Annotated in this window: 115 protein-coding genes and 1 pseudogene (2 of these 116 only partly in view); 46 read left to right on the forward strand and 70 right to left on the reverse strand. The window is 56.8% G+C overall.

The genetic code is table 11. From position 1 onward, the window contains the following. Positions 1-124: the start of a PhzF family protein gene (locus tag BC777_RS13595; protein ID WP_100368701.1), read on the reverse strand. The gene continues 716 nt to the left of window position 1, outside the view; 124 of the gene's 840 nt are visible here — the first part of the coding sequence; it begins with the start codon at positions 122-124; the stop codon falls past the left edge of the window. A 104-nt stretch (positions 125-228) separates the two neighbouring features. Between BC777_RS13595 and BC777_RS13600 the strand changes: the two genes are divergently transcribed. Continuing rightward, positions 229-702 (forward strand): Lrp/AsnC family transcriptional regulator, encoded by a 474-nt coding sequence (locus BC777_RS13600; protein ID WP_245834358.1) that lies wholly within the window; start codon positions 229-231, stop codon positions 700-702. Between the two features lie 15 nt (positions 703-717). Here BC777_RS13600 and BC777_RS13605 read toward each other — a convergent pair whose 3' ends face one another. After that, positions 718-1,365: a carbonic anhydrase gene (locus tag BC777_RS13605; RefSeq protein ID WP_100368702.1), complete on the reverse strand. Its 648-nt coding sequence runs from the start codon at positions 1,363-1,365 to the stop codon at positions 718-720. 112 nt (positions 1,366-1,477) lie between these two features. On the opposite strand from BC777_RS13605, the gene BC777_RS13610 reads away from it, so the two are divergent. Then, positions 1,478-1,894, forward strand: coding sequence for a hypothetical protein (locus BC777_RS13610; protein ID WP_133122562.1), 417 nt, complete (start codon positions 1,478-1,480; stop codon positions 1,892-1,894). A 248-nt stretch (positions 1,895-2,142) separates the two neighbouring features. On the opposite strand, the gene BC777_RS13615 is transcribed toward BC777_RS13610, so the two are convergent. Further along, positions 2,143-2,688 (reverse strand): acyloxyacyl hydrolase, encoded by a 546-nt coding sequence (locus tag BC777_RS13615; protein ID WP_100368704.1) that lies wholly within the window; start codon positions 2,686-2,688, stop codon positions 2,143-2,145. 326 nt (positions 2,689-3,014) lie between these two features. Here BC777_RS13615 and BC777_RS13620 point away from each other — a divergent pair, with 326 nt between their 5' ends. Together BC777_RS13620 and BC777_RS13625 are read left to right on the forward strand one after the other, a co-directional pair. Beyond that, positions 3,015-4,394 carry a leucyl aminopeptidase family protein gene (locus BC777_RS13620; protein ID WP_100368705.1) on the forward strand — a complete coding sequence of 460 codons (1,380 nt, stop codon included), beginning with the start codon at positions 3,015-3,017 and terminating at the stop codon, positions 4,392-4,394. Next, positions 4,391-5,206: a C40 family peptidase gene (locus tag BC777_RS13625; protein WP_100368706.1), complete on the forward strand. Its 816-nt coding sequence runs from the start codon at positions 4,391-4,393 to the stop codon at positions 5,204-5,206. Before BC777_RS13620 ends, BC777_RS13625 begins: the two co-directional genes overlap by 4 nt. Here BC777_RS13625 and BC777_RS13630 read toward each other — a convergent pair. After that, positions 5,203-5,538: a DUF2794 domain-containing protein gene (locus tag BC777_RS13630; RefSeq protein WP_100368707.1), complete on the reverse strand. Its 336-nt coding sequence runs from the start codon at positions 5,536-5,538 to the stop codon at positions 5,203-5,205. The genes BC777_RS13625 and BC777_RS13630 overlap by 4 nt on opposite strands. A 215-nt stretch (positions 5,539-5,753) precedes the next feature. Next, positions 5,754-6,017, reverse strand: a complete 264-nt coding sequence (locus tag BC777_RS13635) for an I78 family peptidase inhibitor (protein WP_100368708.1) — start codon at positions 6,015-6,017, stop codon at positions 5,754-5,756. Between the two features lie 110 nt (positions 6,018-6,127). Here BC777_RS13635 and BC777_RS13640 point away from each other — a divergent pair, with 110 nt between their 5' ends. Then, positions 6,128-7,240: an S-(hydroxymethyl)glutathione dehydrogenase/class III alcohol dehydrogenase gene (locus BC777_RS13640; RefSeq protein ID WP_100368709.1), complete on the forward strand. Its 1,113-nt coding sequence runs from the start codon at positions 6,128-6,130 to the stop codon at positions 7,238-7,240. Between the two features lie 67 nt (positions 7,241-7,307). Here BC777_RS13640 and BC777_RS13645 read toward each other — a convergent pair whose 3' ends face one another. Together BC777_RS13645 and BC777_RS13650 are read right to left on the reverse strand one after the other, a co-directional pair. Further along, the gene (locus BC777_RS13645; RefSeq protein ID WP_100368710.1) at positions 7,308-7,925 is read right to left on the reverse strand and encodes a TetR/AcrR family transcriptional regulator; all 618 of its coding nucleotides are present in this window, start codon (positions 7,923-7,925) and stop codon (positions 7,308-7,310) included. Positions 7,926-8,035: 110 nt separating this feature from the next. After that, positions 8,036-8,224, reverse strand: coding sequence for a hypothetical protein (locus BC777_RS13650; protein ID WP_100368711.1), 189 nt, complete (start codon positions 8,222-8,224; stop codon positions 8,036-8,038). Between the two features lie 299 nt (positions 8,225-8,523). Here BC777_RS13650 and BC777_RS13655 point away from each other — a divergent pair, with 299 nt between their 5' ends. Beyond that, positions 8,524-10,185 (forward strand): sulfatase-like hydrolase/transferase, encoded by a 1,662-nt coding sequence (locus BC777_RS13655; protein ID WP_100368712.1) that lies wholly within the window; start codon positions 8,524-8,526, stop codon positions 10,183-10,185. Here BC777_RS13655 and BC777_RS13660 read toward each other — a convergent pair. The 5 genes from BC777_RS13660 to BC777_RS13680 form a co-directional block, all read right to left on the reverse strand. Further along, positions 10,182-10,760 carry a GNAT family N-acetyltransferase gene (locus tag BC777_RS13660; protein ID WP_100368713.1) on the reverse strand — a complete coding sequence of 193 codons (579 nt, stop codon included), beginning with the start codon at positions 10,758-10,760 and terminating at the stop codon, positions 10,182-10,184. The genes BC777_RS13655 and BC777_RS13660 overlap by 4 nt on opposite strands. A 4-nt stretch (positions 10,761-10,764) precedes the next feature. Further along, complete coding sequence (locus BC777_RS13665; protein WP_100368714.1) at positions 10,765-12,852, reverse strand: molybdenum cofactor synthesis domain-containing protein; 2,088 nt, start codon at positions 12,850-12,852, stop codon at positions 10,765-10,767. Further along, complete coding sequence (gene mobB / locus BC777_RS13670; protein WP_100368715.1) at positions 12,849-13,340, reverse strand: molybdopterin-guanine dinucleotide biosynthesis protein B; 492 nt, start codon at positions 13,338-13,340, stop codon at positions 12,849-12,851. Before mobB ends, BC777_RS13665 begins: the two co-directional genes overlap by 4 nt. After that, complete coding sequence (gene mobA / locus BC777_RS13675) at positions 13,337-13,924, reverse strand: molybdenum cofactor guanylyltransferase MobA (RefSeq protein WP_100368716.1); 588 nt, start codon at positions 13,922-13,924, stop codon at positions 13,337-13,339. Before mobA ends, mobB begins: the two co-directional genes overlap by 4 nt. A gap of 64 nt (positions 13,925-13,988) precedes the next feature. Further along, positions 13,989-14,861 (reverse strand): formate dehydrogenase accessory sulfurtransferase FdhD, encoded by an 873-nt coding sequence (locus BC777_RS13680; protein WP_100368717.1) that lies wholly within the window; start codon positions 14,859-14,861, stop codon positions 13,989-13,991. Positions 14,862-14,930: 69 nt separating this feature from the next. Between BC777_RS13680 and BC777_RS13685 the strand changes: the two genes are divergently transcribed. Next, positions 14,931-15,665: an AzlC family ABC transporter permease gene (locus BC777_RS13685; RefSeq protein ID WP_100368718.1), complete on the forward strand. Its 735-nt coding sequence runs from the start codon at positions 14,931-14,933 to the stop codon at positions 15,663-15,665. Beyond that, entirely contained in the window at positions 15,662-15,997 is a 336-nt protein-coding gene (locus tag BC777_RS13690) for a branched-chain amino acid transport AzlD family protein (RefSeq protein ID WP_100368719.1), read from the forward strand. Before BC777_RS13685 ends, BC777_RS13690 begins: the two co-directional genes overlap by 4 nt. On the opposite strand, the gene BC777_RS13695 is transcribed toward BC777_RS13690, so the two are convergent. Both BC777_RS13695 and BC777_RS13700 read right to left on the reverse strand, forming a co-directional pair. After that, entirely contained in the window at positions 15,981-16,595 is a 615-nt protein-coding gene (locus BC777_RS13695) for a hypothetical protein (RefSeq protein WP_100368720.1), read from the reverse strand. The genes BC777_RS13690 and BC777_RS13695 overlap by 17 nt on opposite strands. Positions 16,596-16,601: 6 nt before the next feature. Next, complete coding sequence (locus BC777_RS13700; RefSeq protein ID WP_100368721.1) at positions 16,602-16,736, reverse strand: aa3-type cytochrome c oxidase subunit IV; 135 nt, start codon at positions 16,734-16,736, stop codon at positions 16,602-16,604. A 318-nt stretch (positions 16,737-17,054) separates the two neighbouring features. Between BC777_RS13700 and BC777_RS13705 the strand changes: the two genes are divergently transcribed. After that, positions 17,055-17,498: a carboxymuconolactone decarboxylase family protein gene (locus BC777_RS13705; RefSeq protein ID WP_100368862.1), complete on the forward strand. Its 444-nt coding sequence runs from the start codon at positions 17,055-17,057 to the stop codon at positions 17,496-17,498. Between the two features lie 155 nt (positions 17,499-17,653). Here the strand turns inward: BC777_RS13705 and BC777_RS13710 are convergent, their stop codons facing one another. Then, positions 17,654-18,214 (reverse strand): TlpA disulfide reductase family protein, encoded by a 561-nt coding sequence (locus tag BC777_RS13710; RefSeq protein ID WP_168769167.1) that lies wholly within the window; start codon positions 18,212-18,214, stop codon positions 17,654-17,656. Positions 18,215-18,228: 14 nt separating this feature from the next. On the opposite strand from BC777_RS13710, the gene argH reads away from it, so the two are divergent. From argH to BC777_RS13730, 5 genes are all read left to right on the forward strand, one after another. Continuing rightward, positions 18,229-19,617, forward strand: coding sequence for an argininosuccinate lyase (gene argH, locus BC777_RS13715; RefSeq protein WP_100368722.1), 1,389 nt, complete (start codon positions 18,229-18,231; stop codon positions 19,615-19,617). Beyond that, on the forward strand, positions 19,614-19,787 hold the full coding sequence (locus BC777_RS19390; protein ID WP_168769168.1) for a hypothetical protein: 174 nt from the start codon (positions 19,614-19,616) through the stop codon (positions 19,785-19,787). The genes argH and BC777_RS19390 overlap by 4 nt, the downstream gene beginning before the upstream one ends. Next, positions 19,787-20,122: a DUF2834 domain-containing protein gene (locus BC777_RS13720; RefSeq protein WP_100368723.1), complete on the forward strand. Its 336-nt coding sequence runs from the start codon at positions 19,787-19,789 to the stop codon at positions 20,120-20,122. The genes BC777_RS19390 and BC777_RS13720 overlap by 1 nt, the downstream gene beginning before the upstream one ends. A gap of 77 nt (positions 20,123-20,199) precedes the next feature. Next, positions 20,200-21,465, forward strand: a complete 1,266-nt coding sequence (lysA, locus tag BC777_RS13725; protein WP_100368864.1) for a diaminopimelate decarboxylase — start codon at positions 20,200-20,202, stop codon at positions 21,463-21,465. A gap of 64 nt (positions 21,466-21,529) precedes the next feature. Further along, the gene (locus tag BC777_RS13730) at positions 21,530-24,136 is read left to right on the forward strand and encodes a TIGR02302 family protein (protein WP_100368724.1); all 2,607 of its coding nucleotides are present in this window, start codon (positions 21,530-21,532) and stop codon (positions 24,134-24,136) included. A gap of 10 nt (positions 24,137-24,146) precedes the next feature. Here the strand turns inward: BC777_RS13730 and BC777_RS13735 are convergent, their stop codons facing one another. Both BC777_RS13735 and BC777_RS13740 read right to left on the reverse strand, forming a co-directional pair. Continuing rightward, positions 24,147-24,692 (reverse strand): YbhB/YbcL family Raf kinase inhibitor-like protein, encoded by a 546-nt coding sequence (locus BC777_RS13735; RefSeq protein ID WP_100368725.1) that lies wholly within the window; start codon positions 24,690-24,692, stop codon positions 24,147-24,149. Positions 24,693-24,838: 146 nt separating this feature from the next. Next, positions 24,839-25,669: a zinc-ribbon domain-containing protein gene (locus BC777_RS13740; protein WP_245834360.1), complete on the reverse strand. Its 831-nt coding sequence runs from the start codon at positions 25,667-25,669 to the stop codon at positions 24,839-24,841. Between the two features lie 165 nt (positions 25,670-25,834). Between BC777_RS13740 and BC777_RS13745 the strand changes: the two genes are divergently transcribed. Genes BC777_RS13745 through BC777_RS13760 form a run of 4 tightly spaced genes read left to right on the forward strand, consistent with a single transcriptional unit; the run spans position 25,835 to position 28,725 of the window. Next, positions 25,835-26,509, forward strand: a complete 675-nt coding sequence (locus BC777_RS13745; protein WP_100368866.1) for a cell division ATP-binding protein FtsE — start codon at positions 25,835-25,837, stop codon at positions 26,507-26,509. Beyond that, entirely contained in the window at positions 26,506-27,399 is an 894-nt protein-coding gene (locus tag BC777_RS13750) for a cell division protein FtsX (protein ID WP_100368726.1), read from the forward strand. The genes BC777_RS13745 and BC777_RS13750 overlap by 4 nt, the downstream gene beginning before the upstream one ends. Continuing rightward, on the forward strand, positions 27,396-28,124 hold the full coding sequence (locus BC777_RS13755) for a lysophospholipid acyltransferase family protein (RefSeq protein WP_100368727.1): 729 nt from the start codon (positions 27,396-27,398) through the stop codon (positions 28,122-28,124). The genes BC777_RS13750 and BC777_RS13755 overlap by 4 nt, the downstream gene beginning before the upstream one ends. Beyond that, positions 28,117-28,725 (forward strand): pyridoxamine 5'-phosphate oxidase family protein, encoded by a 609-nt coding sequence (locus tag BC777_RS13760; protein WP_100368728.1) that lies wholly within the window; start codon positions 28,117-28,119, stop codon positions 28,723-28,725. The genes BC777_RS13755 and BC777_RS13760 overlap by 8 nt, the downstream gene beginning before the upstream one ends. Here BC777_RS13760 and BC777_RS13765 read toward each other — a convergent pair whose 3' ends face one another. Next, the gene (locus BC777_RS13765; RefSeq protein WP_100368729.1) at positions 28,726-29,397 is read right to left on the reverse strand and encodes a M50 family metallopeptidase; all 672 of its coding nucleotides are present in this window, start codon (positions 29,395-29,397) and stop codon (positions 28,726-28,728) included. Between the two features lie 2 nt (positions 29,398-29,399). Then, positions 29,400-30,362, reverse strand: a complete 963-nt coding sequence (locus BC777_RS13770) for an acetyl-CoA carboxylase carboxyltransferase subunit alpha (RefSeq protein WP_100368867.1) — start codon at positions 30,360-30,362, stop codon at positions 29,400-29,402. A 146-nt stretch (positions 30,363-30,508) separates the two neighbouring features. On the opposite strand from BC777_RS13770, the gene BC777_RS13775 reads away from it, so the two are divergent. Continuing rightward, positions 30,509-31,318, forward strand: coding sequence for a hypothetical protein (locus BC777_RS13775; RefSeq protein WP_100368730.1), 810 nt, complete (start codon positions 30,509-30,511; stop codon positions 31,316-31,318). A 2-nt stretch (positions 31,319-31,320) separates the two neighbouring features. Here the strand turns inward: BC777_RS13775 and BC777_RS13780 are convergent, their stop codons facing one another. The 8 genes from BC777_RS13780 to BC777_RS13815 form a co-directional block, all read right to left on the reverse strand. Next, a complete protein-coding gene (locus BC777_RS13780; protein ID WP_100368731.1) occupies positions 31,321-32,277 on the reverse strand; it encodes an L-malyl-CoA/beta-methylmalyl-CoA lyase in 957 nt (318 codons plus the stop codon). Positions 32,278-32,403: 126 nt separating this feature from the next. Then, a complete protein-coding gene (locus BC777_RS13785) occupies positions 32,404-33,588 on the reverse strand; it encodes an amino acid aminotransferase (RefSeq protein ID WP_100368732.1) in 1,185 nt (394 codons plus the stop codon). A gap of 3 nt (positions 33,589-33,591) precedes the next feature. Then, on the reverse strand, positions 33,592-34,455 hold the full coding sequence (sseA, locus tag BC777_RS13790) for a 3-mercaptopyruvate sulfurtransferase (protein WP_100368868.1): 864 nt from the start codon (positions 34,453-34,455) through the stop codon (positions 33,592-33,594). A gap of 326 nt (positions 34,456-34,781) precedes the next feature. Then, positions 34,782-35,246, reverse strand: coding sequence for a nuclear transport factor 2 family protein (locus tag BC777_RS13795; RefSeq protein ID WP_100368733.1), 465 nt, complete (start codon positions 35,244-35,246; stop codon positions 34,782-34,784). Positions 35,247-35,253: 7 nt separating this feature from the next. Continuing rightward, complete coding sequence (gene cynS / locus BC777_RS13800; protein WP_100368734.1) at positions 35,254-35,721, reverse strand: cyanase; 468 nt, start codon at positions 35,719-35,721, stop codon at positions 35,254-35,256. Between the two features lie 18 nt (positions 35,722-35,739). Further along, the gene (locus tag BC777_RS13805) at positions 35,740-36,645 is read right to left on the reverse strand and encodes an ABC transporter ATP-binding protein (RefSeq protein WP_100368735.1); all 906 of its coding nucleotides are present in this window, start codon (positions 36,643-36,645) and stop codon (positions 35,740-35,742) included. Between the two features lie 10 nt (positions 36,646-36,655). Further along, positions 36,656-37,489, reverse strand: a complete 834-nt coding sequence (ntrB, locus tag BC777_RS13810; RefSeq protein ID WP_100368736.1) for a nitrate ABC transporter permease — start codon at positions 37,487-37,489, stop codon at positions 36,656-36,658. Between the two features lie 3 nt (positions 37,490-37,492). Next, positions 37,493-38,875, reverse strand: coding sequence for a CmpA/NrtA family ABC transporter substrate-binding protein (locus BC777_RS13815; RefSeq protein WP_100368869.1), 1,383 nt, complete (start codon positions 38,873-38,875; stop codon positions 37,493-37,495). Between the two features lie 198 nt (positions 38,876-39,073). Here BC777_RS13815 and BC777_RS13820 point away from each other — a divergent pair, with 198 nt between their 5' ends. Next, positions 39,074-40,930 (forward strand): sigma 54-interacting transcriptional regulator, encoded by a 1,857-nt coding sequence (locus BC777_RS13820; RefSeq protein WP_100368737.1) that lies wholly within the window; start codon positions 39,074-39,076, stop codon positions 40,928-40,930. 75 nt (positions 40,931-41,005) lie between these two features. Here the strand turns inward: BC777_RS13820 and BC777_RS13825 are convergent, their stop codons facing one another. The 5 genes from BC777_RS13825 to BC777_RS13845 are packed head-to-tail and all read right to left on the reverse strand — an operon-like array spanning position 41,006 to position 45,755. Further along, positions 41,006-41,638 (reverse strand): aspartate/glutamate racemase family protein, encoded by a 633-nt coding sequence (locus BC777_RS13825; RefSeq protein ID WP_100368738.1) that lies wholly within the window; start codon positions 41,636-41,638, stop codon positions 41,006-41,008. Beyond that, complete coding sequence (locus BC777_RS13830; protein ID WP_100368739.1) at positions 41,635-42,474, reverse strand: ABC transporter permease; 840 nt, start codon at positions 42,472-42,474, stop codon at positions 41,635-41,637. The genes BC777_RS13825 and BC777_RS13830 overlap by 4 nt, the downstream gene beginning before the upstream one ends. Position 42,475: 1 nt before the next feature. After that, positions 42,476-43,339 carry an ABC transporter permease gene (locus tag BC777_RS13835; protein ID WP_100368740.1) on the reverse strand — a complete coding sequence of 288 codons (864 nt, stop codon included), beginning with the start codon at positions 43,337-43,339 and terminating at the stop codon, positions 42,476-42,478. Between the two features lie 58 nt (positions 43,340-43,397). Then, positions 43,398-44,684: an ABC transporter substrate-binding protein gene (locus BC777_RS13840; RefSeq protein ID WP_100368741.1), complete on the reverse strand. Its 1,287-nt coding sequence runs from the start codon at positions 44,682-44,684 to the stop codon at positions 43,398-43,400. 45 nt (positions 44,685-44,729) lie between these two features. Continuing rightward, positions 44,730-45,755 carry an ABC transporter ATP-binding protein gene (locus BC777_RS13845; RefSeq protein ID WP_100368742.1) on the reverse strand — a complete coding sequence of 342 codons (1,026 nt, stop codon included), beginning with the start codon at positions 45,753-45,755 and terminating at the stop codon, positions 44,730-44,732. 192 nt (positions 45,756-45,947) lie between these two features. On the opposite strand from BC777_RS13845, the gene BC777_RS13850 reads away from it, so the two are divergent. Further along, positions 45,948-46,655: a GntR family transcriptional regulator gene (locus tag BC777_RS13850; protein ID WP_100368743.1), complete on the forward strand. Its 708-nt coding sequence runs from the start codon at positions 45,948-45,950 to the stop codon at positions 46,653-46,655. A 558-nt stretch (positions 46,656-47,213) separates the two neighbouring features. Here BC777_RS13850 and BC777_RS13860 read toward each other — a convergent pair. From BC777_RS13860 to BC777_RS13880, 5 genes are all read right to left on the reverse strand, one after another. Next, on the reverse strand, positions 47,214-50,261 hold the full coding sequence (locus BC777_RS13860; protein WP_100368744.1) for an efflux RND transporter permease subunit: 3,048 nt from the start codon (positions 50,259-50,261) through the stop codon (positions 47,214-47,216). A 15-nt stretch (positions 50,262-50,276) separates the two neighbouring features. Continuing rightward, the gene (locus BC777_RS13865; RefSeq protein ID WP_100368745.1) at positions 50,277-51,323 is read right to left on the reverse strand and encodes an efflux RND transporter periplasmic adaptor subunit; all 1,047 of its coding nucleotides are present in this window, start codon (positions 51,321-51,323) and stop codon (positions 50,277-50,279) included. A gap of 633 nt (positions 51,324-51,956) precedes the next feature. After that, the gene (locus BC777_RS13870) at positions 51,957-53,024 is read right to left on the reverse strand and encodes a helix-turn-helix domain-containing protein (protein ID WP_168769169.1); all 1,068 of its coding nucleotides are present in this window, start codon (positions 53,022-53,024) and stop codon (positions 51,957-51,959) included. A 180-nt stretch (positions 53,025-53,204) separates the two neighbouring features. Continuing rightward, positions 53,205-54,032 (reverse strand): glutathione S-transferase family protein, encoded by an 828-nt coding sequence (locus BC777_RS13875; RefSeq protein WP_100368747.1) that lies wholly within the window; start codon positions 54,030-54,032, stop codon positions 53,205-53,207. An 11-nt stretch (positions 54,033-54,043) separates the two neighbouring features. Then, positions 54,044-54,817 carry a DAPG hydrolase family protein gene (locus BC777_RS13880; RefSeq protein WP_100368748.1) on the reverse strand — a complete coding sequence of 258 codons (774 nt, stop codon included), beginning with the start codon at positions 54,815-54,817 and terminating at the stop codon, positions 54,044-54,046. 83 nt (positions 54,818-54,900) lie between these two features. Between BC777_RS13880 and BC777_RS13885 the strand changes: the two genes are divergently transcribed. Together BC777_RS13885 and BC777_RS13890 are read left to right on the forward strand one after the other, a co-directional pair. Further along, a complete protein-coding gene (locus BC777_RS13885; RefSeq protein WP_100368749.1) occupies positions 54,901-55,944 on the forward strand; it encodes an MBL fold metallo-hydrolase in 1,044 nt (347 codons plus the stop codon). Positions 55,945-55,976: 32 nt separating this feature from the next. Then, positions 55,977-56,633, forward strand: a complete 657-nt coding sequence (locus BC777_RS13890; protein ID WP_100368750.1) for a TetR/AcrR family transcriptional regulator — start codon at positions 55,977-55,979, stop codon at positions 56,631-56,633. 454 nt (positions 56,634-57,087) lie between these two features. On the opposite strand, the gene BC777_RS13895 is transcribed toward BC777_RS13890, so the two are convergent. Continuing rightward, the gene (locus BC777_RS13895; protein ID WP_245834363.1) at positions 57,088-57,447 is read right to left on the reverse strand and encodes an ArsR/SmtB family transcription factor; all 360 of its coding nucleotides are present in this window, start codon (positions 57,445-57,447) and stop codon (positions 57,088-57,090) included. A gap of 66 nt (positions 57,448-57,513) precedes the next feature. On the opposite strand from BC777_RS13895, the gene BC777_RS13900 reads away from it, so the two are divergent. After that, positions 57,514-58,749: an MFS transporter gene (locus tag BC777_RS13900; RefSeq protein ID WP_100368751.1), complete on the forward strand. Its 1,236-nt coding sequence runs from the start codon at positions 57,514-57,516 to the stop codon at positions 58,747-58,749. A 385-nt stretch (positions 58,750-59,134) separates the two neighbouring features. On the opposite strand, the gene smpB is transcribed toward BC777_RS13900, so the two are convergent. After that, positions 59,135-59,608, reverse strand: a complete 474-nt coding sequence (gene smpB / locus BC777_RS13905; protein WP_100368752.1) for an SsrA-binding protein SmpB — start codon at positions 59,606-59,608, stop codon at positions 59,135-59,137. Positions 59,609-59,682: 74 nt separating this feature from the next. On the opposite strand from smpB, the gene BC777_RS13910 reads away from it, so the two are divergent. From BC777_RS13910 to BC777_RS13920, 3 genes are read left to right on the forward strand one after another with little or no spacing between them, the layout of a single operon-like run. Beyond that, positions 59,683-60,126, forward strand: coding sequence for an ion channel (locus tag BC777_RS13910; protein WP_100368753.1), 444 nt, complete (start codon positions 59,683-59,685; stop codon positions 60,124-60,126). After that, entirely contained in the window at positions 60,123-61,319 is a 1,197-nt protein-coding gene (locus BC777_RS13915) for a winged helix-turn-helix domain-containing protein (protein WP_100368754.1), read from the forward strand. The genes BC777_RS13910 and BC777_RS13915 overlap by 4 nt, the downstream gene beginning before the upstream one ends. Positions 61,320-61,377: 58 nt before the next feature. Then, the gene (locus BC777_RS13920; protein WP_100368755.1) at positions 61,378-62,577 is read left to right on the forward strand and encodes a hypothetical protein; all 1,200 of its coding nucleotides are present in this window, start codon (positions 61,378-61,380) and stop codon (positions 62,575-62,577) included. A gap of 40 nt (positions 62,578-62,617) precedes the next feature. Here BC777_RS13920 and dapA read toward each other — a convergent pair whose 3' ends face one another. After that, positions 62,618-63,490: a 4-hydroxy-tetrahydrodipicolinate synthase gene (gene dapA / locus BC777_RS13925; protein ID WP_100368756.1), complete on the reverse strand. Its 873-nt coding sequence runs from the start codon at positions 63,488-63,490 to the stop codon at positions 62,618-62,620. 187 nt (positions 63,491-63,677) lie between these two features. On the opposite strand from dapA, the gene BC777_RS13930 reads away from it, so the two are divergent. Next, positions 63,678-65,687: a lytic transglycosylase domain-containing protein gene (locus BC777_RS13930; protein ID WP_245834365.1), complete on the forward strand. Its 2,010-nt coding sequence runs from the start codon at positions 63,678-63,680 to the stop codon at positions 65,685-65,687. 2 nt (positions 65,688-65,689) lie between these two features. Here the strand turns inward: BC777_RS13930 and BC777_RS13935 are convergent, their stop codons facing one another. Further along, positions 65,690-66,553: a DMT family transporter gene (locus BC777_RS13935; RefSeq protein WP_100368757.1), complete on the reverse strand. Its 864-nt coding sequence runs from the start codon at positions 66,551-66,553 to the stop codon at positions 65,690-65,692. After that, complete coding sequence (mnmC2, locus tag BC777_RS13940; protein ID WP_100368758.1) at positions 66,543-67,223, reverse strand: tRNA (5-methylaminomethyl-2-thiouridine)(34)-methyltransferase MnmC2; 681 nt, start codon at positions 67,221-67,223, stop codon at positions 66,543-66,545. Before mnmC2 ends, BC777_RS13935 begins: the two co-directional genes overlap by 11 nt. 47 nt (positions 67,224-67,270) lie before the next feature. On the opposite strand from mnmC2, the gene BC777_RS13945 reads away from it, so the two are divergent. Further along, complete coding sequence (locus tag BC777_RS13945; RefSeq protein ID WP_100368759.1) at positions 67,271-68,275, forward strand: NAD(P)/FAD-dependent oxidoreductase; 1,005 nt, start codon at positions 67,271-67,273, stop codon at positions 68,273-68,275. Positions 68,276-68,316: 41 nt separating this feature from the next. On the opposite strand, the gene BC777_RS13950 is transcribed toward BC777_RS13945, so the two are convergent. Genes BC777_RS13950 through BC777_RS13965 form a run of 4 tightly spaced genes read right to left on the reverse strand, consistent with a single transcriptional unit; the run spans position 68,317 to position 71,511 of the window. Further along, on the reverse strand, positions 68,317-68,988 hold the full coding sequence (locus tag BC777_RS13950) for a cupin domain-containing protein (RefSeq protein ID WP_100368760.1): 672 nt from the start codon (positions 68,986-68,988) through the stop codon (positions 68,317-68,319). 9 nt (positions 68,989-68,997) lie between these two features. Beyond that, positions 68,998-69,756: a LamB/YcsF family protein gene (locus BC777_RS13955; protein ID WP_100368761.1), complete on the reverse strand. Its 759-nt coding sequence runs from the start codon at positions 69,754-69,756 to the stop codon at positions 68,998-69,000. A gap of 1 nt (position 69,757) precedes the next feature. Beyond that, a complete protein-coding gene (locus tag BC777_RS13960) occupies positions 69,758-70,777 on the reverse strand; it encodes a 5-oxoprolinase subunit C family protein (protein WP_100368762.1) in 1,020 nt (339 codons plus the stop codon). Beyond that, positions 70,777-71,511 carry a 5-oxoprolinase subunit B family protein gene (locus BC777_RS13965; RefSeq protein WP_100368763.1) on the reverse strand — a complete coding sequence of 245 codons (735 nt, stop codon included), beginning with the start codon at positions 71,509-71,511 and terminating at the stop codon, positions 70,777-70,779. Before BC777_RS13965 ends, BC777_RS13960 begins: the two co-directional genes overlap by 1 nt. A gap of 169 nt (positions 71,512-71,680) precedes the next feature. Between BC777_RS13965 and BC777_RS13970 the strand changes: the two genes are divergently transcribed. Next, positions 71,681-72,826, forward strand: coding sequence for an efflux RND transporter periplasmic adaptor subunit (locus tag BC777_RS13970; protein ID WP_100368764.1), 1,146 nt, complete (start codon positions 71,681-71,683; stop codon positions 72,824-72,826). Further along, positions 72,823-75,941 (forward strand): annotated as a pseudogene (locus tag BC777_RS13975) (efflux RND transporter permease subunit). Before BC777_RS13970 ends, BC777_RS13975 begins: the two are co-directional and overlap by 4 nt. 116 nt (positions 75,942-76,057) lie before the next feature. Here BC777_RS13975 and BC777_RS13980 read toward each other — a convergent pair. Next, positions 76,058-76,594 (reverse strand): putative glycolipid-binding domain-containing protein, encoded by a 537-nt coding sequence (locus BC777_RS13980; RefSeq protein WP_100368765.1) that lies wholly within the window; start codon positions 76,592-76,594, stop codon positions 76,058-76,060. A gap of 176 nt (positions 76,595-76,770) precedes the next feature. Beyond that, on the reverse strand, positions 76,771-78,984 hold the full coding sequence (katG, locus tag BC777_RS13985) for a catalase/peroxidase HPI (RefSeq protein ID WP_100368766.1): 2,214 nt from the start codon (positions 78,982-78,984) through the stop codon (positions 76,771-76,773). Between the two features lie 134 nt (positions 78,985-79,118). Between katG and BC777_RS13990 the strand changes: the two genes are divergently transcribed. Further along, positions 79,119-80,024 carry a hydrogen peroxide-inducible genes activator gene (locus BC777_RS13990; RefSeq protein WP_100368767.1) on the forward strand — a complete coding sequence of 302 codons (906 nt, stop codon included), beginning with the start codon at positions 79,119-79,121 and terminating at the stop codon, positions 80,022-80,024. Here the strand turns inward: BC777_RS13990 and BC777_RS13995 are convergent. After that, positions 80,021-80,896, reverse strand: coding sequence for a LysR family transcriptional regulator (locus BC777_RS13995; protein ID WP_100368768.1), 876 nt, complete (start codon positions 80,894-80,896; stop codon positions 80,021-80,023). The genes BC777_RS13990 and BC777_RS13995 overlap by 4 nt on opposite strands. Positions 80,897-80,999: 103 nt before the next feature. On the opposite strand from BC777_RS13995, the gene BC777_RS14000 reads away from it, so the two are divergent. Together BC777_RS14000 and BC777_RS14005 are read left to right on the forward strand one after the other, a co-directional pair. After that, the gene (locus tag BC777_RS14000) at positions 81,000-82,586 is read left to right on the forward strand and encodes an NADH-quinone oxidoreductase subunit L (protein WP_100368769.1); all 1,587 of its coding nucleotides are present in this window, start codon (positions 81,000-81,002) and stop codon (positions 82,584-82,586) included. Next, positions 82,583-84,982 (forward strand): YbcC family protein, encoded by a 2,400-nt coding sequence (locus tag BC777_RS14005; protein ID WP_100368770.1) that lies wholly within the window; start codon positions 82,583-82,585, stop codon positions 84,980-84,982. The genes BC777_RS14000 and BC777_RS14005 overlap by 4 nt, the downstream gene beginning before the upstream one ends. On the opposite strand, the gene BC777_RS14010 is transcribed toward BC777_RS14005, so the two are convergent. The 7 genes from BC777_RS14010 to hisD are packed head-to-tail and all read right to left on the reverse strand — an operon-like array spanning position 84,979 to position 90,669. Then, a complete protein-coding gene (locus BC777_RS14010) occupies positions 84,979-86,085 on the reverse strand; it encodes an alpha-hydroxy acid oxidase (protein ID WP_100368771.1) in 1,107 nt (368 codons plus the stop codon). The two genes, BC777_RS14005 and BC777_RS14010, sit on opposite strands and share 4 nt — an antisense overlap. Further along, a complete protein-coding gene (gene comE, locus BC777_RS14015; protein ID WP_100368772.1) occupies positions 86,086-86,640 on the reverse strand; it encodes a sulfopyruvate decarboxylase subunit beta in 555 nt (184 codons plus the stop codon). After that, positions 86,637-87,143, reverse strand: coding sequence for a sulfopyruvate decarboxylase subunit alpha (locus BC777_RS14020; protein ID WP_100368773.1), 507 nt, complete (start codon positions 87,141-87,143; stop codon positions 86,637-86,639). Before BC777_RS14020 ends, comE begins: the two co-directional genes overlap by 4 nt. 49 nt (positions 87,144-87,192) lie before the next feature. Beyond that, positions 87,193-87,600, reverse strand: coding sequence for a universal stress protein (locus tag BC777_RS14025; RefSeq protein WP_100368774.1), 408 nt, complete (start codon positions 87,598-87,600; stop codon positions 87,193-87,195). A 30-nt stretch (positions 87,601-87,630) separates the two neighbouring features. Continuing rightward, positions 87,631-88,611 carry an alcohol dehydrogenase catalytic domain-containing protein gene (locus BC777_RS14030; RefSeq protein ID WP_100368775.1) on the reverse strand — a complete coding sequence of 327 codons (981 nt, stop codon included), beginning with the start codon at positions 88,609-88,611 and terminating at the stop codon, positions 87,631-87,633. Further along, positions 88,608-89,369, reverse strand: coding sequence for an SDR family NAD(P)-dependent oxidoreductase (locus BC777_RS14035; protein WP_100368776.1), 762 nt, complete (start codon positions 89,367-89,369; stop codon positions 88,608-88,610). Before BC777_RS14035 ends, BC777_RS14030 begins: the two co-directional genes overlap by 4 nt. Further along, a complete protein-coding gene (gene hisD / locus BC777_RS14040) occupies positions 89,362-90,669 on the reverse strand; it encodes a histidinol dehydrogenase (RefSeq protein ID WP_100368777.1) in 1,308 nt (435 codons plus the stop codon). The genes BC777_RS14035 and hisD overlap by 8 nt, the downstream gene beginning before the upstream one ends. Positions 90,670-90,918: 249 nt before the next feature. Between hisD and BC777_RS14045 the strand changes: the two genes are divergently transcribed. Both BC777_RS14045 and BC777_RS14050 read left to right on the forward strand, forming a co-directional pair. Continuing rightward, positions 90,919-91,932, forward strand: a complete 1,014-nt coding sequence (locus tag BC777_RS14045) for a LacI family DNA-binding transcriptional regulator (RefSeq protein ID WP_100368778.1) — start codon at positions 90,919-90,921, stop codon at positions 91,930-91,932. Positions 91,933-92,083: 151 nt separating this feature from the next. Continuing rightward, the gene (locus BC777_RS14050) at positions 92,084-92,584 is read left to right on the forward strand and encodes a hypothetical protein (protein WP_100368779.1); all 501 of its coding nucleotides are present in this window, start codon (positions 92,084-92,086) and stop codon (positions 92,582-92,584) included. Positions 92,585-92,606: 22 nt separating this feature from the next. Here BC777_RS14050 and ureG read toward each other — a convergent pair whose 3' ends face one another. The 8 genes from ureG to BC777_RS14090 all read right to left on the reverse strand — a co-directional run bounded on the left by ureG (position 92,607) and on the right by BC777_RS14090 (position 99,304). Beyond that, positions 92,607-93,227, reverse strand: coding sequence for an urease accessory protein UreG (gene ureG, locus BC777_RS14055; protein ID WP_100368780.1), 621 nt, complete (start codon positions 93,225-93,227; stop codon positions 92,607-92,609). Next, positions 93,224-93,871: an urease accessory protein UreF gene (locus BC777_RS14060; RefSeq protein ID WP_100368781.1), complete on the reverse strand. Its 648-nt coding sequence runs from the start codon at positions 93,869-93,871 to the stop codon at positions 93,224-93,226. Before BC777_RS14060 ends, ureG begins: the two co-directional genes overlap by 4 nt. Then, complete coding sequence (locus tag BC777_RS14065) at positions 93,861-94,334, reverse strand: urease accessory protein UreE (protein ID WP_100368782.1); 474 nt, start codon at positions 94,332-94,334, stop codon at positions 93,861-93,863. Before BC777_RS14065 ends, BC777_RS14060 begins: the two co-directional genes overlap by 11 nt. Positions 94,335-94,342: 8 nt before the next feature. Further along, complete coding sequence (gene ureC, locus BC777_RS14070; protein ID WP_100368783.1) at positions 94,343-96,052, reverse strand: urease subunit alpha; 1,710 nt, start codon at positions 96,050-96,052, stop codon at positions 94,343-94,345. Continuing rightward, positions 96,052-96,357: an urease subunit beta gene (locus BC777_RS14075; protein WP_100368784.1), complete on the reverse strand. Its 306-nt coding sequence runs from the start codon at positions 96,355-96,357 to the stop codon at positions 96,052-96,054. Before BC777_RS14075 ends, ureC begins: the two co-directional genes overlap by 1 nt. Positions 96,358-96,368: 11 nt before the next feature. Continuing rightward, positions 96,369-96,671, reverse strand: a complete 303-nt coding sequence (locus BC777_RS14080) for an urease subunit gamma (protein ID WP_100368785.1) — start codon at positions 96,669-96,671, stop codon at positions 96,369-96,371. A 3-nt stretch (positions 96,672-96,674) separates the two neighbouring features. After that, the gene (locus BC777_RS14085) at positions 96,675-97,523 is read right to left on the reverse strand and encodes an urease accessory protein UreD (RefSeq protein ID WP_245834369.1); all 849 of its coding nucleotides are present in this window, start codon (positions 97,521-97,523) and stop codon (positions 96,675-96,677) included. Positions 97,524-97,705: 182 nt separating this feature from the next. Next, a complete protein-coding gene (locus tag BC777_RS14090; RefSeq protein ID WP_100368787.1) occupies positions 97,706-99,304 on the reverse strand; it encodes a phosphoenolpyruvate carboxykinase in 1,599 nt (532 codons plus the stop codon). A 302-nt stretch (positions 99,305-99,606) separates the two neighbouring features. Here BC777_RS14090 and BC777_RS14095 point away from each other — a divergent pair, with 302 nt between their 5' ends. From BC777_RS14095 to BC777_RS14130, 8 genes are all read left to right on the forward strand, one after another. Next, positions 99,607-100,308 carry a response regulator transcription factor gene (locus BC777_RS14095; protein WP_008232971.1) on the forward strand — a complete coding sequence of 234 codons (702 nt, stop codon included), beginning with the start codon at positions 99,607-99,609 and terminating at the stop codon, positions 100,306-100,308. 3 nt (positions 100,309-100,311) lie between these two features. Continuing rightward, a complete protein-coding gene (locus tag BC777_RS14100; RefSeq protein ID WP_100368788.1) occupies positions 100,312-102,048 on the forward strand; it encodes a sensor histidine kinase in 1,737 nt (578 codons plus the stop codon). 2 nt (positions 102,049-102,050) lie between these two features. Beyond that, positions 102,051-102,476 carry an HPr kinase/phosphorylase gene (locus BC777_RS14105; RefSeq protein ID WP_100368789.1) on the forward strand — a complete coding sequence of 142 codons (426 nt, stop codon included), beginning with the start codon at positions 102,051-102,053 and terminating at the stop codon, positions 102,474-102,476. Further along, a complete protein-coding gene (gene rapZ / locus BC777_RS14110; protein WP_100368790.1) occupies positions 102,473-103,387 on the forward strand; it encodes an RNase adapter RapZ in 915 nt (304 codons plus the stop codon). Before BC777_RS14105 ends, rapZ begins: the two co-directional genes overlap by 4 nt. After that, the gene (locus BC777_RS14115; RefSeq protein WP_100368791.1) at positions 103,384-103,779 is read left to right on the forward strand and encodes a PTS sugar transporter subunit IIA; all 396 of its coding nucleotides are present in this window, start codon (positions 103,384-103,386) and stop codon (positions 103,777-103,779) included. The genes rapZ and BC777_RS14115 overlap by 4 nt, the downstream gene beginning before the upstream one ends. Further along, positions 103,776-104,045, forward strand: a complete 270-nt coding sequence (locus BC777_RS14120) for an HPr family phosphocarrier protein (RefSeq protein ID WP_100368792.1) — start codon at positions 103,776-103,778, stop codon at positions 104,043-104,045. Before BC777_RS14115 ends, BC777_RS14120 begins: the two co-directional genes overlap by 4 nt. A 27-nt stretch (positions 104,046-104,072) precedes the next feature. Further along, positions 104,073-104,951 (forward strand): lysophospholipid acyltransferase family protein, encoded by an 879-nt coding sequence (locus BC777_RS14125; RefSeq protein WP_100368793.1) that lies wholly within the window; start codon positions 104,073-104,075, stop codon positions 104,949-104,951. 72 nt (positions 104,952-105,023) lie between these two features. Beyond that, positions 105,024-105,488 carry a hypothetical protein gene (locus BC777_RS14130; RefSeq protein ID WP_100368794.1) on the forward strand — a complete coding sequence of 155 codons (465 nt, stop codon included), beginning with the start codon at positions 105,024-105,026 and terminating at the stop codon, positions 105,486-105,488. Between the two features lie 52 nt (positions 105,489-105,540). Here BC777_RS14130 and BC777_RS14135 read toward each other — a convergent pair whose 3' ends face one another. Next, positions 105,541-106,416, reverse strand: a complete 876-nt coding sequence (locus BC777_RS14135; protein WP_100368795.1) for a 3-hydroxybutyryl-CoA dehydrogenase — start codon at positions 106,414-106,416, stop codon at positions 105,541-105,543. Between the two features lie 158 nt (positions 106,417-106,574). On the opposite strand from BC777_RS14135, the gene BC777_RS14140 reads away from it, so the two are divergent. Then, positions 106,575-107,420, forward strand: coding sequence for a DUF6473 family protein (locus BC777_RS14140; protein WP_100368796.1), 846 nt, complete (start codon positions 106,575-106,577; stop codon positions 107,418-107,420). Positions 107,421-107,471: 51 nt separating this feature from the next. Here BC777_RS14140 and BC777_RS14145 read toward each other — a convergent pair whose 3' ends face one another. The 5 genes from BC777_RS14145 to BC777_RS14165 all read right to left on the reverse strand — a co-directional run bounded on the left by BC777_RS14145 (position 107,472) and on the right by BC777_RS14165 (position 110,992). Further along, on the reverse strand, positions 107,472-108,398 hold the full coding sequence (locus BC777_RS14145; protein ID WP_100368797.1) for an electron transfer flavoprotein subunit alpha/FixB family protein: 927 nt from the start codon (positions 108,396-108,398) through the stop codon (positions 107,472-107,474). After that, complete coding sequence (locus BC777_RS14150) at positions 108,398-109,156, reverse strand: electron transfer flavoprotein subunit beta/FixA family protein (protein WP_100368798.1); 759 nt, start codon at positions 109,154-109,156, stop codon at positions 108,398-108,400. The genes BC777_RS14145 and BC777_RS14150 overlap by 1 nt, the downstream gene beginning before the upstream one ends. Before the next feature lie 164 nt (positions 109,157-109,320). Next, on the reverse strand, positions 109,321-109,893 hold the full coding sequence (locus BC777_RS14155) for a cob(I)yrinic acid a,c-diamide adenosyltransferase (protein ID WP_100368799.1): 573 nt from the start codon (positions 109,891-109,893) through the stop codon (positions 109,321-109,323). Positions 109,894-109,896: 3 nt separating this feature from the next. Then, a complete protein-coding gene (locus tag BC777_RS14160) occupies positions 109,897-110,103 on the reverse strand; it encodes a twin transmembrane helix small protein (RefSeq protein WP_100368800.1) in 207 nt (68 codons plus the stop codon). 61 nt (positions 110,104-110,164) lie between these two features. After that, entirely contained in the window at positions 110,165-110,992 is an 828-nt protein-coding gene (locus BC777_RS14165) for an SDR family oxidoreductase (RefSeq protein ID WP_100368872.1), read from the reverse strand. 115 nt (positions 110,993-111,107) lie between these two features. Between BC777_RS14165 and BC777_RS14170 the strand changes: the two genes are divergently transcribed. Beyond that, a protein-coding gene (locus tag BC777_RS14170; RefSeq protein WP_100368801.1) for a DNA topoisomerase IV subunit A crosses the window boundary here: on the forward strand, positions 111,108-112,785 show its 5' portion. Its footprint extends 665 nt past the window's final position; 1,678 of the gene's 2,343 nt are visible here — the first part of the coding sequence; it begins with the start codon at positions 111,108-111,110; its stop codon lies off the right edge, out of view.

Below are 112,785 nucleotides of genomic sequence, written 5' to 3' on the forward strand. Positions count from 1 at the left end.
ATCCGACCTCTGCGGCGACACGGGCCATATCAGCCGCAGGGACGGGTGCGTCCAGTAAAACAACGCCAGCAGGGTTCCCCCCTGCGTTTCCCTGGCTGAACGCGGCAATTCTTTGAACATTCATGATCGTCTCCTGATGTTTGCAGCCCATAGAATAGCAACCCGTTTCACCGGTGTCCCAGCGATATCATCAGCCCCAAGGTCAAAATACTTTCAGATCGGAGGCGTATGATCTATACTGCTTTCATGTCAAAATCGCTCGACCAGACTGACTGCGCCATCATAACGATTCTCGAACAAGATGGCCGTGCCAGCCTTGCAGAGATCGCTAAAGAGGTTGCATTGACGGGCCCCGCTGTGGGCGAACGGCTGCGCCGGATGCGCGAGATAGGACAGATCAGTGGTTTTTCGGTCCGCGTGGATTTGCGCGCGCTGGGCTATACCATTCAAGCGCTGGTGCGGATCAAGCCGCGCAGCGGGCAGTTGCAGGCAGTCGAGCGGATGATCGCGGATCAGCCACGCTTTATGTCCTGTGACCGGGTGACAGGCGATGATTGCTATGTCGCGCGTCTGGCCTTGGCGGATGTGGCAGAGCTGGATGATATCTTGTTGCCGTTTCACGATCGCGCCGAAACTCACACCGCGATTGTGAAATCGTCCATTTTTGAAGACAGGCTGCCGCCGCTAACCCCCTTGGCCTAGGTTTGTCATGAAAGCCTAGATTTCCTTGAATGCGCCGGAAATGGGGTCGTAGGCCTCAAGGCTGCCTTCGCCGATGTCGTTCCACAGCCCGTGGATCGACAGTGCTTCGGCTGCGACCGCCTCTTTCACGAAAGGAAAGGTCATTAGGTTTTCCAGTGAGATCACCACCGACGCCTTTTCCAGCGCCTGTTTGCGTGTCGCATCGTCCCCGTCGGGCAGGTCAGCATAGCCGGGGCGCAGAATGTCCATCCAGCGGCCGACAAAGCTGTTGGCTTCTTCCAGTTCCGGCGCGTTGCCGGAACACATGTTATAACAGCCCTCGACCCCGCCACAGCCCGAATGGCCCAGCACGATCAGATGCGCCACCTTGAGGCCACGGATCGCGTATTCGACCGCCGCCGAAGTCCCGTGGTGGTGTCCATCGGGGTTAAACGGCGGCACCAGATTGGCGATGTTGCGGTGGATAAAGAACTCGCCCTGATCCGCCCCAAAGATCGAGGTGACATGCACCCGGCTGTCGCAGCAAGAGATGACCATGGAGCGCGGATGCTGCCCGTCTTCGGCCAGTCTGCGATACCAGCCTCGGTTCTCGGTATAGATCGTGGCTTTCCAACCGTGATAGCGGTTGACCAGATAGGCGGGCAGGGGGCGGGCGTGGTCCATGACTGTGTCTTTCGTTGTTCCTGCACAGATACGTCGCATTTTCATGAATTTCGAGCGATTTTTCACGCTGCTCTCAACCTTCTGGGAACCTTGTTTTCCTAAAACCAGCTTTATGAAAAATGTTACACCCTTCCCAGCCCCCGCCAAAGATGCAGCCAACGATGTCGTTGTGCTGTCCTGTCCGCATCAGATGCACTTTGATCCGGCCCCACTGTCACGGCTGTTTGCAGAGCGTGATACCCATGAGGCCGAAGAGATTGTTTGCCGCATGTTGGAAGATATTGCGATGCGGTTGGATATGCTGCAGCGCGGGCTGGCCGAAAACACTTTTGACACGATGGAACGGCCCGCCCGCCGCATCGGTGCCATCGCAGACCAAATGGGCCTGACCGAGGTGGCAATTGCAGTTGGTCACGTCTTGACCTGCCTTGCACAGCAGGACGGCATCGGGTTGGACGCCACGATGGCCCGGTTGGAGCGGGGCTTTGATGTCGCGGTGTCCGAAGTATGGGGTTTTCGGGATATTTAAGGTTTAGGACCTGCTACATCGGATTAGGCAGCTTTACGGACTTTACGGACATGTCCGTCATTCGCGAGTTTTCCGACAATGGCAGAAGCCGGCCAAAAGAAGATATTGGATGAGTCTATCGACCACCATCTGCGTTGCGGGCCAGCGTCTGCATGAAAGGTAATGATTGCCGAGATGATTGGTAACAGCGACCTAGTGCGCCTCGCATGACTGTCGAAAGACCAGGCTGCCTTTCTCAGGTGTCGCTCTCACCAACCCAGTCTTGAACGAAGGCTTTCTCCCTCCCAGTTGGTCGTCCAACGGATGGCAATCGTTTCGCGGCTGGGGCTGTCATCGAAAAAATCTGCATTGGACATACTATCGTAGGTGATCGTCAGGTTACTGCCGTTGTCAAACGTATAGCCAATACCAAGTCCTGCTCGAAATTGCAGAACTCCGTCAAGATCAGCGCCATCACCTTGCCTGTAAAAACCAGGCATCAGCGAAGTTTCGATAAACAATGGGGTGTCGTAAACGTATTGGCTGCTCCATTTCCCGCCGATCCCGAACCATGCAGCCCCATCGCTTGTGAGCGAAAGACCATAAGTCGGGCGAAAGGGGCCGCGTCGACGGTGGCTGTCGTAGCCAACGTAGAACTCATTCGCGCTCTGAAATTCATCAGATTGCAGTTGTCCCAACTGATAAAATATCTGTGGGTCTTGCCTTTCGGTATCAAGGCAACCGTTGGGGCAATCATTCAACGTCATATCTGTGACACTCGTCAGCCACCAGATTAGTCCAAGTGTACCGTTCATAATGTCATCCTATTTTGTGTGGCCGGGTGGAGCCTTCCGAAAGATATATTGAGGCGAGATAAAACTAAGGCGCATATCTGTCTGCGAAAGCGCAGCGAAACAAAATGCCTTGAGCAAGCTCCCCAAGAAACGGCTTTTGAACGATCAGCTTAAATCTTGTGTGACCGCAACATAAAGGCAGGGTACAGGGCGTCAGTTGTCGCCACAACTAATTTGCGTAGTGCCCACAATAGCTGACACAACTAATCTTTGTATGCCTGATCCCGCCTTGCAGCTTGCGGACGGCTGGTTCAGGTTACGACGTGAACTGAACAGAAGGATACGCCATGCCGCTGGCTTTTGCCGAACCGACCGATGCTGTCATTCCCATACATGTGGTCGCCGCAGACGCCGTTGATGATGCGTTGGCTGGCCTGACGCCCGAAGGCCGTGCATGGGCACAGGCGCAGGGTTTTGCGGGATCGCTAGGACAGATTTTGACGCTGCCTAATGCACATGGTGGTCTGGAACAGGTGTTGGTTGGCTATGGCACAGCCGCCAAGCGCGCCCGTGATCGTTTTCATATGGGGGCAGCGGCGCGCAAGCTGCCGGAAGGGACGTATGAGATTGCCAGCGGTTTGCAAGGCGATGATCTGGATGAAGCTGCCCTCGCGTGGCTTTTGGCGGGCTATAGCTATGATCGTTATGTCAAACCGTCGTCACCGATTGCGGGGTTAGTAGCCCCTGATGATGTAGACGCTGCCCGGATTGCCGTGATCGCTAATGGCGAGGCGTTAACGCGTGAGCTGATCAACACCCCTGCATCCGACATGGGCCCTGATGAATTGGAAGAGGCCGCGCGTACCTTGGCGGTCGAGCATTATGCCGGGATCAACGTGATTACTGGTGATGATCTGATCACCAGCAACTTCCCGATGATCCATACGGTTGGCCGTGCCTCAAACCGGCAGCCACGTTTGATTGATATGCGCTGGGGCGATATGGGCCCGCAGCTGACGCTGGTGGGCAAGGGCGTGTGTTTTGACACGGGTGGGTTGAACATCAAACCCGGTAGCTCAATGGGTCTGATGAAAAAGGATATGGGTGGCGCGGCCACTGTGCTGGGCCTCGCCCATATGATTATGGCATTGGAACTGCCTTTGCGTCTGCGCGTGCTGATCCCGGCGGTCGAAAACAGCATTGATGGCAATGCTTTCCGTCCGCAGGATATTCTGACCTCGCGCAAGGGGCTGACGGTCGAGATTAACAATACCGATGCCGAGGGGCGCTTGGTCTTGGCCGATGCGCTGACCTTGTCGGATGAGGATGATCCGGCACTGGTGATCTCCATGGCGACCTTGACGGGGGCTGCGCGGGTGGCTGTTGGGCCCGATCTTGCGCCGTTTTATACCGACGATGACGGCCATGCTGATGCGGTGGCCAAGGCTGCGCGCAAGGTGGCTGATCCGGTGTGGCGGATGCCGTTTCATGATCCTTATGAGGCGATGATCGAACCGGGGATTGCTGATCTGGACAATGCGCCGAAGGGCGGGTTTGCGGGGTCGATAACCGCCGCATTATTTCTGCGCCGCTTTGTCGAAAGCCCATACATGCATTTTGACATTTACGGCTGGCAACCCAGTTCTGCCCCCGCCCGCCCGCGTGGCGGTGTTGGGATGGGCGCGCGCGCACTGCTGGAAGCCTTGCCAGAGATGTTGAACCTGTGAGCGACCGTCGCCTGACACCTGCCAATGGTCGCGTGGCGGCAATGCATTTGGCTGGGTCGGTTGAGGCGGAGCGGTATGTTGAGGGAGCGCCTACGATGGTGGCGGCTCCTGTGGTTGATCTTTGCGCCGGTCCTGATGGTGCGCGTGACCGCCAGCTGCTGCTGGGGGCTCAGGTCGCGGTGTTTGAAGACCATGACAGTTGGTCCTTTGTGCAGGCGGCGGATGGCTATGTTGGCTATGTGCGGTCTGACCGGCTGATGGATGTGACAGCGCCAACGCATGCTGTCGGGACCGTCGCGACACATGCCTATGCAGAAGAGGATTTCAAATCACCTGATTTGCATCATCTGCCGTTTGGCGCGCGTGTCACGGTGCTGGATGAACGTCGCAGGTTCTTTGAAACCAATGTGGGTTTCATCCCCAAGAAACATCTGCGTGGCGTGGACCGGCCTTTCACTGATCCGGCCACTGTCGCGCAGTTGCATTTTGGTGTGCCTTACCTTTGGGGTGGGAATTCCACGCGGGGGATTGATTGTTCGGGGTTGATCACCGCCGCGCTAACGGCATGCGACGTGACTTGCCCCGGCGACAGCGACATGCAGATGGCGCAATTGGGGGAAGAGGCGTCGGGCGACTACCAGCGTGGTGATCTTTTATTTTGGAAAGGTCACGTTGGGATGATGGTGGATGGGGACACGCTGTTGCATGCGAATGCGCATCATATGGCGACGGTATATGAGAGGATCGATATCGCAATTTTGCGCATTTCATCATTGGGCGATGGCCCTGTCATTGCGCATAAGCGGCTTTAGTCGACCGCACGGATCAGTTTTCGCTCCAGCACCCGCAGCACCTGTCGCAGGTCATTGCCGCGCTTCAATATCTGGCCATCCATACCGATCACTGCATATTGCCCCTGCCTCAAGCGCAGCTTGGGCCGCTTTTCGATCTTATAAAGCGGGTTCTCTGCCGTGCGCCGAAAGACCGAAAATACGGCAACATCGCGCAGATGCGACATGCCGTAGTCGCGCCATTCGCCCGCGGCGACCATGCGGCCATAGAGGCTAAGAATCATATTGAGTTCGGTCCGGTGGAAAGCGACCTGTTCGGGCGCGCGAAATGGTGAAGCAGGCTGAAATGTCATACCGCAGCGTCACCTCAAACCCCCACAAAATCAAGCGTTCTTCTATGGCTGCCTTGCTTATGCCTTGAAATGAACACTTGGAAGCCGCGGGTCCTGCGCACTGGGAACACAAGTGATTGCGACATTAACGGCATAGCGAAAAGCTACCCCGATGTTGCGGTCAATAGCCCCCACCCAGTTCGTGACATCGGGGACCTTCGTTTCCCCCAGATAGATCAACCACAGTCGATAGACTGGATTGTTTCGGTATCGTTGATTTTGAAATTCACGCGATCCGGCCGGAAATCCATTGTTACCACATCACCCGGACGGATCAGGCGAACCGGACCCAGCACAAGCGTGCGTTCAAGCGCTGTGGCGTCCTGTCCGATCAGATCTGCAAAGGCTGCGGCACCACAGGTATCTTCCAGTTGCGGTGGCAGTGGTGGTTCGGCGGCGGTGCAGCCTGCCAAGGCGATGAGTGCGAGGATGCGTTTCATACCCCCATTGTCGCGGCTTTCCCCGCAAACGCAAGCCGTGCTGTAGAGAGGTGTTGAAATTCTGTTGTGTTTGCCTGATCGTCTTTTTCAACAAGAGGGAGTTGATCGACATGCGGACACGTGCAGCAGTAGCACTTGAGGCGGGCAAGCCGCTAGAAGTGATGGAAGTGAACCTTGAAGGCCCCAAGGCCGGTGAGGTTTTGGTTGAGATCAAGGCGACGGGCATTTGCCATACCGATGAATTTACCCTGTCGGGGGCTGATCCAGAGGGGATGTTCCCCGCCATCCTTGGCCATGAAGGTGCGGGTGTCGTGGTTGAGGTTGGTGAAGGTGTCACCAGCCTGAAACCGGGTGATCACGTCATCCCGCTTTATACGCCGGAATGCCGTGAGTGTGATTACTGTCTGAACCCGAAAACGAACCTGTGCCAGAAGATCCGTTCGACCCAAGGGGCCGGTGTGATGCCTGACGGCACGTCGCGTTTTTCCATGCTCGATGGCACGCCGATTTTGCATTACATGGGCTGCTCTACTTTTGCCAATCATACGGTGCTGCCAGAGATTGCGCTTGCCAAGGTCCGTGAGGACGCGCCCTTTGACAAAATTTGCTACATTGGTTGCGGTGTGACCACCGGCATCGGCGCGGTCATCAACACGGCCAAGGTCGAGATTGGGTCAACTGCGATTGTGTTTGGTCTGGGCGGTATTGGACTGAATGTCATTCAGGGCCTGCGTATGGCGGGTGCTGACCAGATTGTGGGGGTCGATCTGAACCCCGGCAAGGTTGAGATGGCGACGAAGTTCGGGATGACCGACTTTGTGAACCCCAAGGATGTTGAGGGCGACATGGTGGCCCATCTGGTTGAACTGACGGGGGGCGGTGCCGATTATACCTTTGATGCGACCGGCAATGTTGGCGTGATGCGCACAGCACTAGAAGCGGCTCATAAGGGCTGGGGCGAGAGCATCATCATCGGCGTGGCCCCTGCGGGCGCCGAGATTTCGACGCGGCCTTTCCAACTGGTCACCGGGCGCAGCTGGCGCGGGACCGCCTTTGGTGGCGCGTCAGGCCGGACGGATGTGCCCAAGATTGTGGACTGGTACATGCAAGGCAAGATCGAGATTGATCCGATGATCACACACAAGCTCAGCATTGATGACATCAACAAGGGGTTTGATCTGATGCATGCGGGTGAATCAATTCGGGCCGTTGTCGAATTTTAAATGTCCTACCCAAGAAAACAAAAGGCCCGGTCACCGACCGGGCCTTTTGTTTTTGATGGAACGCTATTCAGGTGCCGTAGCGCGCCATGAACATTTCAACTGCGCCGTTGATGACCCGGCTTTTCTCGGCGGGCGTAAACTCATCGGTCATGTTGAACACCATGCGCGGGAACAGATCGGCTTTGCATAATTCGTGGAATTGCTCTGCCGCCAATTCAAAATCGGTGATGTTCAACTCGCCCTTGGCCACGGCCTTTTGAAAGTATTCGACCAAACGATTGCGGATCAGCATCGGCCCGCTTTCGTAAAACTCGCGTCCCAGTTCTGGGAAACGGTCGCTTTCGCCGACGCAGATGCGGAAAATGCGTTTGCCGAACTGGGATGTGATGAAATCAACCATCTCCATCGCAATGTCGCACAACACCTTTTGCACGGGCGCGTCCATGTTGATCGTCTCGATCGCGTGGTCGGCCTGACGCGCGCATTCGGTCTTGGCGACCTGCATGAAGAGGAAGCGTTTATCGGGGAAATAGCTGTAGAGCGTGGCCTTGGACACACCTGCGGCCTTGGCGATGTCATCGACTGACGCACCTTCGAAACCGTCGGATAGAAACACCTGTCTGGCGCCTTCCAGCACCTGATCAAATTTTCGTCCTTTTTTGGGTTCGATTGTGCCGTCGGGCATATTGGGCGCTCCTTACAGGCTGCCATTATAAACCGATCAGTTCATTTGCAGCAAGGAGATAGCAGCGATGGGGCAATTGGGGGATGAGGTGCCCCATCGCTGAAGTGGCGTTACTTGGCTGTCTTCGTGCAAGTATCGCCAGAGAGTGTCGTTAGATCGGCGCAACCTTGGCTGACCTCAGGTGAGGGGTGAGGTGGATATGTCAGCGTCGGGAACGTGACCTGAAACGACAGGGCAGTTGCAGGGGCAGCCAGGCCAATGAGGGCGGCGGCGGTGAGGGCAAAGAAGATACGAGACATGATGTGTGTTTCCTTCTTGAGAATCTCTGTTCGTGAGTCATAACTAAACAGTTCAGTTTAGATTGCAAGATGAAAATGAACTGATTGGTTCAGTTTTCTGGATGCGCGTTCTGGATAAGATCAAAGTGTTATATGCGGCCGCCTTCGGTCTGTCGGATAAGTCGGATTCCTGTCCGTTCACGCAACTGCAAAAAACTGCTCAGCCCAGCGAATAGTTGGGACAGCACAGGCGTAGTTCGATAGAGAGTTTCGGGTACGATACCTCGAAAGCTCACCCCTTTTTTGGAGCCTGAGACGCGATGAATATTCTTTTTATCATGTATGACCAGTTGAGATTTGATTATCTGAGTTGTGCTGGCCACCCGCATTTGCAGACCCCCAATTTTGATCGCGTGGCCGAGATGGGCGTGCGTTTTACCAATGCCTATGTTCAGTCACCGATCTGTGGGTCCAGCCGGATGTCCTATTATACTGGCCGCTACCCTTCCAGCCATGGCGCGCAGTGGAACAACTTCCCCTTGCGTGTGGGTGAGCTGACTTTGGGTGATCACCTGCGCAAGCTGGACATGGATTGCTGGCTGATCGGCAAGACCCATATGCATGCCGATGCCGAAGGCATGGAAAGGCTGGGGCTGGACCCTGATAGCGTGATTGGCGCGCGTCAGGCCGAATGCGGGTTTGATGTTTTCATCCGGGATGATGGTCTGTGGGCGCAAGGTATTGCCGGGTATTATGACGAAAGCCGTTCGCCCTATAACGAATATCTGAAAGAAAAGGGCTATACTGACAGCGATAACCCTTGGGCCGATCACGCGAATGCTGGCGTGAAAGAGCGCAACAAGATTGCGTCGGGTTGGATGTATGAGAATGCGGATCGACCGGCACATATCCACGAAGCAGATTCTGAAACGGCTTGGCTGACCAGCCGCACCATTGATTTCATGAAACAGGCCAAGGGCAAATGGTGCGCCCATGTCAGCTATATCAAACCACATTGGCCTTACATTGTGGCGGCCCCTTACCACAACATGTTTGGTCCCGATCATGTGCCTGCGCCACTGCGTGATGAGGTTGAGCAGGAAGACACCCATCCGGTGTTCAAAGGCTATATGGACAATCAGGTTGGTCAGGCCTTTCAGCGTGATGAAGTGCGCCAAAAGGTCATTCCGGCCTATATGGGTCTGATCAAGCAATGTGATGATCACTTGGGCCGTATTCTGGATTATCTGGAAGAAACCGGCGAGATCAAAGACACGATGATCGTGCTGACCTCTGATCATGGTGACTATCTGGGTGATCACTGGATGGGCGAGAAATCACTGTTCCACGATCAGTCCGCAAAGGTGCCGATGATCATCTATGATCCACGCCGCCCAGCCAATGCGACCCGTGGGACGACCTGTGATGCGCTGGTCGAAAGCCTTGATATCGCGGCCACCTTTGTGGAGGCGGCGGGTGGCGACGTGCCTGCACATATTCTGGAAGGCCGCTCGCTCTTGCCGTTGCTGAATGGCGAGCGCCCGAAATGGCGCGAGTTCCTGATCAGCGAGTTTGACTATTCGGCCAGCCCTGTTGGCGGCACATTGGCCGAAGAATATTGTCTGAAGCCCAAGGATTGTCGCCTGTTCATGGTCTTTGATGGGCGTTGGAAAATGATGCATGCCGAAGGTGGTTTCCGCCCGATGCTGTTTGATCTGCAAAATGATCCTGAGGAATTTCATGATCTGGGCAAGACCGATGCCCATGCCGATGTGATTGCGCGGCTTTATGACTATCTGGCACAATGGGGCCGTCGGATGTCACAGCGGGTGACGAAATCTGATGAGGACATTGAAAACATGCGCGGCAAGGCCGGGTTCAAGGGTGTTCTCCCGTTCATGTATGATGGGTCAGAGGTGCCCAGACCGCTGATCAAACACTATGTCGGCAAGGCACCGAAATTGCCCGACGCTAAGGACTAGACGTCGCGCACCATTGTCGTTGATGCGCTGAAGCCAAAGATATGCCGCATCAGTCCGATCTTGACTGTCTTGAGTTCCTTGAACCCCACGTGCCGGTAAAGCGCCTTGGCGCGGGGGTTCGTATCGACCACATCAAGCCGCACCTGGGTATAGCCGCGCTGTTTGGCCTCGTTCGCCACTGCATCCAGCAGCGCGGTGCCGACGCCGCGACCGCGTGCTTCGGGGGCCACGAATAATCCGTCCATCAAAAAGCGTTCGTTTTCAACGTCCCGTTCCAGAAGCCCGAGCAGAGAAATGCGAACGGCTGCGCTGGTCCAGCCGTAGATGCGGCGCAGATCTTTGAAGTCGCCGCCGACCAGCGATCCGTGGTTCGTCTTGAACCCCGCGATCCCCAACAGCTTGCCTTCGTCGTCATGCGCGCAGATGCCATGGTCCGGCCGCAGGACGGAGCGGACGAACATCATCGCTTGATATTTTGGGCCCAGCGTGAACCCCAGCTTTTCGCCGAAAGCGTTCCAATAGAGCGCTGCCGCTTCTTCGCGGTCTTTTTGGGGGATGCCGGTGGTGATCTTCATGGAATCAAAAATTGTTGAACGGGATGTAGGTGACCAGATCACCAAGTGCGACCTTTTGCGCCGGATCGCTGAGTTCTACAAGCCCTGTGGCCCAACTCAGCCCCGAAACACGGCCTGACCCTTCGGAAGGGAAGATGGCGACGTGGCCATCCTCCAGCCGCGCACGCATATATTCGCGGCGGCCCGCCTTCTTGGATTTGGCAAAGGCAGCGGGCAGTTGGTAGCTGGTCGGTTGGGTCCATGCGCCGCCTGCCATGACGGCGAGCGCGGGGGCGGCGAAGACAAGCGCGCAGACCATGGCCGCGACGGGATTACCAGGGAGACCAAAGACAGGGGTGTTCTGCCATAAGCCAAGCGCAAGGGGGCGACCGGGTTTCATAGCGATCCGCCAAAGCGCGAAAGAGCCGGTGTCTTTGAGCAGGGCGGACATGTGGTCTTCGTCGCCTGCTGAGGCCCCACCGGAGGAGAGGATGACATCGCAGTCTTGGGCAGCGCCATCAAGGATTTGGCGCAGTGTATCGCGGTCATCTGGCGCGCGACCGAGGTCGATGACCTCATACCCCCAGCTTGCAATAAGTGCCGACAGCATGGGGCGGTTGGCGTCAAAGATTTGACCTGTGGTTGCCATATCGCCGGAGTCGCGGAGTTCGTCTCCGGTCGAGAGGATGCCGACCTTGAGTGTCCGGCGGACCGTGACTGTGCCGACACCCGCTGCCGCGAGCATGCCGAGGTCGGCAGGGGTAATCTTGCGCCCTGTTTGAAGGATGGTTTGCCCGGCTTGCATATCCTCGCCTGCATCGCGCGCGTTGGCGCCGCGTTTGAGAGGGCCGTGGAAGCTGACCTCTGTTGCGCTGGTGCTTACGTCCTCTTGCAAAACCACGGTATCGACGCCGCTGGGTAGGTTCGCGCCTGTGAGGATGCGGATCGCGTGGCCTTGCGGCACTGTGCCGTCGTATGGCGCGCCTGCGGCAGAGCGCCCCTCGACCAGTTTGAGTTTGTTGATCCCTGCTGCGGCAGGGCCTGCAAAGCCGTAGCCATCGACCGCGGCGTTTCGGGCAGGTGGGTGTGATCTTACAGCGTGGACGTCTTGGGCGAGGACGCGATTGGCGGCCTTTGTCAGTGGCAGGGTTTCGGTGCCTGTGACGCAGGAGAGTTTTTCGCGCAGGTGGTGGTGTGCCTCAGCCACCGGCGTCCAATGCGCGCCTTGGGGCATGGCGAAACAGTCGTTTTTCAGCGGAGGTGGTGTGCTTGCCAGCGCGTCGCGCAGCACGTCCCCTTGTCCGGCCCCCAACACCCAGCCTTCAGGTGTTGCGTCAATGTCCATCAGCGTCGTCATGTCCGCCGGGGAAAGCGCAGAGAAAGCGCGCGCATAAAGCGAGACTTGCGCGGCATCCCGGATTTCCTGCGGTTCAGAGACGACAAGATCCGGCAGGATCGAGAAATAGGTTTCGGCCAGCACTATCTGCGTGTCAGGCGATTGAAACGGCCAGACAGAGAGTGTTTTGCCAAACTGACGGCGCAGCCTTGCCAGCACCGGCAGCCCCATGATGACCTGCCCGCCAACGGCCCCTGCGCCTGCCAGCTGCCATGGTGAGAAACTGCCGGGGATCGCCATGTCTGCTGCGCGTTTTTCGCCCAACCCGTGATCAGTGGTTCGGTCGCGTCCCTTGCGCGGAAGATGGGCGATATCGCGTGCCAAACCATTGAACCAGAATGGCCCGGTGCCGGGGAAAATCGCGTTGATTTCGCCTGCCAGATCGAAACGGTTGTTGGATTTTGGGCTGTCGTGCACGCGGGCTTCGAACCAGTCCCACAGCGCAAGGGTGTCTTCTGACCCGACAAGCTTGGTGGCGAAACCAGTGGGATAGGCAAAGCAGAGATCAAAGCCGACAAGCACACTGTGGCGTGCGGCTTGCAATGTCGTAAGCGTTTCAGTCAGCCACTCCTCGGCCAGTTGCCTGTTCCGCAGATAGACTGGCTCTTCCACGGTGCCCGCCATACCGATGCAGGCCCAGATAGCGTCTTTCACCGGGCGCGGGCCACGGTCGTTGCCGCCGGACCAGTCGAGCATGATGACCTTGTCGAAGCTCAAAGGCCCACCTCGGACAGGATGAAATCGGCGATGGCTTTGGTGTTGTTAAGGTCGAAGACGGGCTGGGTGACATCCACCGTGCAATCGCTGGCGATGGCGCGGACAGTCGTGTCGTCTTTGCCAAGGATGGGGTGGTTTGTCTCGGCCCGGTAGGCCTCTATTTTGGGGTGGGCGTCGCGTTTGTAGCCTTCGACAAGGATCAGATCGACGGGGTCGAGCTGCTTGAGAAGATCGGCGAGCGGCAGTTCGTTGTTCTCGCGTAACTCTGTCATCAGCGCCCAGCGGGCGCGCGATGAGAGCAGCACTTGGTGTGCGCCTGCGTGCCGGTGGCGATAGCTGTCTTTGCCGGGATGATCGACGTCGAATGTGTGGTGCGCGTGTTTCAGGGTGGAAACGGTGAAGCCGCGCGCGGTGATCTCGGTCACGAGCCGTTCCATCAGCCCTGTTTTGCCTGCGTTTTTGTAGCCCACGACACCGTAGATTTTCATAGCATGGTTTCCGCCTGTGTCAGGTCTTGGGGCGTGTTGACGTTGAAGAAGGCTGCGTCATCGGGAAAGTGCGCTGTGGCGGCTCCGTGTTTATCTGTCCAAAGCACGACTTTGCGCAGGCCGTTGTTGAGGGCTGTGCGCAGGTCATCGCGCAGCGCTGTGGGCCAGAGGCCGAAGGTGGGGTGCCGCCCGTCCAGAGTGCGTGCGAGGGCGATCGGGGTGTTTTCTTCTTCGGCGGCTTGCAGGAGTTGCGGGACCAGATCGCAGGGGAAGAACGGCGTATCCGCTGCGGCGGTGACGATGTGGACCGCACCCTGAGCCGCCGCCCAGTCGAGGCCAGCGAGCACGCCCGATAGAGGGCCAGCGAAACCATCGATGCTGTCGGGGATGACGGGCAGGTGCAGGTGATGGAAGCGGGCCGGATCGCCATTGGCATTCAAGGCGAGGCCGGCGACTTGCGGCTCCAGCCGGGCGATGACATGGGACAGGATGGTGCCTTGGCCCAAGGGCAGCAAACCTTTGTCGCCGCCGCCCATTCGGGTGGCCTGCCCACCAGCGAGGATGACGCCGAGCGGTTGTTTCATTGGAAAACCTGTGTGCTTGGCATAACTCGGAGCCTCCGGCGGGAGTTTTTGAACCAAGATGAAGTCATTGGCTTGCCTTGCGCCGCGCTTTTTGCGGTTCTTCGGCGGCTTGGCTGGGGTCTGCGTCGCGGATCAGTCGCTCCTCGCCAGCAAGGCAGACGAAGCGTTGCCCTTTCATGCGCCCGATCAGGGTGAGGCCGACCTGCGTTGCGATCTCCACCCCCCAGGCGGTGAAACCGGAGCGGGAGGCGAGCACGGGGATGCCCATCATTGCAGTCTTGATCACCATCTCGGAGGTCAGGCGCCCGGTGGTGTAGAGCGTTTTGTCGGCGGCAGGGATGTTTTCCGACAGCATCCAGCCTGCGATTTTATCGACGGCGTTGTGGCGCCCCACGTCTTCCATATAGACCAACGGGCGGTCGCCGTGGCACAGGACCGTGCCGTGGATCGCGCCTGCTTCGAGGTAGAGGGATGGTGTGCGGTTGATGGTGGCGGACAGTCTGTACAGATCCGACGTGCGGACCTGCGTGTCTGGCAGGGTGACGTCTGCGAGCCCTTCCATCATATCGCCGAAGACGGTGCCAACAGCACAGCCGCTGGTGCGCGTTTTTTTCTTGAGTTTGTCCTCAAAGGTGGTTTGCACTTCGGTGCGTACGACCACGGTTTCAAGCTCTGCGTCGTAGTCGACACCTTTGATCACATCGCCTGCATGCAGCATCCCTTGGTTGCGCAGGAAGCCGAGGGCGAGGTATTCGGGGTAGTCGCCAATCGTCATGGCTGTCACGATTTCCTGAGAATTGAGGTAGATCGTAAGGGGCCGTTCTTCGACGACATTGAGGTTGATCGCAGCCCCGTTTTGATCTGTGCCGACCACTGCACGCGTCAGCCGTGCCGCACCGGGATCGGGGGCGATCAGGTAGCCAGAGGTGTCGAGCATCCGCGCCAATTGTCATTTCCTAACGGCATGGTTAAGCCTGTTGCAACGCAGCTAGGCTAGGGCAAAGCTATGACGACTTCCACCGCGAAAACACCTCTGAAAACATCGGCGAAATCGGCCTATTGGGCTGGGGTCCGCGATGGTGCGCCGTTCATTTTGATGGCGGTGCCATTTTCGGTTTTGTTTGGTGTTATCGCGACGGATGCAGGCCTGACCTTGGCGCAGGCCATGGGATTTACCGTTCTGGTGATCGCGGGGGCGGCGCAGTTCGCTGCTATTCAGTTGATGGTGGAAAACGCGAGTATTGCTTTTGTGCTGCTGGCAGCACTGGCGGTGAATTTGCGGATGGCGATGTATTCTGCGTCTTTGGTGCCTTATCTGGGGGCTGCCCCACTTTGGAAACGCGCTTTCATTGCATACCTGAACTTTGATCAGACCTATATCACCTCGGTCGCCCGATATGAGGCCCGGCCAGAGATGACCGTGGCGGAGCGTGTGTCGTATTTCTTTGGGGTTGCGACACCGATTGCACCGGCGTGGATGGGGATGACCCTTGTGGGTGCGCTTGCAGGGCAGGCGATACCAGAGGCTTGGGCGTTGGATTTCATTATGCCGATTATGTTTCTGGCGATGGTCGCACCTATGCTGAAATCGTTGGCGCATGTGTCGGCAGGCGCGGTGTCTGTCGCGGTGGGGTTGGCTTTGGTGAATATGCCTGCGGGGACCGGCCTACTCATCGCGGCGGGGGCGGCAATGCTGACGGGCGCCCTGGTTGAGGTCTGGATGGAAAGGCGCGCGTTATGAGCTATTCGAGTTTTGAGATATGGATGATCATCCTCGTCATGGGCGTGGGGACGTTTCTGATCCGGTTTTCGTTTCTGGGACTGATCGGTGATCGGCCGATGCCAACATTTGTACTGCGTTTGCTGCGTTACACGCCTGTCGCCGTGTTGCCGGGGATGGTCGCCCCCTTGGTTCTGTGGCCCGCGGCAACGGACGGGCAGTTTGACCCGTTGCGTGTCACTGCCGCATGCGCAATCGTCCTGATCGGGATTTGGACGCGTAACGTGCTTTGGGCGATTTTGGGTGGGGCGGTGACGCTTTACGCCGGGATGGCGGTCATTGCGTTCCTCTGAGGATCGCGGTGATTTCTGCGAGGGCGAGTGTTTTGTCGTCGGCGTCGTCTTCGCGATATTCCAGGGTTGTAACACTGGGAAGCTGTGCAAAGTCATCGTGAATGCGGTTCGGGCTCCATGTGCGGCGGAACCCGTTGAAGCCGGGCAGTTGTTGCAGGATGCGTGACGTCACGCGCGCGCAATTGGCCTGTGGCACGGGGCCCGCGACCAAGGCGAGGTTCAGCGCCTGTTCAGCGACCTCTGATGAGACATCAACTGTCTGACCGACCACATAGTAGGTCGAACGCGCGTGGAAGCTGACGTAGAAATTCTCAAGCCTTGGGGTAACGCCGAAAAGGACGTCATTGCGCTCTGGCATGACGTCTTGTTCGAATGAACCTGCCGGATCAAACAACACACGTTGGCTGGCGTTGATCAGCAGCGCTGAATGTGCCCCGTTACCAGAGCCCACGTTTTTCATGGTGTAGAGCGTCAGATAGTGTCGTCCGGGTTCGCGATAAATGGCGCGTGCGACGACATCTTCGGGTGCCCAGACCTCTTGCGCTGAACACGCAGACAGTGCCAGTGGCAGGCCGATCAGAAAACTGCGGCGGTCCATCAGGTTTTAGATTGCAATCAATGCAAGGAAGATCAGGAAAACGATGATGGCTACCGTTGCCTTGGTTGTCATGCTCATGAAACCATCAAAGGTTTTTTCCTGAACCGAGGTATCCATTTCGCCGTGTTTGTGCTCAGCCATTCTAAAGGCTCCTGTCTGATCTGATTTGATACTCGCATAGACGATTCATCTGACGGTGTCACGCAGTCAGGTGGCCGCAGTTTCCACGTTGTTCAGGGGTGAACTTTGAAGGACGGATGTCCTTGGATGTGGTATCCATGCATCTGAGCCCGAGTCAGGAAAGCTGACACTGGCTTAGTACGCTGCGAATGAGCATAAATTGATTGATGCTGCGAAGTATACCAATGTCTGCAGTCGTTTCGATGTTCACCAAAAGACGATCGGCTGGCCAATAGTTATTGAGAGTGCCATCTTTATAGGTAGCAGATGGAGAAGACGATGATTGAGCGCCTCGACTACGTTTCGATCAATGGACCAGCAATTGCCAGTATGGCGAGGGCGAAGAACCATATGCCATCCATTGGCGGCAAATTAAGAGCGCTTGTCGAACTGCGTGTTTCGCAGATTAACGGTTGCGCATACTGCGTGGACCTCCATACAACTGAAGCAAGACAGGCTGGTGAAACACCTCAACGATTAGATTGCGTTACCGTCTGGCGCGAAGTGCCGTTTTTTGATGATGCTGAAAAAGCCGCGCTTGAATGGGCTGAAGCTATCACCACAGTTGCTAAGAACGGTGCGCCAGAGCATCTGTACAATGCTCTTTCGGATCATTTTTCAGAAGATGAGATTGTCGATCTTACGCTTATTGTCGCCCAGATGAATGCGTGGAACCGCCTTGCGATCAGTTTTGGTCATGGTCCCGATGCGCGAGCTGAATGAGCCTTTTCGCCATCTAGAGCCGATATTCAAATGATTGCTCACAATGGCAGTTTTATCCCACAAATCTGCCGGCTGATTTTGCCGATCTCGGCATCACCTGCTGGCCACAAACGCACATCCTTAACCGCGTTGCGACAAAACTCTTCGCTTGTTGCTTAGCTTTCGGACTCAATCAAGGTTTCCATAATCGCCATCGCGTTTTCACTCGACCAGTCGGCATCACCCTGCATACGCCCGATTTCATTGCCATCTGGGTCAATGATAATCGTCACAGGAAGCCCTAGAACCCCTAGGCTGCGCGCGAGGCTTTGCCGTGGGTCGGTATGCAGGGGCAGGTTGTCTACTTCGATCTCGTCCAGAAACCGTTGCATGGCGGGCAGGGGATTGCGTCCGGTAGCGATGGTGACAACTTCCATCTTGTCACCGCCCATCGCGTCTTGCAGGGCTGATAGATGTGGCATCTCGTGTCGGCAAGGCGCGCACCATGTGGCCCAGAAGTTCAGCACGATATGTTTGCCTTGGTAATCGGCCAGCGTCATATCCTGCCCGTCTTCGCCCGTGAAAGTTACGTCAGAACCGGCCATGGGTGCGCTGTGGAAGACCAGTTTGCGCATATCACCCGCACGCATCGCGTCGGCTGCAGCGACATCGGTATGGCCAATGTTTGCAAGACCCATAAGGGCCGTATAAAGCAAGGCAGAGATTAACTTTCGCACGGGCGACTTCCTTTATGACCAAATCCGCAAACACAATGTGGGGCGGGCGTTTTGCCGCCGGACCAGACGCGATCATGGAGGCGATCAATGCCTCAATCGGGTATGACCGCCGTCTTGCGCCGCAAGATATCGCAGGTTCACGCGCCCATGCCGCCATGTTGGCCGCCACAGGCATCATCACAGATACCGATGCAGAGGCGATCCGGGAAGGCCTGCTCACAGTCTTGTCAGAGATTGAAACCGGAGAATTCCCGTTCTCAACCGCGCTCGAAGATATTCACATGAATGTTGAAGCACGCTTGCGCGATTTGATTGGTGAACCAGCGGGCCGTTTGCACACAGCCCGGTCGCGGAATGATCAGGTCGCCGTCGATTTCCGGCTTTGGGTGCGGGATCAATGTGATCAGGCGGATGAGGCTTTGGCCGCGTTGCAAGCCGCGTTGCTGGGACAGGCCGAGGCGGGCGCCGACTGGGTGATGCCGGGCTTTACCCATTTGCAGACCGCCCAGCCTGTAACTTGGGGCCATCATATGCTGGCGTACGTTGAAATGTTCGCGCGTGATCGGTCGCGGTTTGCGGATGCGCGCAAGCGGATGAATACCTCGCCTTTGGGCGCTGCTGCGCTTGCGGGTACGTCCTTCCCGATTGATCGCCAGATGACGGCAGAGGCGCTGGGCTTTGATCGTCCGATGTCCAATTCACTGGATGCTGTCGCGGATCGCGATTTTGCGTTGGAGTTTCTGGCATCCGCCAGCATTTGTGCGATGCACCTCAGCCGTTTGGCCGAAGAGCTGGTGATCTGGTCCTCGGCCCAGTTCCGGTTTGTGAAGATGTCGGACAAGTGGTCGACCGGGTCATCCATCATGCCGCAAAAGCGTAACCCGGATGCGGCCGAACTGATCCGCGCCAAGATCGGGCGGATTTTCGGGGCGAATGTCGCGCTGATGACGGTGATGAAAGGGCTTCCGCTGACCTATTCCAAGGACATGCAGGAAGATAAAGAACAAACCTTTGATGCTGCCGATAATCTGATGCTGGCATTGGCCGCGATGACGGGGATGGTGTCGGATATGACTGCTCAACGTGAGAACCTAAAGGCCGCAGCATCAAGCGGGTTTTCGACCGCAACTGACCTTGCCGATTGGCTGGTGCGCGAACTTGGGCTACCTTTCCGGGAAGCGCATCATGTGACCGGGTCTTTGGTGGCGATGGCGGAAGGAAAAGGCTGTGATCTGCCCGACCTGACGCTTGCGGACATGCAAACCGTTCACGATTGCATCCGTGCGGATGTGTTTGATGTGCTGGGGGTTGAGAACTCGGTCGCGTCCCGCACCAGTTTTGGGGGGACGGCACCGTCACAGGTCCGCGCTCAGGTGGCGCATTGGAAAAAGGTTTTGACATGAAACACATCGCATTGATTTTGACTGTGGCCGCGTTGGCCGCCTGCGGCGCTGATGGCGCGCCGTTTACACCGAACGCGAATGTTGGGCTAAGTGTTGGCACCAACGGTGTAAGCACAGGTGCAAGTGTTGGCGCGTCTAACGGCACAGTCTCGGTCGGGGTCGGTCTGTGATGCGTATCGTGTTCCTGCTGCTAGCGATCTGGGGCACGATCCATCCGATGTATTACTTCATCCGCTGGTTTCAGGCCGAAGGCTGGGACATTATGGCGATGGTTGATGCCTGGCATGTGAATGCTGCGACCAGTGGGCTGGTCTGGGATTTAACCATCGCCGCTGTGACCCTGACAATCTGGATTTTGGTTGAAGCGATCAAAAACCGTAATTGGCTGAGTTTGATTGCGATTCCGGCAACCTATTGCATCGGGGTCAGCTGTGGATTGCCGCTTTATCTCTATCTGCGCAGCCGTGTGATGTATCTGCCGGAAGTTGGCGTGGTGCGCGTATAAGTCCTAAGTAAATCAGGGTTGGTCTTTGCAGATGATCTGCTATGTCCAAAACTTGGTTTTGGACAAGGATCGCAAGGTTGGATCATTTTCTTTATCGTGACGGCGCGCTTTATGCCGAGGACGTCCCCGTGGCCGAGATTGCGGCTGCGGTGGGAACACCGTTCTATGTCTACTCAACAGCGACCCTGAAACGCCATTTCACCCTGTTTGATGAAGCGTTGGACTGGGGCGATCACCTAGTGTGTTTCGCGATGAAATCATTGTCGAACCAAGCAGTGATCAAGGTGTTGGGCGATGCTGGCGCGGGCATGGATGTGGTTTCGGGCGGAGAGTATCTGCGCGCGAAGGCTGCTGGTGTGACCGGTGAGCGGATTGTGTTTTCCGGTGTGGGAAAAACCGCTGATGAAATGCGCCTCGCGATTGAAGGCGGTATCCGCCAGTTCAACGTCGAAAGCGAGCCAGAGATGATCGTGCTTGATCAGGTAGCGCAGTCATTGGGGGCGGTTGTCCCCATCACGATCCGCGTGAACCCCGATGTGGATGCCAAAACCCACGCCAAGATCGCAACAGGCAAGTCTGAGAACAAGTTCGGCATCCCGATCAGCCGCGCGCGTGAGGTTTATGCGATGGCGGGTGCGATGCCCGGCCTGAAGGTCATAGGGATCGATGTGCATATCGGATCACAACTGACCGAGCTTGCCCCTTTTGAAGCGGCCTATAACAAGGTTGCCGAACTGACTGAGCAATTGCGTGCGGACGGGCATGAGATCAAGCGCCTTGATCTGGGCGGCGGTTTGGGGATTCCCTATGCGCGGTCCAATGAAGCGCCGCCGTTACCCACGGACTATGGCGCGCTGATCCAGCGGACTGTGGGGCATTTAGGCTGTGAAATCGAGATTGAGCCGGGACGTTTGATTTCCGGCAATGCCGGGCTGATGGTATCCAAGGTCATCTATGTGAAATCCGGTGAAGACCGCGACTTCCTGATCCTTGATGGCGCGATGAACGACCTGATCCGGCCTGCGATGTATGAAGCATGGCATGATATTGTGCCGGTGGTGGAGCCTGCACCGGGGGTTGAACCTGCCAAATACGATATCGTTGGACCGGTGTGCGAAAGCGGCGATACCTTTGCAAAGGGGCGCGAGATGCCTGCAGTGCAAGCCGATGATCTGGTCGCCTTCCGCTCGGCCGGTGCTTATGGTGCGGTAATGTCGTCGGAATATAATTCGCGTCCGTTGATCCCCGAGGTTCTGGTGGATGGCAATCAATTTGCAGTTATCCGCGCACGCCCTACCTATGAAGAAATGATTGCACGCGATACGGTGCCAGCGTGGTTATAATACACTCACCCCGCTCGCGCCGTATAAGCATAGGAGAAGCCCGCTGAAACATCAGCAAGATCCGATGCGCCATTTGCGTTTTCCTGTCGTGGCCACCCGCGTTGGCATGGTGGCCGAACAGCTTGTGCGTGCCTTCTGGCCGTTGTGGACAGTTGTATTTCTGATCCTCGCCCCGCTGATCATGGGGTGGCAGGATATTGCGCCGCTTGAGGTGTTTTGGGGCGCATCTGTTGCGGCTGTTATTGCGGTTTTGGCGGCATTCGTCTGGGGCGCCCGCCGCTTTCGGGTACCCAGTGAGGCCGCAGCGCTGGAACGTGTCGATGCCGCAATGCCTGGTCGCCCGATTGCCGCAGTCGCGGATACGCAAGCAATTGGCAGCGGCGATCCAGCGTCAGAGGGCGTCTGGCAAGCGCATATGCAGCGCATGGCTGAACGCACCAAAGAGGCGCGCGCGGTTGAGCCTGATTTACGGGTGTCGGATCGCGACCCTTACGGTTTGCGGTTCATTGCGCTCTTGTTTTTTGTCGCAGCGTTGATGTTTGGATCGCTGTTCCGCGTGACCTCCGTGGGTGAGATGGTGGGGGGAAGCGAACAGACCCTTGCGACTGGCCCTGTTTGGGAAGGCTGGGTGGAGCCGCCTGCTTATACGGGTCGACCGTCGATTTACCTCAACGATGTGCCTGCAGGCGACTTGCGGGTGCCAGAGGGTAGTCAGGTGACCCTGCGCCTATATGGCGAAGTTGGTGCTTTGACTGTCGCCGAAACCGTTTCGGGGCGGGTGGATGAAATTGGGTCGGCCTCTGATGCGCAACAGCAGTTTGAGATCACTCAATCGGGTACGCTGACGATTGATGGCGACAATGGCATCAGTTGGGATGTGACCGCTTTGGAGGATACTGTTCCAGAGGTTGATCTGACCGGCCCCATCGAAGCAGATGCCATGGGCGAGTTGTCACAGCCGTTCACCGCCTTTGATGATTACGGGGTGGAGTTCGGTACTGCGACGATCACGCTGGATCTTGCGCAGGTTGAACGTCGCCATGGTTTGGCCATTGATCCTGACCCGATTGAACCGCTGGTGCTTGACCTGCCCATGCCATTCACCGGGGACCGGACCCAGTTTGATGAATTCCTGATTGATAACCTCAGCAAGCATCCTTTGGCAAACCTGCCGGTTACTTTGCAGTTTGAGGTGATCGACGCCGCCGAACAGACGGGGATGACAACTGCTGAGCCGATGATCCTGCCGGGACGACGCTTCTTTCAGCCCTTCGCGCGGGCCATTATCGAACAGCGCCGTGATCTGATGTGGTCCAAGGCGAATGCTGGCAGGGTTAATCAGATATTGCGTGCCGTGTCGCATCGCCCCGAAGGGTTGTTTTCGAATGAGACCACCTATCTGCGGCTGCGCACGATTATTCGTCGCCTCGATAACTTTGAAGAGGTCGGGCTGACTGACGACGTGCAGGATGAAATCGTCGAGGCCCTTTGGGAACTGGCTGTGCAGTTAGAGGATGGCCGCCTTGCTGATGCCCGCGAACGTCTGCGCCGTGCGCAAGAACGGCTGGCCGAAGCGATGCGCAATGGTGCCTCGGACGAGGAAATCGCCGAGTTGATGCAGGAATTGCGTGAGGCGACGGATGACTATCTGCGTATGTTGGCCGAAGAGGCCGAGCCTAATGATGGCACAGATCAGGCCGATAATGGTCAGCAAGGCCAGGAAATGGGCATGGATGAATTGCAGGCCCTGATGGACCGCATTGAGGAGTTGATGCAAGAGGGCCGCATGGCCGAGGCGCAAGAGCTGATGGAACAGCTTAACCAGATGATGGAGAACATGCGCGTCACCCAAGGCGAAGGTGGCGATGGCCCGCCCTCGCCCGGAGAGCAGTCGATGCAGGACCTTGCCGATACGTTGCGCGAACAAGAAGAGCTGTCAGATGACAGTTTCAGCGATTTGCAGGAACAATTCGGCCCCGGTGAACAAGGCCAGCAGCAGCCCGGACAGCAAGGTCAGCAAGGGCAAGAACCGGGCACACAGCCCGGCCAGCAGGGCAACCAAGGCAGTGAGCCCGGTCAGGGTGGCCAGCAAGGTCAAGGGCAGGGTGTGGGCGAGAACGGCGAAAATGGAGAACAGCGTGGCGATGGCGCAGGCGGTGAAGGCGATCCGCGCAGCCTTGCCGACCGTCAGCAAGCCTTGCGCAATGAATTGCAACGCCAGCGTGATGGTCTGCCCAACCTTGATGGCGAAGCAGGTGAGACTGCCCGCCGGTCGCTTGAGCGCGCCGATAATGCAATGGAAGGGGCCGAGGATGCGCTGCGTGAGGGCGACCTAGCCGAAGCGATCGACAGGCAGGCGGAAGCCATGGATGCCCTGCGCAATGGCATGCGCGAACTTGGGCAGGCCATGGCAGAAAACCAGAATGCAGAGCCCGGTCAGGGTTCTGAACAAGGCGAAGCCAATGGCCGACCCACCCCCGCCCAACGCGACCCACTGGGCCGTGAAATGGGCAATACCGGGCAGTTGGGCACGGACCAAGAGCTGCTTGGCACCGGTGATATCAATCGACGCGCAGAAGAGCTGCTTGATGAAATTCGCAGGCGTTCTGCAGAGCAGCAACGCCCCGAGATTGAGCGCGATTATCTGCGCCGTCTGCTGGATCAGTTCTAAGCCGAAGTGATTAGTTCCAGAACGCTATTGAAGAGGACGCGATAATCTCGTCCTCTATGGCCAGCGTCATCGCGCTCCAATCGACGCCGATACTGTCGCCTGTCGGCAGAAGGTCTGCTTCACCATCCAATGCATAGACCGTTATCGTATATTCGTGACGTGATCCCGGCGGCGAACAGGGCGGCGTATATCCGGTACGTCTGGTGTCTTTGTCTGCCCCTTCATCCCCGATGGATGCCGGGTTGCCGCGCGGCAGACTGGTTGTCTCTGGGGGAATGTTCCATAGCAGCCAATACTGGCTGGGTTCATCTACGCCTTCGATCCTGCCTTGGGGGTAGTGATGCATAATCAATGCAAAGCTTTTGGTCCCCTCGGGCGCGTTCATCCATTCGAGTGGTGGTGTGACGCCATCTCCGCCATCGCGCGTGCATTTCAGGTCGGCTGGCAGGTCACCGCCATCGGTGAGCGCGGGGCTTGTCAGAACGAAAGCGTCTTGTGCTGTTGCCTGTGCTGCAAGAATGCAAAACGCAAACGCCCGGCCAAGGTGTGAGATCATTGCCAAAACATGCCCTCCATGATGCTTATCGTGGGTGGTGGGAACGCTGGTCGCAATGGCACCCTAGCCCGGCCAGCGGCAGATTGCCGACTATCGGTTAATGTTCGCGTATTGGATCAACGGCTGCCGCTGCCCGGCAACACCCCTCAACCGGATGTCAGCCCACTGATCATTTCGTTTAGCGCCAGACGCAGTTTGTCGACCGTGATGACGTAAGAGGCCATAATGTCCGTCGTCTGCGGCAGGTTTTCGGTGATCTGATCGGCAAAGATATAGGGCAAGATCAGAATGGCCAGAACGATCAGGATGAAAAAGAAGCCACGCCGGAAGCCCTTGCGCTGGACGGCTTCTTCCTTTTCGGCCTCGGTCAGACCAGAGGTATCATTGGCTTGTGCGCGGGCCCGCAATGTGGCGTTGATTTCATTGATTGATGGCACGGTCCGCAAATGTGCAGCGTCCGCGCTGTCCTCTGCGGCGGTGTTTGGCGGCGCTTTACCACCTTTCGATGTGCCGCCTTCGTCAACGGTCATTTGTGCAATGCGCTGACGTGTTTCATCGGCGGTGACGGGTGCCGCTGGTTTAGCGGCCTCTGTTGAAGGTGGTTTGGCGATTGCGCTGGTTGTCGCCGCGGCTGTTCCAAGCGCGGCTTCCTCGCGCAGGATGTTTGCGACAGCATCATCCAAAGGTTTCCGCTGCGGCGCAGGGGCTGGTTTGGCCTCTTCGACGTCCACTTCAGCGGGTGTTTCGGCGGCAACCTCATCGTCCGCGGCAGCGTCAGGCGCCTCTGTTTCTTCAACAGGTTCTGAAGGCTCGCTCGCTGCAGCCACGGTGGCCTGCTCACGGCCCGGCACGGTTGGCTTTTCGGTCTGAAACCACGACTGCTGGCAGTTCGAACACTGCACATCACGTCCGCCCGGCGGGATCGCATCATCCGAGACTTCGTATTGCGCGTCGCAATTGGGGCAAATCAGCCTCATGATAAAATTCCTTCTGCCCTGCGTTTTCGCTAACGTCTTGTTATCACCGGGGTCAATTTATCAATGGTTGCGCTAAACGCAAAGGTTTTGCGCAAGCGACCGCCGCAGACATTGAAACCTGTTGCAGATTTGGGCAGAAGAGCGGGGGAATGCAGGGGAAGCGCCGTGATTGAACTGGATAACGTGTCTTATGGATATGCAGGTAACGCGCTTTTTTCCCAATTGTCACTGACACTTGCGCCCGGATCGTTTCATTTTCTGACAGGTCCTTCTGGTGCGGGTAAAACCACGCTCTTGCGATTGTGTTACGCTGATTTACGCGCAAAACGCGGCAAGGTCCGCATTTTTGGCGAAGATGCGGGCGCACTGAACCGTGATGCCGTGGCCATGTCTCGGCGCCGCATTGGGGTGGTGCATCAGGATTGTCAGTTCCTTGATCACCTTAGCATTGCGGAAAATATCGCCCTGCCGCTGACCGTGTCAGACCGTGCGCATGAGGCTGCAGGTAATCTTGAAGAACTGTTGAATTGGGTGGGTCTGGCACCGCAGGCAGGCCAGTTACCGCCTGAATTATCAGGTGGGGAACGTCAGCGCGCGGCCTTGGCCCGTGCTGTGATTATATCCCCCGATGTGATCATTGCCGATGAACCCACCGGTAATGTGGATTGGGAGATGTCGCAGCGTATCCTGAGCCTGCTGATTGAGCTGAATAAGATGGGCAAGACGATCCTGATCGCAACCCACGACTTGACCATGATCAGGGCTGCAAAATCGGATGTCAGCGCGCGTATCCTGCGCCTCAAGGATGGACAGCTGGCTCAGGCGGGGGCCGAGCTATGAAGCCGCTTCTTGATCTGATCGTTGGCAATCCTTTGGCCGACCGCGCCGTTCCGCAAACCGGTGTGACAGCGCGGTTGACCGTATTTGTTGCCGCTGTGATGGCCTTTCTCGCCGTCATCGCGTTGGCTGTGTCGCTGACCACCAATCGTGTGGCCAGCCTTTGGGCTGACGAACTTGCACAGTCTGCCACGCTGCGCTTGCCTGCAGATCCGGCGACGGCAGATGCGCTGTTGCTGTCCGCATTGGAGGTCTTGGAGACGACGCCGGGCATCAGCACTGTCCGCGCCTTATCGCAGGACGAACAGCAAGCCTTGCTGGAACCTTGGTTTGGCCCTGATCTGCCCCTTGATGCACTGCCGGTGCCGCAACTCATCGAAATCGTGGCCGATGGTGAAGGTTATGACGCGGACGGGCTGCGTGCCCGCCTTGAGGGGCAGGTCCCCGGAGCCGTTTTGGATGACCATACTGCATGGCGCGAACCGCTGCTAAAGGCAGCCAGCCGTGTGCGGTTGATCGGCTGGACGGTTATACTGCTGATTGGGGCCACCGTTGCGGCCATGATTACGCTGGCCGCACAAGCCGCTCTTGCTGGCAACGTGCAGGTGATCAGTGTCTTAAGATTGGTGGGGGCCACTGACACCTATATCGCGCGCGCCTTTGTGCGCCGCTTTACCTTGCGCGCCGGGGCTGGGGCGATTGCTGGATCAATCCTTGGGGTTGCTGTCTTGTCGCTGATGCCGAAGGGCGACGCCACTGGCAGCCTGTTGCTGGGTGTGGGCTTTGAAGGGGCAGAATGGCTCTGGCCCTTGTTCATCCCGACTTTGGCTGCGATTGTCGCGTTCTTTGCGACCCGTGCGGCGGCGTTTCGCAGGCTGAGGGAGCAAACATGAGCAACGCAATCCAATGGGTCCGCTCTTTGATTTTCAACGCGCAGATGTATGTCGCGATGCTTGTGATCGGGATCATCTATTTGCCCGCTGCAATCTGGTCTGCCGATGGCGCGGTGGCCGGGTGCCACGCCTATTGCCGCTATATCCGGTGGAGCGCGGGGTGGATCATCGGCCTCAAGTCCGAAATCCGGGGTGATCCACCGACCGATGAGGTCATGGTTGCGCCAAAGCATCAGTCTTTCCTTGATGTGCTAATGATCTATGGCGCGATGCCGCGGGGCAAATTCATCTTCAAGGAGATCCTCAAATACGCGCCTATCATTGGTCAGTTCGGTTTGCGCATCGGTTGTATCCCGGTTGATCGTGGTAAGCGGGGGCAGGCGATCAAACAGATGGTGGCGGATGTACGCGCCGGGCGTGCGCACCCCGGTCAGTTGATCATCTATCCGCAAGGCACGCGGATAGCCCCCGGTGTGAAGGCACCCTATAAGATCGGCACCGGCGCGCTGTACCGCGAGTTGGGACAGCCTGTTGTGCCGGTCGCTACGAATGTGGGTGTCTACTGGCCCAAACGCGGCGTGATGCGCAAACCGGGTACGGCCGTATTTGAGTTTCTGCCGCGGATTGAGCCTGGGCTTGAGGTTGATGAATTCATGACGCGGCTGGAACATGATATCGAGACGGCCTCGGACCGACTGAACAAAGAGGCGGGGTTTCATGGCTGACCATGTGGTCAAGGATGTGACAGAGCTTGAGGCGCTTTATGGGACGCCTGGCAAAGCCTCTTTGATCAAGGTCGCCGCGCAGTTGACCCCACTTTATCGCAAATGGATCATGGCATCGCGGTTGTGCATCGTCTCGACCGTGGGGCCGGAAGGCACCGATGGCAGCCCGCGTGGAGATGATGGACCCGTGGTACGGGAGTTGGATGCGCAGACCCTGCTTTTGCCCGATTGGCGTGGCAACAATCGGATGGATACGCTGCGCAATGTTGTCAGGGATGGGCGGATCAGCCTGATGTTTATGATCCCCGGATCAAATAATGTGATCCGGGTGAATGGGACAGCGGTGGTGTCGCTGGACCCGGACTTACTGGGCGGGTTTGACCATAAGGGTCGTCAGCCCCGCAGTGTTGTCGTGATTACCATTGCTGAGGTCTATAGCCAATGTGCGCGTGCCTTGATGCGTGCGCGGACGTGGAGTTCGGACGACGAAAGTGTGGGTCTGCCGACCATCGGAGACCTGCTGGCTGAACAGGAAGCGGCATTTGATGGTGCCGCATACGATGCGGAATGGGCTGGTCGTGCCGAAAAGACGATGTGGTAGCTAGCGCAGTGTCAGGTTGCTACTGCGCCCCAGGACATGCCGGATGCACCACCAGATGATCACGAGGCTGATGACCAGCCAAAGCCCGCCCCACATGACTGTCGTGCCGCCAAACTCTTCTGCCAACATACGCGCGTCGGACCGCAGGTTGGACCGTGCGATGGTATCGCTGAAGATATCAAAGGGGACATAGATCATGCTGGTCAGGCCGATCACCCGCAGGATCATATCGTTGATGTTGTGGTTCAGCATGACAGCGGCTGCGATCATCGCAAGGCCGGTACCAATGGTAAAACAAAGCGCGAAAACCTCACGCACGTAAAACCCCGCAATGATCAGGATTATAACACCTGTCAACGCCATGACCTGTCGATCCAGCTTGGTCTTTGTTGCAGCGATGAGAAGCGCAACGCCGATCAGAAGTGACCCCAGATAGCCCGCCGTGAGCGTCCAAAAGCGGCTGCCGCCGCGGCTCAAGACAAGGCCGCCTTGATCGGCAGAAACCGAGAGGCTGACGACTTCACCGCCCGTCAGTAAGGTTGCGATGGCGTGTGAGGCTTCATGGAAAAAGACGATGAGGATTTTGAGTGGGATCAGGGCCTGCGTCTGCCAGAAGGCAAAGACCGCCGCGGTCAGCAGCAAAAGCTGCCAGTGCCCTTTGAGAATGCGCAAGCCTAGGCCGCAAGCCCTTTTGAGCCCAACGCAAGATATTTGCTGCGCCTATCCGCGCGCAGTTTCTCACCAGACAGATCACGCAACTCGTTCACCATCGTCACCAATGCTGCGCCGACAGCCTTGATCGCGGCCTCTGGGTCACGGTGTGCCCCGCCTTCGGGTTCAGGGATGATCCGGTCGCAGACCCCGAGTTCATGAAGGTCCTTTGAGGTCAGACGCAGCGCTTCGGCGGATTCGCGCATTTTCTCGGCGTCTTTCCATAGGATCGACGCGCAGCCTTCGGGGCTGATCACAGAATAGATCGAATGCTCTAACATCGCGACGCGGTTGGCGGATGCGAATGCGACAGCACCGCCAGAGCCGCCTTCGCCGATCACAACGCTGATCAGGGGCACTTGCAACTCAAGACATTTCTCGGTCGAGCGCGCAATCGCCTCGGATTGCCCACGCTCTTCCGCGCCTTTGCCGGGATAGGCGCCGGGGGTGTCGACCAGGGTGATCACGGGTAGGCCAAACCGGTTTGCAAGCTCCATCAGACGGATGGCTTTGCGGTATCCTTCGGGGCGGGCCATGCCGAAATTACGCTCGATCCGGGATTTGGTGTCGTTGCCTTTCTCGTGACCGATCACCATGACGCTGATGCCATCAAGGCGCGCGAGGCCACCCATCACGGACAGGTCGTCGGCGAAGTTCCGATCGCCAGCCAGCGGCGTATATTCAGTGAAAAGCGCATTGATATAATCTTGACAATGGGGGCGTTCCGCATGACGGGCCACCTGGCATTTGCGCCAAGGCGTAAGGTCCGCATAAAGCGATTTCAGGAGGTCAGACGCCTTTTTGTCCAGCGCGGCGGCCTCTTTGTCCACGTCCATTTCCGGGTTCTCGCGTGCCATCGCGCGCAGCTCTTCGGCTTTGCCTTCGATCTCTGCCAGTGGTTTTTCAAAATCGAGGTATTGGATCATGAATGCGGACCTTTTGCATGCGTTCATGGATATATGGCGTAAGGGTGCGGCAAGTGCAACGGCGGTGGGTTGCCACAATTTTGCCATTTGCATTGCCCTATAACGCGCCACACAGTTTTAGAATGTTGCAGAAACAGGAATTCAATATGCGTATCCTCAGCATCACCGCCGCACTGGCGTTTGGTTTGTCCAGCCCGGCATTGGCACAAGAGATAAATTTCGGAAATGACAGTAGTGAATGGGCCAATGATGGTGAGTGTGATGATGGTCGCTTTACCGGCAAGGGCATGACTGCAACGCCGCTTTTGGAAGAAGATGTGCTTGCTGACGCCACTGATTGCCGCACCGCCTATGAGGCTGGGACCCTTACTTTGCTAGGTGTAGCAAGTGACGGAACCATTGATTTTGGCAATGATGAGGGTGATTGGTCCAACGATGATGAGTGTGATGACATGCGGTTCGCAGGGCCCGGTATGACGACGACGCCATTGCTGCAAGATGACATCATGCGCGATGCCACCGATTGTCGGACAGCCTATGAGGCTGGTCTGCTTACTCTCAGTGGTGACGGTCCGGATGATTTGATCATCGAGGGGGTCAATTTCGGCAATGATAATGGCGAATGGTCAAACGACGGCGAATGCGATGACCCCCGCTTTGTAGGCGCGGGCATGACAGCGACACCGCTACTGGCCGACGATGTATTACGCGATGCTACCGATTGCAGCACTGCGTTTACGGCTGGCAACCTTACGCTGTTGGGCGTTGATGCCAAGGGCGGTATCGACTTTGGCAATGACGAAGGTGAATGGTCGAACGACGGCGAATGTGATGACATGCGCTTTGCCGGGCCAGGCATGACAACGACGGTACTGTTGTATGATGACGTTATGCGCGATGCCACTGATTGCCGGGCCGCTTACGAGGCCGGGCAGCTAACCCTCGCGGGTCAGTAAACCTACCCGGCGATCATTTCGGACTGACGTACAATCACCTCAGCCTGTTTGATTGATGCAATATCGACGAGGCGGCCTTTGTAAACGGTCGCCCCCTCGCTGCGTGCCTTGGCGTCTTCCATCGCGGCAAGGATTTCGCGGGCTTCTTTCACAGCCGCTGCTGAGGGCGTGAACACGTCGTTGGCCAATGCGATCTGCTTGGGGTGGATCGCCCATTTCCCGACCATGCCCAGCGTGGCCGAGCGTTTGGCCTGCGCACGATACCCTTCATCATCGCTGAAATCGCCGAATGGCCCATCGACAGGCAGCACGCCATGCGTGCGGCAGGCCGCCACGATGGCGGTCTGTGCCCAGTGCCACGGGTCAGAATAGTGGCGCGCGTCGCCATGCAGCATGTAGTAGTTTTCCTGGGTGCCGCCGATGCCGGTCGTCTGCATACCCATCGAGGCGGCGAAGTCAGCTGCTCCAAGGCTCATTGCTGCCATGCGTGGGGAACTGGCGGCGATTTCTTCCACATGTGCGATGCCGGCGGCGGATTCGATGATGACCTCAAAGCTGATGGGTTTGGTCCGACATTTTGCCGTTTCAATCGCGGTCACCAGTGCGTCGACGGCATAGACATCCGCGGCGCAGCCCACCTTTGGGATCATAATCTGGTCTATTCTGTCACCTGCCTGTTCAAGCACATCAACCACGTCTTTGTACCAGTACGGCGTGTCCAACCCGTTGATCCGGACTGACAGATATTTGGTGTTCCAGTCCACATCATTGATTGCCTGAATGACATTTGCGCGTGCGGTGTCTTTGTCCGAAGGTGACACGCTGTCCTCAAGGTCCAGGTTGATGACATCTGCCGCACTCGCCGCCATCTTTTCAAACAGTTTGGTGTTTGAGCCCGGGCCAAACAGCTGGCAGCGGTTTGGACGGGCAGGGGGCGTGGGTTGCAGGCGGAATGACATTGGTGATCCTTGGCGTACTTTAATTGCGTAGTGATTGCGCGGATCGATATATTGTTACGTAGAGACGTACAAGGTAAATGCGCAGTCGCAGCAAGAAAATGCTGCGACGCAAAATGGTTGATGATGTCAGATTCCGGCTGCGACGATAGCCTTGGCCAACACAGGCACCGTCTGTGCGTTCAATCCGGCAATGTTCATCCGGCTGTCACCTACCATGTAAATTCCATGATCGGCGCGTAGTTTTTCCACCATCTCGGGGGTGGTCCCCAAACGGCTGAACATACCCCGGTGATGTGCAAGAAAATCAAACCGGTCGCTATTGGTCAGGCGTTTGAGCTCATCGGCCAGCTGCTGGCGCAGGTCCAGCATTCCGTTGCGGGTTTCTTCCAGCTCTGCTTCCCAATCGGCGCGCAATTCGGGGTCTTGCAGAATGGTTGTCACCACGCGGGCCCCGTGATCTGGCGGGAAGGAATAGTTCTGGCGATTAAGGAACGCGAGGTTCTGCTGGGTCAGCGCTTGTTGATCGGCGTCCTTGGTCACAGCCATCAGAATGCCCGTTCGCTCACGATAAATGCCAAAGTTCTTGGAACAACTCGCCGCAATCAGGCAGTTTTCAAAGCTGCTGGCGATCTGGCGGGTGGCCTTGGCATCGTCAGCCAGACCATCGCCAAAGCCCTGGTAGGCGATGTCGACGAAAGGGACGGCACTCTTGTTTTGCATCAGGCCGATGACCTGTTCCATCTGGCCGTAGGTCAGGTTCGCGCCGGTTGGGTTGTGGCAGCAGCCGTGCAGCAGGACCACATCACCGGGGGCCACATTTTGCAGATCGGCCATCATGCCGTCGAAATCGACGCCGCGTGTTTCGCTATCGAAATAGCGATATTCGGCCATCTTCATGCCAAGATATTTGATGATCGATGGGTGGTTTGGCCATGTTGGGTTGGACAGCCAGACGGTGGCTTTGGGGGCCGCGATGCGGATAAGTTCGAGCGCTTGCCGGATCGCGCCTGTTCCGCCGGGCGTGGCAATCGCCGCTACCCGCTCGGACAAGACGCTGTCGCCCAGAACAAGGTCTTTCATCACCGCACCGAAAGCAGGATCACCGGCCAGCCCAGTATAGGCCTTGGTCGATTGATCCGCCAAAATCCGGCGTTCCGCCTCTTTTACCGCACGCATGACCGGTGTGTTGCCCGTCGCGTCCTTGTAGACGCCAACGCCAAGATCAACTTTGTCGCTACGTGGGTCCGCTTTGAACTTGGCCACGAGGGCAAGGATTTTGTCAGCGGGTTGGGCGGTCAGGTTTTCAAGCATCGTTCAGGCTCCGGTCGCAATTGGAAGGTCGGCGTACATGCCCCATTCGGACCATGACCCGTCATAAAGCGCATGATCCGTTTTGCCGATCCGTTCAAGGGCAAGTGACACGATAGCGGCTGTGACACCGGACCCGCAGGTCGTGATCGCGGGTTTGGTCAGGTTAATGCCTGCATCCGTAAAGACTGTGCGCAAAGCGGTGGGTGCTTTCATGGTTCCATCGGCGGTCAGCAGATCTTTATAAAAGACGTTCAGGGATCCCGGAATATGGCCAGAGCGCATCCCCTCGCGCGGTTCTGGCGCGTCGCCCCTGAACCGCTCTGGTGCGCGGGCATCAATGATGCTGTGATCGCCAAGCTTTGCAGCCCGTGCGACATCAGTCACATCGCGCAGACGGTGCGCTTCCATTTTCACGGTCATATGACGGTCGCGGATGGTTGGTGCAGCGCTGGTGACCTTGTGTCCATCTGCGACCCATTTGGGCAGCCCGCCATCCAGCACGGCGATATTCGTCTGTCCCATCAGACGAAACAACCACCAGACACGGGCCGCCGAAAACAGCCCCGTGCCATCGTAAACAACAACCTGATGTCCATCGCCCACACCCATGGCGCGCATCCGCGACATGAATTTTTCAACAGGTGGCGCCATATGCGGCAGCTCGGACCGGTTGTCGCTGATTTCATCAATATCAAAGAAGCGCGCGCCGGGGATGTGACCCGCTGCATACTCGGCCTTTGCGTCACGCCCTGTGTCCGGCATGTACCATGACGCGTCAAAGATCCGCAGATCCGGGTCTTTGAGGTGGGCCGCCAGCCAATCAGTGCTGACAAGCGTCTTTGGGTCATCCGCTGGTGAGGTTGTCATCATATGCCCCTTCGCAACAATCGCGCCAGAGGTAGCCCGCACGGCCCTTTATGACAAGCCTTTGAGCAGCGCAGATCCGGGTAAATGCACCAAAGAAAACGGCTGGGTCTGATGGTGTCGAACGTCACACGACCTTGGCCTTCACGTCATAAACTGGCCCAAAATCCGGAAAGTCGCATAACAGACCTTGGCGCAGCATGCGGCGAAGGTCTCAAAACGGCCCAACTTGTACCTTTAGTTTTTGATTCGCGCGCTTGCAGCGTCGGAAAGGCCGAGTGCCCGAAGATATCCGCTGCCGTGGCGCACCGGTTGATCGCGCGTTCTCTCTATAGTCCTAGCTCAGAGAGACCTTTATGAACTTTAGGCCTTGGCCCTTGGGGCCAATGAAAAAGCCGCTCAGCTTCGGCAATCGCCACGTCATTGATCGAGGCATGGCGCACGGCCATGTAGCCCGCAGCGTCGAATTCCCAGTTTTCGTTGCCGTAGGCGCGGAACCAGTTGCTCTTCGCGTCGTGGTATTCGTAGCAAAAGCGCACAGCGATGCGAGTGTCGCTGTGCGCCCAAATCTCTTTGATCAGCCGATACCCATTTTCCACCGTCCACTTGCGGGTCAGGAAGTCGCGCACCTCGTCCCTGCCGTTAAGAAACTCGGACCGGTTGCGCCATTTGGTATCAGCGGAATAGGCCAGTGCGACCTTTTCGGGATCGCGGCTGTTCCACGCATCTTCGGCCATCCGGACTTTCTTGACTGCGTCGTCGTAAGAAAAGGGCGGCACTGGCATGCGTGTCATTGTGGGGTTACCACGAATTGTAGCCAAGGTACTTGCCCGACATCTCTACCTTTACACGGTCCCCCTTGGGATTTTCTATCCGGGTCACGGACATGTCAAAATCGATGGCGGACATAATGCCGTCGCCGAACTTCTCTTGGATCAATGCCTTAAGTGTGGGGCCGTAGACGCCGACAATCTCATAGAAGCGATAGATACAGGGGTCAGTTGGCACCGCCTGTTCCCAGATTTTGGTGGGGCTCTCGGCCAGCACACTTTCTGCCTCTTGCGGCAGGCCCATGACACTGACCATCAGCTTGGCCTTCTCAGCCGGAAACGCGTTCATGCCCATGGCCGCCGAGTGGGTCCACACCGGGGACATGTCAATCTTCGCAGCGATCTCTTCCCATGTCATGCCGGCCTGTTTTTTGGCGGACAGGATCATGGCGGTGACGTCTTCTTTGGTCATCATTTCAGTCATGGCGAGGTCTTTCATGTTGGTCTTCTCCGGGTATTAGCTGTTCACCGCGACAAGGGCGGGTTGGGTGTCTTCGGGGTCGTCTTGCGGCTCTGTCTTGTCGATCCGGACGGTTTCGGGTCGGTTGGTTTCACCTGCGATTGTGGGCTGTCCGGCAAGCTCTTTCGACCGCTTGCCAAGGAACTGCACCAAGTGGTTGCGGATCGCGTAGTAGTTGGGATGTTCGACGATTTCGGTACGGTTGCGGGGGCGTGGAATGGTGATTTCAACGCTTTCCGCCACCCGCGCCTGCGGGCCGTTGGTCATCAGCAGGATGCGGTCGGCCAGTAAGATCGCTTCGTCGATGTCGTGGGTGATCATGAAGACTGTCTGCTCCATCTGCCCCCAGATTTTGAGCAGCTCGTCCTGTATGGTCCCGCGTGTGAGGGCGTCCAGCGCGCCAAAGGGCTCATCCAGCAACAACAGCTTGGGGTGATTGGCAAAGGCCCGCGCGATAGACACGCGCTGACGCATACCGCCCGATAACTGGCTTGGTTTGCGGTGGATCACGTCGCCTTCCAGCCCCACCATCGCAAGGAACTCAGTCGCATGGTCTATGACCTTCGCTTTGCTCCAGTCAGGATAACGGGCGGCAACGCCAAAGGTGACGTTCTTGAGCGTCGTAAGCCATGGCAGCAGTGAGTAGTTTTGGAAGACAACACCACGGTCTAGGCTTGGCCCTCGCACCGCTTGCCCATCCATCACCACGACGCCACTGGTCGGTTCTGCCAGCCCTGCAAGGATATTCATGATCGTGGATTTGCCGCAACCGGAATGGCCAAGGATCACCACGAACTCTCCCTTTTCGACGCCGAAACTGGCGTCTTCAAAAACGGTCAGCTCTCCGCCAGCCCCATCGGGGAACCGCTGCGTCAGCTTTTCGATACTTAGATACGGTTTCATGGATCGTCCTTTATTCGGCGTAAGTGACGCGGCGTTGCAAAAGACCAAAGGCCGAGTCCAACAGCATGCCAACCACGCCGATCATGAGAATTGAGAAAATGACGGAGGTTAGATCAAGGTTGTTCCATTCGTTCCATACGTAATAGCCAATGCCTGTGCCGCCCACGAGCATCTCCGCCGCCACAATCACCAGCCAAGCGATCCCGATCGAGATGCGCATGCCCGTCACGATGGTCGGGGCAGCGGCGGGCAGGATCACGGTGAAGGCGGTCTTGATTGCCCCAAGTTCATGGGTGCGAGCCACGTTCACCCAGTCTTCGCGCACACCCGCGACACCAAAGGCAGTGTTGATCAGCATCGGCCAAATTGAACAAATAAAGATCACGAATATCGCAGATGCCTCGCTATCTCCAATGATAAACAAGGCCAATGGCATCCATGCCAACGGCGAGATTGGGCGTAGCACTTGGATAAACGGATTGAACGCTTTGCAGGCAACCTGAGACATGCCGATCAGGAACCCAAACGGGATCGCAACCAAGGCGGCCAGCAAATACCCTGTCAGGACCCGGTAGATCGAATAGCCGATCTGGATGCCGATGCCCTTGTCGTTGGGGCCTGCATCATAAAACGGATCGCTCAGCTGTTCCCACGCTTTGGCCAGCACCTGGCTGGGCGGCGGTACGCCCGCTTTCGCTTCGCCAGCACCTGTCAGGCGTTCATATTCAGTCAGCTCTTCGACGGCCTTCTGCGCCGGAATTGCGGCCTCCCATAACAGGAGACCGACAATCAGCATGAGCACAGACAACAGCGCCGCGCGTTGGTTCAGGGATAGCTGACCCATGCCTTAGCCTTTCCGGATCGCAAAGCTATCGACGTAGGCTTCCGGCGTGGCTGGATCAAAGGTTTTGCCCATAATTGTATGCGACTTGTAGGTGATGTCGGGCGCGTCATAGCCAAGGTCTTCCATGACCTTTTTGCAATCCGCGGCCAGATAGACCTGTTCCGCCACACCGCGATAATCCACGTCACCTTCGATGTATCCCCAGCGCTTCATCTGCGTCAGGATCCAGACCCCCATCGAGTGCCATGGGAAGGGGTCGAAATCGATCCGGTCGGGCACACGTTGTACTTCGCCCAAACCATCCGCATAGGTGCCGGTCAGAACCTGTTCGATCACCGTCACGGGCTGGTTGAGGTAGTTTGTCGGCGCGATCGCCTCCGAGATTTCTTTGCGGTTTTCAGCCGCCGAAGCGTACTGCGTCGCATCAATGATCGCCTTGAGAAGGGCGCCGTATGTGTTGGGCAATTCCGTCGCAAAGGACAGCGGGGCGGCAAAGGCGCAGCATGGATGACCGTCCCAGATTTCCTTGGTCAGGATGTGCAGGAAGCCGATGCCTTCAAACACAGCGCGCTGGTTGAACGGATCAGGCGACAGATAACCATCAAGGTTTCCAGCCCGCAGGTTCGCAACCATCTCTGGCGGCGGTACAACACGGATCTGGATATCAACGTCGGGATCCAGACCAAATTCAGCGACGTAGTAGCGCAGCAGGAAATTGTGCATCGAGTATTCGAACGGCACACCGAACGTGAAGCCCTTCCACTGTTTCGGATCACGCTTATCAAGATGCTCATTCGACAACACAATCGCCTGCCCATTGATGTTCTCGACGGCGGGCATGATATATGGTTCAGCGACTGACCCCGCGCCCAGTGTCATCGCCAAAGGCATCGGGGTCAGCATGTGGGACGCATCATATTCACCGTTCAGCGACTTGTCCCGCGCAACCGCCCAACCTGCGGTTTTGATCACTTGGGCGTTCAGACCGTAGCGTTCATAAAACCCCAGCGGCTGTGCCATGATGATCGGTGTCGCACAGGTGATCGGCACGAACCCAATATTTAGATCGGTTTTCTCAGGTGGTCCAAGATTATCAAGGATAGCCGCTTTCGCCTCGTTCAGCGGAAATACCGAAGCAAGCGCCGCAGCCATTGTCGTCCCGCCCATCACGCCCATGAACGACCGGCGGCCGATGTCGCTTTGACCGAAGACGGAGCGGACAATTGCGCTTTCGACAGCGCGCTCCAACATGCCCTCAGATGTGGACAGATCAATGCTGTCATCCACTTCGGGCACAGTAGCGCTACAGCTATGGCAGCTACAATCTGCGGCATGGCGGAGGTCGGTTTTATCAGAGAACGGGTTCCCCAGTGATTTGATTGGCATTGCGTGCTCCATCGTTGGTTTCCCAAAGCTTGGCAGCACGCATCCGGCAAATGAAGACGTTCGCCGAAATCCCAAGAATTCATTTTCGTGATGAATTTCAGTGCGATAAACGGCCCGATCCAGCAAAATTATTACGATAATTCGTAATTTACGATATTTCGTATTGAACGACGCTGCGTTTTCGATCCGCATGAAGACATGCGTGACATAAACACTTCATTCGATTCCTTCCTCGCGGGTGCGTTTGGGCCGACCGTTCTGATCGATCTGGCCCGTGATCGGATTTTGGCGGCCACGCGCGAGGCGAAAACCCTTTTCGATACCAAAGATTTGGTCGGCGCCAACTTTGCGCCTTTGGTCGCTGACGGGATGGCAGACTTGGTCGTTTTCATCGCAGAAGTGCAGCATAGGGGCACGGCGTGGACGCGCCGGGTGACACTGCGAACGGTCAACGGCGAAGCCTTGGAGGCCGAGGTCACGGGGCGTGCAATCGCCCACGAAGGTCGGCAATTCCTCCTCTTGCACATGCTCGACCTCGCCGGGTTGGAGCAACATGCGGCAGAGGTTGCGGCCGGTAATCTCTACAGTAGCGGCTTGGTAGAATGGCAGCGCGCGCAGCGGTTTTTTTCTGATTTGGAACGGGAAAACCAACTGATCCTCAACGCAGCCGGCGAAGGCATCTATGGCGTCAATGCTGATGGCAAGACAACCTTTGTGAACCGGGCCGCACAAGAGATGCTGGGTTGGACCACCGAAGACTTGTTGGGTCGCGACATTCACACGATGATCCATCACCACCACCTAAACGGCGATCACTACCCGTCCCATGAGTGTCCGATCTATCAATCCTTTCGGTATGAAGAAGTGAACCGGGTCGAAAATGAGGTATTCTGGCGCAAGGATGGTAAACCGATCCGCATCGAATATGTTTCCACCCCGATCTATGACGGCACCCAGCTTGTCGGCGCTGTGGTGATCTTTCGCGACATCACAGAGCGCCTTGAAGACGAACGCAAATTGCGTGAGGCCATGGATGAGGTCGCGGCCCTGCGTGATCAGCTGGAAGAAGAAAACGCCTACCTGCAAGAGGCGATCAACATCGAGCGGGCGCATCACGATATCATCGGACGCTCGGACGCAATTCAAGGCATCATCACGCAGATTGAACTTGTGGGGCCGACCAACACAAGTGTTTTGATCCGCGGCGAAAGCGGCGTTGGCAAGTCGCTTGTCGCCTCTGCCGTGCATGATGAAAGCAGCCGCAAGCGCCGCCCTATGATCCACTTCAAGGCCGGGGCCGTGAGCCCCGAAAAGATCGAAAGCGAGTTGTTTGGTCAGGTCCGTGGTGCCTTTGCTGGGGCCTTGAAAGACCGCCCCGGCAAGCTGGAACTCGCTCATGGCGGGACGCTCTTTATTGATGAAGTTGCGGATATTCCCATCGAAATCCAAGGGCACCTTTTGGATGCTCTGCAGAACCATGAGGTGATCCGACTGGGTGATGATCGTGCTCGCAGCCTTGATCTACGTGTCATTGCCTCGACCAGTCGCGATGTTGACCGTGAACTACAGGCCGGGCGCTTGCGGCAAGACCTGATGCTGCACCTCGGGGTCTTCCCGATCCTATGCCCGCCCTTGCGTGATCGCCCGGAAGACATTCCCATACTCACCGCGCACCTGCTTCGGATCGTGTGCAAACGGCTGGGTCGCAAGGTGCCCGTCGTCACCGAAGGCGCCATGCGCAAGCTCCAACAGTACCACTGGCCCGGCAACGTACGTGAACTGGCCAACGTGATCGAGCGCGGCGCCATCGTTTCTCAGTCTGACAAGCTGCAAGTCGAGATTCAAAGTAACGTCACATCGGGCGCTTTGCCAAAATCCACCTTGCTGACCGAGGCAGAGGTCGAGCAATTTCGAAGGACCAACATCCTTGCTTGTATGAAAGAAGCGGGCGGCCGCGTCTCTGGCGAAAAGGGCGCAGCGGCATTGCTTGGGATCAAGCCTACGACACTTTATTCGAGGTTAAAGAAGTTGGGGCTCAATGAGGATGATTGGTAAGGACCAAGCAAGCCGTTGGCTTTTTCCAGTTGCGCTGTGAATTTTCTGGCCCATCGCGGGTTCAGCGTATCGGGATCAAAGCATTGCCGCCAACTTTACCGCAGCATGAACGCCGTCGATCAATTTGACAGGTATGTCATCACTTTCATCGACAATGTGCACCATACCGGCGCACCCCAAGACAACGCTATTGATGTTATCTTCGCGCATTGCCGTTCGGATTTCTGCTTTCACCTGCCGTGTTGCGCTTTCCCGATCATCTTCTAGGGCATGGACCGGCACACCACTTGCCCTAACGCGTCCAAGGTTCCGGTCCAACCCATAGTTGCTGATATTTGCATTCAGGATCGGGACTGAGACGTCCAAGGTTGTGACGACAGAGAACCGCTGTCCAAAAAGCGATGCCAAGTGGTAGGCCGCTTGGCCAATGCCAATCACCGGGCAGGATGCCAAACTACGCGCAGCGGAAAGACCCGTGTCGTCAAAGCAGCCGATGATGATCGCTTTCGCACCCATCTCATCGGCCTTTTTCACCAGTTCCAACAATGGAGGGATCGCGGCGTCCCCATCCGCTTCGCCTTGAATGGCAGGCGGGCCCTCTGTGGAAGTCCAGCCAAGAACCTGCGCATCCGATAAGGTCTTAAGCGCTATTTCTATCATCGCATCTGTCATCGATGCGGTACTGTTGGGGTTGATGATCACAATCATACGTCACCTTTTCCCGCATCAGACCCTTGCTGTGCGCGGCGACGGTTGGTGATTAATACGACGCAAAGAAAGACCCCGATGATGATGAGTGAGAACACCGTCGTCAGTGTTCCCAACGCATATAGGACGGGGGACGTCACATTCGTTGTCATCCCGTAGATTTCGAGCGGTAGCGTATTGTAGCTGCCCGACGTCAAAAGCGTGCGGGCAAACTCGTCGTAACTGAGCGTGAAGCCAAACAAGGCGACACCGATCAACGATGGCGCGATGATTGGCAGCACCACATGGCGCAAGGTTTGCCATGGCGTCGCGCCCAGATCGCGGGCGGCTTCTTCGTAACTTTTGTCGAAGCGGTTGAAGACGGCGAACATGATAAGCAGGCCGAACGGCAGGGTCCAAGTGAGTTGCGATCCGAACCCCGACGTGGACCAATGGACATCGAGGCCGGATTGCGAAAACAGCAAACCAACCCCAAGTGAGATCAAGATCGACGGGATCACCAATGACGTGATGATCAAGTAAAACAGGATGTTCGACCCCGGAAACTTGCGCCGAAACGCAAGCCCACCCATCACCGACACCACAACAGTGACCACCATGACCATGAGCCCAAGCACAAAGCTGCGCCGGAAACTGCCCCAGATGTCACCGACCGCTTGTTGTTCGAAAAGGTCATAAAACCAATAAAGGGACACGCCCCGCATTGGGAACGTGAGGCCACCGCCCTCGCCCTGGAACGACAGGATGCCGATGGTGATCGTTGGTCCGTAAAGGAACAGGATGAACAGCCCGAAGAAGGCGCTGAGGACGTAGAAAGACCGAGGGCGCGGCTCCATCCTAAAGCTCCTTCCGAATGTCGACGAACCGCAGCAGGATGCCGATTGTGATCAACACGGTAAGCAGCAGCACAATCGCGGTGGCAGAGGCACTGGGATATTGCAGCAAAGCGATATCGTTTGAGATGAGACGCCCGACGTTGGCCGACTGCGATCCGCTCATGAAGCGCACTGTGATGAAATCGCCCATCACAAGCGTGACCACAAAGATCGTGCCGATCATGATGCCGGGCTTGGTTAACGGGATTATCACGTTCCAGAGGATTTGCGCGCCATTGGCCCCGGCGTCACGGGCGGCCTCGATCAGGGACTTGTCGATACGCATCATCGTGTTGAAGATCGGGACGACCATGAACAGCGTGTATAGATGTACGAAAGCAAGGATCACGGCAAAGTCCGAAAACAGCAGCCACTCGATGGGTTCGTCAATAACCCCCCATGACATCAGCGTCGAATTAGCGATCCCGTTGCGACCCAAGAATGGAATCCACGAGATCATGCGGATGATGTTGCTGGTCCAGAAGGGGATCGTGCAAAGCAAGAAAAGTGCGATCTGCCAAGTCAGGGTGCGGATATGGAATGCAAGGTAGTAGGCTACCGTGAACCCAATAACCAACGTGCAAGCCCAGGTGATCAGCGCGTATTTGAAGGTGTTGAAAAACACCGTGTAGGTCACCGGTGATCCAAATAGGAATGCGTAATTGTCGAACTCAAACGCTGGAATGATCGAAAATTCGCTAGCCTGCCAAAAGCTGACGATGACGATCAGGACAATCGGCAGCACCAAGAAAATCAGCAGAACAGCGGCCAATGGCGACACCATAAGCAGGCTGGATATGGCTGGATTGGTGCGCAATTTGTTCATGGGGATTTCTTAATAATGGGGTTGGGTGCGCCACATCGCAGCGCACCCGGTATCGGTCTTAAGCGGCGATAAATTCGTTCCACTTGCGGACCATGTATTGGTTCTCGTCCATGACAGAGTTCCAGCACACGACCGACCCCATCCGGTCAAGGAAAGACCCACCATCGCGGACTTCGCCCGCACCGGCCAGCTTGTCGCCGGTTGGGGACAGGATATCGCCTTCGGCGGCTTTGCCTTCGTACCAGAAGCCCCATTCGTCTTCTGACATGAACGCTTTGGACGTCTCAGGCACCGCAGAGTAATAGCCCTGACGCATCAGGTAACCGCCGACCCAGCCGGACAGATACCAGTTGATGTATTCATAAGCCGCGTCCAACTCGATGCCGGACAGCGCAGCAGAGATACCAAGACCGCCACCCCAAGACCGGTAACCTTCTTCCAGCGGCTGGTAGACGCATGGAATGCCTTGGGATTTGACGGCTGTGATGGCGGGCGACCACATGGACTGGATCACAACTTCGCCCGAGGCCATCAGGTTGACACTTTCATCGAAGGATTTCCAGAAGGCGCGGAACTGGCCATTCTGCTTGGCCTCTGTGAAAATACCAATCGTCAGATCAATCTCTTCGCGGGTCATGTTGCCTTTGTCTGGGTAGGTGTATTCCCCCATGGATTCCACGACCATCGCCATGTCCATGATCCCGATAGAGGAGATATCGAGGATCGATGTTTTGCCTTTAAACTCTGGGTTCAACAGCTCGGACCAGTTGGTGATCGGACGCCCGATCAGGTCAGGGCGAATGCCCAGCGTATCAGCGTTGTAGATCGTGGGGATCAGGGTCATCCAACCGGATTCTTCCTGAACGAAATCCGTGCCGTTTGGACCTGAGGTAAAGCCAACCGTGTGCGGCGCTGTGCCTTGCGCGATTGTGCTTTCAGGTGTTAAAAGACCGCTGCGGAAGGTCCCGGCGATTTTGTCATAATTGTCGATTTTTGTGGTGTCCATGGCTTGCAAGTTGCCAGCTGCCCAAACCTTTTTGCAGATGAAGTATTCGATGTCCGCAATGTCAAAGCTGTTGGGCTGGGTTGCCGCGCGCTGGGTGACGCTGTCGGTATCAAGGGCGGTCATTTCCAGCGTAAAGCCCAGGTCTTCTTTCACCTTCAAGGCTACGTCATTGAGGTTGGACACCCCTGTGCCAAACTGGCGCAGTGTCACATCTTTGATGTTTTGCGCCCACAGCATGGGTGCGCCAAGCGTGCTGGCACCTGCGGCGATGGCCGTTGATGCGGCGCCTTTCAAAAGTGTGCGGCGGCTGAGGCTATTTCGTTGTGTGAATTTGGTCATTTTTATGTCTCCTTGTCGGACAGGTCGCGTGGAATGTGCCGCAGTTCATGCGGTTAGTTTGTGTTGATCAGAGGCATCCCAGTGCAGACCGATCCGGTCGCCGGGGTGATGCGGGTTGGCAAAGAAGGTAGTGTCGGGGATCAGGGCCAGAACGTCCTGGTCGCCGGTGATCCGCGCTGACAGTGTCACATGCGTGCCCTGATATTCGACGGCTGTTACGTTGCCCTCGACGGCGCCTTGTATTGGGTCCGTGACGGAAACCGCATCGGTCCGGATTGCAAAGTAACCGTCAGGCAGGGCGACGACATTATGCCCGCCCATGAACTGCGCGACGAATTGGGTTTGCGGCGCGTTGAATACGTCACGCGCAGGCCCGGCTTGTTCAATCACAGCGTTGTTCATCACAATGATCTCATCCGCCAAAGCCAACGCTTCATCTTGGCCGTGGGTGACGTGGATAAAGCTGATGCCGAGTTCCTTTTGCAGCTTGCGCAGTTCCCCCCGCATGCGAATGCGCAGGAACGGATCAAGGGCCGATAGCGGCTCATCCAGCAGCAAAACCTGTGGGCGGGTGATCAACGCGCGCGCAAGGGCGACGCGCTGCTGTTGTCCACCCGACAATTGATCGGGCAACCGGTCGGCAAGGGCTGTTAGATCGACAAGCGCCAGCATTTCATGCGCTTCCGCGTGACGTATCGCGGTCTCCACGCCCTTCATTTTCAGGCTAAAGGCCACGTTATCCAGAACGCTGAGATGCGGAAACAGCGCATAACTCTGAAACATCATCGCCGTACCGCGCTGCGCAGGCGGCAGATGCGAGATATCGCGACCATCCAGAACGATTGAGCCGTCGCTGACGCTTTCATGGCCCGCAATCATCCGCAGCGTCGAAGATTTTCCACAACCAGACGGCCCTAGCAGACAGGTATAACTGTCGGACTTGAAGCGGTAATTGATGGCGTCAACGGCAACCGTCGCGCCGTAGCGCTTGGTCACTGATACCAATTCTAAATCTTGATTGCTCACGCTCACCCCGTTCGTAGCTGGGACCAGCAGCGCTTTCAGCTTCATCTGACACAATCGTTTTGCGGCTTGCTGATCAGCATTTACTGGCAAAGGCCTGTTTTTTGAGCGTACTAAAGCGGAAACGATCAAGCATTGCGCACAATATTGTATACAATGTTATGGCATGTTGTCGAATATCTGGACTGGGTTGTGTCTCGAATCCCGGTCTGTCATCTCGGCTATCAGGAGACCGTCACAATGCAGACCACCGCGAAACCCATGCCGACCAACGCCACCGCCGACACGATAGCCAGTGCCTTATCGCAAGCCATCCACGAACACCGGTTGGCACCCGGCACCAAGTTGGGCGAAGACGACCTTTCAGACATCTATGGCGTCTCGCGGACCATCGTGCGCACAGCACTCCAATCGCTCGCGCATCAACAAATCATCGAGATTAAGCGCAACCGCGGGGCCTTTGTGGCGCAACCTAGCCTCGCCGAGGCGCATGAGGTCTTTGAGGCCCGCGAATTGCTGGAACCGCGCACAGCCAGAAGTGCCGCGTTGAATGCGACGCCAGACGATGTCGCCCTGCTGAACGATCACATCACGCAAGAACACGCCGCAATGGACACCGGTGATCGTGGGCGGGCACTGTTCCTGTCCGGTCAGTTTCACATCGAAATCGCGCGGATCGCACAACAGAAGACCATCGCAGATATGATCAATGTCCTGATCGCGCGGTCGTCGCTGATCATCGCGCTCTATTGGCGACGTGAAAGCGCTTTATGCGAAAGCCAAGCGCATCATGCCCTGATCAAGGCGATCGGCGACAACGATGGCGCGCGTGCAGAAGAGCTGATGCAAAGCCATCTCGTTGATCTTCACTCCGCACTGAATTTAAACGAGTTGCCGGCGGTGGAACACGATTTGCGCGCCATGCTTCTGGGGGATGGAAAGCGCTGAAGTTAACTGGTGACCTTTGCCCCAATTAAATTTGGTGCAAGAGCGAATACGTATGGTCAACGGCGGAAATGTCAGCCACCCGTGAATACGATCTATATTCGTCGCAGTTCGCATGAATGACCTGTCCTATCGCTGCGCAACGGCGCCAGATTTCTCACTCACGTACATTCCATACGTCGCACGCGGCGCAGCATTGAATATCAACGGCAGCGTTGGCTACTTCACCGCCGAACGCACATGCAGGGTTAACGTGCGTTAGTCCTTTCGGGCAAAGGGCGCAATGGGGCTGATCCATCGTGAAACGGCAACCTCGGCGCGGTCGAACCTCTACATGGATACACCAAGGTGGACAGCACGATGCGGTATCTGGGGGCTGAACGTCAAGACGCATTGAGCATCGCGGAGAATATCGACATTTGAACACAATGCGAACGACTGTATGCAGTTCACCCTTTGAGATCGGTCATTCATTACGGCCGATTACCTGGCCGCACAGGGCCTTTTTTGCCGGTTTTCGCGTCGCGGCGAATGTCGGCGATGCGTCATACATGAACCAGATTACTTTAGGGTTGTCGCCATCGCATCACTTCGTCGTAACCCGAAGAAGATGTCGTAGAAAACCGGCGCCGCAACCAATGTCAGGATTGATGCGAATGCCAAACCACCCATTATTGTAACCGCCATGGAGACAAAAAATGCGTCACCCAATAGCGGGATCATCCCAAGAATAGTCGTTCCCGCAGCCAGCAATACTGGCCGCAGACGGGATGTCGATGCGGCGATGATTGCCTCGCGCAATTCCGATCCCTCACGGCGGACGATATCGATTTCTTCAACCAAAACGATGCCGTTCTTGATCAGCATACCTGACAGGCTAAGCAGTCCCAGAAGGGCCGTGAAAGTAAACGGTAAACCCGTTCCCAGAAGGCCTAATGCTGCACCGTTCACGGACATCGGCACCAACAGCCAGATGATCAACGGTTGCCTGACAGCGTTGAACAACAGCACTGTGATCAGGACCATGATCAGTATGGTGATTGGAAGTTGCGCGCCAAGGCTGGCATTTGCATCTGTCGAAGATTCATATTCGCCGCCCCATTCGAACCGGTAACCAACCGGCAGCGTCATGTTTTCGACCGCTGCGCGGATTTCAGAGTGGACTTGCGCCGCGGTCATGTCTGTGGGGATGCTGGCCCCGACGGTCAATGTTGGCACGCGATCCTTGCGATGGATCAACGTGTTTTGCGTCTCGAACGCGAAACCATCAACGACCTGTTCGAGGGGTACGAGCGTGGTTCCATCCTGCGTCACCAAAACCTGATCCATAATACCCACATCGGAATCCGGCGAGACACGAACCATAATCGGGATGGCGCGGTCACCCTCGCGATAGGTACCTGTCGTTACGCCGTCAGTGGCAAGCAATAATGTCTCGGCCACATCGTCACGTGTGATGCCGGCGGCCTGCCCACGTTCGGTCGCATAGCGGGGACGCAACACCAGTTCCTGCTCACGCCAATCAATCCGGGGGGTCAGGATGTTGGGAGATGCCGCCGTCATGACCTCAATCGCCTGATCTGCCAGACCGCGCAGCACTTTGGGATCTCGCCCCGAAAAGCGTGCTTCAATGGGGCTGCCGCCTCCGGGGCCAAAGACCAGTCGCTCGGTACGAAATTCGCCTTCTGGTAGGTTTTGGGCTGCAAATGTTTCCAAATCCGCCATAAGCGCCGGGATGCGTTCAAGGCTTTCCGTTCGGATGATTAAGTGACCATAGGCGGGGTTTGGTGGCTCCGAGCTGTAGGTTAGCAAGAACCGTGTCGCGCCTTGCCCGACGAATGTCGAGATGGCGACCACGTCTTCATGATCCGCAAGATAGGCTTCCAACACTGCCATCTTGGCGGCGGTCGTCGCTATCGGTGTACCTTGTTGCATGGTGTAATGCGCAAAAAAGAGCGGGGTATTCGAGTTGGGAAAAAACTGTTGTTTCACCATACCAAAGCCAACAAAACAAGCCATCGTGATGCCCGCAAGAGCTGCCACAACCAGCCAACGCACCCGCAATGCCTGACGTAGAATCGCGGCGTAACCTCTGAAAATGGGTCCGCTATATGGATCTGCACCGTCGTCGACGCCTTGCTTAAAGACATAGTGACCCAGCAGGGGCGCTACAGTGATAGCCAGAACCCAGGACAACAAAAGCGAAATGCCGATCACGGCAAACAGCGAGAACATGAACTCACCCGTGGAATCGGGGCTGAGGCCGATTCCGGCAAAAGCCATGATGCCTATAACAGTTGCCCCCAAAAGGGGAATCTGCGTCTTGCCAACCGCCTCGTCTGCCGCTTCGCGCGATGATTTACCCCGCCCCATCGTTATTTGCATGCCTTCCGCCACAACAATTGCATTGTCGACCAACATGCCCATCGCGATGATCAGCGCGCCCAGTGAAATCCGTTCCATTTCAATGGAAAAGATCGCCATGAATAGCACTGTCCCGACAACCGTCAAAAGCAGGGTCGTCCCCACAACGACCGCCGCCCGCACGCCCATGAAGACGCCCAACACCAGCACAACGATACCGACCGACATAGCAAGGTTAACCAAGAACCCCTGAGAGGATTCATCCACGACCTCGTGTTGTTGATAGATCGGATGCAGACCGACACCGACTGGAATTTCAGGTGCGAGCGCTGCAAGATGTGCGTCAACACGGCGGCCCACATCGACAATGTTTTCATCGGCCAGACCCGAAATGCCCATGGTAAAAGCATCCTGTCCATTGAAACGGATGATCTGTGCCGGGTTGTCCTGACGTCCCCTGCTGACGTCGGCAATATCAGCTAAGTTCAGCAGATCACCACCAATCCCAATTGTAAGCGCCGCAATTTCACTGACGGTGTCGGATCCTTCGGCTGACTGGATTTGTGTCCGCGTATCGCTGTCGTCCACCGTTCCGGCCTGTGCGACAGAATTTGACGTTGCAAGTGCGTCACCGATTACCTGAGGATTGATCCCCAGCTGTGCCGTCAGCGCAAGGTCGGGTTCTACAAATATGGCCTCTACCGGCAGGCCCGCGATATCAACATCTGCAACACCGTCGAGTGTCAGGATCTCGCGCCGCAAGAAGGTCGCTAGCTGATGTCGTTCAGCATCAGTGAACCCTTCGGAGGTGACCGCGAAAAAGATACCATATACGTCACCGAACCCGTCATCGACCAGTGGACTTCCCACTCCGGTCGGCAGATCGCTTTGCACGTTTTGCAAACGCTCGCGCAACTCGGTCCATATTGCAGGCAAGGCGTCGCCATTCATCCTATCGTCTACAATAACGTCAATTCGCGACACACCCGGTCGGTTTATCGAATTGATTTCGCTCACTTCAGCCATTCGCTGAATCGCAGCCTCCAGCGGCTCGGACACTTCGGTTGCCACCTGTTGGGCAGACGCGCCGGGGTATTGCGTGATGACAACCGCCTGCTTGATCGTGAAAGCTGGGTCTTCCAGTCGCCCCAGCGTGCCAAAGCCCCAAATGCCACCGAACAGGCAGATCAGCATGATGATCCACGTCAAGATTGGCTTGTCGATAGATGCGCGTGCGATGTTCATCGGATGGTCCCCTGATCAGTTCGCATAGCCGGAAAAGCGCCGAACTGTGTCGCCGTCTTCCACCATCTGGGCGCCAATCCTGACAATCTCTGTTCCGGCTTCAAGGCCGGATACGATACCGAACTGCCCGTCACGGGTTGCGATGACGTCAACTGGGATTTCCTCTAACGTACCAGTGTTATCGGCGCCCGGCACAAACCGCATCACGCTGGTCGATCCGTCATTGTCGATCCGCAGTGCGGTGGCTGGCACGACAAGGCGTTCCACACCTTGGTCCAGCGTTGCCAGCACGGTCACCGAACTGCCTGGCAGTATCGTCACCCCTTCAGGTCGATCCATGCCAAGGGTCAAACGAAAGGTTTGCCCGATCGATGATGCCTCTGCGTTGAATTCACGTATTTCAAGCGGATAGGTTTCTTCGCCAGTGGGAAACCGCGCCAGAAGTGTCACAGCGGCGTTTTGGCCTGCACGCTGAAACAGCACTTCTGGTACATCAATTTCGATCCGCAACTCCGACATATCATGCAACCGAACGACCGAGCTGCCCGCCGACGCAGTCGTGAAATTCGCAACATTACGGCTGGCAACAAGCGCGTCAAAAGGTGCAATAAGCGTCGCTTTCTCAAGAGAATACTCAGCATTGCGAAGTTCAACACGGGCTAAAGCCAGCTGCGTCTCCGCTTCTTCGCGCGATACCTCGGAAGCGGCTGTACTAAGGGTATTTAAGCGGGTCAGTTGACGATCTGCCTGGTCAACTTGTAACTGCGCCTGTCGCTGCTGAAGCTCGAATGGCTCAAGATCCAGTTTTGCAATCAATGCGCCCTGCGTCATTTCCTGTCCTTCTTGAACCGGAAATTCAACGATCTGACCCGAGACCTGAAAAGCGAGATCCACAGTTTGCCGCGCAACAACCTGACCAAAAAACTGCCGGGTGATCCCGTCGGTATCCGCGCCCACGACCATAAGCTTGGCGGGCCGCACGATGGTCTCCTGTGCCACCAGCGGGCCTGCGGTTGGCGTTATCAGAAGGGCCGATAAAAGCAATGTGCGAATGCGGATCATACTATTTCTCTCGGTTTCTTTGATTTCTAATTATTTGGTGGAGTAATTGCGCGCCACTCGATAGGGGCATTGGCCCACAAGAGACGGCTAACACAAATATTTTTCCTACACGACGATAAGACCATCACAGGCGTGTTAGCCGGCTAATAATCGCTAATAACGCTAAATTTTTGCCATTCACGGATGCAGTTTGTAGCGTTTCAAACAGTCAAGTTTTCAGACGATATCGATTGCTGAGGTGAACGTTTCGGTCGAGCCATTTTCATGATCTTGGGCGAAGCTTAACCTAACAGATCGTGATGATGTCCGGTGTCCCGAGAAGCTGGTTAATGTGGCCGAAGTGGCCGCAATTCAGTTTGGCAACGCTTTAGCGGCCCAAATCCGTCGTCTCCTTAATCGCTACGCGGGGACACATCGTCATTGGGGCAAAGTTTTAGCAGGCCACAGAAGGTCCCAGGCTCAGGATAAGTCAAGGTTGGCGTTACGGGTATCGTTTGGGCTGAAGCTTGAGTGAAAGTGGCAAAAATTACCAATATGGTGATAATGAGGGCGCGCATCGAGCATCTCCGTTTTGATGAACTGATACCCGATCGCTATTCAGCCCGACGCTTACATGCGTGTCGAAGTTGAAAATCAGCGCAGGTTTGCAGAAAACGACGACGATTTGTCAGAATCGGCGAATACGCCGGGCTGTGCTAGTTGGCGATATTCACTCGGGCTTTGCCCGATCTCAGCGCGGAAGGTCCGGTTGAACGGCCCTATTGACGCAAAGCCAACATCGTAAGCGATTTCCAAAACCGTTACGCTCATTTTATCTGGATCGGTCAAAGCCGCACATGCCGCCTTGATTCGTGCGTGATTGATGAAGTTTGAAAAGTTGCGATAGCCCAAACCCTGGTTGATTGCGCGCCGCAAACGATGTTCCGGTACTGCGAGTTTTGTTGCGAGAGCACCGATGGTTAGCCTTTCTTCGCGCCAAATGCCTGCAGCCATGACATCGCGAATGCGTGCGATGAGAACAGGGTCTGCAACCTCATCATGGGTCGGCAAGAGAGGATAGGAAGCGAGGGATGCATCATTTGGCCAGCGGTCTGCATCAGGGCGCAAAAGCCAAACTGCAAACGCAAGGATCACCGCAAGGGCACTGGCGGATTGTACAAGAGCGAGCAGCACCGTGTCCTGTTGCAACACACCGGTCGCTTGCCCCACCGTCAGAAACAATCCAAGGCCAGCGACAGCCACCGCGAAGCCAGGACGCGCACGGCAACGCCATTCCACCAGATCGTCCCGATTGGACCACAGCGCAAGCATGAATAGGCTTGCATAGAGGGCTGTGGCCATCGGTAACGAATAAGAGGACGAGTAGGGAAACGCCAAGCGGCCATAAAGCGCAAAAGATGTGGCGACTGATGCAGTTATCCATGGCCAACGTCGACCCGGAGCATCAATAAAGACGCTCACAATCAGCCATGTGATCGCCGCTGGCGTGAAGCTGGAGAGAAGCGTGAGGCTTGCCTCCAGTCCTGAGTTCAATTCGAGCGGCAGCGCCATCAATATGATCAAGTAAGCAGATTTTGAAATGGCGAGTGCCAGAACCGACAAACGCCCCACCCAGCCGATAGGCGCGTGCCAGAGCAACGCAGCCAACAACATCAACAGTGTTACAGCGCCGCTACGCAGTGCAAAGTCGAGGTAGATCATGGATGGATCTCTCATTCTTCAGTATAGGATTAAGGCGGTAGTATGATGAGGAACGGGTTGTGCGGATTGGTTTCTCAAATCTAGTCACGAACTCTGAATATCGATCCAATGTGACATTATCAGACTGAAGGCCGGTCTGGATTGTTGGGCCTGCCCAAACCTGTTCAGAAGCATCAAACGTCATTTGAATGCGCTGATTCCAGTGCCGCGCAGGGCGCGATAGGCGGCGTATGCTTTCATAAACAACACAACTGGCGCAGGTTCAAAATCGATGATCGCCTCGCGGAAGCACCGCCGTTTGCGTGCGGATTGATACCATTCGGCAACTTTCGGGAACCCGGCCAGCGGGTATTTCATTGCCAGCGCGCGGTGCACGTTCGGCAGCCAAGATATATCTGCGAGGCCGAAATCCGCACCCTTGAGAAACGGGCTCTGGCTCAGCAGATCTTCAAGGTGGTCGAACGCGGCTTTAACGGCTGTGGTCGCAGCAGTGATCTGCGCAAACGAAAACCCGTCGCGCGATGCAAAATCGCGGATAAACCGTTCGCGCGCAGTGTCCTTTATCGGAGCCTGCTTGGCCTGTACCTTTGCCGCGTTCCGTTTCGCCACAGGTTTGAGCAGAAATTCATATGTTAGCAGTTTCAGACTGCTTTGCAGGTCTGCGGACCTTGCCAAAAGGTCCTGTGTGATGGCGCGTCGCTCGGCGTCGTCGGGCCAAAACAGCGGGTCATCAAACATGTCTTCCACATAAGCAACGATATCATTGGATTCGATGTAGGTGCGGCCATCATGCACTAGCACCGGGACAACGGCTTTGGGGTTCAGCGCACGAAATTCGGGCGTCAGGTTTTCGTGCTTTTGCAGATCAATCGGGTGGCTTTCGTAGGCCACGCCCTTCACACACAGCGCCAGCCGCACGCGCTGCGAACAATTTGACATGTCATTGTGAAACAGATGCACGCCCCGAAGCTGGCGGATATCGTCGCGTTTGGTCTCTATCTCGGCCACGATCTGATCCTCTATGCTGTTTTTATTGCCATTTCTTTGGCGTAAAGATCGGGCAAGAAGTCGCTCAGGTTGCCCATTTCTTCGATCGCGTGTGTCATCAGGTTGACCGCGACGGCTTCACGAACCAACACGCGCCGCGCAAGCCACGTGTTACCCAGAACGCCTTTGAGTTTGTCCACAAGCCCGGTCCCGCCTCGGTTGGCCACATGGCCCATCCAGAACACGGATCGCATTTCCGCGCCAAATTCGGTGTCGCGGACGAAGTGACACATGGTCGTAACGTCGATGGGTTCTTCCAGCATCCCAACGCGCGCACCGACGATGAAATGGTGTCCACGAATATCGAGCGGCCCTAAAAGCTCGGATGCGTCAACGAAACTGATGCGCAACTTGCTGAGGTCAATGCCGATATATTCGTGGACCAGATGGGCCGCGCCGACAATTTCGCCGGGCGTCTTATTTTCCCAATCCATCCAGACATGGGCTTGGGAGTGCCACTGCTTGTAGTGATCTGTCGTTTGCATGTAATCGGTAAACCACCAGCGAACCATCTCGGGCGTGACTCCGGGCATTCGAGTCAATGCGCGGACGCGGTAGACGCCATTTGGTTGCCGCTTCACGCCAGTTTCAAACTTTGAATACCCTTCAGTCAGAAGGCCCGACGTATCGCGATACTGCGCAAATGGGTTCCAGCCAAAAATTGCGAAAATCATAGCGGCGGCGGCCACCCCTATAATAACCAAACCATCCATCCCAACCTCCACATGCCAGGCTATGGTTGACATATTCTACGATCATAGAATACGTCAACCTATATTCATCAACCGTAGAAATGCGAAGAATATGATATCTCGGAGAGGAGACTAGGATGAAAAAAGGATTGAGCGCACTTGTCGTGCTGTTCGTATTGGCGGTCACAGGTTTTTTCCTGTTCAAAGCCAACACGGATCGGATTCTAGCTTGGCAAGTCCAACGACAGGTCAAGGCAGCTCTTGAGGCCCAAAAAATTCAAGACGATACATTCGAGTTGATTTTTTGCGGAACTGGATCCCCCAATTACCAGAAAGATCGCGGTCAGGCTTGCCTTGGGATTATTGCAGGCGGCAAACTCTTTGTTTTCGATACCGGGCAGGGTGCATCGCAAGGTTTACAGGCAGCCAGTGCCCCTATGACGGAAATCGCGGCGGTCTTTATCACCCACCTGCACTCTGATCACATTTCCGGCCTGGGCGATGTATTGCACAATAGCTGGCTTTACGGGCGGAAAACGGAGGTCGTGACCTACGGCCCGCCCGGCACCGCACGTGCCCATCAAGGGATGGAGCTGTCCTTCGCGTCCGACCTCGAAGAACGGCTCGAAATTTTAGAAGGCGAATACGCGAATAGCAGTGCCGCTATGGGCACAGTTGAAGAAATCGAAGTGCGCGGGGCTGAGTTGGTTAAGGTCTATGACGAGGGCGGCGTCATAATCAGCGCGTTCGCGGTGGATCACCCAGGTTGGAGCCATGCATACGGATACAAGATCGAATATGATGGCAATTCAGTCGTGTTCAGTGGCGACACGCGGTATGCTGAAAACACCATCCGTCACGCACAAGGGGTTGATGTCCTCATCCACGAGGCATTGAACGTTGAAATGATGCAAACAATCGCCCGCGTATTGACCGAGCAAGGCAGCGACCTGATTGATCCCGACCGGATGCAGACGATCACCGACACACACACCGCGACGGATGATCTTGCGCGGCTAGCAACCGAAGCGGCAGCCGGCAAACTCGTCTTGACCCACCTTATCCCATCGATCCCGGCGAATATCGTGACCGAAAACCTGTTTGTCGAGGGAATGTCCGGTCTTTACGATGGTGAAATTATTGTAGCCCGCGATGGTATGCGGATGTTGGTTGGTGAGTGACGGCGAGTGGCTGTTATGCGATAAAGCGCTTGATGACTGTCAGTGCACCGAAATCCAATCGCAGACCCGGTCGGCCAACTTCGTCTGTTGCCGGGTCTATACGCGAAGACTTATTAAACGCCGCGATTGATTTATTCTCGCGGCGCGGGTTTGACGGTGTTTCCTTGCGTCAAATAGCCGACGCGGTGGGCGCCGACATCGCGTTAACGCGGTATTACTTCGGGTCGAAGGAAGACACCTGGAAAGCAGCCGTGGACCAATTAGGGGTAAACTTCGCACTTGAGCTTCAGAAAACCGCCAATGGCACATATTCTTCCAAGACAGAGATGATGAAGGCGGTCATTCGGTGGTTTGTCTCGGTGTCTGCCCGTTGGCCGCAGCTGAGCAAGATCATTGCCTTCGAGGGAAGCGACAGGGGCGTCCGGGGCGAATATATTGCTGCGCGTCTTGTCGCGCCATTCTACGCTTTCATGGATACACTCATAACGGATGCGAAATCCGAAGGCACGATTGTTGACGTGTCACCGCGGACGATTTTCTTCATGATTACGCATGGCGGTTCCTTTCCGATGGCGCTGCCCGTTTTGACAAACAGGTTTCCCGGCGGGGACATCAGCGAAGTCGAGAACCTGAATGCTCATGCAGAAGCGATTATCAAGCTGATCTTCAAAGACTCACCACCAAGCTGATGCGCCGTCTTTTAAAATGATGTTTGCAATACGGGTGATCACTGGATGCGCGAGAACGAAACGTTCCATCACGTGTCAGTGCGCCTGCCTTTGATCATGTGTGACCCAATATCAGAGGCCGACGCGACTAATTATGTATTCAGCCAATTTGGCATCTCACTATGCTAACAAATCGTCTAAAATGTCGACCTTTGGAACGGACCGCAGCAAAAGGTCAGTTTGGAACATCCCCAGATCAACGCGTTTGAATGGCCGGTTCGGTGAAATGTGCTGCATTGCCGAATGAGCCACGCAGCAAAAGTCGCACGTGCATCAGCCCGGTTTGTCCGCATCCTACCAGTTGTTGCGCCGCGCAGCGAACGGCAGCAGCTTCTAGACCTATCTTCGTGCAGATCGCGGCGAAATCACCGAAAGAGCCCGAAGTAACGGATGCTGCAATATGCACGAATGGTAGCTATCGTTGCTTAAGCCGATGGCTGAGTTCTTGAAGGAAGGCATCGATGCGCTTTTGGTCAGGTCGATAGTAGACCCAGTTCTTGATCTTCTTCGACGTCACAAATCCAGCTTGCGCCAGCCTCTGCATATGAGACGTGACGGTAGGTTGCGACAGTCCAGCCTTCTCGGTAATGACGCCGACACAGACACCATCCTCGACGAGGTCTGCGTTGTTCTGGGCATCTGAAAAATGATCCCTTGGTGCCATCAACCATTCAAGAAATTGCAACCGATAGGGGCTCGAAAGCGCCTTGATTTGTCCCGTGATATCGGCGGCGGGGCTGTCAGCATTCGGATCGGTCATTGTGAAATCATCCATCTTATTGACATTCTATATTGGATAGTTTCTATATAGATAATCATCTATCTAGATTAGGTCAGTAGAATGGCATTGGCAACCCACGCTCAAGCAAAACATCGAAGATGGGCCAGCGTAACCGTGGCCATCGTGTTCACAGCTTACATGGCAGTGGTTTTCGGGCTCGGCCTCTACCTGTTTTCCCTGCTCGCTAGCGAGATGAGGCAGACGCTCGGGTTTGCCACCAACACTATTGGCGCGGTGACCGCCGCCGCTCAGATTGCGTTCTTGATCGCGGCCATTCTTTGCCCTCGCCTGACGAAGTATTTTGGCGAGGGGCCCGTGATGATCTCAGCCGTTATCGTTTCGGGCGGTGTTCTGTCGGCGGTATCTGCTGTCGGTTCAGCGACATCCATGTCGATCTTCGTTGGGTCGCTCGGGGCCTGTGCGGCGTTCATGGTAATCCCGACCGTGGGTGTCATCACCCGCACTGTCGATTTCAGGTATCGGTCCCGCGTCAACGGTCTGGTGTCGAGTGGCACCGCCTACGGACAGTTGGCAGCAGGGTCCATCGCACCTTGGCTTGTGCTGAATGCAGGCTGGCGCTCCGTCTGGCTGGTCCTTGGCATTGCATCGGTGAGTGTTGGCGTCGCCGGATTTGTAGCACTGAAAACCCTCGCGCCTGAAACCTTTTCCAGAAAGATCAATGCCGATCAGCAAAAGTTGCAACGGGACAGGTCAGCGGTACCGCTTTTTACGCGAACCAACTGTCTTGTGTGGGGATTGTTTGCGACCTGCGGCATCGCGTGTGGGCCGTGGCAGAACTACCTGTCGTCGTTCCTGAGTGACGAAAGCGGGTTTTCGATAAGTCTGATTGGTCGACTCTGGTCAATCATCGGCTTCGTTGGGCTATTCAGCGGGTTTGCCGTTGGGATGGTGGCAGACAGGTTTGGGATCAAGCGGACTCTTGGGAGCAGCTTTGCACTGCTGAGTGGATCGGCAATTCTGGTCGCAATACATAATGACGTCGCTCTGTTGTATGTGGCAGCTTTGTGCTTTGGGTCATCATATTTCGCGGTCTATGGGCTTATTCCGGCATATATCTCCAAGACTGTGGCGGATGAACAGGCAACATCTGTCTTCGCAGGAGCGAACATCTGTCTTGGCCTCGGGACCGCGTTGGCAAATCTGAGCAGCGGGTACATTCCAGCGCTAAGCGGATCGCTACAACACGTATATATCTGCGTCGCGGTTGTTGCTGGTTGTGCGACGCTACTTGTCACTGCGTTACCCAGCGAAAGCTCCGGAATATCCGCACCGTGACATGTCACATAGCCATTTAGCGGACATTGGCGCAGCCGCAGCGAATTCGCACTTCGTCCGCAGGTGAGACATACGAGCTGGCGCATGGAATGGCTGAGTTAGGTCAGATATGCTTGACGCTTGCGTCAGTATAGCGTGACGTGGCTCATTGATCTGACTCGGAGAATTCGGTGCATCGGGTCAAAGATGCGCGACGTTCCACAGATAGGGGCAGACATCAGAATTCCATCCGGCAACATCGTTGCCAAGCAGGGGTATACTGAAAGGAGGCATGACAAAAGTATCCAAGACGAAGCCAAGAGGCATGTCATCTTCCGCATAGCCACCCTTCAGTGGGCGCATCATCTGATGTAAAAGGTGCATCCAAAAGGGGAAAAAAGGCCGGTTAATCCCCGTGTCGCAACAGGCGTTGCTTTTGACGGCCCCAGTCGCGTTTGGCTTCGGTTTCGCGTTTGTCGTGGTTTTTCTTACCTTTGGCCGTCGCAATCTTCAGCTTCACTAAGCCACGATCATTAAAATACATCACCAGTGGCACCAATGTCATGCCTTCGCGCTTGGTGGCGTTCCATAGCCGCGCCAATTCACGCCTGCTGACCAACAGCTTGCGCTTTCGTCGCTCTTCATGGGTGAACATGGCGCGGTCGTAGGGCGCGATATAGGCGTTGGTCAGCCATAGTTCGCCATCATCGACGCTGGCATAGCTGTCAGCAATGTTCGATTGTCCGGTACGCAGGGACTTGACCTCGGACCCGGTCAGGATAATGCCAACTTCGAGATCATCCTCGATGGCATAGTCGTAGCGGGCACGCCGGTTCTCGGCGATGACTTTGTAGTTTTTGTTTTCGGGTTTCTTGGCCATAGTTGGGATCAGATAGGCGATGGGGCGCTGTGGCACAAGGTGTGCCGCAACCGGCCCGCATCAGGAGAAGAGAGATGTTCGTTCAGATCGCCCTTGGCACCGTGTTGATGCTGTTTTCGATTATGATCGCCGGGATCAGCTTTTGGCTGATGGAAACATGGTTGATGAAATATCGCCCATGGCTGACCCGGACCCCCCATCGCCCCAAGCTGATCTTGGTGCTATGCATCGCCGCCGTCTGGATCATGGCGCAGATGACGGCAGGTGTTTGGGCCTGGGCGCTGGCGATGATGGCGCTTGGTGTGTTTGATACGCTTGAACTGTCGGTTTATTTCTCGCTCGTGGCCTTTACCACGCTGGGATTTGGTGACGTGTTGTTGCCGACAGAGTGGCGCCTGTTGGGTGGCATGGCGGCGGCGAATGGATTGTTGAATATCGGCCTTGTTACGGCATTGCTGGTCGAGGCGTTGCGGCAGGTCCGCTTGCAGCAGCTTCGGATGACGGAAGCAGACAGTTGAGCGTTCCTGTCCTATCAAACGCTGTCGCGCGCCGTATTTTTCTGGAAAAACACGGTCTGGCTTTGCGCCCCTCTGGCCCCGGCAAAGGGGCTGACCTGAAAGCCGTGATTGACGATCTGGGGTTTGTGCAACTTGACAGCGTCAATACCTTCGCCCGCGCCCATGATCTGATCCTGTGGTCCCGTCGTCAGCAATACCGGCCCAAGGCGTTGCAGCATCTGCTGCATCGCGACCGGCAGGTGTTTGAGCATTGGACCCATGATGCAGCCACCATTCCTATGGAAAGCTTCGCCCATTGGCGTTTGCGCTTTGCCCGCGATGCCGTGCGCATGGAACAGCGGTGGACCGAATGGCGGCGGGGTGATTTCGTGGCCAAGATTGACGATGTGTTGCGTCAGATTTCGGATCATGGTTGTTGCACCTCGGGGCAGGTCGGCACGAATGAAAGCCGCGGGTCAGGTGGCTGGTGGGATTGGCACCCTTCCAAGACTGCTTTGGAATATCTGTGGCGCTCTGGTCAGGTGTCTGTTGTACGCAGGGATGGGTTCACCAAGGTCTATGATCTGACCGAGAGGGTCATTCCGGCAGAGCATTTGAACCGCCGCCATCACACAGAAGAGACAATTGAATGGTGCTGCGCCGGTGCATTGGACCGTTTGGGCTTTGCGACCAGTGGCGAATTGGCGGCATTTTGGGATCATGTCACGCCCGCCGAGGCGAAGGCATGGTGCGCTGCCGCCTTGGCCGACCAGCGGATTATCGCAGTGGATATTGCCGGTGTGGATGGCAAGCTGCGCCGGTCCTTTGCGTGGCCTGATCTGATGGATGCGACGATTGCGGCACCCGTGCCGCGCCTGCGTATCCTGTCGCCCTTTGATCCGGCGTTGCGGGATCGCAAGCGAGCAGAGCGCTTGTTCGGTTTCTATTACCGGATCGAGATTTTCGTCCCAGCGCCCAAGCGGCAATATGGGTACTATGTTTTCCCCGTCATAGAGGGCGACCGCATGATCGGCCGCATCGATATGAAACGCGAAGATGGCGTCTTGGTCGTGCGTGCGTTTTGGCCGGAAGCGGGCGTGCGGATGGGAACGGGCCGCCTTGCCGCGTTGCACAAAGAGCTGATGCGCGCGGCGCAGTTTGGTGGGTGCGGTGATATGCGTTTTGCCGAAGGATGGATACAGGCCGCGAAATAGTACTTGAACAATGTTCACAAATGACCTATCCAGACGGAAATGACCGTCAGGAGACCGCATGTACTACGTCGCTCAAACAGATCAGCTGATTGCCGATGGGGTCATCAACCCAGCGCAAGCGGATGAAATCCAAAGCCGCGCTCGCGCTGCGATGATCGCGCTTTGCGTCAATTCGCTGTTAATTGCGGGTATTTTAGCCGCCACCCTTGGTTTGGTTTTTTATCTGGCTAGCGCGCTGAGTGTGGCTGTCTGCGGCAGTTTGTTTCTGGGCGCAGGCCTTTTGATCTTGCGCTATGGTGATGCGCTTTACCGTATGTTTGGCAATGCCAGTGCGCTGATCGGTGCGGGAATGTTGATTTCGGGCACGGGCTTTGAATTGGCCGATAAAGTGCCGGACATCGCAGGGATCGCCATGGCGATAGTCGGGGCGGTGCTTGCGGTGCTTTTCTTATGGCGTTTTCGGGCGGGGTTTGCGCAGTTGCGCTTTGCTTATGGGGCGGTTTTGGTGATGGCTGTCGCCTTGCATCTGACGGGCATCTATCACGCCGCATATGAGGTTGATCTTGCGGGTTGGCCGATGCCGCTCATTCACCTCTATGTTTTTGCGGTGGTTGCAGTGTTGGGTCTGACGCTTGATCTGCGCATTGTGACCGCCTTTGCCATCGTGCCTTTTGCGCAGATGCTGGACACGGGCACATATTATTTCACTGCCGCCTATGTGTTCTATTCCCCTGAATCAACATTGAGCATCCTGCAGATGTCGGTACTGATCGGAGCCTGCCTTTGGTTGGCAGGGCGTGGTCATGCAGCTTTGGCCCGGCAGGCCGGTGTCCTGATGATCATGGCGTTTGTCGTGGCCAACCTGTGTTTTCTGGTGGGGAGCATTTGGGGTGATGACGTGGGCAGCCATATGTTTGGCCCCCAGCGTGCTGATTTTGACGATTGGCGCGCCTATCGGGAGGTGGCACAGGCCTATCGCGAGACATTGCCGCATATCAGTGAAGGGGCTTATTCTATCGTCTGGGCGTTGCTTTTGGGCGGGCTGATTATTTGGGCCGCGATGTCGAACCGGCGGGGGATGTTCAATGCGGCAATGACCTTTGCTGGCATTCACGCCTATACGCAGATGTTTGAAAGCTTTTCCGACGAACCCTTGGCCTATGTGATCGGTGGTTTGGCCGCGATCCCGTTGGCCTTTGGGTTGTGGCGGTTGAACAACGCGTGGTTCAAACCACTGACACCGGCCAGTACGCAATAGGGCTGTGGGAGGTAAGGTGGGTTTAAACCCACCTTACGCTTCAGTTCAGTAGCCCTGCGTGTATCATCGCTGAACGTACTTTCTCTTTGGTCGAATCAGTCAGACCAGTCAGAGGCGAGCGTACCTCTTCACTGCACATGCCCAGCAAAGACATACCATATTTTGCACCCACCAGACCTGGCTCTGTGAACACGGCCTCATGCAGTGGCATCAGCCGGTCCAATTGGGTGAGCGCTTTGGCATAATCACCCGCAAGGGTGCTTTCCTGAAACTCTGCAAGCAGCGCAGGTGCGATATTGGCCGTGACCGAAATACACCCTTGCCCACCATGTGCATTATAGCCCAAAGCGGTCGCGTCTTCACCCGACAGCTGGATGAAGTCAGGACCGCAGCGCATCCTCTGTGCTGGCACACGTGACAGATCGGCGGTGGCATCCTTCACACCGATAATCATCTCGTGCTTGGCGAGTTCCGCCATTGTGTCCGGCGTCATATCGATGACCGACCGTGGCGGGATGTTGTAGATAATGATCGGCAAACCACAGTCCGCCGCAGCCATGAAATGCGCGATCAACCCGCGTTGTGTCGGCTTATTATAGTAAGGTGTCACCACAAGGGCTGCATCCGCGCCGGCCTTTTTGGCTGCCTGCACCAGCCGCACCGTTTCGGCTGTGTTATTGGACCCGGCCCCGGCAATCACCGGGATACGCCCTGCCGCCTCGTTCACCACTGTTTCAACAACCAGATCATGCTCGGCATGGGTTAGCGTGGGGCTTTCACCGGTTGTCCCCACTGGCACCAGCCCGTGGCTACCTTGGTCCACATGCCAGTTGACGAGTTTTTTCAGCGCGTGCACATCAACCTGGCCGTTCGCAAACGGCGTGACGAGGGCGGGGAGTGATCCCTTAAACATGGCACGCTTCCTTGTTGTTGATGGCCCGTGACCGGGCGCAGTAAAATCGCGCGGACACTAGGCGCAGACGGCCCGCGCGACAAGCCCTTCGTTTGGGCAATATGGCCGGGTATTGCCACGAATTGCCGTGTTTGTGAGTTGTCATTGTGGCCGTACAGGTTACCTTATTCGCGCAAAGGGGCATGCAGTGAACCTCAGATCGCTTTTTATTTCGATACTGGCCTATGTCACGGCGCTTCCCGCCATGGCCCAGTCGGTTGATCCCAAAAGCGTTGCTGCAATCGATGCAGCCCAATCTGATTGGGCCGTTGCCGCCATGATCGCCCAGGATGTGGGCCCGGTGACCTCCGATGTGGTCATGTGGTTGCGGTTGCGTGACGGCGATGCGGATTTTGCAGACTATCAGGATTTTCTGACCCGCCGCGCCGATTGGCCGGGCCTTGACGATTTGCGCGCTGAGGCGGAGGTGATGTTCGACGATGGTTTGTCCCCTGAGGAGGTCATTGCATGGTTTGGTGATCACGGGCCGCAGACTGGCGCGGGCGCCATCCGGCTTGCGCGCGCCCATTTGGCCTTAGAGCAGACTGAGGCTGCGCGCGACACGCTGCGCGATATCTGGATCGATGGCCGCCTTACAGCCGATGAGCAGACAGCCATGACTGCCGCTTTTGGCGAAATCCTTGCGCCATTTCACCCGGCCCGCGTTGATGCCCTTCTTTGGCGGTCACGCTCGGATGAGGCGGAACGCATGGTGCCGCTGCTGTCACCTGATCAGCAAGCTTTGACCATGGCGCGCATTGGATACAACCGGCGGGTGGGCAACCTGCCAACCTTGATGGAGGCTGTCCCGGCTGCGCTGCGTCAGGACCCCGGTTTGGCTTATGCCCGCTATGCGTGGCTGGCCCGGCGGGGCGAAAACACCGACGCGGTCAAGATGCTTCTTGACCGGTCAACCAGCGCTGCTGCTTTGGGTGAGCCATTTCGCTGGTCAGGATGGCGCCGCATTCTGGCGCGGTGGGAAATGCGTGAAGGGCGGGCAGAGCAGGCCTACGTTTTGGCCTCGCGCCATTATCTGACCGATGGTGCGTCCTATGCGGATTTGGAATGGCTTTCGGGATACCTTTCGCTGATCTATCTGGGTGATCCGACGCAGGCGCTGGGGCATTTTGAGAACGCATTGCGTGCATCCAGCAGCCCGATTTCGGTGGGCCGTATGCAATATTGGATTGGTCGTACGCATGAGGTGAAGGGCAATGCCGATCTGGCGGTAGATGCCTATAGCCTTGGTGCGGCGCACCAGACCAGTTTTTATGGTCTGCTCGCGTCCGAAAAGGTGGGTCGCCCGCTGGACCCGGTACTGGCGGGTACGCAGGTTGACTGGGACGCATCACCTGTCTTTGACAAAGATATTGTGCAAGCAGCTTTGATCCTGCTCGCCGCAGGTGAACGCGGGGCGGCCTTTACGTTTTTTGCCGAACTCGGCCGTACGCTTGATGCGACAGAGCTCGCACAGCTTGGTGCCTATCTGACCGATATTGATGAGCAGCGGTATACGGTTCTGCTGGGTAAAGCTGCGGTCACGCGGGGCATTGTGATCCCGGCGATTTACTTTCCTATCCATGATCTGGCGGCGATGGATTTGCCTGCCGCGCCCGCGCTGTCACTTTCAATCGCACGTCGTGAGAGTGAGTTTAACGCTGGCATTGGCAGCCCTGCGGGTGCCTTGGGCCTGATGCAGATCATGCCTGCGACCGCACGCGAGGTATCGGGCAATCTGGGCCTGCCCTATGCCCGTGGTCGTTTGACAAATGACTGGCGATATAATGCGACGCTTGGCGCGACCTATCTGGCCTATCTGGAAGAAGAATTCGGCCCCAGCCCCGTCATGATTGCGGCTGGTTACAACGCGGGGCCAAGCCGTCCATTGCGTTGGATGGATGATCGTGGTGATCCCCGGTTGCTGGAAATGGATGTCGTCGACTGGATTGAGCATATCCCGTTTCGCGAAACCCGGAACTATGTGATGCGCGTGACCGAAAGCATTCCCGTTTACGAGGCACGTTTGACCGGGCAAACTGGACCAGTGCGTTTTACCGAACTGCTGATTGGCGAAAAGCCGTTGCTGCGCCCGCGGGCGCGTCCGACTCCGGCATCTGAGGCCGCGGCTTACGCTGTGAGGCCGGTTCCGCGCCCGTAATCTCAGCCGCTTTGTTTTGACCGCCAAAGCGTGAAAAGCCCAGCCCCGACGACAATCGCCGCCCCGATGGCCACATTCGGGCGCAAAACCTCATCCAGCAGCAAAAGCCCGATGGCGCTGGCGAACACCAGTTGCAGGTAGGCGAAAGGTTGCACCTCGCTTGCCTCGGCCACCTCATAGGTTTTGATCAACAGCCAATGCCCGCCAGCGCCGGTGATGCACAGGGCTGCCATCCATTGCCAGTCGGCTGCTGTCATGGGTTCCCAAAACCAGATACCTGCGCCAGTCATGACCACCGCACCAGATGTGCCGGTCCAGAAAAAGGATGTGGCCGTGGTGTCTTTGCGTGCGGCATAGCGGGTCAGTAAACCGTAAAGGGCGAACATCAACGCAGAGGCCAGCGGAACAATCGCGGCGGGTGCAAAAACAGTATAGCCCGGCTGCAGGATGACCAGTACGCCGATGAAGCCGATCCCGATGGCAAGCCAGCGCCGCCAGCCGACTTTTTCGCCCAAAACCGGGCCTGAGAGGGCAGCGATTAGTAAAGGGTAGCAGGCAAAGATAGCGTGACTTTCGACCAGCCCCAGAAGCACGAAGGCGCTGACCATCACGCAGATTTCCAACGCCAGCAATACCCCGCGTATGATTTGCAGTATAGGTTGCTTGGTTGCGGCGGCAGCCCGGATCGACCCGGATTGCCGCGTCGCGATGGTGATGACGAAGGCGGCGAAGAACCAATAGCGGATCATGACGATCATGATCACGTTGTAGTTTTCTGCCAGATGGCGCGATATGCCGTCCTGCACCGCGAAGATGAAGGTCGTGCAGATCATTAGCAGGATGCCAAGGCGCGGATTATTCTGCATCTGGCATCCTCGCGCGGGTCATATGGCGCTTGCGGCCAAAGCCAGGGGTGCGGGTGACGTCAAACCCGGCAGCGGTGAGCGCTTGGCGGACATGTCCAGCAGCGGAATATGTCGCGGCGGTGCCCCCCGGTTTGGTGTGGGTGGCGACGGATTGCAGCAGGTCGGGTTCCCAGAGTTCCGGGTTTTTGGCCGGTGAGAAGCCGTCGAGAAACCAAGCGTCGGCTTGGCCGTCCCACACAGGCACGGTTTGTCGGGCATCGCCAGTGATGACGTGGAGCGTTGGGCCGTCAGTCAGGATGACTGGCCCACTTTCTGGTGCCCATTCGGCCAGCAATACTTCTGCCAAGTTTCTGAGCTGTGAGAAGTGGGACAATGCTTCAGCCATGTCGCCCAATTGCATCGGGAACGCCTCAAATGAGGTGAAATGCAGCCGTCCGGGGCGTCCAGCATCGATCCATGCGGCCCAAGTGACTAAGAGGTTCAACCCCGTCCCGAACCCCAATTCAGCGATCTGGAAATCGCTGCCAAACCGTGTGGGCAAATCATTTCCGTCCAGAAACACATGCCGCGTCTCGGCCAGCCCATCATCAAGCGAATAATAGGGGTCATCGAAGGTGACAGCAATTGGTACCCCATCCCGCCAGTCAAGTTTTGCTGTCTGGTCTGTCATCTGCTCATGCCTTACCACTGCGTCATCTTTGAGCGGAAGGATTGCGAATGGCAACGGCTGATGTGACGGTAATGGGGGCAGGGGTCTTTGGCCTATCAGTCGCTTATGCCTGCGCGCGGCGTGGGGCGGCTGTGCGGGTGATTGATCCGCATGGGGTGGCATCTGGCTCCAGCGGCGGTCTGGTGGGTGCTTTGGCCCCGCATGTGCCAGAGAATTGGAACGAGAAAAAAGCGTTTCAGTTCGAAAGCCTGATCATGGCAGAGGCGTTTTGGCGCGATGTTGCGGGATTGAGCGGCGTTGATGTCGGTTATGCGCGGTCTGGTCGGTTGCAGCCTCTGGCAGATGATCGCGCGGTTGAGCTGGCGCGTGGGCGTGCAGACACGGCCGCGGAACTTTGGGAAGGTAAAGCGCTGTGGGAGGTGGTCTCATCTGATGATGCAAATTGGATGCCGCCGTCGCCTGCGGGGCTGGTTGTGCATGATACCCTGTCGGCCCTGATCCACCCGCGGCGTGCGACCCGTGCTTTGGCCGATGCTGTTGTGGCGTTGGGAGGGCAGGTTCTGGATGGGGGCGATCCGCAGGGCAAGGTTGTCTGGGCCACCGGCTGGCCGGGTATGCAAGAGATTGGCGGTAATGGTGTAAAAGGGCAGGCGGCTCTGTTGCGCTTTGACGCGGCGGGCAAACCGCAGCTGTTTGCTGATGCACTACATATCATTCCGCATGGCGATGGGACGGTCGCAGTTGGATCGACGTCGGAGCGGGCGTTTGATAATCCCTTCAGTACGGATGAAGCTCTTGATGATGTGTTGGCGCGTGCGATGCTCGCCTTTCCGATCCTGCATGGGGCGGAGGTTTTGGAGCGTTGGGCGGGCGTCCGTCCACGCAGCAAGAGCCGGGCACCAGTGCTGGGTGCGCATCCGTTGCGGGATGGTGAGTTTATTGCAAACGGTGGGTTCAAGATTGGTTTCGGTATGGCACCCAAGGTGGGAGCGGTGATGGCTGCGCTGGTTCTGGATGGTGATGATCAAATACCGGATGGGTTTCGCGCGTAAGTGCCATCGCAGCCCCGGATCAAGTCCGTTGCTGCGTCGTGTCACGGTACCAAAGGTGCTCTTGCAAAAGGCAGATGGCCTGTTTTGATCCAGAACGACGCGCCTTGATCCGTTGCGGTCATGTGAAGGGGCGCATTTTCCGGCAATCGTAGCCATGCGCCTTTGCCAAGTGTGTCTTCTTCTTGGGTTGCAGCGCCTGATAGCATCAGCAATTCGGTGCCTCCTTGCTGGGTTTCCACAAAGCTTGCGTCGGGTCCGAGCGTGATGAAGCGCACCTTTTCCCGCGCGTCCTCGTGCAGGACATGCCCGCTTACTCCATCGTCTATCATCGTTAGGTCAGCATTCATTTCTTTGCGAAACTGCGTGCGGTCTTCTGGATCGAACTGCCAGAGCTTCACAAAGATGGTACAACCCTGTTCCGCTCCCGGCGTGTGCGATGTTGTGGGCGGATTGCGCACATAGGTGCCTGCGGGATAATCGCCGTGCTCATCCTGAAACACGCCGTCGAGCACAATGAACTCCTCGCCCCCGGTATGCGTATGGGCCGAAAACCGGCTGCCGGGCGCGTAGCGGACGATGGATGTCGCGCGCGCGACCTCGTCCCCGATCCGGTCCAGCATTCGCCGGTCAACGCCCGGCATGGGTGAGGCTTTCCACGGGATGTCTTCGGAGTGGATCAGGACCCGTTGGGTGAAATCAGCGTTCAGTTCCATGTTGGCCCTTCAAAGTCTGGCGATGGCGATGCCAGCATCCGTCAGGTGCTGCCGGATGCCGCGTGCCATGCCCACGGCACCGGGGGTGTCTCCGTGCAGGCAGATCGTGTCGATCTGGCAGGGGATGTGTTTGCCCGCCTCTGTGATGATCGCCTCGGCTTGCAGCATTTTCAGGATGCGCGGCGCGGCGGTTGCAGCGTCATGCAGGACGGCACCGGGTTTGCTGCGATCCACCAGCGTTGCGTCATCATTATAGGCGCGGTCGGCGAAAATCTCGCCCGCCCAGTTGCAGCCGAGGTCGCGCACAACCTTTTCCATAGCAGTGGCGGCCAACACCATGATCACGATCTCTGGGTCCACATCAAGCGCGGCCTCATAGCATGCCCGCGCCAGCGCATGATCGACCGACGCCATGTTGGCGAGAGCGCCATGCAGTTTCAAATGCCGCACCGCGCCACCTGCGCGCTTGGCCATGGCTTGTGCTGCACCCAATTGGTAAGTGACCGCGTTGGCGATCTCATCATGTGGCAGTGGCAGTTGCCTGCGTCCGAACCCTTTGAGATCGGCAAAACCCGGATGCGCGCCGATACCCACGCCGTTTGATACGGCAAGCCGCATTGTCTGGTTCATGACGTCTGGGTCGCCTGCATGAAACCCGCAGGCGATGTTGGCAGATGAGACGATATCGAGCAGCGCCACGTCATCGCCCATGCGCCAAGACCCAAAGCTTTCGCCCATATCCGCATTCAGATCGACGGTGCGTGTCATGTCAGGGCCTTTCCAGATCATCGCCGGGCGTTGCCCCGCTGATCAATTGGTAGCCGAGCAGATCAGCGATGTCATGGGGGTCGCGGATTAGCGGTTGGCACGATTTGGTGAGGGCATGCAGTTGGTCGGTTTGCGCGGTGGCGGTGGCGTCGGCCTCTGCGAGGGTCAGGAACTGGAATTGCAGCGGCGTGCCGGGGGGCGCTTGGGCGATTTTGGGCAGGTCGGCGGGGATGACGTTGCCGATGCGGGGGTAGCCGCCGATGGTTTGGCATTCGGCCAGTAGGATGTAAGATACGCCTGCGCCCGTGATCTGGATATCGCCGGGGACGATGAGGTCTGATACATGGGTCAGCCCGCTGGATGTGCCAAAGATGTTGCCTTTGTGCTCAAGCTTTATCCCTTGTCTGTTTCCGCTTTGCCCGCGCCGGAATTGCGCAGCACAGAATGCTCTTTGGGCTTCTTTACGAAAGAAGTCTGTTTGCGGTCCGGGCATGATCCGGATTGTGCCGCCAGCGAACCTGTCTGTTTTGGGCAGCTTTTGTGGCGCGCCTGACGGGTCAGGATCCGATCCAAGCGGGAGCGTGTCGCCCGCTTCCAAACGCTTGCCGATGCCTGCTGTCAGATGGGTGGCGCGGCTGCCCATGATGGGCGCGGTTGCGATGCCTCCGGCAAAGCGTAGATAGCCGTAGACCCCTTTTGAGGCTGCCCGGATGATCAGTTTCGCGCCTGCCGGCAGAACATGGGTTGTGTTATGCGCGACAGCCTCACCATCGATATCGGCTTGCATGACAGCGCCTGTCAGCGCGATCCGCATGTCTTCATCCATGCTGAAAGTACCACCAAAGCCCATCATTTCGATCACGGCATCCGAAGGCTTTACCCCCAGCACTGCTGCACTCTCTAGCAGTGCCAGAGGGTCGGCTGCACCACCGGTGGACAGACCCTGCGCCTTCCAGCCGGGGCGCCCCAGATCCTGCACTGTCAGGCCGGGGCCTGCTTTATGGATGGTTAACGTCGGCATCAGCGCAACACCTCGCATGTGGCGCCACCGTTGGTGTCGGTATTTACTTTGATCGCACGGAAATCCGTATCCGACACGGCCTGAAACTGGACAGCATCACCGGGTTCAAAGGCGAAGGGTTGCGTGGTTTCAGGGCGATAGACTCGAAAAGCGGTTTGTCCGATGTGTCGCCAGCCTGTTGGTGCGTCGGCGGCCCAGATGATCAATTGGCGCACGGCTGTGATCAACGCCCCGCGTGGCAGTTTTTTGGTCAGTTCTGTTTGACGGGGGATGTTCCAATGGTCGGGCAGCATCCCCAGATAGGGTTGGCCGGGGGCAAAGCCGATGGCGATGACACGCACCTGAGTTGCCTCAATCTCGGTGATGGCCTGCTGGGGGGTAAGGCCCGCCATTCCTGCGACCTCACCGAGTTGCGGTGCGAAATCCGTGCCAAAGGCTGCAGGAATGCGCCAAAGCCTGCGCGGGCCTTCATCCTTTGTTTGATGCTGTTCAAGCAAAGATCGGAGCGCCCCCATAACCGTCGCGCGATCCGTTTGTGCAGGATCAAACCCGACGCGGACCGATACAAGGGATGAGGCAACCTCTGTCACGCCAACGAGTGCCATATCCTGCACCAGATCACGAAAACCAAGCGCATGCGCATTGGCGTCTTCCGTCAAAGTCGTTGCGAAACGGACAAGCACGCCATCAATGCCAAGCGGCAGCAGTTCAGGGGTTTGGTCAAGGGCCGTCATGGGCGTGGTTTACGAGGTCCGTGTGGGGGTGTCGATGGCCCTCTCTTCGTTCTGATGGTCTGAGTTTAATGGGTTTGGCCCTAGCAACTGCGACAACCTGACCTTATCTAACCCGAAATCGTATTTCGCGGTCGTGCGCAAAGTGCATTTAACGCTGAGGGACGTGTTTATGACACAAGATAATACACCAGATTTGGCTGGTAAGTTGACATTTGACGCCGACAAAGGCGCTGGTCGCTCAAAATGGGTGGCGGGTTTTCTGGCGTTGCTTTTGGTTTGCTGGATGGGGAGTGGATACATATTTCCCAGTGAAGCCAGCCAAGATGATACTGCTGACAGCCCCGCAGAAACGGCAGTTGCGGTCGCTGTGATCCCCTCAGAGGCGCAGGATGTGCAACTGGTTCTAACAGCCGAGGGTCAGTCAGAACCTGACCGCGCCACCAGCATTCAGGCCGAAGCGGGTGGGCAGGTTGTTTCTGTGTCAGTGCAACGTGGTGATTTGGTTGAGGCAGGTCAGGAAATTGCACGCATTGATGCCGAAACAATTGAGGCACAGCTTTTGCAGGCCCGGACCCAGCTTGAACAGGCGAGCCGTGATCTTAATAACGCGGTAGCCTTGCAGGACCGCGGCGTTGCCACTGAGGACCGGGTGAGTAGCGCACGGGCGGCTAAGGCCGCCGCTGATGCTGCGGTGACGGAAGCGCAAGAGCAGTTGGAAAATACAATCGTCCGGGCGCCCTTTGCGGGGCGGTTGAATGACATGACGTTGGACGAGGGTGAATTTGTGGATGCCGGCAGCGTGGTTGCCGAAGTGCTAGATAATGATCCGCTGACGGTTGTCATGCAGGTGCCGCAACAAGCCTTGTCGCGTATTCAAATCGACCAAACGGCCGAGGTGCAGTTTATTACGGGCGAGAAACGCCCCGGCGTGGTGAGCTTTATTGGTGCGAATGCTGATGAGCAGACACGCACCTTTCAGGTTGAAGTCACAGTCGATAATCCCGACAGCGAGATGCCAGCAGGTTTAAGCGCGCGTATCGCGATCCCAACCGGGCAGGCGCGGGGGCATTTCATTTCCCCTGCGATCCTGTCGCTGGGCACCAATGGTGATCTGGGGATCAAAACTGTAGAACAAGACAACACCGTAGCTTTTGCACCAGTGTCCATAGTTCGGGCACAAACCGATGGTGTCTGGATCACCGGCCTGCCTGAAACAGCGCAGATTATCACTGTCGGTCAAGGCTTTGTAAACGCAGGTGATGTGGTTGATCCACGGCCAGAGAGTGCGGATCAGACGGCGGATAACTCGCAATGAACGCGCTGATCGACGCTGCCTTTAACCGGAGCAAGGTTGTCCAGCTGATCCTTGTGTTTCTGCTGGCTGTCGGGACGTTGTCCTATATCGCGATCCCGAAAGAGAGCAATCCAGAGATCCCGATCCCGATTGTCTTTGTGTCCGCATCCGTGGACGGCATATCGCCAGAAGATTCAGAGGACGTCCTTGTTGGCCCGTTGGAGACTGAATTTGCCTCGCTCACCGGGTTGAAATCCATGACGGCCACCGCAAGTGAGGGGCGCGGCGCGGTTCAGTTGGATTTTGAGCCGGGCTTTGATGCAGATGAGGCTCTGGATAATGTGCGCGAGGGTGCCGACCGCGTTGAAAACGAGCTACCCTCTGATGCCACCGTTGTTGTCACCGAAATCAACACGGCCCTGTTCCCGATCCTGACGGTTATTCTATCCGGCCCGGTGCCGGAGCGGACGCTGAATACACTGGCAGAAGACTTGCAAGACGATATCGAGGCGCTGAGCGGTGTGCTGGAAGCTGATGTTGCGGGTAAGCGCACTGAGTTGATGGAAGTGCTGATCGACCCGACGGTGTTTGAGACCTATATATCACCTTTGATGAGTTGATCAGCTCGATCACCAACAACAACCAATTGATTGCGGCAGGTGCGATCGAGAGTGAGGCCGGACGGCTGGTACTTAAAGTGCCGGGTTTGATTGAGAACTTGGAAGATGTGATGGAATTGCCGGTTCTGGTGCGCGGGCAAACCGTTGTCACCTTTGCCGATGTCGCCACCATCCGCCGGACATTCGAAGATCCGACCGGATTTGCCCGTATTGATAGCCAGCCTGCCCTCGCGCTCGAGATCAAGAAACGCGTTGGAGCCAATATCATTGAAACTGTCGCAGAGGTGCGCGCGGTCATCGAAGCCAAACAAAGCGAATGGCCCGAGAACGTACAGGTCCGCTACACGCTTGACGAAAGCGAAACCGTCAAGACGATGCTGTCTGATCTGGAAGCCAACGTCATTGCTGCGATAATTCTGGTGATGATTGTTGTCGTTTATGCGCTGGGTCTGCGGTCTTCCTTGCTGGTCGGTCTGGCCATTCCCGGTGCTTTCCTGACGGGTGTTGCAGGGCTTTATTTTATGGGCTTCACGATGAATATCGTGGTGCTGTTTTCGCTGATCCTTGTTGTAGGTATGCTGGTGGACGGCGCGATTGTTACCGTTGAACTCGCTGATCGATATTTGCACGAAGGCCAACCCCCGAAAGAGGCGTATGCCCGAGCCGCCAAACGTATGGCCTGGCCGATCATAGCCTCTACGGCGACGACACTTTGTGTATTCTTCCCTTTGCTGTTCTGGACCGGTGTTGTGGGCGAATTTATGAAGTTCTTGCCAATCACGGTGATCTTCACACTCGCGGCGTCGCTGTTTATGGCGCTTGTCTTTATCCCTGTCATGGGCGGCCAGATCGGAAAACGGCAGGCGCAGTCGGGCAATGCCAAAGCGCAGCTTTATGCCGCCGAACATGGTGATCCGCGTCAGATGACCGGTTTTATGGGCGGCTACATACGTGTTCTGGAGTGGTCGATTTTGCGGCCCTGGACCACGCTGAGTTTTGCTGTGATGGCACTTGTCGCGTCTTTCGTGGCTTACGGCAGCTTGGGCAACGGGTTGACGTTCTTTCCAGAGGTTGAGCCGGAATATGCACAGGTCGAAGTCCGGGCGAAGGACAACTTCTCAGTTTATGAACAGGACGCTTTAGTCCGGCAGGTGGAAGACCGCCTTGCGGCCTATGATGAGATCGCGAGTGTCTATGCCCGCTCGGGTGGCAGTGATGACGGGACGGATGTGATTGGGGCTATTCAGCTGGAACTGGCCGATTGGGATACCCGCCGGACGGTCGCGCTGATCGCGGAGGATATTCGCGCTGATATGGCCCAGATACCAGGAATTGATGTGCAGGTGCAGACGGACGCAGGCGGGCCCGGTGGCGGCAAGCCGATCAATCTGGAGGTTGTGGGGAACGACCCGGCAGACCAAGAGGCTGCGGTTGAGATGATCCTGGCAGAGATGACCCGCTTGGGCGGTTTCATCGATGTCATCGACACGCGACCGAGCCCCGGCGTGGAATGGCAAATCTCTGTCGACCGATCAGAGGCTGCGCGCAGTGGTGCCAGCGTCGCCCTTTTGGGGCAGGCCGTCCAGTTGCTGACGCGCGGGATTACGGTTGCAGACTATCGCCCCGAGGATGGTGATGGCGAGGTTGATATCGTCGTACGTTTCCCGGCAGGCGACCGCACGCTGGCCGAGCTTGAAGCGCTGCGCGTCCCAACCGATGCTGGCCTTGTGCCAATTTCGAACTTTGTGTCGTTCTCTCCTGCACCGCGTAGTGGTGTGATCACCCGGATCGACCAAGAGCGTGTCATCTCAATTTCGGCCGACGTCGCACCAGGCGTGCTGGCCAATGACCAGACCGTTGCATTGCAGGGCGTGATCGAGAGACTTGACCTGCCCGGTAACGTGTCGGTCACATTCGGGGGCGAGGCCGAAGATCAGGCCGAGTCCATGACCTTTCTGATCGGTGCATTTTTAGCAGCGATTGGTTTGATGTTTATGATCCTGTTGACCCAGTTCAACAGCTTCTGGCAGGCCTTTGTTGTCATGTCGGCGATTGTATTTTCCATTGCGGGCGTCTTGCTTGGTTTGATGGTCACTGGCCGCCCGTTTGGGGTCGTCATGGGGGGCATCGGTGTGATCGCTCTTGCTGGGATCGTGGTGAACAACAACATCGTTTTGATCGATACGTTCAACCAACTCAAGTCGCAGGGTCTGTCGTCACTAGAGGCCGCTTTGCGCACAGGCGCGCAGCGTCTGCGCCCTGTTGTGCTGACCTCGATCACGACCGCTTTGGGCTTGATGCCGATGGTGATCGGGCTGAACATCAACTTCTTTACGCGCGAGATCGTCTATGGCGCGCCATCAACGCAATGGTGGACCGAATTGTCGAGCGCGATTGCAGGCGGTTTGATCTTTGCGACAGTGCTGACACTCTTGGTCACGCCCGCGATGTTGATGTTGGGCGAGCGTCGCGCAAGGCGGTTTGAGACCGGGCCAGCCTTGGCACCGGCAGAATGAGGTTTGTTCCGTTAGAGTGCCGGATCGTGTTGTAAGCCACAATTGGTAATTACGGCGGTGATGGCTTTAGAAGAGCCCGAGCTGCTTAGTCGTCCGGTCGCAGTATGACGCTTTGGTTAGATCACCGCTTGCCATAGGTCAGGGTAAGTCCGCACCAAACCAAAGTCATCCACTTCAAGCTGTGCCTCATAGCCACTTTCAACCGAGACATAGCGATATTTGTTGTTTGAGAGACGTTCGTAACGTTGCCGCAGCGGCTTGAAAGCCCATGTTCTCTCATCAAGCCAGACTGCAGTGAACTCTTGCTGATCTCCCACGTTTAGTCCGAGCCGCTTGATGGCATTCGTGTTTGTTGCCGGCGTAAAGCCAAGGTCGATATCGACCAACCCGTCCACATTCCTAATGGTTTGTCCGTCAGCTGACCACTGACCATCAATGGTCCGCTCAAGACATAACGTCGTTGCGTTGATGCCGCGCCACTTTTTCACCATTGCTTTGGTGCATTCCCAAGTGTCATTGCAATGCACCTCATATTCCAATCGCAATGGCTTCTCCGTATCGGCAAAAAGCGCAGCCCCGGCCATTTTATACCCGTCATCGGACGGCCCGAGCGCGCAGGTTTCCAAGCCGATGACGTCAATGCGTCGCCACATTATTTCTTTGACGCCTTTGCTTACCAATACAGCTCTCCAAACTAGTTTTGCTTGATTTTGATCCTACGGGTGACGGCGGGCGAGCGCCACCATGAAGCAGAACCAGTAGAATGTTGGGATTAAAAAAGGGCGCGGCCAAGGCTGGCCGCGCCCTTTTTGTTTTCTGATATCAGACTTTACTTTAAATCAAAACGATCAAGGTCCATCACCTTGCTCCAAGCCGCAACGAAGTCTTTTGTGAACTTCGCGCCGGCATCGTTTTGTGCATAGACCTCGGACAGCGCCCGCAGTTGCGAGTTTGAACCAAAAATCAAATCAACGCGGGTGCCTGTCCATTTGACCGCACCGGTGGCTCGGTCGCAGCCTTCGTAGATGCCTTCGTCTGACGTGGGCTTCCACTCAATCCCCATATCCACAAGGGTAGTGAAGAAGTCATTGGTCAGCGCATCTGTCTTGTCTGTGAACACACCGTGTTTGCTGTCATTGGCATTTGTACCCAGCATCCGCAGGCCACCGACAAGGACAGTCATTTCTGGCGCAGAAAGGGTCAGCAACTGTGCCCGGTCAACAAGCATTTTTTCGGCCGGGACCGCGTAGTTTTCTTTGGCGAAGTTGCGGAACCCATCGACCTGCGGTTCAAGCGGTTCAAAGCTTTCGGCATCCGTTTGTTCGGCGCTGGCGTCCATACGACCCGGTGTGAAGGGGACAGTGATGTCATGACCACTATTCTTGGCAGCCTGCTCAACACCTGCACAGCCCGCAAGCACTATGATATCGGCCAGCGACACCTTCTTGTTGCCAGATTGCGCGTCGTTGAACGATGTCTGCACCCCGGTCAGCGTATCCAGCACAGAGGCCAGTTGCGCAGGCTTGTTCACAGCCCAGTCCTTTTGTGGGGCCAGACGGATACGTGCGCCGTTGGCGCCGCCGCGCTTGTCCGAACCACGGAAGGTTGAGGCAGAGGCCCACGCAGTCGACACCATTTCGGAAATCGACAGGCCTGATGCAAGGAGCTTGGCCTTCAGCGCCACGATATCGGCGTCATCGATCAGGTCGTGATCGATAGCTGGGATCGGGTCCTGCCAGATTAGATCTTCCGCTGGCACTTCGTCGCCCAGATAGCGCACTTTTGGCCCCATGTCGCGGTGGGTCAGCTTGAACCATGCGCGTGCATAGGCATCGGCGAACACATCGGGATTTTCCAGATAGTGCTTGGAGATTTTTGCATAAGCCGGATCCAGCTTCAGCGCCATATCCGCCGTTGTCATCATCGGGGCGTGCTTGCGTGATGCGTCGTGGGCATCCGGTACAGCGTCGCTCATCGCGCCGCCTGCTGGGTGCCATTGGTGAGCGCCAGCAGGGCTTTTGCCCAATTCCCACTCATTGTTCAGGAGCGTTTCAAGATAGCTCATGTCCCATGTGATTGGTGTGGCGGTCCATGCACCCTCGATCCCGCTGGTTGTCGTGTGCACGCCTTTGCCGCTTTCAAAGCCGTTCTTCCAGCCAAGGCCCATCTGGTGGATTGGTGCTGCTTCTGGTTCTGGGCCCATGAGGGCGGGATCGCCCGCACCATGCGTTTTGCCGAAGGTGTGACCGCCTGCAACCAATGCAACGGTTTCTTCGTCGTTCATGGCCATCCGCGCAAAAGTATCGCGGATATCGTGGGCAGAAGCCAGCGGATCAGGATTGCCGTTTGGCCCTTCTGGGTTGACGTAGATCAGCCCCATTTGCACAGCAGCCAGCGGGTTTGCCAATTCGCGGTCGCCGGAATAGCGGCTGTTGGGTTTGTCTGATGTTGCGAGCCACTCTTCTTCGCTGCCCCAATAGACATCTTCTTCAGGCTCCCACGTATCGGCGCGGCCACCGGCAAAGCCGAACATCTCGAGCCCCATCGATTCCATCGCGCAGTTGCCGCTGAGTACAAAGAGGTCAGCCCATGAAATCTGATTGCCGTATTTCTGCTTGATCGGCCACAGCAGGCGGCGGCCTTTATCAAGGTTACCGTTATCAGGCCAACTGTTGAGCGGGGCAAAACGCTGTTGCCCGCCGCCTGCGCCGCCGCGTCCGTCGGCGGTGCGATATGTACCAGCAGCATGCCATGCTAGGCGGATGAAGAAGGGGCCGTAGTGACCGTAGTCTGCAGGCCACCACTCTTGACTGTCCGTCATCAGCGCGTGCAGGTCTTTTTTCAGGGCTTTCAGGTCGAGTTTCTTGAACTCTTCCGCATAGTCAAAATCCAAACCCATCGGGTCAGAGGCAGGCGCGTGCTGGTGCAGGATTTTCAGGTTCAACTGGTTTGGCCACCAGTCCTTATTCCCGCGGACGCTGTGTGTGGTGTGAATAGAGCCGCCGTGCATTACGGGGCATTTTCCGGCGTCGTTACCGTCCATTTTTCTGATCTCCGATGTTGGTTGCAATCTGCCGCAGACAGGTAGTGTGAACGACCGCGACTTACATTTGAAACTACCACTTCTTTAGAATTATTATAAGTTGCAATTTTTGATCATGACCATAACTTTAGGTTATGAATAGTCTCACTCTCCGGCAGTTACGCTATTTCGAAGCGTTGTCTCGTCATGGCCATTTCGGTCGTGCCGCAGATGCCTGCGCCATTTCTCAGCCCGCGTTATCCGTACAAATCAAGGAGCTGGAGCAATCGCTTGGTACGCCATTGTTTGAACGTGGTCCGCGGCAGGTGCGGCTGACCGCCTTTGGCGAAGACTGCGCGGTCCGGGTGCGCGAGATTTTACGTGCGGTTGATGAGTTGGGCGAGATGGCGCGTGCCGCACAAACCGGGCTGGTAGGTCGGCTGCGGATTGGGGTGATTCCAACGATTGCGCCTTACCTGCTGCCCGGTTTGATTGGTCAGTTGGCGCGCTCCCATGCCGATCTGGATGTCCATATCCGCGAGACAGTCACACCACGCCTAATCGAGGAACTGGGCGATGGGCAGATTGATACCGCAATTGTAGCACTGCCTTTGGCGGAGCCGGGGTTTGAGGAAGTGCCACTTTTTGATGAGAGCTTCATGCTCGTCCGCCCCATGGGCGATGCGGATCGCCCTGTGCCAAGCCCTGACGCCTTACGCGAAATGCGTCTTTTGATGCTAGAGGAAGGGCACTGTTTTCGCGATCAGGCGTTGTCGTTTTGTAATCTGCAGTCTGCACTGCCACGTGAGGGGCTGGATGGGAGTTCATTATCGACTTTGGTGCAGATGGTGGGTGCAGGTATTGGCGTCACCCTAATCCCTGAAATGGCAGCATCCGTTGAAACCCGCTCCGCCCCGGTTTGTGTAGGCCGCTTTGCGGACCCCCAGCCTAAGCGGACTGTGGGGATGATTTGGCGCAAGACCAATCCGTTGGCGGGGCAGTTGCGTCAGGTCGCTGATCTGGTGCGGCAAGTTGGGTTGGCATTGCCACAGGCAGTTTAAAGCGCGCCCTCCAGAAGCATTCCAAGCAAAGGATTGGGGAATTTGCGGGCGACGGTCACCGCGTGGAAACTCTCTGACAGGCCCATTTGGTGCTTGGCTTCAACCAACATGCCCGACTGTAGTTCGTTTTGTACCGCAATGGGTGGCAGCACACTCAGCCCGATGTCTTCGCGTGCCAGCAAGCGCATCATCGCCACATCGTCTACCTCTGCGGCGATCGTCGGGTTGATTTCGTTGCGCGCGCAAAGCCGGTCAAAACCGGCACGGACTGGGCTGTCCTCGGTTGGGACAATAATGGGGTTCTGGCTGAGCAGCATTGTCAGTGGCGCGTCACCGGCAAGGCGTGCGGGCGTTCCAATCAGGCTGACAGGTTGGTCAGAAATTGGCTGCGACGTGAAGTTCGACATGGCATCATGGGCCGGCGCGCGGTTGGTCAGAACCACATCAAGGCTCAGCGTCTCAAGACTTTGCAGTAGTTCAACCAATGTGCCTGATCGCAAGACCAATTCAACATCGGGCAAGCCTAGCAGGGGTCGCAGAAATTCAATCTGAAAGTTGCGCGACAGGGTTGCCAGTGCACCGACACGCAAGACTTGTCTTGGCCGCCCTTGCTGGCTCAGCGTGCCCAGCAGGTCTTTGCCCGCATCAAAGATCGTATCTGCGTAATCCAGCGTGATCCGCCCCGCTTCGGTCAGGTGCAACTGCCGCCCGCGCCGTTCGAACAGCGCGTGGCCAAGGCGGTCTTCCAGTTTCCGGATTTGCACAGACAGCGCCGATTGCGACAGGTTCAGCTTGCCCGCCGTCCGCGTGAGGTTGCCGTCATGCGCCACTGCCCAGAAATAGCGCAGGTGATTATAGTTCATATCTGCCATATCATTCGTTTTAAGTGAACGATATGTAGCAAACAATGTATTTTTTATCTGGAATGGTCTGCCCTATCTCGTCGTGAAATCATTCACGCGATGGAGACCACCCATGTTGCTCAACGCCTTACCCCTGCTGGCCCCACTGATCTTGCTGGCCGCCGCATTTGCCCCCCGCTTTATGGAGAGGGTGTCTGCGCAAAAAGGCGCGCTGTTCGCGGAGCAGGCAACGCTGGGGGCCATCGCGGTCGCCGTCTTGTCGGCGATTGTGCTGGCGGTGAATGGCAGCGGGGATAGCTTCTTGCTGGGGCTCTTCGGGGTCGGCCTATCGGTCCGCCTTGATATTGTGAGCATCGTGATGTTGTTGCTGGTCACATTCATCGGGTGGGTCGTCGTGCGCTATGCCCGCACCTATCTCGATGGTGAAGAGCGGCAGGATGCCTTTACCTTTTGGCTATTGGCAACGCTTTCTGCGGTTTTGTTGCTGGTGCAGTCCGGCAACCTGACGCAATTTGTTGGCGCATGGATCGCCACCAGCATGTGTTTGCATAAGCTGCTGTTGTTCTATCCGGAGCGAGTGGCAGCGCAGCGGGCCGCCCATAAGAAATATGTGATAGCACGGATTGGTGACGTGGCTGTGGTTGGTGCGGCTCTTTTGCTGATATTCGCCTATGGCACAACCCAGATCTCTGCGATCCTGGCAGAGGCCGGGCAGGGCGCAGGTGGCGGTATGGGTGTCGCCGCGGCGGCCTTGATCGCTTTGGCGGCAATCCTGAAATCCGCGCAGTTCCCGACGCATGGCTGGCTTACCGAAGTGATGGAAGCGCCGACACCGGTATCGGCCTTGTTGCACGCAGGTGTGGTGAACGCGGGTGGTTTTGCTTTGATCCGCTTTGCCGATGTGATGCTGCTGTCGCCGCTGGTGCTTGCCGGACTGGTGATGGTTGGCGGCTTTACGGCGCTCTTTGGTGGTCTTGTCATGCTCACGCAGCCGACGGTGAAAGCGTCACTGGCATGGTCCACCATCGCACAGATGGGCTTTATGATCCTGCAGTGCGGTCTCGCGCTGTTCCCGCTGGCATTGCTGCACATCGTGGCACATTCGCTTTATAAGGCGCATGCCTTTCTGTCCGCCGGCAACGCGGTGCAGAACGTCGCCGCCATCCGCAAACCCGGGCCGGTTGCCGTGCCTGATCTGGGTGCCGTGACGCGCGCCTTCTTGGTGGCACTGGTCATCTATGGCGTCGTATATGCGGTTCTCGGATTGGGCTTCGACTTTGGCGGCAAGTCCCCGCAGGCGGTTGCCCTTGGTGCGATCCTGATCTTCGGCGTGGCGTATCTGCTGGCGCAAGGCTTTGCCGATGAAGCCCCCCAAGCCCTGACCCAGCGCACTGCCGCCTACGCAGCAACCGTGACCGTCAGCTACCTTGTCCTACAACGTGCGTCAGAGTGGTTGACTGCTGGCACTTTACCCGCGACCCCACAGGCGGGTGCGTTGGAATGGGCGTTGATCCTGCTTGCCATGATCAGCTTTGGCCTTGTGGCCCTTGCGCAGGCAACGCTGCCTTTGTGGTCCTACCACCCGGCGGCGCAGGGCCTGCGCGTGCATCTGTCGAACGGGCTATATATCAACGCGATTTCCGACCGCATCTTGGGCGGTTGGAAGCGGACACCATCCAAAAAAGGAGCGGCGCAATGAAGGCGGAAACATACGCAGGCTATTCCGGCGCACATCTGGAAGTGATCGCCAAGGCAGAGGCCGCAGGCCGCGCCATTCCGCCGCTTTGGCCGCTGTCATCGTCGGTCGCCGTCAACCCATTCCTAGGGCAGACCGAACAAAGCTTGCCGGAAGTGGCCGCACTGTTGGATCGGGTCGCAGGCACATCTGTGACGATGCCGCGCAACTGGTATCAGGCGAAAATCAGTGACGGGACAATCGCCGATGCGGATTTGACAGCGGCGCTGGCACAGTTTCCGGGGGCGGCAACGGATGTTGCAGCGCTCAAGGTGGCGGCAGAGGGTGCAACGGCCGCAACGGTTGCCTTGCCGACTGTCGCAGACCTTGCCGCCGAGGTGTCCGGCATTGACTGGCCGGGCATTGTGGAAGAACGCTTTGGCGTTTGGGCCGCTGGGTATTTTGATGCGGGCCAAGCCCTGTGGCAGAACAAGCCGGGACGGCGCGCTTTTGATGCGTGGCGCGACTTTGCCAGCCGTGATTTGACGGCCGAGATTGCGGGGCTTTCGGGGTTTGGCAGTCTGATCGCCAATACCGCGGCCCGTACGCGCACTGCGTTGGTTGATGCGGCAGATGCGCTTGGGCTGAGTGCCGAAGCGAGTGAGACTTACTTTCACCAGTTGCTGCTGGGATTGGGTGGTTGGTCACAGGTTGCCCGCTATCGCCTGTGGCAGGCAGAACTGGCTGGTGGGACGGATTTGACGCTGGTTGATGTTCTGACGATCCGGGTCGTCTGGGAACAGGCGCTTTATCGGCACTATGGGTCCGAAATTGAGGCGAAGTGGGCGGAGGTGCGCGCGGCACATGCGGCACCGATCGCACCATCACAGGATCAGTTGATAGATGCCGCTTTACAGGCTGCCGCTGAATTTGCTGGACAGCGTGAGTTGGCCGAGACGTTGGATGCACAATCTGAACCAGCGCCCGAGGGGCGGCCTGCGATGCAGGCGGCATTTTGCATCGACGTGCGCTCTGAAGTGTTTCGCCGGGCGCTGGAAAGCGTTGATCCCGGCATTCAGACGCTGGGCTTTGCCGGGTTCTTTGGCTTGACTGCGTCACATCAAAGCTTTGCGTCGGATGTTGAGGAAAAGCGTCTGCCGGTGCTGCTGAACCATGGTGTGACCAGTCATACCGGAACTGATGAGGCGGCGGATCAGATGGCCCGTTTCAGCGCCCGCGCCAAACGCGCCTGGGGCCGGTTCAAGCTGGCAGCGGTGTCGTCCTTTGCCTTTGTTGAAGCCTCCGGTCCCATCTACGTCGGCAAATTGCTGCGGGATGCGCTGGGCATGGATGCGGCGAAAGGGCCGGACAGCCAAGCCCCTGTGCTGGATGAGAGTTTTGGTCTGGAAGACCGGATTGGGGCGGCGACCTCGATCTTGGGTGCAATGTCGTTGACCGACAATTTTGCGCCTTTGGTTCTGCTCTTTGGCCATGGTGCGAATGTGGTGAATAACCCGCATGCGAGCGCGTTGCATTGTGGTGCCTGCGGCGGGTATACTGGCGAGGTGAATGCGCGGCTTTTGGCGGGTATTCTGAACGACAAGGCTGTGCGCGCTGGGCTGGCCGAAAACGGGATCATGATCCCCGAAGATACGCTCTTTGTTGGTGGCTTGCATGATACGACGACCGACGACGTCACGATCTATGACGCTGACTTTGCGGGGCATAAGCATCAAAGCCACCTCAAGACAGCGCAAGATTGGCTGGCCTCTGCTGGGAAACTGGCACGGACCGAGCGCGCGTTGCGTCTGCCGCGTGCGGCCAATGGTGATGACATCAGCAAGCGGAGCCGGGATTGGTCGGAAACACGGCCAGAGTGGGCGCTGGCGGGATGTAAGGCATTTATCGCGGCGCCTCGGACCCGGACCAAAGGAAAGGGCCTCGCGGGGCGCGCTTTCTTGCATGACTATGACTGGCAGAAAGACGATAGCTTTGGCGTGCTGGAGTTGATCCTGACCGCGCCCGTTGTCGTCGCAAGCTGGATCAGCCTGCAATACTATGGCTCAGTCGTGGCGCCTAACGTCTTTGGCGCGGGCAACAAGCTGCTCCATAACGTTACCGGCGGCATCGGTGTCGTCGAAGGTAACGGCGGCGCGCTACGCGGCGGTCTGCCATGGCAGTCTGTGCATGATGGTGAGGGCTATGCCCACGATCCGCTGCGCCTGTCCGTCTGTGTCGAGGCACCGGCCGAGGCGATCACGGCGATCTTGGAGAAGCATCCGGGTGTGCGGGCGCTCTTCGACAATCGCTGGCTTCACCTGTTTACGCTGAATGCGGATGGGCAGATGGATCAACGGTATGATGGTGATCTGAAGTGGGTGGCTTTTGACGGCGCGACGGACACTGCAATCGCGGCCTAGCGGTTTGCGGTATCGTCCGCGATCAGCGCGCGCTTGCCGATTTGGGCAAGCGTGATGCTGGTCTCTGATTTCAGGACAGACCAAAGCTCGCGCAAACCTTCCTCGCCGCCGGCGGCGATGGCGAACTGCAAGATACGGCCGAAGAATGTGAAATTTGCGCCTTGAGCGTAGGCTTTGACGATGTCTTCGCCGCTGCGCAGGCCTGTGTCGTAGAAGAGCGGATAGTCGGGTCCGAGGGCTTCGCGGATTTCCGCGAGTTTGAGGATGGGCGGCGGCGCGCTGTCGAGTTGGCGGGAGCCATGGCTGGACACTTGGATGGCATCAACGCCTGCAGCTTTCAGCGCGACGGAGTCTTCGGCGTCCAAGACACCTTTCACAACCAGTTTGCCGGGCCACATGTCGCGCAGGCGCGCGAGCGTATCCCAATCCGCCTTCGCCCGGCTTTCGGTGCGGTCAAAGTCGTAACCGTCCATATCGAAATTCGCCATCTGCGGTTTGCCTGCGTAAAGCGAGGTCAGCGACCAGCGCGGATGCAGGGCAAAGTCGATGAACTGTTTGGGGCCTATCTTGAAGGGCATGGTGAAACCGTGTCGCAGCTCACGCGGGCGACGGCCTACTTCGGCCACGTCGACGGTGAGGACGATGGTTTCATAGCCCGCGGCCTTCGCTCTTTCGACCAGTTTGAAGGTGCCGGTGCCGTCGCCGCTGAAGTAGAGTTGGAACCATGCGTTGCCTTCGGCCTCTTCGATCAGCGGCTCCATCGCGGTCGATGCAACGGTGGACACACCTAATGGTACGTTTTCGCGTGCTGCCAGTCGCGCCAACATCATATCCGCGCCGGGACCAGCGAGGTTGCACATCCCCATCGGGCTGATGCCAAACGGGGCTTTGGTCGGTTTGTCCCAAAGCGGCACGGAAAGCGAGCGGTCGCTGACGTCACGCAGGATGCGCGGGCGCAGGTCTAAATTGTCAAAGGCCGCACGGTTACGCGCGGCCCCTGTTTCGGCGCCAGCAGCGCCGTCGATGTAATCAAAGACCATCCAGGGAAGACGTTTGCGTGCAAGACGCCGCGCGTCTTCGCTGGAGTGGATCTTTGCTGCCATTTAGCCGGCGACCGCTTTCATGAACCGATCACGGATCACGACTGGGTCCATGGTGATGACCGGCAGCTTGATGTTGCCGCTATCGCATTTGGTCACGATGATCGTCATTTGTTTGCTGTCGATCGCCTCTTGCAGGACCTTGCCGGTGTCCACGTCCTGGCAGACGACAACGTTTTCGCAGCCACAGGCTTTGGCGACGTTTTCCAGCTTGGTTTTCTTGCCAGCATAGGTCGGCTGATCACCGGTTGAGCCGTAAGAGCCATTGTCGATGATCAACAAGATGTAGTTGTCAGCCACATTGTTGGCGATCGTCGGCAGCGTGCCAAGGTTGGTCAGAACAGAACCGTCGCCATCGATAGAGATGACAGTTTTGTCTTGCGCCAAGGCAAGGCCCAGACCAATGGACGAAGATAAACCCATCGTGCCCAGCATGTAGAAATTCTTGGCGTTGTCATCGATCATATGCAGCTCTTGGCTGGGCAGACCGATGTTACAGACGACCAGATGGTCATGAAGGATTGGCGCGATCTCGCGCAGGATTTCAGAACGGATCATTGGTCGCCGTAGCCTCCCCAGAAGGACGCATCCGTTAGGATCGCCACAGGTTTGTTGCACATGAAGGTGTATTTCAGGATCGCATCCAGCTCATCGGCGTCCGATTCCTTGTGGAAGTGGTAGGTGGGGATGTTCATCTGGGCCAAAAGTGCTTTGGTATGCACCGCCATTTCGACCTGACACGCCACTGGTTCACGCAGCTCACCACGGTAGCTGATCAGCATCGGCAGGGGCATGCGGTAGTACTGGGTCAGCGTCGCCAGCGTGTTGATCGTCACACCAATCGCGGTGTTCTGCATGATGATCGCCGGGCGCTTGCCGCCCATGAAAGCACCTGCACAAAGGCCCATGCCTTCGTCCTCTTTGTTCGAGGGGATGTGGAAGATTTCTGGGCGTGCTTCGACTTCGTCGATCACACCGGCCAACTGCTTACACGGCACAGTCGTGATGAAGGATACATCGTTGGCGACAAAGTCATCCACGATCTTTCTGCTGATACTCAAGGGCTTAGGTCTCCTGATTGCGCCTCAAACGGGGGCGGGGTTAATGGGTTTAGTAGCGGGCGACATGCACAGCGCATGGCGCGTGCTGTACGACGCGGGCGGCTGTGGAACCGAGCAGATAGTCGATCAGGCCGGGCTTGTGAGAACCAAGGACGATGCAATCAGCTTCCATGCTGGTAGCCGTATCAACGATGGTGCGGCCGCTGTGCCCTTTGATTATCACCGCTTTGACGTCATGCATTTTGGCGACGCGTTCTTGCAATTTTGTCTGGGCACGATCAAAGGCGTTCTTCATCACGGTGTCATCGACATAGGCGCTGACGGTGTTTGGGGGTTTCTCATGGACGTGGAGTGCCGTGATCTGCCCACCTGTCGACAGTAGCGTGCGCGCGATCGCAACCGTTTTGTCGGCGATGCCGTGATCAAGCGCCATGGGGACGATGATGTTATTATACATAGCAAATTTCTTTCATATGTCGGTCCTGCGCTAGGGGCGCAGAATGATTTTGGGCGCAGCTACGACGCCAGCGCGGATATCGGCAAAGGCTTGTTGTCCTTCGGCTAACGGCCTTTCCTCGGTCCAGTCTAGCGCACCGAGGCGTCCATCGAAAATGGCTGCGGCCGTGTCGCGGAAATCCTGTGCCGTGTAGGTGTAGGTGCCGATGAAGGTGATTTCTTGCAAGGTCATGCGGCGGATGTCCAAACCGCCCGTCGCCTCGCCCAGGCCGATGTGCATGATCACGCCACCGGGGCGGGTGATTGCGGTGGCGTCAGCGCGGGTGGCAGCATAACCGACGCCGTCGATAACGAGGTCAGCTTCGGTCACTGCGCCGGGTTCGACAGCGGTGAAACCTGCGATGGTGTCGAGGGTTGCGCGTCGCACGGCGTTCGGTTCGATAACGTGAATATCCGTCGCACCAAAGGCCCGCAGGCAGAGTGCGGCACCCACGCCAATTGCGCCACCGCCAACGACAACGCAGCGCGCTTTCGCGATGGGCATGTCAAGCGCCTCTGCCCCCAGCCGCACGGCGTGCCAGCCACAGGCCAATGGTTCAGCCAAGGCCGCCTTTGCCAACGGCACATCGTCAGGGACTTCGACAAGGTTGCGGTCAGCCATCACCACCAATTCACCAAACGCCCCTTCGCGCGGTGGCATTGAGATGATCATGCGATCAGGGCAAAGATTGTCCCGCCCGGATTTACAGGCCTTGCACAACCCGCATGTGGTCAGCGGGTTGATCGTCACGCGCTTGCCGTCAAGTGCACCGCCTTCGACAGTGCCTGCCGCTTCGTGACCGAGGATCACCGGGGCTGGGCGCCGTTCATCATGTCCAAGATAGGCATGCATGTCTGAGCCGCAGATGCCTGAGGCCTCGATCCGGATCAGGCTTTGGCCGGCGGCTGGGACGGGATCAGCCATGTACCGATACACAAGCGTTTCCACGGCGTCATAAACAAGCGCTTTCATTTGGCCGTGAACCCCCCATCCACCATCAAGACCTGGCCTGTGACATAGGCCGATGCATCAGAGCAGAGAAAAAGCAGCGGCCCGTCGATGTCAGAGAGGTCGCCGTTCCGGCCCACGCAAGTGTTTGCCGCGTTGCGCGCTGCGCGCTCAGGGTCGGCAAAGACCGGCCCTGTCAGTTCGGTTGGAAAGAACCCCGGACCGATGGCATTGGCGGTAATCCCGTCTTTGGACCACGCCTCGGCCATGGCGCGGGTCAGCTGCCCGATCCCGGCTTTGGATGCGCCGTAACTGATACCACCGGTGAAGGCCCTTGTGGTTTGCAATGAGGCGAAGTTCACGATGCGCCCCCAGTTTTTCGCCTTCATCGCGGGTGCGAATGCCTGAGACAAGAAGAAGGGCGCCGCAAGGTTGAGGTTCATGGTGACGTCCCAGCCCGCGTCAGTCACTTCATCGGCTGTCTCACGCGTGTTGATGCCTGCGGCATGCACGACGATGTCAGGCACCCCGAAAGGTGCGCTGACCTTTTCTGCAATCTCTTTGATCTGGTCACGTTGGGACAGGTCTGCGGCGACAATCGCAGCATTGTCCCCAATGGATGCCGCCCAATCGTTCAAGGCCCCGGTACGCCGGGCAACACCGATGACTTTCGCACCAGCAGCAGCCAACACAGTCGCCGCACGCTGCCCCAATCCGGCACTTGCGCCTGTGACACAGGCCACCCGACCCGTCAGGTCAAAGAGATCGCCGGGATCACCCATGCGGTGTCAGGTCAAAGTTTTCGCCGGGGAAGTATTTGGCCAGACGCACATCAGCGGCGCGCGCGTGGCCTTCCATACCTTCAAGGCGGGAAATGCGTGCGGTTGCTTCAGCCACACGTTTGGACCCTTCACGGGTCGCTTGCTGCCAAGTGACGATCTTCATGTATTTGTGGACCGATAAACCGCCTGTATAGGACGCCGCCCGCGATGTGGGCAGTACGTGGTTCGTACCAGAGGCTTTGTCGCCGTAGGATACGGTCGTTTCTTCGCCCAAGAAAAGCGAACCATAGCAGCTCAGACGGTCCAGCCACCAAGGCAGGTCGTCAGCTTGCACGGTCAGATGCTCTGGTGCGTAGTCGTCGGAGCAGGCGGCCATTTCTTCGCGGTCAGCACAGAGGATCACCTCGGCATAATCGCGCCACGCTGCAAAGGCGTTGTCGCGGTTCACTTCGGGCAAGTCTTCGATAAGTGCAGGAACGCGGTTCATCACGTCTTCGGCCAGCGCGCGGTCATCGGTGACCAGCCAAACTGGTGAGTTGTAGCCGTGCTCGGCTTGGCTCACCAGATCGGTGGCCACGATATGTGGGTCAGCGGATTTATCTGCCAAGATCAGGCTATCCGTCGGGCCCGCGATCATGTCGATACCAACGCGACCAAAGAGGATGCGCTTGGCTTCGGCCACGAACTGATTGCCGGGACCGACGAGGATGTTCGCCTCTGGCAAATCGAAAAGACCGAATGTCATGGCTGCAACGCCCTGCACGCCGCCCATCGCCATGATCTTATCGGCACCACAGATGTGGGCGGCGTAGACAATGGCCGGGGCGATACCGATGTCCGGACGCGGCGGTGATGCAACGGTGATGTGGTTGCAACCGGCAACCTTGGCGGTGGTCACTGTCATGATCGCTGATGCAATGTGGCTGTAGCGCCCGCCGGGCACATAGCAGCCAGCGGCATCGACCGGGATTGCCTTTTGACCGGCCACCAGACCGGGCACGATTTCATATTCGATATCGCTGACGGTCGCTTTTTGGGCCTCGGCAAAACGTTTGACGTTGTCATGGGCGAACTGAATATCTTCTTTCAGTTTCTGCGGGACCAGTGCTGATGCAGCTGCGATCTCTTCTGCCGTTAACATTACGTTGCCATCGTATTTGTCGAACTTGGCCGCATATTCCAGCGCCTTTGCGTCGCCGCCCTCTTCAATGTCTTTCAGGATACCTTGCACGATATCATGCACATCGGATGCGCCCGACTGGGCCGTCAGGGTCGCCTTTTTGAGATATTCAAGTGTCATGCGTGAATTGCCTTACCTTTGAAAAAGAAAATATCTGCGGGGACGCAGGGGGTATGTATTTTCCCACCTTTGGAAACAACGTTTGCGGACCGCAGGTCCGTAATCACCGCCTCTTTCACGCCATTGATTCTGATGCTATGTAAGCGCTTACATAAATATAATGCAAGCCTTTACATTCACGCTAGGTAAGCCTGATGATGCTGACGCATAGCACTGTGCTAAGTTGGGTCATATTAAGGGAGACATCGCATCACTTCTCAGTCCACACCAACGCTGCAAGATGTTGCTGACGCAGCCAACGTGTCGACAGCGACGGTGTCGCGTTGTCTGAATTTTCCCGATAAGGTCGCACCAGAGACTCGCCAGAAAGTGCAGGATGCGATTGCAGTACTCGGGTATTCGCCGAACTTTGGCGCACGCGCCATGGCGGCGCGGCGCACCAATACGATTGGCGCTATCATCCCAACGATGGAAAACGCCATTTTCGCGCGGGGATTGGAAGCGTTTCAGAAAGAACTGCGCAAGCATGGCTTTACCATGCTCGTTGCCAGCACCGGCTATCAGCCCAAGGTGGAAGAAGAGCAGATCAGATCACTGGTTGCCCGTGGTGCAGATGCGCTGTTGCTGATCGGATATCAGCGCGATCCTGAAGTCTATCGCTTTCTTGAAGCGCAGGGCGTGCCGGTGCTGCTGACCTGGGCGTTTGATCCTGTATCTGCGCGGCCATCCATCGGTTTTGACAACAAGGCGGCGATGCAAGAGATGGCGGGAAAAGTCATTGCAATGGGCCATCGCAAGCTGGCGCTGATTTCTGCAGATACAGGTTTGAATGACCGCGCTGCGGCACGATATGACGGTGTGCTGCGCGCAATGAGCATCGCCGGGTTGGACCCGGCGCAACTGTATTTTGAGGAAACGGCTTATGGGATTGAAGAAGGGGCCGCTGCATTTGATCGGCTGATGGCATTGCCAGATCGCCCCACAGCTGTGTTTTGTGGTAATGATGTTCTGGCTGTTGGCGCGCTACGGCAGGCCCGTGCGCTTGGGCTTTGTGTGCCGCAGGATGTGTCCGTCATTGGTTTTGATGATATTGAACTGGCCCAAGTTGCCTATCCCGCATTGACGACCGTGCATGTCCCACATCATGAGATGGGGCGCCGGGCTGGGCAAGCTTTGGCAAGGCATCTGCGTGACGGAGAACCGATGGTGCCGATGCAGTTGCGCACCAGAATTATCCTTAGAGACACGCTTATTCCCGTTTAAAGTGTAGACGTTAAAGAAAAATAAACCTTTTGTTGTTTAGATTTAGCGCATCTTTTGACGAAAAGTGGCCTTTCTTGGGACAAAGTCTTTGCTCATTGTTGCCACAATTGTTAATGTGAGATGAATAGTTTGTTTAAGTTTGGCTAAAATTATGTTGCGTTATGATTTTGAAATGTACCCGGTAGACACCGCACATTGCGCGTCTGAGGTACATACTGACAAGCGGATGACCAGCCAAGGTCATACGCGCTCTAACACGGTTGTCGCATTTTTCCGTGACCCCAAGACAAAGAACGTGGTGACGTCCGCCCCCCCTATTTTGCGCCTATTTCTGGAAGAAGCTGGATTTCATCTTTCCGATTCAGACCAGTGGGCACCCAACACCGTACCTGCCAAATCAGATGATGATCTACGTCGTGCGCTTGCCGTACAGTTGACAGCAGCCCTGTCAAATCGTGCGTTGAAAAAGGCATTGGCGCGCGCTGCGAATGAAACCGAATTTGATGTGGCGTCGTTTATAGCGGCGGTCGTATCAAAGCAAACGCCGCAGGGTGGCCTGGATGATGCAGCGCCGCAGTGTGTTGTGACACCCAGAAGCCCAAGTCAGGTGCGCGCGCAGCGGCGTTATAACTGTAGCGTACGTCCGCGGTAGCAACTCCTGTGCTGGGGGCCATTTACTTTGCCGTCAGACCGCCCATTTCGATGACAAACTGAACCACGTCATCCACCCCTTCGCCATGTTTGAGCGCACAGAACGCGAAAGGGCGGTCGCCCCGCATCTTTTTGCTGTCATGTTTCATAACATCCAATGATGCCCCGACATGTGGGGCAAGATCGGTTTTGTTGATGACCAAAAGGTCAGAGCGGGTGATGGCCGGGCCACCTTTGCGTGGAATTTCTTCGCCCGCGGCCACATCGATCACGTAGATCGTGATATCAGCAAGTTCGGGGCTAAAGGTGGCCGACAGGTTGTCGCCTCCGCTTTCGATCAGCACAAGGTCCAGATCATCGTGACGGCTCTGCATCTCTGCGACGGCTGCCAGATTAATCGATGCGTCTTCGCGGATCGCGGTGTGGGGGCAGCCGCCCGTTTCAACACCTAGCACCCTGTCCTGGGGCAGGATCTGCATCCGCATCAGCGCCTCGGCGTCCTCTTGGGTATAGATATCGTTGGTGATCACCCCGATTGAGTATGCAGGGTGCAGCGCCTTGGCGAGTGCCGCAGTCAGTGTCGTCTTGCCGGCCCCGACCGGCCCACCGATCCCGACGCGCAGAGGCCCGTTCATCGCGGTCATGTGCGGAATATCCTTGGTTGGAGGGTTTCGTGATGCATTGCTGCGATATCGACCATGAAAGCGGTGCTTTGCAGGTCGTCCAGCGTGGTGCCTTCCGTTGCCTTCGCAGTTTCATCGCAAAGCGGGGTGAGAGCCGCGAGGGTCGCTTGCCCTTCGGTTTGCCCGAGCGCCATCAAACGCATCGCTGCTGAGATTAAGTTGCTGATCACCGCCTGCAGGTACATCGCCGCCGTGAGCGAAACATCAATGCTTTGCTTTGATGCTGCCGCACCAACCGCGACGGGGTAGGCGTAAGACATATCTTCACCGCCCCAAATCGCTGCAGTTGTTTTGCAAAATGCCGCCCCTTGCAGGTTCTGCTCAAGTTGTCGTTCTGATGATGCTGCGAATGCCAGCGCTGTGCCGTTGACCATCACCAATGCTTTAGCGGTTTTGGCGGCGTAAGCCGCGCGCAGCAGGATGCAGTCATTACGCCCGCTACCGTGACTGATGATATCCGTCAGCCACTCTCTAAGGTCGGCGTTTGACGTGATTGCACCTGCCTGAATAGCCGCCTCAAGCCCATGCGAATAGGCAAAAGCCCCCACGGGGTATGCGGGCGACATCCATTGCGCCAGCGTCAGGATATCGCGCTTAGTGCTCATGCGCGGTGGCCACATGTTCATGGCTATGCGTGCGGCCATGCCCATAGGCCCCGCCTTCGGGTGTGAAAGGGGCGGTCACTGACGTGACGGTCGCGCCCAGATGTTCCAGCATATGTCCGATGACGCCATCCGCCTGGATCAAAAGGTGACCGTCGTTGATCTGGCAAGGCGTGTGGCGGTTTCCGACGTGCCATGCAAGACGCACAAGGTCGTTGCCTGTCACCTGATAGAGATCTTCTGCCGCTGCCGATATTTCGACCAGACTTCCGTCATTCAGTTCGAGCGCATCCCCATGATTGAGCGAGGTGGTCTGCGCCAGATCAACAAGGAATGCTTTGCCAGTGGCGGTCTCCAACCGTTTGCGCCGCAGGAAACGTGCGGCGTAGTCAAGCGCACAAGTCTCGGCGGGGCCGGACCAGTCTCCGGCTTGTCTGACGGTTTGAGCGATGGGCAGCGATGACATATCGGACCTCAGAACATGAAGTAGCGTTGTGCCATCGGCAGGGCCTCGGCGGGTTCGCAGGTGAGCAGGACGCCGTCGGCGCGCACTTCGTAGGTTTCGGGGTGGACCTCGATTTGCGGCAGGGCGTTATTCATCACCATATCGGCTTTGCTGATCTTGCGTGTGTTCTTGATCGCGACGGTTTGCTTGGCCAGCCCGAGTTCATTGCGCAGCCCCCGGTCATGCGCTGCAGTCGATACAAAACTGACCGAGGAATGGGTCAGCGACGTTCCGTAAGCGGCAAACATGGGTCTTGTGTAGACAGGTTGTGGCGTTGGGATTGATGCGTTTGGATCACCCATTTGCGCCACGACGATTGAGCCGCCCATGAGAACCATCTCTGGTTTGACGCCAAAGAATGCAGGGCTCCACAACGCTAAATCCGCCCGCTTGCCCACACTGATGTCGCCGATCACATGGCTGACACCTTGGGCAATGGCGGGGTTGATCGTGTATTTCGCGATATAGCGGCGGACGCGCTGATTATCATTTTCGCCAGTCTCATCATCCAGACGTCCGCGTTGCTTTTTCATCTTATCTGCGGTCTGCCATGTGCGGATGATCACCTCGCCGACGCGCCCCATGGCCTGACTGTCAGAGGCAATGATCGAAAACGCGCCCATGTCGTGTAGAATATCTTCAGCCGCGATCGTCTCGCGCCGGATGCGGCTTTCGGCAAAGGCGATGTCTTCAGGGATCGACTTGTCCAGATGGTGACAGACCATCAGCATATCCAGATGCTCTTCCAGCGTGTTCACCGTGAAGGGCCGTGTGGGGTTCGTCGAAGACGGCAAAACATTCGCATCGCCACAGATTTTGATGATGTCGGGGGCGTGGCCGCCACCAGCACCTTCAGTATGGAAGGCGTGGATCGTGCGGCCTTTCATGGCGCCGACCGTGTGCTCCACAAAGCCGGACTCGTTGAGCGTATCCGTATGGATCATCACCTGCACGTCCATGTCATCGGCGACAGACAGACAGCAATCAATCGCGCCTGGGGTGGTGCCCCAGTCTTCATGCAGTTTCAGCGAGCAGGCTCCAGCGTTCACCATTTCGACCAAAGCGTCGGGCTGGCTGGCGTTACCTTTGCCAGACAGACCAATGTTCATGGCGATGCCGTCGAAAGACTGCAACATCCGCCCGATATGCCAAGGCCCCGGCGTACAAGTTGTCGCCAGTGTGCCATGCGCAGGCCCGGTGCCGCCGCCAAAACAAGTGGTGACGCCTGAATGCAGAGAATCTTCCATCTGCTGCGGGCAGATAAAGTGGATATGGCTGTCCATGCCACCCGCAGTCAGGATGCGGCCTTCACCTGCAATCACCTCTGTCCCCGGGCCGACGATGATATCAACGCCGGATTGCGTGTCTGGGTTGCCCGCCTTGCCGATGGCGTGGATCAGGCCGTCTTTCAAAGCAACATCCGCCTTATAGATGCCGGCGTGGTCGACAATCAATGCGTTGGTGATGACCGTATCAACGGCCCCGCCGGCGCGGGTGACTTGGGATTGGCCCATGCCGTCACGGATGACTTTGCCGCCGCCGAATTTGACTTCTTCGCCATAGGTGGTCAGGTCGCGCTCGACCTCGATGATCAGATCGGTGTCGGCAAGGCGTAGTTTGTCGCCGGTCGTCGGGCCGTACATGGCGGCGTAGTGGGCACGGGAAATCTCGCGGGGCATTACAGGTCTCCCATGATCTGTTGGTTAAAGCCGAAAACGCGGCGCGCGCCGCCGATGGGGATGAGTTGTACTTCACGGCGTTGGCCCGGTTCAAAACGGACGGCGGTACCGGATGCGATATCAAGGCGCATCCCGCGTGCGGCGTCGCGGTCGAAATCCAGCGCGGGGTTGGTTTCGGCGAAATGGTAGTGACTGCCAACCTGCACTGGCCGGTCGCCGGTGTTGGCCACCATCAAGGTGATCGCATCGGCGTCTGCGTTCAGCATCAGGTTTCCATCAGCAGGAAAGAGTTCTCCGGGGATCATGGGCGTACCTCCTACCTGATCGGGTTGTGGACGGTGACGAGTTTTGTGCCGTCGGGGAATGTTGCCTCGACCTGCACTTCGTGGATCATCTCGGCGATACCATCCATGCATTGATCGCGGGTAATGACGTGGCCGCCAGCTTCCATCATATCGGCAACGGAGCGCCCGTCGCGTGCACCCTCGACGACGGCGTCGGTGATCAGCGCAATCGCTTCGGGGTGGTTCAGCTTCACGCCACGGGCCAGCCGTTTGCGCGCCACCTCGGCGGCCATCGCCACCAGCAGTTTGTCTTTTTCACGCGGGGTGAGTTGCATGGGTCAAAGCCTCCATGAAATGGGAAGAGAGTTATTGGTAAGATCATCCAAAACCGGGATGAGGGCGCGGCGCAACTCAAAACCGTCAGATGCAAGATGACGGATCACCAAAACATCCGGTGCAATCAGGCTGGCACCTGCTGTTGGTGGCAGCATTTTGCGCAAGGCGTCGCGTTTGGAGGCGGCAGCAGGATCTATCCAGACAAGGCTGGCCATTGCCTTGGCCGCGTTTGCTATCGCGGGGCGAGCCATATGTGCAGCGGCATCGCCGACGATATCCATACCATCAAGATACAGGGGGCTGCCGTTTCGGGTGATCCTGATCCGATCATGAAAGCGGATATGATGCAGTTTTTCGGCCATGGCGGTGCGGCCAAAGACGATGGGTTCGACCATCAGCAGGCGCGCATCTACTTCCAGATCAATCGCGAGGCTGCGTTGCAGGGCGCAATGATCAAAGAGGATCAGTTCCTGTGGGAGCCAGTTGAGTTGCGCGCCCGCTTTCACAGTCAGGCGCGTGGTCACTTGACCAACCTCACCAGTTTGCGCGCGATAGGCGCGTTCGGCGGCTTGGGTTGTGAGCGTCAGGCGGGTATCGCGTTTGGCGGTGGCGGTGAGTGTGAACCTATCGCCGCCGGTTATGCCGCCCGCGGTGTTGACGATAATGCCTTCAAGTGTCGGGCTGTGGTTTTGCGGAAAAACCAGTTTCGTTGATCCGGCCTGGCGCAGCTGTGCGATCTGGGTGCGCCCGTTTGGCTGGGAGGTAACGGTCAGCGCACCCTCGCCAACAGCGCGGGGTTGCGCGGGGCGCGTAGTTGTAAAACTGGTGTGATGCGGCAGGTTAATCGTCAACTCCGGAACTTTAAAGAGTGCGCAGAGATTGATCATATTTCGTGGATGATAGGCAGCGTTTCCGATCCATCGGATAAGAAATGTTCCCAAACCGTATACGTATTGGGCGGTTTAGGATTGATGTGCTGTATTTATGGGCGGTTGAGGAAGGTAAGGTGGATCATGATCCACCTTACGTCGATTTACCCAATCGCTGCAGCTTTGACGTCATCGTCAATGAACGGCACATATTTTTCGAAGTTGTCGCTGAACATCGTCACCAGCTTTTCGGCTTGCGCGTCATAGCCTGCCTTGTCGGCCCATGTGTCACGTGGGTTCAGCAATCCGTCATCAACGCCATCAACCGAGATCGGCACGTCAAAGCCGAAATGCACATCCTTACGGAAAGTGCTTTCAATCAGCGTGCCGTCCAATGCGGCAGAAAGCAGGGCGCGTGTGGCTTTGATCGGCATCCGTGAACCAGTGCCATAAGCCCCGCCAGTCCAACCTGTATTTACAAGCCAGCAGGTGGCCCCATGACTTGCGATCTTGTTGCGTAGCAGGTTGCCGTAGACCTCTGGTCTGCGCGGCATGAAGGGCGCGCCGAAGCATGTGCTGAACGTGGGTTCGGGTTCCGTCACGCCACGCTCTGTCCCTGCAACCTTGGAGGTGAAGCCGGATAAGAAGTGGTACATCGCCTGTGCCGGTGTCAGCCGCGCGATGGGTGGCAACACGCCGAAGGCATCACAGGTCAACATTATGATGTTTTTGGGGTGCCCGCCAAGCGCGGTATTGGATGCGTTTGAAATATAGTTCAACGGGTAAGCACAGCGCATGTTTGCGGTCAGGCTATCGTCTTCAAAGTCCAGTTCCAGCGTTTCTGGATCAAAGACCATATTTTCGATAACGGTGTGCGGCATTTCGCAAGTGGCGTAGATTTCCGGTTCCGCTTCTGGGTCCAGGCCGATGGTCTTGGCGTAGCACCCACCTTCAAAGTTAAAGGTGCCACGGTCGGACCAGCCGTGTTCGTCATCACCGATCAAAACACGTGTCGGATCTGCGGACAATGTTGTTTTGCCAGTACCAGACAGGCCAAAGAACACGGCCGTATCAACCGGATTGCCCGGTGCATGATTGGCCGAACAATGCATTGGCATAATGCCCTTTTCAGGCAGCAGGTAGTTGAGCAGGGTGAAGACAGACTTCTTGTTCTCGCCCGCGTATTCAGTGCCGCCGATCAGGATCAGCTTTTTCTCAAAGTTCATCGCGATCACGGTTTCAGAGCGGCACCCATGTTTGGTTGGGTCCGCTTTAAAAGTCGGGCAGTTGATCACTGTGAAGTCGGGGGTAAACGTCTCAAGCTCGGATGCCTCTGGGCGGCGCAGCATGTGACGAATGAAGAGGCCATGCCATGTCAGCTCTGTCACGACCCGCACGTCAAGGCGGTGTGCGGGGTCGGCGCCGCCAAACAGGTCTTGCACGTTGTAAGTGCCGCCTTTCATATGATCCAGCATATCAGCATAGAGCACGTCAAAATGTGCAGGTTCCATTGGCGGGTTGTTGTCCCACCAGATTGTATCTGCCACGTTATCGGTTTTGACGACGAATTTGTCTTTCGGTGACCGACCGGTGTGCTTGCCTGTTGAGACTAAGAACGTTCCACCTTTTCCGGTCACACCTTCGCCCGCAGCAACGGCGGCATCGTGTAATTCTGCTTCAGTGCGGTTGTAATAGACATAACCCAGCCCTGTGATGCCTTGATCTTCAAGTTTCATCGACGGGTTGACCGTACCGTGGTCCATGGGTTCGCTCCTTTTTGAAGTGGCCGAGTTGGCCTGCGATGGTCTTCCATAGCACCAAGCTTTCCAAGGCGGATACCCCAGTTTGCCCACGTTAGCGCAACCATTTTGATGTTAGCGCAATCAAATAAGATAGCGGCGGAAATAGGCCCGCGCTAGAACCGCAAATTCGGCAAAAGTAACCCAATTGTGGCAAATATAAGGCAATGTTTGACTTAACAGTTGATTCGCCTGTTCAAAACAGTGAAAAGTGCTAAAGCAACGTCTGTAAGAGCGTCGAGCATGTTTAATGAAGGGTTTCCAATATGTCGCGAATAGCACTTGTAGATGATGACAGGAATATCCTCACGTCTGTTTCGATGACCCTTGAGGCAGAAGGCTTTGAGGTGGAGACCTACAATGACGGTCTGTCGGCGCTTGAGGCCTTTAACAAGCGCATGCCTGATATGGCCGTTCTGGACATCAAGATGCCACGCATGGACGGTATGGACTTGTTGCAGCGTCTGCGGCAAAAAACCTCGATGCCTGTTATCTTCCTGACGTCGAAGGATGATGAGATCGACGAAGTCCTTGGCCTTAGAATGGGCGCAGATGACTACGTAAAAAAGCCATTTTCTCAGCGTTTACTTGTCGAACGAATCCGGGCGCTCTTGCGGAGGCAAGATGCGATTGCGGGCGAAGAGATTGAGGAAACCGAGGACACCAAGGTTATGGTCCGCGGTGAGTTGGTGATGGACCCGCTCCGTCACGCGGTAAAGTGGAAAGGGAAAGACGTATCCCTTACGGTAACGGAATTTTTGTTGTTGCAGGCGTTGGCCCAGCGACCCGGCTTTGTCAAAAGCCGCGATCAGCTGATGGATGTCGCCTATGACGACCAAGTCTATGTGGACGATCGTACGATCGACAGCCACATCAAACGTCTGCGCAAAAAGATGCGCAACACGGATAACGAGTTCTCTGCGATCGAAACCCTTTATGGCATTGGGTATCGCTACAACGAAGAGTAAGTCATGACGGCAGCGCCGAAAATTGACGTACGCGACCTGAAGTCCGTGCGTGCTGCGGCGCGTACGCCCGACCTTGTGCTGGGCGATGACTGGGTCGACCCGGATCTTGTCACCGAAGATATCGAAGTTGATGAGATCCCGGGTGGTCGCCTGTTTGCGCTGCGCCGGTCGCCCATTGCCCGCAAGATCATCACGTTCAACTTGATTGCTTTGATGCTGCTGATTGCTGGAGTGCTTTATCTGAGCCCTTCGCGCGATAGTTTGGCGTTTCAACGTGCCAATGGCCTTATCAATGAAGCGCAGCTGATTGCGGATGTGTTTGAAGGTCAGCTGCCGTCGATTGCGCCGGTCAATCTGGTCACGGCTGATGGGATTAACCCGACGGCAACGTTGAACGGTCTGAACTTGCGCGGCGGTGTGGAGGTGTCGGTCTTTGCCCCTGATACCACTTTGGTCGCGCGCGCCACAGGTAGCCTTAATGCTGAACAGATCGCGGAACTGGAAGAGCAGACGGGCGGCACTTTCATCCTTGATTTTCTTGTATCCCTTTGGGAAGGCATGGTTAGTTTGGGTTCTTTTGGCGAAGAACCTGTGGACGCCGACGAAGCCTTTGTGCAGCTGTCTCAGGAAAATGTTCGGTTAGCGATGGAAAGTGGCACCCAATTGGAGGCCTCGGAGATTGCAGGCGCGACCAGTTTCATTGTGACAACGCCGATCATGCGCAATGACGTGGCCGTCGGGGTGATCGCTGTCACCACCGCTGCGGGTGAGGTCGATAGCCTTGTGCGCCGCGAACGCGAACAGTTCTTGCGACTGTTCTTTGTGGGTGTGCTTGTGAGCATCGGGTTGAGCCTTGTGCTGGCATCGACGATTGCCAATCCGCTAGCCCAACTGGCGACGGCTGCAGAGGCGAGCCAGGAAAAGAACGCGCGCAAGATGTCGCCGGGGCGGGTGCGTATTCCTGATCTTAGCGGACGCCCGGACGAGATTGGCCGCTTGTCGGCTGCATTACGCAGTATGGTCTCTGCTTTGTATGAACGCATTGAAGGCAACGAGCAGTTTGCCGCTGACGTTGCCCATGAGATCAAGAACCCGCTGGCGTCCTTGCGGTCCGCCGTTGGCACCATGCGTGTCGCCAAGCGTGATGATCAGCGCGAACGCCTGCTTGAGGTAATCGAGCATGATGTGAAACGGCTTGATCGTTTGGTCAGCGATATCTCAAACGCATCGCGGTTGGATAGTGAACTGGTCAAGGAAGAAGAAGAGACATTTGACCTCATCCATATGCTTGGCAATATCGCCGAGTTCCTAGGCAAGGACGCCACGTCGCGTGGTGTCGATTTTGTTGCGGACCTGCCCGACGGCGAGATTATGGTGCAGGGTCTGGAAGGGCGCATGGCGCAGGTGTTTGTCAATTTGATCACGAACGCCATTTCGTTCTGTGACAGAGGTGATGCCATCCGCGTATGGGCGCGGACCCGGCAAAACCGCGTGTTGGTCGTGGTTGAAGATACCGGTCCGGGCATCCCCGATGATGCGCTGACCAAAGTGTTCCAGCGGTTCTATTCGGAACGGCCCGAAGGGCAATTTGGGAATAACTCTGGTCTTGGTCTGGCGATTTCCAAGCAGATTGTCGAAGCGCATGCCGGTGCTATCTGGGCGGAAAACATCCGCCCGACTGACGCTGACCCGACGTCTGAACCTCTGGGCGCACGTTTCGTCGTCGGCCTGCCGATCTAGTTATGTCTGCGTCCGACACCCTCCATGCCAGCTGTGTGGCTTGGGAAGATCGGGCCGTTTTGATCATGGGCGCTGCAGGCGCTGGAAAATCAGCGCTGGCGCTGACCTTGATGGCGCTGGGTTGTGGTTTGGTTGCCGATGACCGTGTGTGCCTCTCTGTCAAAGAAGGTGCCCTTGTCGCTGAGCCCCATCCAAATATTCAAGGGCTGATCGAAGCACGCGGTGTTGGGATATTGAACGCGACCACGCTGCCTGCCGCCCGGGTCGTCTTGGCCGTTGATCTTGATTACAGCGAGACAAATCGCCTGCCACAGCAGCAGCTATTCACGTATTTGGGATGTGATTTGCCCTTGATATGCCGCATTGATGCATCACACTTTGCACCTGCAGTATTACAAATCCTCAGGTCTGGCTGGAGCGATAGATGACCAAAACAGGTCTTGATCCCGTGGTTCCCGCACCCGCCGTGGTGTTGGTGACAGGCCCGTCTGGTGCGGGTCGCTCTACGGCGATCAATGCGCTTGAGGATTTGGGCTTTGAGGTGATCGACAATCTGCCGCTGTCCCTTCTCCCACGGCTATTGGATGGTCCGCCGCCCACACGCCCTTTGGCGCTGGGCGTCGATGTGCGCAACCGTGACTTCAGCACAGCCGCCTTGATCGATACCATCGATCGTCTTACCGGCAAGGGCGAGCTGACCGCACAGGTGCTCTACATGGATGCCGCAGAGGAAGAGTTGGTACGCCGGTATTCCGAAACGCGGCGTCGGCATCCGCTGGCCCCTGCCGGTTCACCTTTGGAAGGCATCGCCGCAGAGCGGGCGCTGCTGGTCCCGGTGCGTGCGCGGGCGGATGTGTTGATTGATACGACAGGTCTGTCGCCCCATGATGCCAAGGTAGAGGTGGAACAGTGGTTCGGGGCGGGTGACGGACGCAAGTTGGGTGTGACGCTGCATTCATTTTCCTACAAGCGTGGTTTGCCGCGTGGCATGGATATCGTTATGGACTGTCGCTTTCTGCAAAACCCCCATTGGGTTGAGAGATTGCGCAAACTTGATGGGCGTAACCCGGAAGTGGCGGCCTATGTTGCTGCCGATCCCCGGTTTTCGGCTTTCTTTGAGCAGGTCAAAGGACTTGCCGATCTGCTGCTGCCTGCACACCGGGATGAAGGCAAGGCACATCTGTCGATTGGCTTTGGATGCACAGGCGGCAAACATCGTTCCGTCACAATGACCGAGAAGCTGGCAGAAGCGCTTGCACAAGATGGTTGGCATGTGTCTAAGCGACACCGCGAGTTAGAGCGGCGCGCCGCTGAGGAAAACAAGGGAACCGCGGTTTGATCGGGATTGTCATTGTCGCGCATGGTGGGTTGGCGCAAGAGTATCACGCCGCAGTCGAACATGTCGTCGGCCCACAGCCGGGTATGGTCAGTATTGCCATCGGCCCCGAAGATGACCGTGCTATCAAACAGGATGAGATTTGTGATGCCGCTGATGGCGTTGACACGGGCGATGGCGTGGTCATCGTCACCGATATGTTCGGCGGATCACCGACAAATCTGTCATTGCGGGCCTGTAGCCCAGACAACCGCCGCATCCTTTATGGGGCGAACCTGCCCATGCTGATCAAACTGGCCAAGTCGCGCAACGCGACCGTTCCCGATGCGGTCGAAGCTGCGATTGCTGCGGCTCACAAATACATCAACAGCCATAAGGGTGGGCTACCCCAATGAACCGGATGCGCCTTGAAATCCAGAACATCAAAGGGCTGCATGCCCGCGCATCGGCCAAACTGGTGGAAGTCGTAGAAAGCTTTGACGCCGACGCAACTGTTCGCAAGGACGGCGAGAGCACAGGCGGTGACAGCATCATGGGGCTTTTGATGTTGGCAGCTTCTATCGGAACCTTTATTGAGGTGGAAACCCGCGGCCCGCAGGCGAAAGAGCTTGCAGCCGCTATCGAAAACCTGGTCGCCGACAAGTTTGGTGAAGGCGACTAACGCATGTGGATCGCATAGGACAATATATTGACCGAAACGACCCCCAAGGCCTCTGCCCAGCCCGCGTTGTCCGATAATCCGCCGCGGCTATACGACCGTGGCGCACTGACCTATTCGAACACATTTGATAGCCCGGTCAAACGCATCATCATCAAAACGATTGAATGGTTTACCGGTAAGATCCATGTGATCCGTATGATCCGCAAGTTTGAAAAAAAGGGCAAGCTGCGCGGACAGGCGTTTTGGCGCGGCGCACTGGATGTGATGGGGATTGACCTGATCACCCCGCAAGAGCAGCTAGACCGTATTCCCAAAACCGGCCCGGTTGTTGTTGTGGCAAACCACCCGCATGGGATGGTCGATGGGATGATCTTTGCTGATCTGATTGGGCGAGTCCGCACCGATTACCGCATCCTGACCCGCGCATTTCTGAAAGACATTGACGAGGAAGCGGGCAAATACATGATCCCTGTGCCCTTTCCGCATGATGAAGATGCACAGGCCAAAATGGTTGAGATGCGCAGGAATGCGATGGCGCATCTTAAAGAGGGCGGTGTTATTGCGGTTTTTCCATCGGGTGTCGTGGCATCGTCCAATTCACTGTTTGGGCCGATGATCGAGGATGAATGGAACCTCTTTACCGCCAAAATGATCCGCACCTCTGGCGCGCGGGTGGTGCCGCTATTCTTTCCCGGTGCCAATTCGCGTTGGTATCAGATTGCCAACCAACTTTCACCAACGCTTCGGCAGAGCCTGTTGATCCATGAAATCGTTAACGCCTGCGGGAAGCCGCAGAAACCGGTCGTGGGCCACCCGTTTGACGAAGACGAGGTGAAAGAGCGGCTTAAGGACCAGCGCGCCTGCATGGATTGGATGCGCGAAGAGACGTTGAAGCTGAAAGAGTAGTGGGCTTTGTATGTCTGCAATGCACAATGTGTTGCCGTTGACCTCGATCATTCACTGTATATTTTTCATGAAATGACCGATGTACAACTTCAGCTATTCGCGGACTATTTCCAATTTTACATTCAAGATGAGCAGTCGGATGGAATCGACGGTGATGCCTGGACGGATATAGCAAGCAACGCACGACTTGCTTTAGAGGCGAACGCTTTTGCCGTTAGCACTGCTCGAAACATGGAAGTTCCGGTGAAAATCGTTATCTCTGATATTTCACCCGACGTAGATTTATCTCTGTGGGATCATGTTGTTGAGTTTTCGATTTGTGTGCCATCAGGTCGGTTAGTTGTCGCAGGATGCACAGACTACTTTCCAGATGCGTTACGGCTAACTTTGGAAAGCGGCTGCTATGAAGCACGTGTGCTATACGCCAACCTAGACAAGGTTTCAGATGATGGCCTCGATGGTGACGACCACTACCGCGTTGAGCTTTGGAAAGGCCACGCCATACCGCTGAAAGTGCTTAAGCAGCACGCTGTTTAGTTAGACTTGAAATAGTCTACTTCCTGACTCAACCCAGCCGTTCCGGACACCGCTACCGCGTTGGTACTGGCACATCACCCCGATAGTCATAGAACCCGCGCTTTGACTTCCGACCCAGCCAGCCCGCTTCAACATATTTTGTCAGCAAAGGGCAGGGGCGGTATTTGGTATCGGCCAGCCCGTCGTGCAGCACGTTCATGATTGCAAGACAGGTATCCAGCCCAATGAAATCGGCCAGTTCCAGCGGCCCCATGGGGTGGTTCGCACCCAGCTTCAGCGAGGTATCAATCGACTGGACGGACCCCACGCCCTCATAAAGCGTATAGATCGCTTCGTTGATCATGGGCATCAGGATGCGGTTGACGATGAAGGCTGGAAAATCTTCGGCTGTGGCCGAGGTTTTACCCAAGCGCTCAACAACCGCATGGCAGGCCTTAAACGTCGGCTCATCCGTGGCAATGCCGCGGATCAATTCGACCAATTGCATGATCGGCACAGGGTTCATGAAGTGGAACCCCATGAATTTTTCGGGCCGGTCTGTGCGCGACGCAAGCCGCGTGATCGAGATAGATGATGTGTTCGACGTTAGGATCGTTTCGGGCTTCAGATGCGGGACCAGATCTTCGAAAATTGCGGTCTTGATCGTCTCACGCTCGGTCGCGGCCTCGATGATCAGGTCGGTTTTGCCGAGATCGGTCAGCGTTTGCGTTGTGCTGATCCGCTTCATCGCCTCCGCTTTTTGGGCCGCAGTAATCAAGTCTTTGCTGACCTGCCGGTCAAGATTTCGGTCAATCAGCGCGACTGCGGCGGTTAGGGCCTCTGCGCTGATATCTGTCAGCACGACCTCATAGTTGGCTAAGGCGAAGACGTGCGCGATGCCGTTGCCCATCTGCCCTGCGCCGACGATGCCTACCTGTTCAATTGCCATGATCAATCCTTTGCGGGTTCGGTGCACCATAGGCCCCCGCAGGGGGCGGCTTCAAGACGGCAGAAAGGGTAAAGTTTTCATCGAATGCCACTATTAGCGAATTCGCAAAGGATTTCGGCGAATCTGTTTTCGGGTGATGAAACGGAGGGGCGGAAGCCATGAAACATGAAAAAATTGAAAACGGTGATCTGTCTTACTCGCCGTGCCGTTACGGGGGATCTCGCATGCTGTTCCGCGGGCCACGTAAACGGCTTGATCTGCCGTATATTGCGTTTATCGGCGGGACCGAGACTTATGGCAAATTTATTGAAAAACCATTTCCGCAATTGGTTGAAAAAGCCATGCGCCAGACCTGCGTGAACTTCGGTTGTGTGAATGGCGGGATTGATGCCTTTGTGAACGACCCGACCGTTATGGGCATTTGTTCTGAGGCTGACTTGACCGTAGTTCAGGTGATGGGCGCGAATTTCCTGTCAAACCGTTTTTATTCGGTGCATCCGCGCCGCAATGACCGGTTCTTGCGCGCCTCTACTGTATTGCAGGCCATCTATCAGGACGTGGATTTTTCGGAGTTTTCCTTTACCCGCCATATGCTGAGCGTGCTGCACTCCAAATCGATTGAGCGGTTTGATACAGTCGTCAATGAACTGCGAGAGGCTTGGCTGGCGCGCATGCGCAACATGCTAGACCAAATTGGCGATAAGGTTATCCTTTTGTGGTTTTCGGACGATGTGATGACCGATGAACATTGGTCTGACCACCCCAATCAAATGCAGGTCGATCCTTTGTTTATTACCGCATCGATGATTGACGAGCTGCGCCCGTTGGTCAAAGACGTGGTTGTCGCAAACCCAACAGAACGGGCAGTGTCGCAAGGGTCGCGTGGCATGTTTTTCCCGCCGTCGCAGGCCAAGGCCGCGTCTGAGATGCTGGGCGTCGATTGTCATGTTGAGGCGAGCGCAGCCTTGATCCCCAGGATACGTGATCAGCTATACGCCATATGAAAAGGGCCCGCGCATGATGCGCGGGCCCTTTTCATTGCGATTTTGCCCAGCTTACAGTTTGCTTGTCAGCTCTGGTACTGCGTCAAACAGATCGGCCACCAGACCGTAGTCAGCCACTTGGAAAATCGGCGCTTCTTCGTCCTTGTTGATGGCGACGATGATCTTGCTGTCTTTCATACCGGCCAAGTGCTGGATCGCACCGGAGATGCCGACAGCGACATAAAGATCAGGCGCAACCACCTTACCCGTCTGGCCAACTTGCCAGTCGTTGGGCGCATAGCCGCTGTCTACAGCCGCACGGGATGCGCCCACGGCGGCGTTCAACTTGTCAGCCAGCGTTTCGATCAGGGCAAAGTCATCCTCGGAACCGACACCGCGACCACCGGAGACAACAACACCTGCGGATGTCAGCTCAGGACGGTCAGAGGCGGCAACCTTGTCTTCGACCCACTCGGACAGGCCGGGGTTGCCAGCCGCACCAATGCTTTCGACAGCAGCAGAGCCACCCATCGCAGCGGCATCAAAGCCGGCGGTACGGATTGTCATGACTTTTTTACTGTCGGAAGATTTCACCGTCTGGATCGCGTTACCCGCGTAGATCGGACGTTCAAACGTGTCAGCGTCAACGATCGCCGTTACTTCGGAAATCACCATCGCATCCAAGAGTGCGGCCACCCGTGGCATCACGTTCTTGGCGTCGGTCGTGCCGGGTGCAGCAATATGTGTGTAGTCGCCGGCGAGCGAGACGATCAGGTCGGCAGTCGGCTCGGCCAGACGGTGGCCCAATGCCGCATCTTCGGCACATAGCACTTTGGACACGCCTTCAATCGTTGCCGCCTCATCAGCCGCAGCTTTCGCGGACGCACCGGCACATAGGACGACTACATCGCCCAAAGCCTGTGCTGCGGAAACGGCCTTGGCCGTTGCATCAACGGCCAAGGCGCCGTCAGTGACTTCACCAATCAGAAGAACAGCCATTAAACAGCCCCCGCTTCTTTGAGTTTTTCAACAAGTTCATCGACAGAGCCAACAATAATGCCCGCTTTGCGCGCTTCTGGCTCGGCCGTGCCAACAATGCTCAGACGAGGTGCGACATCAACGCCGTAGTCGGCGGGTGTCTTTTCGTCCAAAGGCTTTTTCTTCGCCTTCATGATGTTTGGCAGCGATGCGTAACGCGGCTCGTTCAGGCGCAGATCAACAGTCACGATTGTGGGCATCTTGACCTTGATGGTCTGCAAACCGCCGTCCACCTCGCGTGTGACAGTCGCGCTGTCGCCGTCCACGTCAACTTCGGAAGCAAATGTCGCCTGTGACCAGCCCAGCAGAGCAGAGAGCATCTGACCCGTAGCGTTCATGTCGTTGTCGATGGCTTGCTTGCCGCACAGCACCAAACCAGGGGCTTCTTCCTTGACGATGGCCGCAAGAATTTTCGCAACAGCCAACGGCTCGATATCGGTGTGCACATCATCAGTGGCCACAACAAGGATCGCGCGGTCGGCACCCATAGCAAGGGCGGTACGCAGTGTTTCCTGGCTTTGCTTGACGCCGATAGAGACGGCAACCACTTCGTCAGCTTTGCCCGCTTCACGCAGGCGGATGGCTTCTTCCACGGCGATTTCGTCGAATGGATTCATCGACATTTTGACATTGGCGAGATCAACACCGGAACCATCCGCTTTGACACGAACCTTCACGTTGTAGTCGATCACGCGCTTGACGGGTACGAGGACCTTCATCTGCGTTACTCTCCTAAGAATCTGATCAATTGAGTTCTCGGGATGTTGTTATCCTGCGCGGTCGCGCAAAAACAGTGCAAAATCGACGCGCCAGAGGCTACCGACGCCACGTTCCTGACGTGCACGTCAGGTACGAACGTAAGGTGGATCATGATCCACCTTACTTAGCGGTTCGCACCGGGTACCCATAAGACGTCGTTCTTGCCGTTGTCATTGGCGATACGAGACGCCTGAAAACACCAGTCAGACAGCCGGTTGAGGTATTTGACCGCCGCAGGGTTCACCGATTCCATTGTGGCCAGTTCCACCGTTAAACGTTCTGCCCTGCGCGACACCGTGCGGCACAAGTGCAGATGTGCGGCCAAGGCTGACCCACCCGGCAGGATGAAACTGCGGAGTGGCTCGACCTCTTTGGTCATCGCATCAATCTGGCCTTCCAATCGTTCGACCTGCGCATCGGTCATGCGCAATACCGGGTATTCTTCTTCCCCGTCCTTTTCCATGTCGGGGCGACAAAGGTCGGCACCCAGATCAAACAGATCATTCTGGATCATCGCGAGCTGTGCGTCCATGTCACCCGTCGCGTGCAGACGCGCCAAGCCAACGGTAGCATTTGTCTCGTCCACGGTGCCATAGGATGTGACCCGCAAGGAATGTTTTGCGACCCGGCTGCCGTTGCCAAGTGCGGTTTCACCCGCATCGCCGGTTTTTGTATAAATCTTGTTGAGAACAACCATTTCTTAGCTTCCTTCGCCGCGCAGATAGACAAAAATGAGGATCATAACGACGGCCACCAATTGCGCACCGATGCGCCAGCGCATGATCTTATTGGCATGTTTGCGATTGTATTCACCACCCTTGCCAAAGCTGCCCATGCCCCACATCAAAATGCCCAGCACGATGAGCACCGAGAGTGACATCAGCCAGAAAAGGGGATCGTCTGCCATGGGTTTGCGTCCTTCGTTCGTGTTTCTGGCGATGTAGCGGGCAGGGCCGCGAAGGAAACCCTCAGCCCCGCAAAATCACCGCATCCAGCAACCGGGTAGAGAGAATGCGCCTGAGAAATCCCATCAGATACGTCGGTGTGGTCACATAGTATCGTGGCTTTGGCCGTTGTGATGTGAGCGCGTGCAGGATCTTTTTCGTCACGGCAGACGGCGGAAGCTCAAACTTGCCCGGTTTGGTATCGGTATATAGCCGATCAAGTTCTTCCCTGTAAGCATCGCGGCGTGCCGAGTTCTTCCAGTCTATCCATTTTTCGAAATGCGAGACAGCATTCTTGCGGAATTCGGAGGTGATTGGGCCCGGCTCAATCAGGACGACCTTGATATCAGTGTCTGACAGTTCCTGCCGCAGCACATCTGTCAGCCCCTCGAGCGCGAATTTCGTCGCCACATATGCGCCGCGCCACTTGTACCCTATGAACCCAAGCACGGACGAGCAGCTGATGATCCGGCCGTGCCCCTGCGCCCGCATCACCGGGACGACTAATCGCGTCAGCTCATGCCAACCAAAAAGGTTGGTCTCGAAAATCTCGCGCAATGCATCTGTCGGCAAATCTTCCACCGCACCGGGGCAGGCGTAGGCGCCGTTGTTATAAAGCGCATCGAGCGTGCCGCCGGTCGCCTCGAGCGTTTCGGCCAAGCCGGTTACGATGCTTTCGGCGTTTGTGTAGTCAATCAGCGGGCTTTCAAACCCCTCGCTGCGTAGTCTTTCGCAGTCTTCAGGCTTGCGGCAACTGGCGAACACGCGCCAGCCCGCTGTCCGCAATCCATGTGCGGCATCGTAACCGATGCCAGAGGATGACCCCGTAATGAGTATTGATTTCTGTGTCATCGCAACTGTTTGGCGCGCACAGCGCGCCGTGGCAAGAGCCATGACACCTAGAAGGCGAATGCATGCCCATATATAGTTGCTTTACGCCGGAATCGTGCATCGCTACACCATAGCTATGAGTGATGATATCGATACCGGCCTTGGCCCCAACGACGTAACTGAGACTTTGCGCCGCGCCATTGGCGACCGGTATCTGACCTATGCGCTGTCCACGATCATGCACCGCGCGCTGCCGGATGCCCGCGACGGGCTGAAACCGGTACATCGTCGCATCCTTTATGCAATGTCACGCCTGCGTTTGTCGCCTACCGGAGGTTTTCTGAAGTCGGCCAAGATCAGCGGCGACACGATGGGTGATTTTCACCCACATGGTGATGCGGCGATCTATGATGCGATGGCGCGGTTGGCGCAGGATTTTAACGTGCGCTACCCGCTGGTTGATGGTCAGGGTAATTTCGGCAACATCGACGGCGATAATCCTGCGGCTTCGCGCTATACCGAAGCCCGGATGACCGCTGCGGCCGAAGCATTGTTGGAGGGCCTATCCGAGGACAGCGTTGATTTCCGCGACAACTATGATGGGCGGCTGACCGAGCCGGCAGTCTTGCCGGCCACATTTCCGAACCTTCTTGCCAATGGGTCCAGCGGAATCGCTGTGGGGATGGCCACGAATATCCCGCCGCATAACCTGCATGAGTTGATTGACGCCTGCCTTCACCTGATCAAAACGCCGGATGCGCGCGACGACACGCTGCTCAACTATATTCCGGGGCCGGATTTCCCCACTGGCGGTGTGATCGTTGAACCCAAAGAAAACATTGCCGAAGCCTACCGCACCGGGCGCGGCGCCTTCCGCCTGCGCGCGAAGTGGGAGGTCGAAGACCTTGGGCGCGGTACATGGCAAGTGGTCGTGACCGAAATTCCTTATCAGGTACAAAAGTCAAAGCTGATCGAGAAGCTGGCCGAAGTGATCCAGCTTAAAAAAGTCCCACTGCTGGCAGATGTCCGCGACGAGAGCGCTGACGATATCCGTGTCGTACTGGAACCGCGCGCCAAGACCGTCGATCCTGAAGTCATGATGGGCATGCTGTTCCGCAACTCTGATCTGGAAACACGGTTCAGCCTGAATATGAATGTGCTGATTGATGGGCTGACGCCCAAGGTTTGCTCGCTCAAGGAGGTGCTGCGGGCTTTCTTGGAACATCGCCGCGACGTCCTGATCCGCCGTAGTAAATACCGGCTGGAAAAGATAGACCACCGGCTTGAGGTGCTTGAGGGCTTTATCATTGCCTTCCTGCATTTGGACCGTGTCATCGATATTATCCGCTATGACGATGATCCAAAGCAGGCGCTCATGGTCGAAGACTGGGCGCAGGATCACGTGCGTGCCATATCCGAGGCCGACTATCGTTCGCCCATCGTGCCTGGCGCCGATCCTGAGGTTTCGTTGTCCGAGGTGCAGGCCGAGGCCATTTTGAACATGCGCCTGCGGTCCTTGCGCCGTCTTGAAGAGCTCGAACTGATCGCCGAGCGTGATGCCTTGATGGAAGAGCGCGCGGGGATCGAGGATTTGCTGGAAAGCGATGACCTGCAATGGGCCAAGATTGCAGAGCAGTTGCGTGAGACCCGCAAGATCTTTGGCCGCGATAGTGATGGTGGCGCGCGGCGCACGCAGTTTGCCGAAGCCGCTGAAGTGGTCGAGGTGCCGCTGGAGGCGATGATTGAGCGTGAGCCGATTACGGTTGTTTGCTCTCAGATGGGCTGGGTTCGCGCGATGACCGGCCACATCGATC

The organism is Yoonia maricola (assembly GCF_002797915.1).
GTDB lineage: Bacteria > Pseudomonadota > Alphaproteobacteria > Rhodobacterales > Rhodobacteraceae > Yoonia > Yoonia maricola.

Coding starts and splice junctions, on each gene's coding strand:
- BC777_RS13900 (WP_100368751.1), top strand. CDS start 57,514: ATGGCATTGGCAACCCACGCTCAAGCAAAACATCGAAGATGGGCCAGC.
- BC777_RS14090 (WP_100368787.1), bottom strand. CDS start 99,304: ATGGACCACGGTACGGTCAACCCGTCGATGAAACTTGAAGATCAAGGC.
- BC777_RS13860 (WP_100368744.1), bottom strand. CDS start 50,261: ATGAACATCGCACGCGCATCTATCGACAAGCCAATCTTGACGTGGATC.
- BC777_RS14060 (WP_100368781.1), bottom strand. CDS start 93,871: ATGAGCACTAAGCGCGATATCCTGACGCTGGCGCAATGGATGTCGCCC.
- katG (WP_100368766.1), bottom strand. CDS start 78,984: ATGGACGGTAACGACGCCGGAAAATGCCCCGTAATGCACGGCGGCTCT.
- BC777_RS13635 (WP_100368708.1), bottom strand. CDS start 6,017: ATGAAACGCATCCTCGCACTCATCGCCTTGGCAGGCTGCACCGCCGCC.
- BC777_RS13690 (WP_100368719.1), top strand. CDS start 15,662: ATGAGCTATTCGAGTTTTGAGATATGGATGATCATCCTCGTCATGGGC.
- BC777_RS13965 (WP_100368763.1), bottom strand. CDS start 71,511: ATGACGGCCCTTGACCAAACCCCTGAACTGCTGCCGCTTGGCATTGAT.
- BC777_RS14075 (WP_100368784.1), bottom strand. CDS start 96,357: ATGATCCCCGGAGAACTCTTTCCTGCTGATGGAAACCTGATGCTGAAC.
- BC777_RS13755 (WP_100368727.1), top strand. CDS start 27,396: ATGAGCAACGCAATCCAATGGGTCCGCTCTTTGATTTTCAACGCGCAG.
- BC777_RS14035 (WP_100368776.1), bottom strand. CDS start 89,369: ATGGGTGATCCCGGCGATCTCTTTGACCTGACGGGTCGGGTGGCCTGT.
- BC777_RS13825 (WP_100368738.1), bottom strand. CDS start 41,638: ATGATTGTGATCATCAACCCCAACAGTACCGCATCGATGACAGATGCG.
- ureG (WP_100368780.1), bottom strand. CDS start 93,227: ATGACCGCGATGAACGGGCCTCTGCGCGTCGGGATCGGTGGGCCGGTC.
- BC777_RS13955 (WP_100368761.1), bottom strand. CDS start 69,756: ATGACACGCACCGTCGATCTGAATGCGGATATGGGCGAAAGCTTTGGG.
- BC777_RS13605 (WP_100368702.1), bottom strand. CDS start 1,365: ATGGACCACGCCCGCCCCCTGCCCGCCTATCTGGTCAACCGCTATCAC.
- BC777_RS13610 (WP_133122562.1), top strand. CDS start 1,478: ATGAAAAATGTTACACCCTTCCCAGCCCCCGCCAAAGATGCAGCCAAC.
- BC777_RS13640 (WP_100368709.1), top strand. CDS start 6,128: ATGCGGACACGTGCAGCAGTAGCACTTGAGGCGGGCAAGCCGCTAGAA.
- BC777_RS14050 (WP_100368779.1), top strand. CDS start 92,084: ATGTTGCGTTATGATTTTGAAATGTACCCGGTAGACACCGCACATTGC.
- BC777_RS13980 (WP_100368765.1), bottom strand. CDS start 76,594: ATGTGGCGACGCATTGACGTCATCGGCTTGGAAACCTGCGCGCTCGGG.
- BC777_RS13865 (WP_100368745.1), bottom strand. CDS start 51,323: ATGATCCGCATTCGCACATTGCTTTTATCGGCCCTTCTGATAACGCCA.
- BC777_RS13830 (WP_100368739.1), bottom strand. CDS start 42,474: ATGGAGCCGCGCCCTCGGTCTTTCTACGTCCTCAGCGCCTTCTTCGGG.
- BC777_RS13785 (WP_100368732.1), bottom strand. CDS start 33,588: ATGCTTGAAAACCTGACCGCCCAACCCGCTGACAAAATCCTTGCCCTC.
- BC777_RS13645 (WP_100368710.1), bottom strand. CDS start 7,925: ATGCCCGACGGCACAATCGAACCCAAAAAAGGACGAAAATTTGATCAG.
- BC777_RS13600 (WP_245834358.1), top strand. CDS start 229: ATGATCTATACTGCTTTCATGTCAAAATCGCTCGACCAGACTGACTGC.
- BC777_RS13615 (WP_100368704.1), bottom strand. CDS start 2,688: ATGAACGGTACACTTGGACTAATCTGGTGGCTGACGAGTGTCACAGAT.
- sseA (WP_100368868.1), bottom strand. CDS start 34,455: ATGACAACCTCACCAGCGGATGACCCAAAGACGCTTGTCAGCACTGAT.
- BC777_RS13795 (WP_100368733.1), bottom strand. CDS start 35,246: ATGACACGCATGCCAGTGCCGCCCTTTTCTTACGACGACGCAGTCAAG.
- BC777_RS13720 (WP_100368723.1), top strand. CDS start 19,787: ATGCGTATCGTGTTCCTGCTGCTAGCGATCTGGGGCACGATCCATCCG.
- BC777_RS13705 (WP_100368862.1), top strand. CDS start 17,055: ATGATTGAGCGCCTCGACTACGTTTCGATCAATGGACCAGCAATTGCC.
- BC777_RS13805 (WP_100368735.1), bottom strand. CDS start 36,645: ATGAAACCGTATCTAAGTATCGAAAAGCTGACGCAGCGGTTCCCCGAT.
- smpB (WP_100368752.1), bottom strand. CDS start 59,608: ATGGCCAAGAAACCCGAAAACAAAAACTACAAAGTCATCGCCGAGAAC.
- BC777_RS14100 (WP_100368788.1), top strand. CDS start 100,312: ATGACGGCAGCGCCGAAAATTGACGTACGCGACCTGAAGTCCGTGCGT.
- BC777_RS14150 (WP_100368798.1), bottom strand. CDS start 109,156: ATGAAGGTCCTCGTACCCGTCAAGCGCGTGATCGACTACAACGTGAAG.
- BC777_RS13820 (WP_100368737.1), top strand. CDS start 39,074: ATGCGTGACATAAACACTTCATTCGATTCCTTCCTCGCGGGTGCGTTT.
- BC777_RS14120 (WP_100368792.1), top strand. CDS start 103,776: ATGAACCGGATGCGCCTTGAAATCCAGAACATCAAAGGGCTGCATGCC.
- BC777_RS14155 (WP_100368799.1), bottom strand. CDS start 109,893: ATGGTTGTTCTCAACAAGATTTATACAAAAACCGGCGATGCGGGTGAA.
- BC777_RS13850 (WP_100368743.1), top strand. CDS start 45,948: ATGCAGACCACCGCGAAACCCATGCCGACCAACGCCACCGCCGACACG.
- BC777_RS14030 (WP_100368775.1), bottom strand. CDS start 88,611: ATGAAAGCGCTTGTTTATGACGCCGTGGAAACGCTTGTGTATCGGTAC.
- BC777_RS14000 (WP_100368769.1), top strand. CDS start 81,000: ATGTTGCTCAACGCCTTACCCCTGCTGGCCCCACTGATCTTGCTGGCC.
- BC777_RS13685 (WP_100368718.1), top strand. CDS start 14,931: ATGACGACTTCCACCGCGAAAACACCTCTGAAAACATCGGCGAAATCG.
- ntrB (WP_100368736.1), bottom strand. CDS start 37,489: ATGGGTCAGCTATCCCTGAACCAACGCGCGGCGCTGTTGTCTGTGCTC.
- BC777_RS14165 (WP_100368872.1), bottom strand. CDS start 110,992: ATGACACAGAAATCAATACTCATTACGGGGTCATCCTCTGGCATCGGT.
- dapA (WP_100368756.1), bottom strand. CDS start 63,490: ATGTTTAAGGGATCACTCCCCGCCCTCGTCACGCCGTTTGCGAACGGC.
- BC777_RS13970 (WP_100368764.1), top strand. CDS start 71,681: ATGACACAAGATAATACACCAGATTTGGCTGGTAAGTTGACATTTGAC.
- BC777_RS14140 (WP_100368796.1), top strand. CDS start 106,575: ATGAAACATGAAAAAATTGAAAACGGTGATCTGTCTTACTCGCCGTGC.
- BC777_RS13655 (WP_100368712.1), top strand. CDS start 8,524: ATGAATATTCTTTTTATCATGTATGACCAGTTGAGATTTGATTATCTG.
- BC777_RS13990 (WP_100368767.1), top strand. CDS start 79,119: ATGAATAGTCTCACTCTCCGGCAGTTACGCTATTTCGAAGCGTTGTCT.
- cynS (WP_100368734.1), bottom strand. CDS start 35,721: ATGAAAGACCTCGCCATGACTGAAATGATGACCAAAGAAGACGTCACC.
- BC777_RS13680 (WP_100368717.1), bottom strand. CDS start 14,861: ATGCTCGACACCTCTGGCTACCTGATCGCCCCCGATCCCGGTGCGGCA.
- BC777_RS13750 (WP_100368726.1), top strand. CDS start 26,506: ATGAAGCCGCTTCTTGATCTGATCGTTGGCAATCCTTTGGCCGACCGC.
- BC777_RS13735 (WP_100368725.1), bottom strand. CDS start 24,692: ATGATCTCACACCTTGGCCGGGCGTTTGCGTTTTGCATTCTTGCAGCA.
- BC777_RS13620 (WP_100368705.1), top strand. CDS start 3,015: ATGCCGCTGGCTTTTGCCGAACCGACCGATGCTGTCATTCCCATACAT.
- BC777_RS13950 (WP_100368760.1), bottom strand. CDS start 68,988: ATGGAACTGAACGCTGATTTCACCCAACGGGTCCTGATCCACTCCGAA.
- BC777_RS13760 (WP_100368728.1), top strand. CDS start 28,117: ATGGCTGACCATGTGGTCAAGGATGTGACAGAGCTTGAGGCGCTTTAT.
- BC777_RS14095 (WP_008232971.1), top strand. CDS start 99,607: ATGTCGCGAATAGCACTTGTAGATGATGACAGGAATATCCTCACGTCT.
- BC777_RS13730 (WP_100368724.1), top strand. CDS start 21,530: ATGCGCCATTTGCGTTTTCCTGTCGTGGCCACCCGCGTTGGCATGGTG.
- BC777_RS13650 (WP_100368711.1), bottom strand. CDS start 8,224: ATGTCTCGTATCTTCTTTGCCCTCACCGCCGCCGCCCTCATTGGCCTG.
- ureC (WP_100368783.1), bottom strand. CDS start 96,052: ATGCCCCGCGAGATTTCCCGTGCCCACTACGCCGCCATGTACGGCCCG.
- hisD (WP_100368777.1), bottom strand. CDS start 90,669: ATGACACTTGAATATCTCAAAAAGGCGACCCTGACGGCCCAGTCGGGC.
- BC777_RS14005 (WP_100368770.1), top strand. CDS start 82,583: ATGAAGGCGGAAACATACGCAGGCTATTCCGGCGCACATCTGGAAGTG.
- BC777_RS13700 (WP_100368721.1), bottom strand. CDS start 16,736: ATGGCTGAGCACAAACACGGCGAAATGGATACCTCGGTTCAGGAAAAA.
- BC777_RS13770 (WP_100368867.1), bottom strand. CDS start 30,362: ATGATCCAATACCTCGATTTTGAAAAACCACTGGCAGAGATCGAAGGC.
- BC777_RS19390 (WP_168769168.1), top strand. CDS start 19,614: ATGAAACACATCGCATTGATTTTGACTGTGGCCGCGTTGGCCGCCTGC.
- mobB (WP_100368715.1), bottom strand. CDS start 13,340: ATGAAAATCTACGGTGTCGTGGGCTACAAAAACGCAGGCAAAACAGGG.
- BC777_RS13890 (WP_100368750.1), top strand. CDS start 55,977: ATGACTGTCAGTGCACCGAAATCCAATCGCAGACCCGGTCGGCCAACT.
- BC777_RS14105 (WP_100368789.1), top strand. CDS start 102,051: ATGTCTGCGTCCGACACCCTCCATGCCAGCTGTGTGGCTTGGGAAGAT.
- BC777_RS13835 (WP_100368740.1), bottom strand. CDS start 43,339: ATGAACAAATTGCGCACCAATCCAGCCATATCCAGCCTGCTTATGGTG.
- BC777_RS13775 (WP_100368730.1), top strand. CDS start 30,509: ATGCGTATCCTCAGCATCACCGCCGCACTGGCGTTTGGTTTGTCCAGC.
- BC777_RS14145 (WP_100368797.1), bottom strand. CDS start 108,398: ATGGCTGTTCTTCTGATTGGTGAAGTCACTGACGGCGCCTTGGCCGTT.
- BC777_RS14065 (WP_100368782.1), bottom strand. CDS start 94,334: ATGTCATCGCTGCCCATCGCTCAAACCGTCAGACAAGCCGGAGACTGG.
- BC777_RS13960 (WP_100368762.1), bottom strand. CDS start 70,777: ATGCCGACGTTAACCATCCATAAAGCAGGCCCCGGCCTGACAGTGCAG.
- mnmC2 (WP_100368758.1), bottom strand. CDS start 67,223: ATGACAGACCAGACAGCAAAACTTGACTGGCGGGATGGGGTACCAATT.
- BC777_RS13910 (WP_100368753.1), top strand. CDS start 59,683: ATGTTCGTTCAGATCGCCCTTGGCACCGTGTTGATGCTGTTTTCGATT.
- BC777_RS13880 (WP_100368748.1), bottom strand. CDS start 54,817: ATGTCAACCATAGCCTGGCATGTGGAGGTTGGGATGGATGGTTTGGTT.
- BC777_RS13840 (WP_100368741.1), bottom strand. CDS start 44,684: ATGACCAAATTCACACAACGAAATAGCCTCAGCCGCCGCACACTTTTG.
- BC777_RS13885 (WP_100368749.1), top strand. CDS start 54,901: ATGAAAAAAGGATTGAGCGCACTTGTCGTGCTGTTCGTATTGGCGGTC.
- BC777_RS13845 (WP_100368742.1), bottom strand. CDS start 45,755: ATGAAGCTGAAAGCGCTGCTGGTCCCAGCTACGAACGGGGTGAGCGTG.
- BC777_RS14025 (WP_100368774.1), bottom strand. CDS start 87,600: ATGTATAATAACATCATCGTCCCCATGGCGCTTGATCACGGCATCGCC.
- comE (WP_100368772.1), bottom strand. CDS start 86,640: ATGATCCGTTCTGAAATCCTGCGCGAGATCGCGCCAATCCTTCATGAC.
- BC777_RS13815 (WP_100368869.1), bottom strand. CDS start 38,875: ATGCCAATCAAATCACTGGGGAACCCGTTCTCTGATAAAACCGACCTC.
- BC777_RS13660 (WP_100368713.1), bottom strand. CDS start 10,760: ATGAAGATCACCACCGGCATCCCCCAAAAAGACCGCGAAGAAGCGGCA.
- argH (WP_100368722.1), top strand. CDS start 18,229: ATGACCAAATCCGCAAACACAATGTGGGGCGGGCGTTTTGCCGCCGGA.
- BC777_RS13945 (WP_100368759.1), top strand. CDS start 67,271: ATGGCAACGGCTGATGTGACGGTAATGGGGGCAGGGGTCTTTGGCCTA.
- BC777_RS13870 (WP_168769169.1), bottom strand. CDS start 53,024: ATGATCTACCTCGACTTTGCACTGCGTAGCGGCGCTGTAACACTGTTG.
- rapZ (WP_100368790.1), top strand. CDS start 102,473: ATGACCAAAACAGGTCTTGATCCCGTGGTTCCCGCACCCGCCGTGGTG.
- mobA (WP_100368716.1), bottom strand. CDS start 13,924: ATGAAACAACCGCTCGGCGTCATCCTCGCTGGTGGGCAGGCCACCCGA.
- BC777_RS13780 (WP_100368731.1), bottom strand. CDS start 32,277: ATGTCATTCCGCCTGCAACCCACGCCCCCTGCCCGTCCAAACCGCTGC.
- BC777_RS14160 (WP_100368800.1), bottom strand. CDS start 110,103: ATGGCAGACGATCCCCTTTTCTGGCTGATGTCACTCTCGGTGCTCATC.
- BC777_RS13695 (WP_100368720.1), bottom strand. CDS start 16,595: ATGGACCGCCGCAGTTTTCTGATCGGCCTGCCACTGGCACTGTCTGCG.
- BC777_RS14130 (WP_100368794.1), top strand. CDS start 105,024: ATGACCGATGTACAACTTCAGCTATTCGCGGACTATTTCCAATTTTAC.
- BC777_RS14135 (WP_100368795.1), bottom strand. CDS start 106,416: ATGGCAATTGAACAGGTAGGCATCGTCGGCGCAGGGCAGATGGGCAAC.
- BC777_RS13920 (WP_100368755.1), top strand. CDS start 61,378: ATGTACTACGTCGCTCAAACAGATCAGCTGATTGCCGATGGGGTCATC.
- BC777_RS14080 (WP_100368785.1), bottom strand. CDS start 96,671: ATGCAACTCACCCCGCGTGAAAAAGACAAACTGCTGGTGGCGATGGCC.
- BC777_RS14010 (WP_100368771.1), bottom strand. CDS start 86,085: ATGGCAGCAAAGATCCACTCCAGCGAAGACGCGCGGCGTCTTGCACGC.
- BC777_RS13740 (WP_245834360.1), bottom strand. CDS start 25,669: ATGAGGCTGATTTGCCCCAATTGCGACGCGCAATACGAAGTCTCGGAT.
- BC777_RS13895 (WP_245834363.1), bottom strand. CDS start 57,447: ATGGATGATTTCACAATGACCGATCCGAATGCTGACAGCCCCGCCGCC.
- BC777_RS13995 (WP_100368768.1), bottom strand. CDS start 80,896: ATGGCAGATATGAACTATAATCACCTGCGCTATTTCTGGGCAGTGGCG.
- BC777_RS13935 (WP_100368757.1), bottom strand. CDS start 66,553: ATGCAGAATAATCCGCGCCTTGGCATCCTGCTAATGATCTGCACGACC.
- BC777_RS13630 (WP_100368707.1), bottom strand. CDS start 5,538: ATGACATTTCAGCCTGCTTCACCATTTCGCGCGCCCGAACAGGTCGCT.